Source organism: Cellvibrio sp. GW822-FHT04B05, assembly GCF_058800985.1.
In genome coordinates this window covers 692,057-807,399 of record NZ_JBXAMU010000001.1, presented here as the reverse complement: position 1 = coordinate 807,399, position 115,343 = coordinate 692,057, and the positions used below count along the sequence as shown (strand labels likewise).

General features: G+C 48.0%; 99 protein-coding genes and 2 tRNA genes (2 of these 101 running past the window's edge). 42 read left to right on the top strand and 59 right to left on the bottom strand.

The window, feature by feature from the left end:
• From AC1RJL_RS03285 to AC1RJL_RS03210, 16 genes are all read right to left on the bottom strand, one after another.
• A protein-coding gene (locus tag AC1RJL_RS03285; RefSeq protein ID WP_492911320.1) for a YbgF trimerization domain-containing protein crosses the window boundary here: on the bottom strand, positions 1–325 show its 5' end (the start). 422 nt of this gene lie to the left of the window's left edge; 325 of the gene's 747 nt are visible here — the first part of the coding sequence; it begins with the start codon at positions 323–325; its stop codon lies off the left edge, out of view.
• Between the two features lie 14 nt (positions 326–339).
• Positions 340–807 carry a peptidoglycan-associated lipoprotein Pal gene (pal, locus tag AC1RJL_RS03280; RefSeq protein ID WP_492911319.1) on the bottom strand — a complete coding sequence of 156 codons (468 nt, stop codon included), beginning with the start codon at positions 805–807 and terminating at the stop codon, positions 340–342.
• Positions 808–848: 41 nt separating this feature from the next.
• Positions 849–2,129, bottom strand: coding sequence for a Tol-Pal system beta propeller repeat protein TolB (gene tolB, locus AC1RJL_RS03275; protein WP_492911318.1), 1,281 nt, complete (start codon positions 2,127–2,129; stop codon positions 849–851).
• Positions 2,126–2,968: a cell envelope integrity protein TolA gene (gene tolA, locus AC1RJL_RS03270; protein WP_492911317.1), complete on the bottom strand. Its 843-nt coding sequence runs from the start codon at positions 2,966–2,968 to the stop codon at positions 2,126–2,128. The genes tolB and tolA overlap by 4 nt, the downstream gene beginning before the upstream one ends.
• Before the next feature lie 7 nt (positions 2,969–2,975).
• A complete protein-coding gene (gene tolR / locus AC1RJL_RS03265; RefSeq protein WP_492911316.1) occupies positions 2,976–3,404 on the bottom strand; it encodes a protein TolR in 429 nt (142 codons plus the stop codon).
• A gap of 36 nt (positions 3,405–3,440) precedes the next feature.
• Entirely contained in the window at positions 3,441–4,127 is a 687-nt protein-coding gene (gene tolQ, locus AC1RJL_RS03260; protein WP_492911315.1) for a protein TolQ, read from the bottom strand.
• A 15-nt stretch (positions 4,128–4,142) separates the two neighbouring features.
• On the bottom strand, positions 4,143–4,556 hold the full coding sequence (gene ybgC / locus AC1RJL_RS03255; protein WP_492911314.1) for a tol-pal system-associated acyl-CoA thioesterase: 414 nt from the start codon (positions 4,554–4,556) through the stop codon (positions 4,143–4,145).
• A 7-nt stretch (positions 4,557–4,563) separates the two neighbouring features.
• A complete protein-coding gene (ruvB, locus tag AC1RJL_RS03250) occupies positions 4,564–5,589 on the bottom strand; it encodes a Holliday junction branch migration DNA helicase RuvB (RefSeq protein ID WP_492911313.1) in 1,026 nt (341 codons plus the stop codon).
• 43 nt (positions 5,590–5,632) lie between these two features.
• The gene (gene ruvA, locus AC1RJL_RS03245; RefSeq protein WP_492911312.1) at positions 5,633–6,247 is read right to left on the bottom strand and encodes a Holliday junction branch migration protein RuvA; all 615 of its coding nucleotides are present in this window, start codon (positions 6,245–6,247) and stop codon (positions 5,633–5,635) included.
• A gap of 132 nt (positions 6,248–6,379) precedes the next feature.
• Positions 6,380–6,901, bottom strand: coding sequence for a crossover junction endodeoxyribonuclease RuvC (gene ruvC / locus AC1RJL_RS03240; RefSeq protein WP_492911311.1), 522 nt, complete (start codon positions 6,899–6,901; stop codon positions 6,380–6,382).
• Positions 6,902–6,999: 98 nt separating this feature from the next.
• Positions 7,000–7,743, bottom strand: a complete 744-nt coding sequence (locus AC1RJL_RS03235) for a YebC/PmpR family DNA-binding transcriptional regulator (protein ID WP_492911310.1) — start codon at positions 7,741–7,743, stop codon at positions 7,000–7,002.
• Between the two features lie 232 nt (positions 7,744–7,975).
• Positions 7,976–9,781, bottom strand: a complete 1,806-nt coding sequence (gene aspS / locus AC1RJL_RS03230; RefSeq protein WP_492911309.1) for an aspartate--tRNA ligase — start codon at positions 9,779–9,781, stop codon at positions 7,976–7,978.
• A gap of 79 nt (positions 9,782–9,860) precedes the next feature.
• On the bottom strand, positions 9,861–10,112 hold the full coding sequence (locus AC1RJL_RS03225) for an FmdB family zinc ribbon protein (protein ID WP_492911308.1): 252 nt from the start codon (positions 10,110–10,112) through the stop codon (positions 9,861–9,863).
• A 180-nt stretch (positions 10,113–10,292) separates the two neighbouring features.
• Positions 10,293–10,985: a monofunctional biosynthetic peptidoglycan transglycosylase gene (mtgA, locus tag AC1RJL_RS03220; protein ID WP_492911307.1), complete on the bottom strand. Its 693-nt coding sequence runs from the start codon at positions 10,983–10,985 to the stop codon at positions 10,293–10,295.
• 6 nt (positions 10,986–10,991) lie between these two features.
• The gene (locus AC1RJL_RS03215) at positions 10,992–11,477 is read right to left on the bottom strand and encodes a DUF4124 domain-containing protein (protein ID WP_492911306.1); all 486 of its coding nucleotides are present in this window, start codon (positions 11,475–11,477) and stop codon (positions 10,992–10,994) included.
• Between the two features lie 29 nt (positions 11,478–11,506).
• A complete protein-coding gene (locus tag AC1RJL_RS03210) occupies positions 11,507–11,815 on the bottom strand; it encodes a Rieske (2Fe-2S) protein (protein WP_492911305.1) in 309 nt (102 codons plus the stop codon).
• Positions 11,816–12,058: 243 nt separating this feature from the next.
• Between AC1RJL_RS03210 and AC1RJL_RS03205 the strand changes: the two genes are divergently transcribed.
• Both AC1RJL_RS03205 and AC1RJL_RS03200 read left to right on the top strand, forming a co-directional pair.
• Positions 12,059–13,393, top strand: coding sequence for a flavohemoglobin expression-modulating QEGLA motif protein (locus AC1RJL_RS03205; RefSeq protein ID WP_492911304.1), 1,335 nt, complete (start codon positions 12,059–12,061; stop codon positions 13,391–13,393).
• A 15-nt stretch (positions 13,394–13,408) separates the two neighbouring features.
• Complete coding sequence (locus AC1RJL_RS03200) at positions 13,409–13,798, top strand: hypothetical protein (RefSeq protein WP_492911303.1); 390 nt, start codon at positions 13,409–13,411, stop codon at positions 13,796–13,798.
• Positions 13,799–13,823: 25 nt separating this feature from the next.
• Here AC1RJL_RS03200 and AC1RJL_RS03195 read toward each other — a convergent pair whose 3' ends face one another.
• Complete coding sequence (locus tag AC1RJL_RS03195) at positions 13,824–14,207, bottom strand: hypothetical protein (protein ID WP_492911302.1); 384 nt, start codon at positions 14,205–14,207, stop codon at positions 13,824–13,826.
• A 412-nt stretch (positions 14,208–14,619) separates the two neighbouring features.
• On the opposite strand from AC1RJL_RS03195, the gene AC1RJL_RS03190 reads away from it, so the two are divergent.
• Positions 14,620–16,536: a di-heme-cytochrome C peroxidase gene (locus tag AC1RJL_RS03190; RefSeq protein WP_492911301.1), complete on the top strand. Its 1,917-nt coding sequence runs from the start codon at positions 14,620–14,622 to the stop codon at positions 16,534–16,536.
• Positions 16,537–16,821: 285 nt separating this feature from the next.
• The gene (locus AC1RJL_RS03185; RefSeq protein WP_492911300.1) at positions 16,822–19,122 is read left to right on the top strand and encodes a hypothetical protein; all 2,301 of its coding nucleotides are present in this window, start codon (positions 16,822–16,824) and stop codon (positions 19,120–19,122) included.
• 86 nt (positions 19,123–19,208) lie between these two features.
• On the opposite strand, the gene tilS is transcribed toward AC1RJL_RS03185, so the two are convergent.
• Positions 19,209–20,474 (bottom strand): tRNA lysidine(34) synthetase TilS, encoded by a 1,266-nt coding sequence (gene tilS, locus AC1RJL_RS03180; RefSeq protein WP_492911299.1) that lies wholly within the window; start codon positions 20,472–20,474, stop codon positions 19,209–19,211.
• Between the two features lie 142 nt (positions 20,475–20,616).
• Between tilS and AC1RJL_RS03175 the strand changes: the two genes are divergently transcribed.
• Together AC1RJL_RS03175 and greB are read left to right on the top strand one after the other, a co-directional pair.
• Entirely contained in the window at positions 20,617–22,488 is a 1,872-nt protein-coding gene (locus AC1RJL_RS03175; RefSeq protein WP_492911298.1) for a S9 family peptidase, read from the top strand.
• Complete coding sequence (greB, locus tag AC1RJL_RS03170; protein WP_492911297.1) at positions 22,488–23,000, top strand: transcription elongation factor GreB; 513 nt, start codon at positions 22,488–22,490, stop codon at positions 22,998–23,000. Before AC1RJL_RS03175 ends, greB begins: the two co-directional genes overlap by 1 nt.
• Before the next feature lie 42 nt (positions 23,001–23,042).
• Here the strand turns inward: greB and AC1RJL_RS03165 are convergent, their stop codons facing one another.
• Genes AC1RJL_RS03165 through AC1RJL_RS03150 form a run of 4 tightly spaced genes read right to left on the bottom strand, consistent with a single transcriptional unit; the run spans position 23,043 to position 29,212 of the window.
• Positions 23,043–24,242: a hybrid sensor histidine kinase/response regulator gene (locus tag AC1RJL_RS03165; RefSeq protein ID WP_492911296.1), complete on the bottom strand. Its 1,200-nt coding sequence runs from the start codon at positions 24,240–24,242 to the stop codon at positions 23,043–23,045.
• A complete protein-coding gene (locus tag AC1RJL_RS03160) occupies positions 24,242–24,883 on the bottom strand; it encodes a chemotaxis protein CheB (RefSeq protein ID WP_492911295.1) in 642 nt (213 codons plus the stop codon). The genes AC1RJL_RS03165 and AC1RJL_RS03160 overlap by 1 nt, the downstream gene beginning before the upstream one ends.
• An 11-nt stretch (positions 24,884–24,894) precedes the next feature.
• Positions 24,895–25,716, bottom strand: coding sequence for a CheR family methyltransferase (locus tag AC1RJL_RS03155; RefSeq protein WP_492911294.1), 822 nt, complete (start codon positions 25,714–25,716; stop codon positions 24,895–24,897).
• A 13-nt stretch (positions 25,717–25,729) separates the two neighbouring features.
• Positions 25,730–29,212: a response regulator gene (locus tag AC1RJL_RS03150; RefSeq protein ID WP_492911293.1), complete on the bottom strand. Its 3,483-nt coding sequence runs from the start codon at positions 29,210–29,212 to the stop codon at positions 25,730–25,732.
• Between the two features lie 387 nt (positions 29,213–29,599).
• Here AC1RJL_RS03150 and metG point away from each other — a divergent pair, with 387 nt between their 5' ends.
• From metG to AC1RJL_RS03090, 12 genes are all read left to right on the top strand, one after another.
• Positions 29,600–31,639, top strand: coding sequence for a methionine--tRNA ligase (gene metG / locus AC1RJL_RS03145; RefSeq protein WP_492911292.1), 2,040 nt, complete (start codon positions 29,600–29,602; stop codon positions 31,637–31,639).
• A gap of 241 nt (positions 31,640–31,880) precedes the next feature.
• Entirely contained in the window at positions 31,881–32,471 is a 591-nt protein-coding gene (gene rsxA, locus AC1RJL_RS03140; protein WP_492911764.1) for an electron transport complex subunit RsxA, read from the top strand.
• A gap of 18 nt (positions 32,472–32,489) precedes the next feature.
• Positions 32,490–33,152 (top strand): electron transport complex subunit RsxB, encoded by a 663-nt coding sequence (gene rsxB / locus AC1RJL_RS03135; RefSeq protein WP_492911291.1) that lies wholly within the window; start codon positions 32,490–32,492, stop codon positions 33,150–33,152.
• 49 nt (positions 33,153–33,201) lie between these two features.
• Positions 33,202–35,400, top strand: coding sequence for an electron transport complex subunit RsxC (rsxC, locus tag AC1RJL_RS03130; protein WP_492911290.1), 2,199 nt, complete (start codon positions 33,202–33,204; stop codon positions 35,398–35,400).
• A 4-nt stretch (positions 35,401–35,404) separates the two neighbouring features.
• Positions 35,405–36,493: an electron transport complex subunit RsxD gene (gene rsxD, locus AC1RJL_RS03125; RefSeq protein WP_492911289.1), complete on the top strand. Its 1,089-nt coding sequence runs from the start codon at positions 35,405–35,407 to the stop codon at positions 36,491–36,493.
• Positions 36,493–37,155 carry an electron transport complex subunit RsxG gene (rsxG, locus tag AC1RJL_RS03120; protein WP_492911288.1) on the top strand — a complete coding sequence of 221 codons (663 nt, stop codon included), beginning with the start codon at positions 36,493–36,495 and terminating at the stop codon, positions 37,153–37,155. The genes rsxD and rsxG overlap by 1 nt, the downstream gene beginning before the upstream one ends.
• A gap of 22 nt (positions 37,156–37,177) precedes the next feature.
• The gene (locus AC1RJL_RS03115; protein WP_492911287.1) at positions 37,178–37,897 is read left to right on the top strand and encodes an electron transport complex subunit E; all 720 of its coding nucleotides are present in this window, start codon (positions 37,178–37,180) and stop codon (positions 37,895–37,897) included.
• A 56-nt stretch (positions 37,898–37,953) separates the two neighbouring features.
• A complete protein-coding gene (locus AC1RJL_RS03110; protein ID WP_492911286.1) occupies positions 37,954–38,811 on the top strand; it encodes a mechanosensitive ion channel family protein in 858 nt (285 codons plus the stop codon).
• A 192-nt stretch (positions 38,812–39,003) separates the two neighbouring features.
• Positions 39,004–39,723 (top strand): proteasome-type protease, encoded by a 720-nt coding sequence (locus AC1RJL_RS03105; protein ID WP_492911285.1) that lies wholly within the window; start codon positions 39,004–39,006, stop codon positions 39,721–39,723.
• 294 nt (positions 39,724–40,017) lie between these two features.
• On the top strand, positions 40,018–43,428 hold the full coding sequence (locus AC1RJL_RS03100; protein ID WP_492911284.1) for a transglutaminase family protein: 3,411 nt from the start codon (positions 40,018–40,020) through the stop codon (positions 43,426–43,428).
• A 181-nt stretch (positions 43,429–43,609) separates the two neighbouring features.
• Positions 43,610–46,168 (top strand): circularly permuted type 2 ATP-grasp protein, encoded by a 2,559-nt coding sequence (locus AC1RJL_RS03095; protein WP_492911283.1) that lies wholly within the window; start codon positions 43,610–43,612, stop codon positions 46,166–46,168.
• 22 nt (positions 46,169–46,190) lie between these two features.
• Positions 46,191–47,093, top strand: coding sequence for a transglutaminase family protein (locus AC1RJL_RS03090; protein ID WP_492911282.1), 903 nt, complete (start codon positions 46,191–46,193; stop codon positions 47,091–47,093).
• Between the two features lie 62 nt (positions 47,094–47,155).
• On the opposite strand, the gene AC1RJL_RS03085 is transcribed toward AC1RJL_RS03090, so the two are convergent.
• Positions 47,156–48,718, bottom strand: coding sequence for a tryptophan halogenase family protein (locus tag AC1RJL_RS03085; protein ID WP_492911281.1), 1,563 nt, complete (start codon positions 48,716–48,718; stop codon positions 47,156–47,158).
• A gap of 174 nt (positions 48,719–48,892) precedes the next feature.
• On the opposite strand from AC1RJL_RS03085, the gene AC1RJL_RS03080 reads away from it, so the two are divergent.
• A complete protein-coding gene (locus AC1RJL_RS03080; RefSeq protein ID WP_492911280.1) occupies positions 48,893–49,468 on the top strand; it encodes a flavin reductase family protein in 576 nt (191 codons plus the stop codon).
• Between the two features lie 85 nt (positions 49,469–49,553).
• Here the strand turns inward: AC1RJL_RS03080 and AC1RJL_RS03075 are convergent, their stop codons facing one another.
• From AC1RJL_RS03075 to AC1RJL_RS03055, 5 genes are all read right to left on the bottom strand, one after another.
• Complete coding sequence (locus AC1RJL_RS03075) at positions 49,554–50,528, bottom strand: alpha-E domain-containing protein (RefSeq protein WP_492911279.1); 975 nt, start codon at positions 50,526–50,528, stop codon at positions 49,554–49,556.
• A gap of 3 nt (positions 50,529–50,531) precedes the next feature.
• Positions 50,532–51,977, bottom strand: a complete 1,446-nt coding sequence (locus AC1RJL_RS03070; protein WP_492911763.1) for a circularly permuted type 2 ATP-grasp protein — start codon at positions 51,975–51,977, stop codon at positions 50,532–50,534.
• Between the two features lie 303 nt (positions 51,978–52,280).
• Complete coding sequence (locus AC1RJL_RS03065; RefSeq protein ID WP_492911278.1) at positions 52,281–52,892, bottom strand: 2OG-Fe(II) oxygenase; 612 nt, start codon at positions 52,890–52,892, stop codon at positions 52,281–52,283.
• Between the two features lie 7 nt (positions 52,893–52,899).
• The gene (locus AC1RJL_RS03060; protein ID WP_492911277.1) at positions 52,900–53,724 is read right to left on the bottom strand and encodes a class I SAM-dependent methyltransferase; all 825 of its coding nucleotides are present in this window, start codon (positions 53,722–53,724) and stop codon (positions 52,900–52,902) included.
• A gap of 143 nt (positions 53,725–53,867) precedes the next feature.
• A complete protein-coding gene (locus AC1RJL_RS03055; RefSeq protein ID WP_492911276.1) occupies positions 53,868–54,524 on the bottom strand; it encodes a YiaD family glycine zipper/OmpA-like lipoprotein in 657 nt (218 codons plus the stop codon).
• A gap of 267 nt (positions 54,525–54,791) precedes the next feature.
• On the opposite strand from AC1RJL_RS03055, the gene AC1RJL_RS03050 reads away from it, so the two are divergent.
• Entirely contained in the window at positions 54,792–55,313 is a 522-nt protein-coding gene (locus AC1RJL_RS03050; protein WP_492911275.1) for a leucine-rich repeat domain-containing protein, read from the top strand.
• Between the two features lie 29 nt (positions 55,314–55,342).
• Here AC1RJL_RS03050 and AC1RJL_RS03045 read toward each other — a convergent pair whose 3' ends face one another.
• The 8 genes from AC1RJL_RS03045 to AC1RJL_RS03010 all read right to left on the bottom strand — a co-directional run bounded on the left by AC1RJL_RS03045 (position 55,343) and on the right by AC1RJL_RS03010 (position 61,033).
• Positions 55,343–55,618: a PilZ domain-containing protein gene (locus AC1RJL_RS03045; protein ID WP_492911274.1), complete on the bottom strand. Its 276-nt coding sequence runs from the start codon at positions 55,616–55,618 to the stop codon at positions 55,343–55,345.
• Between the two features lie 135 nt (positions 55,619–55,753).
• Positions 55,754–56,464, bottom strand: a complete 711-nt coding sequence (gene purC / locus AC1RJL_RS03040) for a phosphoribosylaminoimidazolesuccinocarboxamide synthase (protein WP_435785719.1) — start codon at positions 56,462–56,464, stop codon at positions 55,754–55,756.
• A gap of 70 nt (positions 56,465–56,534) precedes the next feature.
• Positions 56,535–57,305: an MBL fold metallo-hydrolase gene (locus AC1RJL_RS03035; protein WP_492911273.1), complete on the bottom strand. Its 771-nt coding sequence runs from the start codon at positions 57,303–57,305 to the stop codon at positions 56,535–56,537.
• Positions 57,306–58,520, bottom strand: coding sequence for an outer membrane protein assembly factor BamC (locus AC1RJL_RS03030; protein ID WP_492911272.1), 1,215 nt, complete (start codon positions 58,518–58,520; stop codon positions 57,306–57,308).
• Positions 58,521–58,556: 36 nt separating this feature from the next.
• The gene (gene dapA, locus AC1RJL_RS03025) at positions 58,557–59,429 is read right to left on the bottom strand and encodes a 4-hydroxy-tetrahydrodipicolinate synthase (protein WP_492911271.1); all 873 of its coding nucleotides are present in this window, start codon (positions 59,427–59,429) and stop codon (positions 58,557–58,559) included.
• A gap of 134 nt (positions 59,430–59,563) precedes the next feature.
• The gene (nadA, locus tag AC1RJL_RS03020; protein ID WP_492911270.1) at positions 59,564–60,619 is read right to left on the bottom strand and encodes a quinolinate synthase NadA; all 1,056 of its coding nucleotides are present in this window, start codon (positions 60,617–60,619) and stop codon (positions 59,564–59,566) included.
• A gap of 177 nt (positions 60,620–60,796) precedes the next feature.
• A tRNA-Lys gene (locus tag AC1RJL_RS03015) sits at positions 60,797–60,872 on the bottom strand.
• Between the two features lie 85 nt (positions 60,873–60,957).
• A tRNA-Lys gene (locus tag AC1RJL_RS03010) sits at positions 60,958–61,033 on the bottom strand.
• A gap of 319 nt (positions 61,034–61,352) precedes the next feature.
• Between AC1RJL_RS03010 and AC1RJL_RS03005 the strand changes: the two genes are divergently transcribed.
• On the top strand, positions 61,353–65,237 hold the full coding sequence (locus AC1RJL_RS03005) for a bifunctional diguanylate cyclase/phosphodiesterase (RefSeq protein WP_492911269.1): 3,885 nt from the start codon (positions 61,353–61,355) through the stop codon (positions 65,235–65,237).
• Positions 65,238–65,239: 2 nt separating this feature from the next.
• Here AC1RJL_RS03005 and queC read toward each other — a convergent pair whose 3' ends face one another.
• Positions 65,240–65,917 carry a 7-cyano-7-deazaguanine synthase QueC gene (gene queC, locus AC1RJL_RS03000; RefSeq protein WP_492911268.1) on the bottom strand — a complete coding sequence of 226 codons (678 nt, stop codon included), beginning with the start codon at positions 65,915–65,917 and terminating at the stop codon, positions 65,240–65,242.
• 77 nt (positions 65,918–65,994) lie between these two features.
• Positions 65,995–66,645: a 7-carboxy-7-deazaguanine synthase QueE gene (queE, locus tag AC1RJL_RS02995; protein WP_492911267.1), complete on the bottom strand. Its 651-nt coding sequence runs from the start codon at positions 66,643–66,645 to the stop codon at positions 65,995–65,997.
• Between the two features lie 245 nt (positions 66,646–66,890).
• Between queE and AC1RJL_RS02990 the strand changes: the two genes are divergently transcribed.
• Positions 66,891–67,208, top strand: a complete 318-nt coding sequence (locus AC1RJL_RS02990) for a hypothetical protein (protein ID WP_492911266.1) — start codon at positions 66,891–66,893, stop codon at positions 67,206–67,208.
• Positions 67,209–67,215: 7 nt separating this feature from the next.
• Here the strand turns inward: AC1RJL_RS02990 and AC1RJL_RS02985 are convergent, their stop codons facing one another.
• Positions 67,216–68,307, bottom strand: coding sequence for a diguanylate cyclase (locus AC1RJL_RS02985; RefSeq protein ID WP_492911265.1), 1,092 nt, complete (start codon positions 68,305–68,307; stop codon positions 67,216–67,218).
• A 165-nt stretch (positions 68,308–68,472) separates the two neighbouring features.
• Complete coding sequence (corA, locus tag AC1RJL_RS02980) at positions 68,473–69,429, bottom strand: magnesium/cobalt transporter CorA (protein WP_492911264.1); 957 nt, start codon at positions 69,427–69,429, stop codon at positions 68,473–68,475.
• Positions 69,430–69,616: 187 nt separating this feature from the next.
• Here corA and AC1RJL_RS02975 point away from each other — a divergent pair, with 187 nt between their 5' ends.
• Positions 69,617–69,931, top strand: coding sequence for a hypothetical protein (locus AC1RJL_RS02975; RefSeq protein WP_492911263.1), 315 nt, complete (start codon positions 69,617–69,619; stop codon positions 69,929–69,931).
• A gap of 89 nt (positions 69,932–70,020) precedes the next feature.
• On the opposite strand, the gene grxD is transcribed toward AC1RJL_RS02975, so the two are convergent.
• Complete coding sequence (gene grxD, locus AC1RJL_RS02970; RefSeq protein WP_492911262.1) at positions 70,021–70,338, bottom strand: Grx4 family monothiol glutaredoxin; 318 nt, start codon at positions 70,336–70,338, stop codon at positions 70,021–70,023.
• 240 nt (positions 70,339–70,578) lie between these two features.
• Here grxD and AC1RJL_RS02965 point away from each other — a divergent pair, with 240 nt between their 5' ends.
• Together AC1RJL_RS02965 and AC1RJL_RS02960 are read left to right on the top strand one after the other, a co-directional pair.
• A complete protein-coding gene (locus tag AC1RJL_RS02965; protein ID WP_492911261.1) occupies positions 70,579–72,111 on the top strand; it encodes an ATP-binding protein in 1,533 nt (510 codons plus the stop codon).
• Entirely contained in the window at positions 72,108–72,770 is a 663-nt protein-coding gene (locus AC1RJL_RS02960) for a response regulator (protein ID WP_492911260.1), read from the top strand. Before AC1RJL_RS02965 ends, AC1RJL_RS02960 begins: the two co-directional genes overlap by 4 nt.
• 299 nt (positions 72,771–73,069) lie before the next feature.
• On the opposite strand, the gene AC1RJL_RS02955 is transcribed toward AC1RJL_RS02960, so the two are convergent.
• From AC1RJL_RS02955 to AC1RJL_RS02940, 4 genes are all read right to left on the bottom strand, one after another.
• Positions 73,070–74,668, bottom strand: a complete 1,599-nt coding sequence (locus tag AC1RJL_RS02955; RefSeq protein ID WP_492911259.1) for a methyl-accepting chemotaxis protein — start codon at positions 74,666–74,668, stop codon at positions 73,070–73,072.
• Positions 74,669–74,701: 33 nt separating this feature from the next.
• Positions 74,702–75,802, bottom strand: a complete 1,101-nt coding sequence (locus tag AC1RJL_RS02950; RefSeq protein ID WP_492911258.1) for a carbohydrate porin — start codon at positions 75,800–75,802, stop codon at positions 74,702–74,704.
• 176 nt (positions 75,803–75,978) lie between these two features.
• A complete protein-coding gene (hrpB, locus tag AC1RJL_RS02945; RefSeq protein WP_492911257.1) occupies positions 75,979–78,387 on the bottom strand; it encodes an ATP-dependent helicase HrpB in 2,409 nt (802 codons plus the stop codon).
• Positions 78,388–78,418: 31 nt separating this feature from the next.
• Positions 78,419–80,446: a TonB-dependent receptor family protein gene (locus tag AC1RJL_RS02940; protein WP_492911762.1), complete on the bottom strand. Its 2,028-nt coding sequence runs from the start codon at positions 80,444–80,446 to the stop codon at positions 78,419–78,421.
• A 226-nt stretch (positions 80,447–80,672) separates the two neighbouring features.
• Between AC1RJL_RS02940 and AC1RJL_RS02935 the strand changes: the two genes are divergently transcribed.
• From AC1RJL_RS02935 to AC1RJL_RS02920, 4 genes are all read left to right on the top strand, one after another.
• Positions 80,673–83,117 (top strand): response regulator, encoded by a 2,445-nt coding sequence (locus AC1RJL_RS02935; RefSeq protein WP_492911256.1) that lies wholly within the window; start codon positions 80,673–80,675, stop codon positions 83,115–83,117.
• 245 nt (positions 83,118–83,362) lie between these two features.
• A complete protein-coding gene (locus AC1RJL_RS02930; RefSeq protein WP_492911255.1) occupies positions 83,363–84,526 on the top strand; it encodes an aspartate aminotransferase family protein in 1,164 nt (387 codons plus the stop codon).
• 67 nt (positions 84,527–84,593) lie between these two features.
• A complete protein-coding gene (gene argF / locus AC1RJL_RS02925) occupies positions 84,594–85,511 on the top strand; it encodes an ornithine carbamoyltransferase (protein WP_492911254.1) in 918 nt (305 codons plus the stop codon).
• 394 nt (positions 85,512–85,905) lie between these two features.
• Positions 85,906–86,241 carry a hypothetical protein gene (locus AC1RJL_RS02920; protein ID WP_492911253.1) on the top strand — a complete coding sequence of 112 codons (336 nt, stop codon included), beginning with the start codon at positions 85,906–85,908 and terminating at the stop codon, positions 86,239–86,241.
• A 219-nt stretch (positions 86,242–86,460) separates the two neighbouring features.
• Here the strand turns inward: AC1RJL_RS02920 and AC1RJL_RS02915 are convergent, their stop codons facing one another.
• The 4 genes from AC1RJL_RS02915 to AC1RJL_RS02900 all read right to left on the bottom strand — a co-directional run bounded on the left by AC1RJL_RS02915 (position 86,461) and on the right by AC1RJL_RS02900 (position 91,587).
• The gene (locus AC1RJL_RS02915) at positions 86,461–87,519 is read right to left on the bottom strand and encodes an SPM autocatalytic domain-containing protein (RefSeq protein ID WP_492911252.1); all 1,059 of its coding nucleotides are present in this window, start codon (positions 87,517–87,519) and stop codon (positions 86,461–86,463) included.
• 205 nt (positions 87,520–87,724) lie between these two features.
• On the bottom strand, positions 87,725–88,516 hold the full coding sequence (locus AC1RJL_RS02910) for a lytic transglycosylase domain-containing protein (protein ID WP_492911251.1): 792 nt from the start codon (positions 88,514–88,516) through the stop codon (positions 87,725–87,727).
• Positions 88,517–88,662: 146 nt separating this feature from the next.
• Complete coding sequence (locus AC1RJL_RS02905) at positions 88,663–89,073, bottom strand: SMI1/KNR4 family protein (RefSeq protein WP_492911250.1); 411 nt, start codon at positions 89,071–89,073, stop codon at positions 88,663–88,665.
• A 129-nt stretch (positions 89,074–89,202) separates the two neighbouring features.
• Positions 89,203–91,587, bottom strand: coding sequence for a DNA polymerase II (locus tag AC1RJL_RS02900; protein WP_492911249.1), 2,385 nt, complete (start codon positions 91,585–91,587; stop codon positions 89,203–89,205).
• Between the two features lie 226 nt (positions 91,588–91,813).
• Here AC1RJL_RS02900 and AC1RJL_RS02895 point away from each other — a divergent pair, with 226 nt between their 5' ends.
• A complete protein-coding gene (locus AC1RJL_RS02895) occupies positions 91,814–92,188 on the top strand; it encodes a hypothetical protein (RefSeq protein WP_492911248.1) in 375 nt (124 codons plus the stop codon).
• 94 nt (positions 92,189–92,282) lie between these two features.
• Entirely contained in the window at positions 92,283–92,510 is a 228-nt protein-coding gene (locus AC1RJL_RS02890) for a hypothetical protein (RefSeq protein ID WP_492911247.1), read from the top strand.
• Positions 92,511–92,553: 43 nt separating this feature from the next.
• Here AC1RJL_RS02890 and AC1RJL_RS02885 read toward each other — a convergent pair whose 3' ends face one another.
• Together AC1RJL_RS02885 and xth are read right to left on the bottom strand one after the other, a co-directional pair.
• Positions 92,554–93,039 (bottom strand): hemerythrin domain-containing protein, encoded by a 486-nt coding sequence (locus AC1RJL_RS02885; protein WP_492911246.1) that lies wholly within the window; start codon positions 93,037–93,039, stop codon positions 92,554–92,556.
• Positions 93,040–93,137: 98 nt separating this feature from the next.
• The gene (xth, locus tag AC1RJL_RS02880; protein ID WP_492911245.1) at positions 93,138–93,911 is read right to left on the bottom strand and encodes an exodeoxyribonuclease III; all 774 of its coding nucleotides are present in this window, start codon (positions 93,909–93,911) and stop codon (positions 93,138–93,140) included.
• Positions 93,912–94,186: 275 nt separating this feature from the next.
• On the opposite strand from xth, the gene AC1RJL_RS02875 reads away from it, so the two are divergent.
• Positions 94,187–94,621 carry a PRC-barrel domain-containing protein gene (locus tag AC1RJL_RS02875; RefSeq protein WP_492911244.1) on the top strand — a complete coding sequence of 145 codons (435 nt, stop codon included), beginning with the start codon at positions 94,187–94,189 and terminating at the stop codon, positions 94,619–94,621.
• An 88-nt stretch (positions 94,622–94,709) separates the two neighbouring features.
• On the opposite strand, the gene AC1RJL_RS02870 is transcribed toward AC1RJL_RS02875, so the two are convergent.
• Entirely contained in the window at positions 94,710–96,821 is a 2,112-nt protein-coding gene (locus AC1RJL_RS02870; protein ID WP_492911243.1) for an alpha-glucuronidase family glycosyl hydrolase, read from the bottom strand.
• A 297-nt stretch (positions 96,822–97,118) separates the two neighbouring features.
• Between AC1RJL_RS02870 and AC1RJL_RS02865 the strand changes: the two genes are divergently transcribed.
• Positions 97,119–98,255, top strand: coding sequence for an endo-1,4-beta-xylanase (locus AC1RJL_RS02865; RefSeq protein ID WP_492911242.1), 1,137 nt, complete (start codon positions 97,119–97,121; stop codon positions 98,253–98,255).
• A 45-nt stretch (positions 98,256–98,300) separates the two neighbouring features.
• Here AC1RJL_RS02865 and AC1RJL_RS02860 read toward each other — a convergent pair whose 3' ends face one another.
• A complete protein-coding gene (locus AC1RJL_RS02860) occupies positions 98,301–99,383 on the bottom strand; it encodes an SGNH/GDSL hydrolase family protein (RefSeq protein WP_492911241.1) in 1,083 nt (360 codons plus the stop codon).
• A gap of 279 nt (positions 99,384–99,662) precedes the next feature.
• Here AC1RJL_RS02860 and AC1RJL_RS02855 point away from each other — a divergent pair, with 279 nt between their 5' ends.
• Positions 99,663–100,259 carry a pentapeptide repeat-containing protein gene (locus tag AC1RJL_RS02855; protein ID WP_492911240.1) on the top strand — a complete coding sequence of 199 codons (597 nt, stop codon included), beginning with the start codon at positions 99,663–99,665 and terminating at the stop codon, positions 100,257–100,259.
• A gap of 13 nt (positions 100,260–100,272) precedes the next feature.
• Here the strand turns inward: AC1RJL_RS02855 and AC1RJL_RS02850 are convergent, their stop codons facing one another.
• The 3 genes from AC1RJL_RS02850 to AC1RJL_RS02840 form a co-directional block, all read right to left on the bottom strand.
• The gene (locus tag AC1RJL_RS02850; RefSeq protein ID WP_492911239.1) at positions 100,273–101,619 is read right to left on the bottom strand and encodes a lytic murein transglycosylase; all 1,347 of its coding nucleotides are present in this window, start codon (positions 101,617–101,619) and stop codon (positions 100,273–100,275) included.
• A gap of 75 nt (positions 101,620–101,694) precedes the next feature.
• A complete protein-coding gene (locus AC1RJL_RS02845) occupies positions 101,695–103,005 on the bottom strand; it encodes a glycoside hydrolase family 2 TIM barrel-domain containing protein (RefSeq protein ID WP_492911238.1) in 1,311 nt (436 codons plus the stop codon).
• 43 nt (positions 103,006–103,048) lie between these two features.
• Positions 103,049–103,780, bottom strand: a complete 732-nt coding sequence (locus tag AC1RJL_RS02840; protein WP_492911237.1) for a glycerophosphodiester phosphodiesterase — start codon at positions 103,778–103,780, stop codon at positions 103,049–103,051.
• A gap of 97 nt (positions 103,781–103,877) precedes the next feature.
• Between AC1RJL_RS02840 and AC1RJL_RS02835 the strand changes: the two genes are divergently transcribed.
• Together AC1RJL_RS02835 and AC1RJL_RS02830 are read left to right on the top strand one after the other, a co-directional pair.
• Positions 103,878–104,492 carry a mechanosensitive ion channel domain-containing protein gene (locus AC1RJL_RS02835; protein ID WP_492911236.1) on the top strand — a complete coding sequence of 205 codons (615 nt, stop codon included), beginning with the start codon at positions 103,878–103,880 and terminating at the stop codon, positions 104,490–104,492.
• Between the two features lie 17 nt (positions 104,493–104,509).
• Entirely contained in the window at positions 104,510–104,977 is a 468-nt protein-coding gene (locus tag AC1RJL_RS02830; RefSeq protein ID WP_492911235.1) for a helix-turn-helix domain-containing protein, read from the top strand.
• Positions 104,978–104,990: 13 nt separating this feature from the next.
• Here AC1RJL_RS02830 and AC1RJL_RS02825 read toward each other — a convergent pair whose 3' ends face one another.
• Positions 104,991–106,181, bottom strand: coding sequence for an amino acid aminotransferase (locus AC1RJL_RS02825; RefSeq protein WP_492911234.1), 1,191 nt, complete (start codon positions 106,179–106,181; stop codon positions 104,991–104,993).
• 161 nt (positions 106,182–106,342) lie between these two features.
• Here AC1RJL_RS02825 and cobT point away from each other — a divergent pair, with 161 nt between their 5' ends.
• From cobT to AC1RJL_RS02795, 6 genes are all read left to right on the top strand, one after another.
• Positions 106,343–107,389, top strand: a complete 1,047-nt coding sequence (cobT, locus tag AC1RJL_RS02820; RefSeq protein WP_492911233.1) for a nicotinate-nucleotide--dimethylbenzimidazole phosphoribosyltransferase — start codon at positions 106,343–106,345, stop codon at positions 107,387–107,389.
• The gene (locus tag AC1RJL_RS02815; protein ID WP_492911232.1) at positions 107,386–108,138 is read left to right on the top strand and encodes an adenosylcobinamide-GDP ribazoletransferase; all 753 of its coding nucleotides are present in this window, start codon (positions 107,386–107,388) and stop codon (positions 108,136–108,138) included. Before cobT ends, AC1RJL_RS02815 begins: the two co-directional genes overlap by 4 nt.
• Positions 108,132–108,662: a bifunctional adenosylcobinamide kinase/adenosylcobinamide-phosphate guanylyltransferase gene (cobU, locus tag AC1RJL_RS02810; protein ID WP_492911231.1), complete on the top strand. Its 531-nt coding sequence runs from the start codon at positions 108,132–108,134 to the stop codon at positions 108,660–108,662. Before AC1RJL_RS02815 ends, cobU begins: the two co-directional genes overlap by 7 nt.
• Before the next feature lie 6 nt (positions 108,663–108,668).
• Complete coding sequence (locus AC1RJL_RS02805) at positions 108,669–109,280, top strand: histidine phosphatase family protein (protein WP_492911230.1); 612 nt, start codon at positions 108,669–108,671, stop codon at positions 109,278–109,280.
• A gap of 215 nt (positions 109,281–109,495) precedes the next feature.
• Positions 109,496–110,935 carry a cation:proton antiporter domain-containing protein gene (locus tag AC1RJL_RS02800; RefSeq protein WP_492911229.1) on the top strand — a complete coding sequence of 480 codons (1,440 nt, stop codon included), beginning with the start codon at positions 109,496–109,498 and terminating at the stop codon, positions 110,933–110,935.
• 306 nt (positions 110,936–111,241) lie between these two features.
• Positions 111,242–112,663: an MATE family efflux transporter gene (locus AC1RJL_RS02795; RefSeq protein WP_492911228.1), complete on the top strand. Its 1,422-nt coding sequence runs from the start codon at positions 111,242–111,244 to the stop codon at positions 112,661–112,663.
• A 96-nt stretch (positions 112,664–112,759) separates the two neighbouring features.
• On the opposite strand, the gene AC1RJL_RS02790 is transcribed toward AC1RJL_RS02795, so the two are convergent.
• Together AC1RJL_RS02790 and AC1RJL_RS02785 are read right to left on the bottom strand one after the other, a co-directional pair.
• Complete coding sequence (locus AC1RJL_RS02790; protein WP_492911227.1) at positions 112,760–114,616, bottom strand: M2 family metallopeptidase; 1,857 nt, start codon at positions 114,614–114,616, stop codon at positions 112,760–112,762.
• A gap of 57 nt (positions 114,617–114,673) precedes the next feature.
• Positions 114,674–115,343, bottom strand: partial view of a peptide MFS transporter gene (locus AC1RJL_RS02785; protein ID WP_492911226.1) — the end only. Its footprint extends 1,106 nt past the window's final position; only the last 670 of its 1,776 coding nucleotides appear in the window; its start codon lies beyond the right edge, outside the window — the gene reads right to left on this strand; its stop codon occupies positions 114,674–114,676.

Below are 115,343 nucleotides of genomic sequence, written 5' to 3'. Positions count from 1 at the left end.
GAATATCTTCAACAATTGATCTGCTGGGCACAGTATGTGCTCCACCACCGGACAGACGGCGATCAAGATCAATGTAGTTATCTAACTGTAGTTGCTTGAGCTGTTTTAGCTCATGCGCTTGCTCTTCAAGTAAGCCACGTAAATCAGCTACTTCTTTTTGCAGGGCACTTATTTGGGAGTAAACATCAGATTGAGCAGAAGCAGGCAGACCAGTTTGAGCCACCCCAGAGCGAATGCCCTGGGGTGAAGACTCAACAACCCGTACTTGCGCCTGTAAGACTGGAGCTGCGACAACCAAGACAACAGCAAGCAGATTTTTAAGCATACGGGCTCAGACTCTTAGTACTTAACTTCTACGCGACGGTTTTGTGACCAAGAGGCTTCGTCGCTACCGGTAGCAACTGGTTGCTCTTCACCGAAGCTAACAACTTCCAGAGAAGAACCGTTAACGCCTTGAGTCACAAGGAAATCACGAACAGCGTTAGCACGCTTCTCGCCCAGAGCCATGTTGTACTCGCGTGAACCGCGTTCATCAGCATGACCTTCCAGACGTACAGCTACTGAAGCACCTTTCAATTTGTCAGCGTGAGCCAACAGTACAGCACGGCTCTCAGCAGTCAAAGAATATTGATCAAAGTCAAAATAAACAACATTTGACAATGCCGCTTCAGGAGTAGTAGTGCGTTCAACAGGAGCAGTACCAGTGGTAGTTGGCTCAGTTGCTTTGTTATCGCTGCTTGAACAGCCAACCAGGAAAGACATAACAACAGCCAAAGTGAGACCTTGCTTGATTGCTTTGGTGATCATGTGTGTGTAACTCCAATGAAGTTTTGATCTGTTTTACGGGATTAGTTAAAGAATGGCGACCATGCGGGTTCCCGCACATCACCCTGTTTTGGAGGCTGGAGGATTTTGACACGCGCGTCAAGAGACACGGCCGCCAATACTCCTTTACCACCAGAACGAGTCGCATACATTAGCATAGCGCCATTGGGCGCTATAGTAGGCGATTCGTCCAAACTTGTCTCTGACAAAATGCGTAAATTGCCAGATTTTATATCTTGCGCAGCAATATGATAGGACGTACCGGGGCGTTTGTTCAACATAACCAGACTTTTTCCATCAGGAGAAACACGTCCGCGGGCATTATAATCACCGTCAAACGTAACACGCTCTTGCTGCATACTACTCAAATTGACTTGATAGATTTGGGGTTTACCACCGCGATCCGAAGTAAAGAAAAGCGAAGCGCCATCCGCAGACCATGATGGCTCATGGTCAATAGCAAAGTGGTTGGTCACGCGAGTGAGCTGACGAGTCAACACATTCATTACATAGATTTCAGGGTTTCCGTCTTTTGACAGGGCCATCGCCAGCTTTTGTCCATCAGGGGACCACGCCGGTGCGCCATTTAATCCACGGAAGTTAGTCATTTGTTGACGTCTGCCTGTAGCAATGTCCTGGATATAAATTGCAGGTTTATTGTCCGCCTCAAATGACACATAGGCTACACGCTGACCATTTGGTGACCATACAGGAGACAATATAGGATAGCGTGAGTCCAGCAGCATACGTGGACGAAAGCCATCGATATCAGACAACATCAACCGATATTTCTGCGGCTGCTTGAAGGCCTCGACATAAATCAGCTTGGTAGAAAAAATACCGCGAATACCGGTAATGGTTTCATATACTTTGTCGCTGATATGGTGCGCCATATCGCGCAATTGCGCATCGGTACCATCAACTGTCAGCTTGGCAAATACACGTTTTTGTTGCACCACATCAAATAATTCATAACTTGCATAGTAACGGCCAGCTTGCTGGGTGATTGAGCCAATCAACAAATACTCCGCCTTAAGCACACTCCAATCACGATAATGAATTTCTGCTTCAGAGCGAGGAAAGGACAACAAACGTTCAGCAGCAATTGCCTCAAATTGACCGGAAAACTGCAGATCATTACCAACAATCCTGGCCAGATCTTCAGTCAATTTACCACCGGCCCAGGCAAAGGGCACAACGGCTATACGGGTTGGATTATCTACCCCCTTGGTAACTTTTAAATTCAATTGCGCATGGGCAATGCCAGCAACAAAAACAAGACACAACAGTAAGTAACGTTTCACGACCTTAAGTCCTCTGGGCTAAATGTGAATCTGAATACACGGAAATACCTTTCAAAAATATCAGGCGGGATTTGCATCACTTCGGTAAAACGATCCACACGCTTTACTGCCTGTTCTGCTGCCCGATCAAACGCCGGATCACCACTGCTTTTAATCACGCGCAAGCCTGTGACAATTCCAGTGGGCAACATGTTCACTTCCAATACAACCTCCAACCCATTTCGTGCTGAGGGTGGCCGACTCCAATTCTGCTCCACACGCTCGATGAGGGCTTCCTCATAACTCTTCGTGTTTACAGCATCATTGGACTCGCTGATCATTTTTTCTTGTTTTTGCAAAGCCGCTTGAACTCGCTCCCGCTCTTCCCGGGCTTCCTGTTCACGCTTGGTCTTCTTGGCCGCTTCAGCTATACGTTTTGCTTCGTCTTCGGCTTTTTTCTTCTTCTCTGCCTCTGCTTTATCTGCTTTGGCTTTCGCAACTTTTGCTGCTTCTTCTTTTACTTTTTGTTGCTTTAGTTTTTCCGCTTCTGCTGCTTTTGCCTCTTGATCTTTTTTCTGTTGAACCAACGCTTCTGCTTCTTTGCGGCGCTGTTCATCCTGCTTTTTCAGGTGTTTAAGATCTTCATAAGCTTTTGAGTCCAATACTTGCTCATGAATCTGCGGTGGTGCCGCTTTGGCTTTTGGTTTCGCATCGACCAGCTTGGCAGTTACATAATGAGGCTTATAAGGTTCCTCTTTTTCCTTAAAAAAATCCCAATTACCCAGAAAAAGCACCAGTAAAGCACCGTGCAATAAAACACTTAACAATGTCGGCAGTGATAATGATTTTTCCAACTTCATAAAAAACCTAGCGCGGAGGCTCTGTAATCAAACCGACAGAAGGGGCTCCAGCTAACTTTAACTCCCCCATCAACGTCACTATGACACCGTACTCTACTTTTTTATCACCCTGCACAAACACTAAGGTATTTGGTTTTTCTGCGAGCACCTTGCTCACGATCGATTTAATTTCAGCAAGGGGACGTGGTGCTTCTGCATCACCGGCCAAATCAATGTAATAAGAGCCATCCGCTTTTACTGAAACAGTAATGGGATCATCGTCTTTTGTATCGACTGACTCGGATGCTGCTTGCGGTAATTCAACTTTAATACCTTGAGTCATCATGGGTGCGGCAATCATAAATACGATCAACAACACCAACATAACGTCGATCAGCGGAACTACATTGATTTCCGCTTTCAATTTCTTTTTGACCGGTGATGCAAATCCAGACATGGCTTTAACCTGTTTCTTAATCTATGTAAAACAGCGTTATTTGCTGTGAACCTGGCGATGCAAAATTGCAGAGAATTCTTCTGCAAACGTTTGGTAATTACCCATTAAGCTTTCTGCGCGCGCCGAAAACTTGTTGTACGCAAGCACTGCCGGGATTGCGGCAAACAAACCCATAGCAGTTGCAATCAAAGCCTCGGCAATGCCGGGCGCAACAGTCGCCAAACTTGGTTGGCCGGCATTGGAGATATTCAGGAAGGACATCATAATTCCCCATACGGTTCCAAGCAGACCAATGTAAGGGCTGACCGATGCAACACTTGCCAGGAACGGCAAGTTCTCTTCGAGTTTTTCACCCTCGCGGGCAAGTGCAACACGCATCGCGCGCATTGAACCTTCCATTACCGCATCAGAATCAGCACCGGCTTGTTGGCGCAAGCGGGTAAATTCTTTGAACCCTGCGCGGAATATATTTTCGATCCCTTCTACCACTTCATTGCGGCCATTGCCTTGGCGATAAAGCTGGTTCAAATCTATACCAGACCAAAATTGCTTTTCAAAATAGGCGAATGCTGCTGATGCTTTGCGCTGGTAGATTTCGCGCTGAAAGATCATTACCCAGGATATGACTGATGCTAAAAATAAAATCAGCATGACTACTTGCACTAAAAAACTGGCCTCAACAATGAGGTGCAGTATCGACAGGCTTGGTTTAGCTTCTGGCATAGTATTATTTAACTCTTACATTTGACTGTGGAAAATTTGATCAAGTTGATGATGCATATCAGCGGGAATTGCGTTGGGTCTCATGGTTGCAGCATCGACACAGGCGATACGGATTACAGCCTCGCACAACAATTCACCATCGCGCAGCACCTGCTGTTTGAATTCGACATAGGTGCGTGCCAATTTTTCAATCTGTGCACTGACTTGCAATTGATCATCAAGACGCGCGGAACGACGGTAATTAATTTGTGCAGAGTGCACAACCAACAATAATCCACCATCCAAAATAGCGGGCTTATCATAGCCCAAACTACGCAAAAATTCTGTACGGCTACGCTCCATGTACTTGAGATAATTAACGTAATAAACAATGCCGCCTGCATCTGTGTCTTCGATGTAAACCCGCAACGGGATACTAAATGGGTGCATAACGAAATTATTCCACTGAATCCTGCAAACGTTTGGGTATGGGCATCCCAAAATATAAATAGGCGTTATTGGTTAAAATCCGACCGCGCGGTGTGCGAGCCATAAATCCCTGCTGGATCAGATAGGGCTCTATTACATCCTCAATAGTTCCGCGATCTTCACTAATGGCCGCCGCCAAACTTTCAACCCCTACCGGCCCACCATCGAAATTATTCATCATTGCTGTCAGCAAGCGGCGATCCATGTGATCGAAGCCACGCTCGTCGACGTTGAGCATATTGAGCGCGCTGTCAGCCATCTGTGCGGTAACTATCCCGTCGCCTTTCATTTCTGCGTAATCGCGTACGCGACGAAGTAGACGATTGGCGATACGCGGGGTACCGCGGGAACGTTTTGCTACTTCTGCCGCACCTTCTATATCCATTTTTACCCCTAACAATGCGGATGAGCGCGCCACAATATGGGTGAGATCGGCGACATTATAAAACTCCAGTCGCTGAACAATACCAAAACGGTCGCGCAACGGTGATGTCAGCAAACCTGCGCGTGTTGTTGCCCCCACCAGGGTAAATTGCGGTAAATCCAGCTTGATTGAGCGTGCAGCAGGGCCTTCGCCGATCATAATATCCAGTTGGAAATCCTCCATCGCCGGATAGAGAATTTCTTCCACTACCGGACTCAAGCGGTGGATCTCATCAATAAATAGAACATCACCGGGCTCAAGATTAGTGAGCAATGCGGCCAAATCACCCGCCTTTTCCAACACCGGACCAGACGTACTTTTCAGCGAAACATTCATTTCGTTGGCGATAATATTGGCGAGTGTTGTTTTACCCAAACCCGGCGGACCGAACACCAGGGTGTGATCCAATGCTTCACCGCGCTTTTTCGCTGCGCCGATAAAAATTTCCATTTGCTCGCATACCGCCGGTTGCCCGACATAATCGGCAAGCGACTTCGGGCGCACGGTGCGATCGAGATGGTCTTCGCGCTCTTTGGCTGCGGGTGCAATCAGGCGGTCAGTTTCAATCATCGTTATTCAACCAGGCTAACGTGGGTTTATCCGGCACCAATGTTTATCCGGCGATAGCGCGCAACGCAATACGGATCAACTCTTCGCTTTTGGCATCCGGTTTCTGCTTGGCCGCGAGCGAAATCATTTTAGCGGCATCGACCGGTTTGTAGCCCAAGGCGATCAATGCGCTTTCGGCTTCGGCAAATACATCATTGTCGGTGGCGATACTCTGGATTTCGCTATGAGCAATTAAATCGCTCTGCGGCATATCCCAAGTCTTCAAGCGATCGCGCAATTCAATCACCAAACGTTCGGCGGTTTTTTTACCGATACCGGGGACTTTAGTCAGGGCATTAATATTGTCGTCGCGCACGCAACGGGCGATGTCATCCGCTTCCATGCCCGACAAAATAGCAATCGCCAGTTTGGGACCGACACCGTTTACTTTGATCAAGGTGCGAAAGAGCGAGCGGTCGCGTTGCTCGATAAAACCGAATAATTGATGCAGGTTTTCAGTGATAGATAAGTGCGTGTGCAACACAATTTCCTGACCGATACCGGGCAGGCGATAAAAAGTAGTCATAGGTGCTTGCAGCTCGTAACCAATGCCGGCTACATCCAACAGCAAATAAGGCGGCTGTTTTTCCAGAACTACTCCGCGCAAACGTCCAATCATAAAATTCACTTTCCATCGGGGAAAAATAGGCTGTTTTTATAAACAGTATTAATGTGGGCAATTGTAAAGGACTTTACCGACAAGAGTCATCCATAGCCACTCGCTACATAAAAATAATCGCGAACGTTCGAGTTATACAACTCGCCCACGGCGGAAACTGGATGAACCCGCCATACGGATTAAATGATCGCGGGTATTGGCATGGCAAAGTGCGACGGCCAAAGCATCGGCCGCATCCTCTTGTGGAGGGGCGGGCAAGCGCAATAGGGTTTTGACCATATGCTGCACTTGCAATTTATCGGCAGCACCATTGCCCACCACCGATTGCTTCACTTTACGTGCTTCATATTCCGACACAGGCACATTCTGCGCAGTCGCCGCCACAATCGCCGCGCCCCGCGCTTGCCCCAATTTCAAGGCAGATGAGGCATTCTTGGCCATAAATACCTGTTCAATGGCCATTTCTTGCGGGCAATATTGCTCAATAATTTGGGTGAGGGAATCAAAAATAACTTTGAGGCGCGCAGGCAATTCATCTGTATCTTTCATACGAATCACACCGCTAGTGACGTACTCCTGCTTGCTACCGATGACATTGATAATGCCAAAGCCGGTTTTGCGGGAGCCGGGATCAATACCGAGAATAAGTGCCATAAGTTGTATCTATATACAGTAGTTATGGCGCAGTGTTACACGATGGGCGGTGACAGGCAAGCATCTGGTGATTGCTCATCAGATGCTTGATAAGACGGTTACCCCAACTGCTCTATGATTTCTTCGGCAATATCGGCATTGGTGTACACGTTTTGCACGTCATCCAAATCTTCCAGCGTATCGATCAGTGCGAGGATCTTTTCAGCAGATTCTTTATCGAGACTAACGGTGAGCGAAGGAATTTGTGTAATCTCGGATTCAGATGCATTCAAGCCAGCGCTAGCCAAAGCATCTTTTACGTGAAAGAAATCCTCAAATGCGGTCATCACATCAAATGAACCATCTTCATTGCTGACAACATCATCAGCCCCCGCTTCAAGTGCAGCTTCCATCAATGCATCTTCATTGACGCCCGGCGCAAAACTGATTTGGCCTTTGCGCGCAAAAAGATAAGCAACCGAGCCGCTGGTGCCCAGATTGCCGCCGCGCTTATCAAACGCGTGGCGCACATCGCCTGCAGTGCGATTACGATTATCAGTCATGCATTCAACGATAAAGGCGACGCCGTTTACGCCGTAGCCTTCGTAAATCAGCTCTTCGTACGCATCAGATTCCGAAGTGCCTGCGCCACGGGCAATCGCACGCTCAACTACATCCTTTTTGAGATTGTTGAGATAGGCCTTTTCTACCGCCGCACGCAAGCGCGGATTATCAGCAGGGCTCGCGCCACCTTTGGCGGCAACCGTTAATTCGCGGATAATTTTGGTGAAGATTTTGGTTCGCTTGGCGTCCTGACGCGCCTTGCGATGTCTCATGTTTGACCATTTGGAATGTCCGGCCATTGGAAGCTCCCATTCAGATAATTACAACAAATAACCCAGTGCCAATAACACGGTTTGTCATTGGGATAAGTATTTTAAAAACGTATAAATACATCCCTGTAACTCCCATTCGACATCCATGTCTCCAGGGTTTTGAAACACTTATCCCAACGCCAAACCTGGATAGTGCCAATTTCAAATCGCTACAAACAAAAAAGGTGGGCAAAAGCCCACCCTTTGTGTGCAACAAAAATTACATACCGTATTCAGGCGAATCTTCTACTGCAACAGCTTTTTCTTTCTTGCGCAGGCGGATATGCAGATCGCGCAATTGCAGCTCGTCTACGGTGCCGGGAGCATCGGTCATTACACAGGCAGCGCTTTGGGTTTTCGGGAAGGCGATTACGTCGCGGATTGAGCTGGCACCTACCATCAACATAATCAAACGATCCAAACCAAACGCCAAGCCACCGTGTGGTGGTGCGCCGTATGCAAGTGCGTCGAGCAAGAAGCCAAACTTCTCGCGTTGTTCTTCCGGTGAAATGCCGAGGATTTTAAATACGGCTTGTTGCATAGTCGATGAGTGGATACGAACTGAACCACCACCCAATTCAGTACCGTTCAATACCAAATCGTATGCGCGGGATAATGCATCACCCGGGCTAGCGACCAACTCATCCGGTGTGCAGCTCGGCGAAGTGAACGGGTGGTGGATTGAAGTCCAGCCACCTTTGTCATCTTCTTCAAACATCGGGAAATCAACAACCCAAAGCGGAGCCCACTGTGTGGTGTACAACTCAAGGTCTGCGCCGAGTTTGCAGCGCAGTGCGCCCAAGGCTTCGGTTACTATTTTGTGTTTGTCAGCGCCAAAGAAAATCAGGTCGCCGTTTTCAGCACCAACGCGATCCAAAATGGCCGCACGTACCGGCACTGGCAGGTTTTTCACGATCGGTGATTGCAAGCCTTCTTCCAGATCAGACTTGTCGTTGACCTTGATGTACGCCAGACCTTTTGCGCCATAGATGCCAACAAATTTGGTGTAATCGTCGATTTGTTTACGGGTCAACTTCTCATTACCGCCGGGTACTTTCAGTGCAGTAACGCGGGATTTTGGATCATTGGCCGGGCCAGCGAACACTTTGAAATCCACTTCGGTAACCAGGTCTTTGATATCAACCAATTCCAGCGGAATACGCATGTCCGGCTTGTCTGAACCGTATTTGGCAATCGCTTCCGAGAACGGCATGTGATTGATCGCGGCAAACTCTACCCCGAGCAAATCTTTGAATAATTCGCGGAACATGCCTTCGGTAATTTGCATGATCTGGTCTTGCGACATGAATGAAGTTTCGATGTCGATCTGGGTAAATTCCGGCTGGCGGTCAGCACGCAGGTCTTCGTCGCGGAAGCACTTGGCGATCTGGTAGTAACGGTCATAACCGGCCACCATCAACAGTTGCTTAAACAATTGCGGAGACTGTGGCAACGCAAAGAATTTACCGTCGTGGGTACGCGACGGAACCAGATAATCGCGCGCGCCTTCCGGAGTCGCACGAGTCAGGATTGGAGTCTCAACATCAAGGAAGCCATTGCGATCCAGATAGTTGCGGATCACGCTGGTCACTTTGCTGCGGAAACGCAGGTTTTTCTGCATTTCAGTGCGGCGCAAATCGAGGAAGCGATACTTCAAACGGGTCTCTTCACCTACGTTCGAGTAAGAATCCAATGGGAAAGGCATGGTTTCCGCTTCGTTCAAAATAGTCAGCGCAGTACCGTAAACTTCGATCTCGCCAGTCGCCATATTCGGGTTAACGGTTGACGGCGCACGGGCGCGCACTTTACCGGTCAACTGCAGAACGTATTCCCCGCGCACTTTATCGGCCAGGGCAAAATTCTCTTTTGCATCCGGATCGAACACCACTTGCACAATACCTTCGCGGTCGCGCAGGTCGATAAAGATCACACCACCGTGATCACGACGACGATCCACCCATCCGCAGAGGGTAACTTCTTGATCGATAAACGAGGCATTTAAAGCGCCACAGTATTGGCTGCGCATAGGTAGTTCCTAATATTTATAGAAAGTATTGATCGACAATGAATTGGCTAACCGGATAGCTATTTAATTAACTAGTTACTTAGCTGGCAGACGAACTGCCCGTACTGGATGAGCTGCCCGCCGACTCACCGGCAATGTTCTTTTTCTTGCCCGATTTAAAATCGGTCTCGTACCAGCCGCCGCCCGACAAACGGAACCCGGCCGCTGAAATTTGTTTTTTGAGGCCCGCCTTGCCACATGCTGGACAATCGACCAGAGGCGCATCGCTCAATTTTTGCAAGGCCTCCAGGTTGTGGCTACAAGCTTCACATTGGTATTCATAAATAGGCATGGTTATCACCCCGATTACAACAAGATAGTTACAACAATTGGACTAAACAGGATACCAAGACCCTAAAAGGGTCGCGATTGTAACGTAAATCCCCAGCGGCGAGAACCGGACCCTGCAAGAACAAAGCGATATTCGCGCCACGGGATAGCAGGTATAAACGTTCAGGATTAAGTGAGTGGATCACGGAATGCGGGAGTGGCGCATGCGCGCCTGAATGCGGGAGGCGTGTTTGACCACCCAGGCAGGCATGGCTTTTTCATAGCTGCGCGGATTGGGCAACATAACCGCCATGCGCGCCGCCGCTGAAGGGCCTATCTGCGAAGCCGGAACCTTGTAGTAATGCTGCGCCGCCGCCTCTGCACCAAATACACCATTGCCCCATTCCACCACATTCAAATACACCTCCAGAATTCGGCGCTTGTCCCACAGCAGTTCGATCATCATGGCGACAAACGCTTCTTCCAGCTTGCGCACATAGGAACGCGAAGGTGATAAGAACAGGTTTTTGGCCAGTTGTTGGGTGATTGATGAACCGCCCGCAACTGATTTGCCTCTGCGCTGGTTCTTCTTTAACGCCTGCTCAATTCCGCGCAGGTCGAAACCATGATGTTCCATAAAACGATCATCTTCCGCCGCGACCACCGCGCGCTTTAAATGCGATGAAATATGAGGATAATCCACCCACTGGTGTTTTAATTCAGCCTTGGGATTTTGCTCGCGTAACTCATCCAGTCGAATCGACATAAAACTGGTTTCACCGGGATTCACCCACTTCCACAGCAGCACATGGCAGAACAACCACAGTTGATAAGCCAGCAAAAGCAGCAAGAGCCACTTTAATATCCGCCCGGTGATATACCAGAACTTTCTCATCGCCAGCTATTGCACCTGCTCCTGTTGTTGCACGCGCTGCCTCATCGCCGCAGCTGCCGCGCGGGCTTTATCGAGTGCCGATTCCGCCCCCGATTGTTGGTTAGTAGCGATCGGTACTGTCGACTTTCCGGTGTCATCACCAGGTGCAGATATGGCGTTGCGTGTATCCACTTCGATTTGCGCGGCGTTCGCTACCGCGGGCTTATCGCCAAAATGAACTTGCCCATTGGTATCCGTCCATTTATACACTTTCGTTGGCTCGGCCGGATTCGGTTCAGAATATTCGTCTGCTATACCTTTAACTGCCTGTTTGGCGTCAGCCGCTAATTGGCTTGGCGAAAGCAGCTCACGCAAGTCGACCAGCCAATCACTCCCCATTTGTTCGCGCATATCCCGTAATGGCATATTGCCGGTTTTGAGGTAAAACATGTAATTGCCAATTCCTAACACCAGCACTACTACAACAAGCGATTTAAATATCAAACGTCCCATAGCATTCCTTATTAACGATTTCCAAACATTCAGCGAAGCTCCACACCGACAGTGTTGCCTTCATAAATTAGCGGTAAAAATTGCAGTGCCTGCGCACAAGCCGGGCTTCGTGACCGGCCGGTGGTTAAATCAAATTCAATACCGTGCATCGGACAACGCAGTGCATTATTACTCAGGCTGGCACGAGTCAGAGGTGCGTTGGCGTGCGGACATTGGTTTTTGATCAACAGGGTTTTGCCATTTTCTTGCAGCAGGAGCAAATCCTGCCCCGCCAGTTTGACCGGCTTGCGATAACCATCGAATAACAGGTGCAACTTTTCCAGAGCAACAAAAGGCATGCCGAATCCTCACCCACCGCCACAGAATATGAATAACAGCCCAACTAAACGGCGATCAAGCCAAAATCGCTCCATTCTGGCGATTTATCCTGCAAGACGCCAGAGGTGCAGCGGTATACGACAAATTCTGGCCACAAATACCGATTAACCGGATAGAATAGCGGCATCTCTACCGCAGCTGTATTGGGTATTTTACGCCTTGGTATTCGGCCTGTTCTTGCACTTCTATGTGGCAACCTTGTTATGACCGACCCAGTCTATCTGGAGCGTTTAAAGCAGTTATCGACGCGTCTGGTATCCTTACAAAAACCGATTCGCATTCTCGACGCCGTTAAATGGCCAGCGGGAATTGAGCAGCGCTTTCGCGAACAACAAGGTAAAGAATTACCGGCACTGGACGCTGATTTTTATCAGCGCCAAAAATTGGCGTTTGATCCGGATACGGTTAACCATTTATTAAAAGAATTAAAAAACGATGTGCGTCGGCAGCTGGGGCGCGATGATGCGCTTGGTAAAATCCTGCAGGCGACGATTGATCAATACCAAATCGTTATTGAATTATTGCGCTCTCGCGGCACCAATCAGTTTGGCCACTTCAGTCGCCAACTTTACGGCTCTGCCAGCGACAATTTACGCGGTGATCGCAAAACCCTTCGTCAGATGGGCGAGCAGCTGTGCCATATTTTTTCGTTACCGGCAGTTGAGCATTTAAATCGCCCCTACCCTAACGACATCAGCTCCGAAGAAGCAGTAAAAGTATTGCGTGAGCGTATGACAAATTATTTCGGCGCGGGCGAAGTGCGGGTGCAAATCAGTGACGATATTGTTTCCGATGCCTCTGCCGGCGGCGACTGCATTAAAGTGAATCGCCGCGCTTCTTTTTCTGAATTGGATTTACAAGTACTTGAAGTGCACGAAGGCTGGGTGCATATAGGTACGACGCTCAATGGTCGCGAACAACCTTGGGCAACCTGGTTAAGTGTAGGGTCACCGCGAATCACCGCAATTCAAGAGGGAATGGCGGTATTGCTGGAAACCTTAACCTTCAGTTCATTTCCGCAGCGCGCGCGCCGGATTAGCGACCGTGTTGTCGCCGTGGATTTGGCAGAGCAAGGCGCTGATTTTTGCCAGGTCTATCGCCACTTTTTAGAGCGAGGCGTGAGTGAGCACGATAGTTATCGCGTTACCCAGCGAGTGTTTCGCGGCGGCACCCTTACCGGCGGCTCCGTTTTTACCAAAGATATTTCTTACGTAAAAGGATTTGTGGAAAATGTGAATTTTATTCGCAGCGCAATTCAATCAGGCGTGCCGGAAATTATTCCCATGTTATTTGTGGGCAAGGTGACACTGGATGATTTGCCACTGCTCTATGAGCGCTATCTGGAAGGCGTTATTGCCGCGCCTAAATATTTGCCGCCCATGTTTAAAAATTTGAATGGACTATATGTGTGGTTTGGTTTTTCAAGTGGCATATCGCTAATGAATATCGCGCGAGTACAACAGCATTTCAGCAAGCTATTCGACAAATTGCCCGCACCTGCATACTTGCCATCAAACCCCGATGCCGAAATAGACTGAGTTAAATAGTAAATTATGACGTATTACAAAGTTGTTCTCTCAGGCGAGAATATTTTTTTTGAAAACTCCAGTGATGCACCAGAGCCCGTCATTGGTTTTATTACTTGCAAACTGATCAATACAGAAACTGAAGAGCTGGCCATCGCTACTGCCAAACGGGATTTGTTAGTGCATTGGAATCACAGTTTTAATTTCGACCGCAAATTAGGCATGCCCAAGTTGACGGTAGAACATATTGCTGAGGTACGTGGCTGGTTCAAACCAAAAAATAAGAATGATTACTATTGGTTTACTGATGCAGAGCACAAGCAGGCGCAAATTGAAGAACTAACACAACCACCACGCCAATGGTTTTGGCGTAGTGCCGGTAAGAGTACCGGTAAGAAAACAACAACTGAAGAATAAGCCCTGGCAGTCGCCAGGGCATCTGCTAGGCAGTGGCAGCAACTGCCTGTGCGGGATCAATCAGGTTCAGAAGAATAGTACGCAGGCCAGTGGAGTTAATTTCTTCGCTGCGCGCAGACAAAGGGGAATTCCCCACCCATTCAAAACGCCAGCGAAACAACTGTGTGGCTTCACCGGTTTCGCGCACTTCAATCAATTCAAACCGACGCGCGTCCAAACCAAATTTTTCACGTAGCTGGAATGCAAAAGGCTCAGCATTTTTGCCTACAAAACTGGAGGCTTGCTGGGTCGGTGCGGCGACAAAAACATAATCGCGACCCTGGTATTGCAGGTGGTAAACGCCGAGACGGACACCCTGTCCGAGACGATTGCTTAAAGAAGTATCCACAAATAAAGGATTCATCAACATAAAAGGTTCCGCTGCGCTTTTTATAGTGGAGTTAATAACGTTTTACCGCATTCACTCACTGGTTGATTATTCGCCACCCGGTTCCGTAAAAAGTCCCTCTGCTGCGGCGAGGCGGCAGTCTACGCACAATTTATGACAGTTCAAGTAAAAGCTGCCAATTCCGCCTTCTCGCCAACATCAGGAATCACTTTGTTACTTTATTGCCAGCACTGGAAACAGGAGTGACAAACCTTCCTTCTCTGGTTTGTACCAGTACGAAGACAATCTGATAAAGTTAAAACTAAGGCTACCCGCTTTCTGAATAGTTCCTTAATTTTCGTCACCTCAATCACTTTATTTTTTGCACATTTTTTAACCAAAAAAACCGGTTAGCTCGTCAAAACTACAGACAAAAGTTCGTAAGGGAATAATCATGGATTTCAATCGCCTGCGCATTTCATTGCTCACTTGTACCAGCCTGGCTGCCTTTTCCGGCTGCACTTATATTTCACAAGGTGTATTGGTCGATAGCGACCGTCACGCGCAAGTCGCTACTGCAGATAGCTTTGGTGATAGTGCCGAACGTGTGGTTTATCCGGATCAGAATTGGAGCGGCGCGGATAGCTTATGGTTTTATAACATCAGTCAGGGTTCGAATTTGATTCCCTACAAGCTGTTCCTGCACCTGGAGATGCCGGACAGCGAGGCCTTGTATCGCGGCGATAGCAATATGAATCACCTGCGCTATTTACCGCAGCGCGCTTCTGTCGCTAATCCTGATGGCTTACCGGTCGGTTGGGTAAAGGATAAGCACGCAGGCAAAGAGTACATTGGTTTTACCTGTGCGGCCTGCCATACCAGCCAGATTAATTATCAGGGCGTGGCTATCCGTATCGATGGCGGCGCAACGCTGGCCGATATGGAGCAAATGCTGAAGAGCTTATCGGCAGCATTAAATGCGAGCCTGGAAAAGCCCGAAAAATTTGATCGTCTGGCGAAAAAGGTATTGGAGAAAAAGTATCCCGCCGATAACAACATATTTCGCGCAGAACTCACCGCCGCTGCAAAACAAATCGCCAGTTATAACAAGGTTAACGAACCGCGCCATGGCAACCAATCAGTTGCTTATGGTTATGCGCGACTGGATGCATTTGGCCGGATTTATAACCGCATACTTGCACACCTCACGCCAGCAGAGGATAACTTCAACCCGGCCAATGCACCGGTGAGTTATCCCTATTTATGGGATACCCCCCAACATGATTTTGTGCAGTGGAACGGGGTGGGTGATAACGAGTTGGCAGGTCCGCTCGGGCGTAACACGGGCGAAGCGCTGGGTGTATTTGCGCAATTTAATTTGGATAAACAACGCGGCGATCTCGGTTATCGCTCGTCGGTCATCGTACGCAACCTGACGCGTATCGAACGCCATCTGGAAAGCCTATGGTCGCCCGGTTGGGAGGAATTGGCCAAACAAAAAGTACTGCCGCCCATTGATCCGGTACTTGCCGCGAAAGGACAAAAAATATTTGTTGAGTACCAGTGCCACACCTGCCATGAAGCAATTGATCGCACCGATTCCAAACGCCGGATCAATGCACAATTCTCCAGCTTGCAAACCATCGGCACTGATCCTTTTATGGCGATGAATGCGCTCAAGTACGCAGGTAAAAGCGGTTATTTTGCCGGGCAGCGGATTGATCCCTTAAAGCTCAGCTCGCCGCTCTTTCAGGAAACCGGACCCGTGTTACCTGCATTGAGCCTCGCCGTCGCCGGTGTGATCGTGCAGCCGGATCACGATAAGAGCGCGATTCGTCGCTGGACCGAGAACACCTATGACGTAGCGACATCAATTTCCGACAATCCAATCCGGAAGACTGAACGCAATCTGGATTTTGAAATCGTCAATAAGAACGATCCGGCTACATTGGTTGCTTATAAAGCGCGCCCGCTCAATGGTATCTGGGCTACTGCTCCCTATTTACACAATGGTTCTGTACCGAGCCTCTACGAACTCTTTATGCCGAGTTGCAGTGATGAGGAAATTGCGAGTGGAAAAATCTGTCGTCCGAACCGCTTTATCGTCGGTGGGCGCGAGCTGGACCCAATCAAAGTCGGTTTTGTGCAGCGCGATCCGGCAGAATATCCTGGACTATTTGTGTTTGACATACGCCTGCCCAGCAACTCCAATAAAGGCCATGAATATGCCGCAGGCGTTACCCCCGTCTTTGTATTGGATGCGCAAGGGCGTCCGGTAAAAGATGCGCAGGGCAAACCGCAGATGCGTACCCTAACCCCAATCACGCCAGAGCAACGGTTAGCGCTGGTGGAATATCTCAAAACCCTTTAAATCCAGCCTTGATGCACATCCTCCCACTTACAGATTTGGGAGGGAGTGCGACGATAGCGATAGCAAAGCTTCACAATTGCTCACAACTTCCCTTCGTTATTTCTACTAAATTGGCCACTCTGTCCTGAATTACTGAACCAATCCCGTCCTTTGGCGGTCTTTAGGCCACCTCGATATACGCGAGCACACAGCATTTGAACCCTAATATTGCTGGCGATTTGATTGACACCAAGCGCCGCGACACACAGAATCACCGACCAGTTTTAAACCTCAGGAACCTGCTGAATGAATATTGATCGTTTATCACCGCTGCTAAAGCGCACCACCCTGCTCCTTTCGCTCTTGGGAGGGGTATTCCTGTTAACCGCCTGCGGTGGCGGTGGCGACAAAAAATCCTCGGCAAGTTCTTCGTCTGTTAGCTCATCCTTGCGCAGCAGTTTTGCCGCTGCTTCAGTGCCTGCTAATGGCTCGGGCATTTGGCCCAGTGTAAAAGTAGAAGCACAGAATCCGAAAGTCCTGACATTCCAGTGGAGCGCAGTCGAAGGGGCGACTTCTTACAAGTTATTCAAACACGATGCAGCAACCGGTGGCGTTGTTCAAGTCGGTGACGACCTGACGACGACCCAGGCAACCGATGAGATCGGCGTTCATGTTCACGACTGGGTGAACAACTATTATTACGTCGATGCCTGTAATTCCGGTGGATGCCAGAGATCGAACCTGACTTTTACCGCTACCGAAATGATTAAGGCGATTGGCTATATCAAAGCGTCCAATACCGAGGCGAATGACTTTTTCGGCTGGAGTGTTGCCCTGTCTGCTGATGGCCAAACCCTCGCGGTGGGTGCGCCGGCAGAAGACAGCAAAGCAACCGGCGCAAATGGTGACCAAGCGAACAACGATAGTGTCAACTCGGGCGCTGTTTATGTCTTTATTAAAGAGAATGGGATTTGGAAACAACAGGCTTACTTGAAAGCGTCAAATACCGAACAACCCAATCTCAATACGAGCCGCATGTTGCCGAATGATAGATTTGGCTACAAGGTTGCCCTTTCCGACGATGGTAATACCCTTGCTGTATCCGCATTGCTGGAAGATAGCCCGTCTTATGGCATCAACTGTAACCAAAATAATTATGAAGCCACCAGTTATGCATCCGTAGCCTCATCTTTAGCCTCATCGGATCCATCAGGTGCTTTCATTTACGCGGTTAATTACAACGTCGGTGCTGTGTATGTATTCAGCCGAACTGATGCTGAATGGACCCAGGATGCTTACATCAAACCACGCTATTCACTCGCGCATCTGTCTGTTGAAGAAGGCTTACGTTTCGGCGAGACCCTGGCATTGTCTGGCGACGGTAAAACTCTGGCAGTAGGAACCACCAGCGATCAGTTGACCTTTGCAGGCAATATTAATTTTCATAACAGCAGCTTGAGTAGCAACACTTCCAGTGTAGCGGCGTGTCTTGAGTTTTATCCATCCAGTTCTTCAAGCGTTAGCAGTACTAGTAGCTCAAGCAGTTCCAGAAGTTCAAGCAGCTCCAGTGTCAGCTCACGATATACAGGCGGAATAAACTCAGGTGCAGTCTATATATTTGTGAATACAGAGGATCTTGGGTGGCAGGAAGAATCCTTGCTCAAAGCATCAAACGCCGAGCCGTATGATGCTTTTGGCGCGAGTATTGCGCTGTCACAAGATGGCAATACCGCTGCTGTGGGTGCATTGGGTGAAGACAGCAACGCCACGGGTGTTAATGGTGATCAAGCCAATAACACTTGCTATTACTTGAACAATACCGGCTATGTGATCGAACCTGAATGTAAAGAAGCGGTGAAATACGCTACTCGCGGACAAATTGCTAACGGTGCGGTTTATGTATTTAAACGTGCAAACCGTATTTGGGATCAGGAAGCCTATTTGAAACCATCAAGTACTTTCCTTAACACTATGTTTGGCAAGAGCGTAGGTTTATCCGCTAACGGTAATACGCTTGCTATCGGTGCACCTGGCGATGCAAGTAAAACCACAGGTATTAATGGCGATACCACCCAGTCGATTGACCATTACAACACTGGCGCCGCTTATATATTTGACCGTACCGGAACGACCTGGTCACACCAAGCGTATATTAAACCTTCGACATTAACTCTCATTCGCAACGCTGATGGCACAACTGCTGGTGGCGGCGAATTTGGTGGTGATGTGAGCTTGTCATCGGATGGCAATACTCTGGCCGTTGGCTCCTTCCGTGAAGCAAGCAACGCTAAGGGTATTAATGGTGACCAAGGTGATACCAGCCTTGCACGTGCCGGTGCCGTGTTTGTATTCAAGCGCGACAATACCCTATGGACCCAACAGAGTTATGTAAAAGCCAGCAACACTGATAGAGACGACCGTTTCGGCCTGAATGTCGCTATCTCGGGCGATGGCAAAACCATGGCGGTTGGTGCACATCGCGAATCAGGTCGTGGTTACGCAGCGGCTTCCAGTGGTGCAAGCACCAGTTCATCCGCCAGCAGTACTGGTGTGTTGGATCAAAACGATAACTCGGCTGAAGCCGCCGGCGCGGTCTATCTCTTCTAATCCGAAGTTGATCTAAAAAAAACGGGATGCCATTGCATCCCGTTTTTTTGCCCGTTATTTTTCAGGCAGCGATTGTGTTGGATATTTTATTGCCAGATTAATCGGTACCCGGCTTCATCTTCAGCAGCAACAAAATCAGCGCACACCCATAAATCCCCCACTGCGGCCAAGCTCTCACCATTGAAGACCAGCGGCACTTTATCGCGCAGCCACGGCTCCAGTGCGTACTCCTGCAATAATTTTTTTAATGTTTGCGAGTGTGCACGACCTGCAGGTTTACAGCGCTCTCCGCCTTCGCGATAACGAATTTGCACAGCAGGCAAATTCGCTTTCAAGCGCGGTTTTGCATCGCGTTCGACCAACTCGAATTGCAATGTCATTTCTGGTAACTGCACCGGTAAAATATATAGACGCTGTTGATAGACCCGCAGTGATACATTACCCCAATTCACTTGCGCTTGGGCATCATCACGCCCATGTAACAGTTGCTGCTCAATTTGTTGCCAATGTAATTGCTCGGGCATGGTGTGATTGAGCAGGCGCAACCAATAACGCAGCAGGTTTTGCTGACGAACAGTCGATAATGTGAGAACAGTATTCAGGTCAATACTTTGACCGATACGCTCAATTAACGGTGCTGCACGCAATAGATCCTCGTGGGCAATCTCTTCCATCAATGACTCTTGTTGCGCACACAGATCAGCGGTTTGCTGCCATTTACGCTGGAATTCCGGCCAGCGATTTTGCAGTAGCGGCATCACTTGATTGCGCAAAAAATTGCGATCGTAATTATCATCGCAATTGCTTTCATCATCGACCCAGGTGAGCTGATGCGTGTGAGCATATTCTTCCAATTGCGCGCGCGTGAAATGCAGCAGCGGCCTCACCAAAAAACCGGAACCCAACGCGCGTATTACCGTCATTGCCGCCAAACCGCGCGGACCTGTGCCGCGCATTAAACGCAGCAATAACGTCTCCGCTTGATCATTTGCGTGATGGGCAGTGAGCAATACATCATGCGGTGCGAGATTTTTTTCGAACACACGATAACGCGCTACACGCGCTGCATCTTCAATACCTTTACCGGTATTTTCTATGCGTACTTTTTCACTGTGAAATGGAATCGAATAACGCGCGCAAAAGTCGGCGCATTGTACTTGCCATACATCGGCGCTGGGTGAAATTTGGTGATTGATATGCAGCGCACGTAAATGCACCGGTAAATGCAATTGTGCCAGCGCATGCAACAGCACGGTCGAATCCAGGCCGCCACTAAAACCCACCCACCAGATAGCACCTGATGATGGAATCGGCGGCAGATAAATGCGTAGTTGTTCTGAGGAAAAAGCCATAACAACAGCTACCATAAGTAAATCCGGTTGATGGGTGCATTAAAGCCGAAACGCGGACAAATAAAAACCCTGCCTTGCCCTTGCTTCGCGATGAGAGGCAAAATACCTCACTCTTTGTATTTACCATTGATTATCTGACACTATGACCAGCATTCCCTATGGCCACTGGCCATCGCCGATTACCACCGAACTGCTCACCTCCCAAGGTGTACGCATCAGCGAGCCACAAGCAGTGGGCGACCGCCTTTATTGGCTGGAATCGCGCCCGCAAGAAAAAGGTCGCAATGCATTGGTTTGCGAATCAAAAGGTGTGCGTAGCGATTTACTGCCCGCGCCACACAGCATTCGCACACGTGCCCATGAATACGGTGGAGCCTGCTACCTCGCAACAGTGCATGCCATTTTTTATGTACTGGATAATGATCAACGCATTTATCGTGTTGATCCCGCACAGACAGAAACCCGGGTATTAACACCGGAAGGACATTATCGCTACGCTGACTTTTGTTACGACGCTGCGCGCGAACGATTGATCGCTGTACGTGAAGACGGTACAAAAGATGCGCATCACCCGGTGAGTAATATTATTGCACTGGATTTAATCAGCGGTGCGACAGAAATTCTCGCACAAGGTGCCGATTTCTATTCCAATCCACGTTTATCACCCAACGGAAATCAACTCAGCTTCTTGCGCTGGAATCACCCGTACATGCCTTGGGATGGAACTGAATGTGTGGTCGCTGAATTAAATCAACAAGGTGAAATTACTAACAGTACGGTGATTGCGGGCGGAGAACAGGAATCTATTTTTCAACCGCAGTGGTCAACAGCCGGTGAATTGTTTTTTGTATCCGATCGCAGCAACTGGTGGAATATTTATCGCTGGGATGGCACTACAAACCATGTGGTTTATAGCGCGCCGGCAGAATTCGCCACGCCGCAATGGGTGTTCGGCATGAGTTGCTACGGATTTTTATCGCACGATGAAATCCTGTGCTGCTTTAGCCAGCAAGGCTTTTGGCAACCGGGCTTAATCAATACCAGCAGCGGAACATTAACTGCTATTGCATCTGACTTCCGCGATATCTCCAGCATTCACTGCCATAACGGTGAGGGCTATTTTATTGCTGCGAGCAATGATCAGGGCGCACAACTCTGGCACTATACCGATGGAAAAATTGCCCCACTAACCAGCAGTGCGCAAGCAATCAATACCCATTTTATTGCAGCACCACAAGCACTGGAATTTCCCACACGCGATGGAGAAAGCGCACACGGATTTTTTTATGCGCCCACCAATCCCGATATTGAACAACCGTTCGAACAATTACCGCCACTGCTGGTAATGTGTCACGGCGGCCCGACAGGGGCAACCGAAAGTTCACTCAATTTTAAAATCCAATTCTGGACCAGCCGCGGCTTCGCAGTATTGGACGTAAATTATCGCGGCAGCACCGGCTATGGGCGGCGATATCGCGACCGCTTAAAAAATAATTGGGGCATTACCGATGTGATTGATGTATGCAGCGGTGTCGATTATTTAATAACGCAAGGTTTGGTCGATAAAAATAAAGTCGCCATTCGCGGCTCCAGCGCCGGTGGTTATACCGTACTTGCCGCCCTTACGTTTAGCGATAGTTTTAAGGCAGGTGCAAGCTTATACGGCATTGGCGATCTGGAAGCGCTTGCACGCGACACGCACAAATTTGAAGCGCATTACCTGGATTCCTTAGTCGGCGAATATCCCGCGCAACAAGCAGTTTATCATCAGCGTTCACCAATTCATCACATTGAGCGGCTGAATTGCCCGGTGATTTTTTTGCAGGGTTTACAAGATAAAGTCGTGCCGCCAGCCCAGGCCGAGGCCATGGTCGGTGCATTACAGAAAAAAGGCATTATGACCAAATACATTACCTTCGAAGAAGAGGGACACGGATTTCGCCAGGCACAGAACATTCAGCGCGCGCTGATTGAAGAATTGGAATTTTATTTAACCGTATTTGGAGATAACTGATGGGCCGTTGGCGTCCTCCCGGTGAAAAAGGTTCGGCCTACATTACCGCGGCTGGATTTAAACGCATGAAAGATGAAGTTACGCAACTGTGGAAAATTGAGCGGCCACAGGTAACGCATGTTGTGCATGAAGCAGCTAAAAATGGTGATCGCAGCGAAAACGGCGATTATATTTACGGTAAACGTCGCCTGCGTGAAATCGATTCGCGTGTGCGCTTTTTATCAAAACGAATGGAAGCAGTTACCGTAGTAGACCGCTTACCCGAAGACCAAAGCAAAATATTTTTCGGCGCATGGGTGACACTGGAAGATGATGATGGTAATGAAACCACCTACCAAATTGTCGGCCCCGATGAATTTGATGTAGCCAAACAGAAGCTCAGCATGGATGCGCCTTTAGCGCGCGCGATGATGGGAAAACGAATTGACGATGAAATTGTGTTAAAAAAGCCGGAAGGTGAAGAGTTTTTTTATATCGTTAAAATTGAATACAAACCCTATGATGAACCCTGATGGAAGCTATCGGCAATGGATACCTGACATAACCGGAGATAACTACATGTTACCGCTCTCGACTTGACGCAGGTTGGCCATATCCACAGAAGCCAATGGTAAACACAGTGTGAAGCGCGAGCCTTCACCCGGCTTGCTGCTAACACTGAGACTTCCACCATGTGCCTCTGCTAATTGCCGGGCAATGTAAAGCCCCATGCCCAGCCCCTCCCTCACTTTATTATTTCCCAATCGTTCGAATTTTTCGAAAATACGCTGCTGCTCATTGGCAGCGATTCCGTTGCCCTGGTCTTGTACATAAATTTCTACTGCACCATCAATAACATTGAGCCCTATAGCGACTGGCTTGCCATCACCATAACGTAGCGCGTTGGTAATCAGGTTGATAATAATTTGCTCAACACGAAAATCATCCCAGCTGCCGTAGACATCATCGATAACATCGAGGTTAAAACTACTTCCTGCAGCTGCAGCTTGCGGAGTAAAGTCATCCACAACACGCATAACCAATTGCGATAGGTTAATTTTTTCCGGCCTGATGGAAAGATTGCCGGTATTAACACGGGAGACATCGACCATATCGTTTATCAACCGCACCATGCTGTTGATCTGCCGGGTATCGCGCTCCACCATGGAATGAAGACGTTCTTTATTAAATACGGTGAGGTCACCGCGCTGCAATTGCAGCTGCCGTACTTGCGATTCAATATGCAATGTGTTTAGCGGGGTACGCAATTCATGAGCGACGAGGGAAATAAAATCGTCACGCATTTTCAAGGCGCGCTCCAATTCCGCTTGGGTCGCATGCAATTGCCGCTGGCTTTTTTCCAGCGCTTCAACTTGCTGTTTGACTTGCGTACGCTGTTGATGAAGCGAAACAAATACATTCACTTTGCTTTTAACAGCAGCAATGTCTAATGGTTTATGCAGGAAATCTACTGCGCCGGTTTCGTAGCCTTTAAACGCGTAATTGAGTTCTCTCCCACCAGCGCTGACAAACACAATGGGAATATGGCGAGTTTTTTCCGTACCGCGCATTAATTCGGCCAACTCAAAACCATTCATGTCCGGCATCATGACATCGAGAATAGCCAAGGCGAAATCGTGTTCAAGTAATAACGCCAGTGCAGCATCACCGGATGATGCCTGATATATTTCCCGGTCTTCTTGCTCAATAATTTTGGCAAGCGCTTGCAAATTTTCCGGCAGATCGTCGACGATCAGCAGCTTGGTACTTTGCATCAACATTGCTCCAATTTGAAAATCAGCTTTTGGATTTCCTGCAAAGGAAAAACAAAATCCGGAGTAAATATATTAAGCGCCGATTTCGGCATCACAGCGATCTCAGCTTCGGTTGGATCTTGTATCACCGTCAACCCACCCACCTCATGAATCCTCGCCATGCCTTCAGCACCATCCTGATTTGCACCAGTCAATAGAATACCAGCAAGCGATGCACCATAAGCATCAGCAGCGGATGACATCAGGATATCGATAGACGGCCGTGAGTAATGAATGGGTTCTTCGCAACTGACCGAGAAACTCCGGTCGCGCTCAATCGACAAATGATATCCCGGCCCGGCAAAGTATACCCGCCCTGCCACGATTCGATCCTTATCTTCCGCTATCATCACTTTTATTGCCATATGATGCTGGAAAACGTCGGCCAGACGGGTTTCGCGCGCCTCGGGCATATGCACCACAATAATAATCGGCACTTGAAAATGCGCTGGAAGCTTGCCAAGCAAACTCAGTAAGGCTTTTATGCCACCCGCCGAAGTCCCAATAACAATGGCTTCAATTTTACGGTTTGCTATTTTTGCTTCCAGGTTTTCACTGGCGAATTTATTTTCCGACGATTGAGTATTTTCCACGTTCGTCATAGGCCTGCACCTTAACGTTTGCGATAAATACGCTGTGCCTTTACCAGCGGCTCGAATGAATTGGCATGACCGGAAAAATCGATACTTTCCTTACTGCCAAGCCCTAAAAATCCACGGTGGCACAATGATTCGTGAAATAAACCCAGTGCGCGCTCCTGCAACGCATGATTAAAATAAATCATTACATTGCGGCAACAGACTAATTGCGTTTCAGAAAATACACTGTCCGTTGCCAAACTGTGATCTGCAAAGCTGACATTTTCGCACAGGGTCCGATCAAATAATGCGCCGTCATAAGCGGCAGTGTAATAATCAGAAAATGCATGCTTACCGCCCGCTGCTTGATAATTAGCGGTGTAATTGCGCACGCGCTCAAGCGAAAAAATTCCTTTCTTTGCCTTTTCCAGTGAGTGCGGATTGATATCGGTAGCGTAAATAATACTGCGCTCCAACAGCCCTTCTTCTTTCAGTAAAATTGCCATGGAATACAGTTCTTCACCGGTACTACAACCCGCAATCCAGATCTTCAACGAAGGATAGGTTTTAAGGAAGGGAATCACTTGTTCGCGCAAGGCGAGAAAGTAATCCGGATCGCGAAACATTTCCGTCGTTGGTATCGTCAGATACTGCAACAATTCCATAAATGTATCAGGATCATGCAATACCTTTGCCTGTAATTCTGAAATAGATTCACAACGCAGCTGACGCAACGCATATGCAATGCGGCGCTTTTGTGACGCGCCGGCATAATCACGAAAATCATAACTGTATTTGAGGTAAATAGCCTCAATCAACAACTTCAGTTCAATCTCGACACTGGTAGGGTTACTCATCAAATACATTCCATCATATACGTTCCAGAGTCGGCATCCATACGCGCAGCAACGAATAGAGACGGTCAATATCAATCGGCTTGGCAAGATAATCCGATGCACCTGCTTTAATGCATTGCTCCTGGTCGTCTTTCATCGCCTTGGCAGTAATGGCAATAATAGGTAATTTCTGGAAGCGTCCATCAGCACGAATGCGACGTGTTGCCTCAAGTCCATCCATCACCGGCATCATCACATCCATCAATACCATATCGATATCGGCAACATCATTAAGTTTTTCAAGTGCTTCGACACCATTGCGCGCGATTTCAACCAATGCACCTTTTTGTTCGAGCGCACCAGTGAGCGCAAAAATATTACGCATGTCATCGTCCACCAACAAAATACGACGACCTTCCAACGCGCGGTCGCGACTGCGCACCGTTTTTAACATATTTTGCCGCTCACTGGATAAGGCGGATTCAACCTTATGAAGGAAGAGCGTGACTTCATCCAGCAAGCGCTCCGGTGAGCGGGCACCTTTAATAATGATCGAGCGCGAATATTTCAGCAGCTCACTTTCTTCTGCCCGGGTGAGATTGCGCCCGGTATACACAATGACCGGTGGGAAGCAGCAAATATCTTCGGTAGACATGCGCTGCAACAATTCATGACCCTGCATATCCGGTAATTTAAGATCGATAATCATGCAATCAAAAATCGTAGTGCGCAGCAAATCAATGGCCTCTTCACCCGTTTCAACCGCAGTGATATCGATATCTTCGTCACCAATCAACTGCACCACACTCGAACGTTGTAGCGCATCATCTTCCACCAGCAGTACACGTTTTACTTTTTGTGTGAGTTTATCTTCAAGCTTGGTGAAGACTTCTTTCAATCGATCGCGCGTTGCCGGTTTAACAGCGTAACCCACCGCCCCCATCTGCATGGCGGCTTCACTGCGATCAGTAGCCGATACAATGTGGACAGGAATATGGCGCGTGAGTGGATTGGCTTTCAGTTTTTGCAACACATTCATACCCGATGAATCGGGTAAACCAATATCCAGCAAGATCGCATCCGGAATGACATCTGTCGCAATCTGCAATCCTTCTGCGGCAGTATCTGCCACCAGGCAGCGATATTGCAGCTCATGGGCCAGTTCATAAAGAATGTGTGCAAAATCCACATCATCTTCAATGACCAATACCGAGCGACTTGCAAGCATGGTTTTATCGCGATCATCATCAAAAAAGCGTTGCGCAGTGACAACTTCAAATGGTTTGGATTCTTGCGACGCCGAAGTGGTAGCCCCTGAAGATAATGAAGTAAAGCCAGGTGCTTTTTCCGGTGTTTCATTTTCTATTGCTATTGCCGGCAATTCCAATGGAAGCACCAGGGTGAAAATACTGCCTTTGCCAGGGGTACTTTCTACTTTAATACTTCCGCCGAGCAAACTGGCAAGATCACGTGAAATCGAAAGCCCCAATCCTGTACCGCCATAACGGCGGCTAATACTGCCATCAGCTTGCTGGAAAGCTTCAAATATCAGCGACTGCTGTTCCTGCGCAATTCCAATTCCGGTGTCACTAACAGCAAAGGCAACACCACCGTTGGCTGCAGGGAAAATACGGACACTGATTTGGCCTTGTTCGGTAAATTTGATCGCATTGGACAACAGGTTTTTAATAATCTGCTCCAGGCGCTGGTGATCGGTAAAAATCGATTTTGGTGTATCTGCATCGATTTGCACGTCAAATTGCAATTGCTTTTGGGTTACTAATGGCTCAAATACCAGGCGCAGGGATTCGATCAGTCGCTGTAAAGGAATGTGTTCAGGAGCCAACTCCAATTTACCGGCTTCGACTTTGGAGATATCCAGAATATCGTTAATAAGATTCAGCAAATCATTGCCCGCAGAATAGATGCTATTTGCAAACTGGATTTGCTCAGGGTTGAGATTGCCTTTGGCATTTTCAGCCAGCAGCTTGGCAAGAATCATGGAACTATTCAGCGGTGTGCGCAGTTCGTGCGACATATTTGCGAGGAATTCAGATTTATATTTGCTCGCGCGTTGCAAATCCACTGCGCGCTCTTCCAATTCAGCTTGAACAGTATTGAGTGCAATATTTTTCTGATCCAGTATCAGTGCCTGATCCAATAATTTTTCGTTAGTTTGTTCAAGTTCGGCTTTTTGATTTTCCAACAGCGCCTGAGACTCCTCCAATATGCGCGATTGCTCTTCGAGTTCTTCGTTAGCAGTGCGCAACTCTTCTTGCTGCACTTGTAATTCTTCATTGAGCTGCTGGGTTTCTTCCAATGTATCTTGCAGACGGCGGCGGTTGATCGCCATCTCAAGTGAATTGCCAATACTGGGTGCAACCAGTTTCAGGAAATCGATATCGCGCGCAGCAGGCGGATGCAGGAAGCCCAATTCAATCGCACCGTTGGCTTTACCATCATGTTCCACTGGCACAATGACCAGATAGCGTGGTTGCGAATCACCGAGACCGGAATTAATTTTAACGTAGCCAGCAGGCACATCTTTTAATTCAATCACGCGTTTAGACAAGAGCGCCTGCTCTACCAGACTATCGCCAGCCTCTAATATTTGATCAGCTGCTTCATACTCTTTGCGCAGACCGTAACTTGCAATGCGTTTTATTCCCTGGGTGCCCGCATGACGCGAATAAAAAGCCGCCGCCGAGGCACCAAGGTAATTTACGATGAAATCCAGAATCGCCTGACCTAATGCCGGCTTTGATATCTGGCCAATGCTTTGTTCGGCCAAACGTGCCTGACCTGCGCGCTGCCAGTTTTGCTGCTCGAGAATTTGCGCGTGTTGCTGGCGCTCTTCCAACGATTCGTTATAGGTATTGGAGAGATTGACCAAGGCACGACGACCAAGGAAGCTGAGCAGGCCAGTTACAAGCGCCATTATCACCAAATAACCGATGATTGAGACGGTAGTTACCCAGCGGGCATTGTCCCGGCGCTCAATCAGTAAGCGGCTTTCCATGTCCTGAAAGTCAGCCAGCTCGCGGCGAATATCATTGAATTCCTGTTGTCCGCGGCTACTCACCAAAGCGGCGTAATCACCATTGTTGCGACGCAGCATAATAATATTTTCGGCGTAGCTCACCCACTCGGCATGCATGGCTTCAAGGCGGTTGAGGCGATCTATCTGTATGGGGTTGTCACTTACCTTCTCGCGCAACATTGCCAATTCAGCTTTGATTTTCGGACGCGCAGTGCGATAGGAACCAAGGAAGGCTTCTTCACCAGTGATAAGAAATCCGCGCAGGCTCGTCTGCATATCCACCATCAAGCGTGTGATTTCGTTGGATTTTCCAATCACTGACTCAGTGTGCTCCACCCAGCGCAACGCAGAGAGCAGAAACAGGATCAATATAATGAAAGCCGCTGCATTAATAAGCCCGAACACCAACGGGAAAATAATATTGCGCGCGAGAATCTGACGAAATGTACTTTGATCAAGAGAAGATGAAAGAGCCATTATTGTTCCGTTGGTATTGTAGTTATCACGATCATCCAAAACGGTGTTTTGAACCCATGGGTGCCTTTCAATAGCAGAAGTCGCGCCAAGGTGTTTTTATAACGTTTGGAGGGCAAAAACCAGCAGTAATTCCGGATTGTCACAGCATAGCGATATAAGAACAATACTTTTTGTATAGATAGTGACCCGCGCGCCCTGTCGTCAAAATTGCAAATTTAACAATTTTGCAAATTTGACAAAAAATCTGTATTTGCCCCCGCCTGATATATACCTGATCATATTTGCCGCCTGAATCCGGCCCGGAAAAATGCTATAGTGCGCCGCCTTTTTGTGGCCTGGTTATCCCGTCCGGCCTACATGCTTCCCGAATTCAGCAGGTTTTGATCCATGACCCAAACACCACGCCCAATTCCTCATCGTAAAATACTCGTCACCAGTGCCTTACCCTACGCCAATGGTTCGATTCACCTCGGCCATTTAGTGGAATATATCCAGACCGATATCTGGGTACGTTTCCAAAAAATGCGTGGTATGGATTGCACCTATGTGTGTGCGGATGATGCGCACGGCACAGCGATCATGCTGAAGGCCGAGCAGCTTGGTCATACGGCGGAGCAACAAATCGCCAATGTAAAAGCCGAGCATGAAGCTGACTTTGCTGCCTTTAATATCGCGTTCGATAATTATCATTCGACCCACAGCGAGGAAAACCGCGAGCTTTCCAACATGATTTACGGCCGCCTGAAAGCCAACGGCCATATAGCAACGCGCAACATTACCCAAGCGTACGATCCGGAAAAACAATTGTTCCTCGCCGACCGTTACATCAAAGGCACTTGCCCGAAATGTAAAACCGACGACCAATATGGCGATAACTGCGAAAAATGCGGCGCGACTTACTCGCCGATGGATCTGATCAACCCGAAATCGGCCATCTCCGGCGCTACGCCGGTTGCCAAGGATTCCGAGCATTTCTTTTTTACCCTGCCGGAGTTCTCCGACTTCCTCAAAGGCTGGACCCGCGCCGGTCATTTGCAGGATGAAGTCGCCAACAAAATGGCCGAGTGGCTGGATGCAGGCTTGCAAGCCTGGGATATATCCCGCGATGCGCCCTACTTTGGTTTTGAAATTCCCGGTGAGCCGGGCAAGTATTTTTACGTTTGGCTGGATGCGCCTATCGGCTATATCGCCAGCTTGAAGAATTTACTGGATAAAACTGGCGGTGACTGGGAAGAATATTGGAAACCGGATTCGACTGCCGAGGTGTATCACTTTATCGGTAAGGACATCGTGAATTTCCATGCGCTCTTCTGGCCAGCGATGTTGCACTCTGCCAATTTGCGCACCCCCACCAAAATTTGCGTACATGGATTCCTGACCGTTAACGGTACCAAGATGAGTAAATCGCGCGGCACCTTTATCAATGCGCGCACTTATCTCAATCACCTGAACCCGGAATATCTGCGCTATTACTTCGCGGCAAAATTGACCAGCGCGGTGGACGATATCGATTTGAATCTGGAAGATTTTATCCAGCGCGTAAATTCAGATCTGGTCGGCAAGGTAGTGAATATCGCCAGCCGCACCGCGAAATTTATCAACAACGCCGGCGGCGTTCTGGCAAATGACATTGCCGATAAAGCCCTGTGGCAACAATTTGTGGATGGTGGTGAAACTATCGCCAACTATTACGAAAGCCGCGACTACAGCAAAGCCATGCGCGAAATTATGGCGCTGGCCGATGCCGCCAACGAATATATCGCTACGCAAGAGCCATGGAAGTTGGCGAAGCAACCGGGCGCTGAAGCGCAGACACAAGCGGTGTGTACACTCGGCATCAATATGTTTCGCGCCTTGCTGACTTACTTAAAACCGGTATTGCCGGCACTGACTGCCGATGCCGAAGCCTTTTTGGGCGAAACCCTGAACTGGAATGGGCCGGTGAGTTTCCGCGCGGGCGAGAAAATCAACGAATTCAAACCGCTGTTAACGCGAATCGAAAAAGACAAAGTCGATGCGATGATCGAAGCGGGTAAAGAAGCGCTGGCAACGACAGTGCCCACAGCAGAAGAACAAACATCTGATGTTGAACCTATCGCAGCGGAAATCGACTTTAACGATTTCGCCAAAGTGGATTTGCGTGTTGCACTTATCGCCAACGCCGAGCATGTGGAAGGTTCCGATAAACTGCTGCGCCTGACCCTGGACCTGGGCGGCGAAACGCGCAACGTTTTCTCCGGAATCAAAAGCGCGTACAAACCCGAAGATCTGGTCGGCAAGCTTACAATCCTCGTTGCGAACCTCAAGCCGCGCAAAATGAAATTCGGTATGAGCGAAGGTATGGTGCTGGCGGCGGGCCCCGGCGATAAAGAAATTTATTTGTTAGAGCCAAACAATGGTGCCAAGCCGGGTCAGCGGGTGATGTAAATCCGTGATTTTGGGGTTCACTCCTTCCCGTAGGTTGGTGGTGAGGAACGAACCCCAACATGACCATCGACCCGCACAAACCGAAAACCCGATCTGCGCGATTGTGATTTAAACTAACAATGTGCGCTTAATGATTACAAATGTTGCGGTTCGCAAGCTCAGGCTACGCGCCCCGCCGCAACCGACGAATGATCATGCACCACACCCAAAACAACCCTGTTTCTTCCCGGCAGAACACTTTATGACGTTCAGCGAATTGACCATCATTTTGCTCAGTACCGTGCTGGTGAATAACTTTTTACTGGCACAGTTCCTTGGCCTCTGCCCGTTTATGGGCGTGTCCAATAAACTCGAAAGTGCCATCGGCATGGCCGGGGCGACTACGTTTGTGATGACACTCGCCTCCATCTGCACCTATCTGGTGGACACTTGGATACTCGCGCCGCTCGACCTGCAATTCCTGCGTACCATCTCGTTTATTCTGGTGATCGCTGCGGTCGTGCAATTTGTGAAAATGTTTATGGAGAAGACCAGCCCGCTGCTCTACCGCGTGTTGGGTGTCTTCTTGCCGCTGATTACGGTGAACTGCGCAGTGCTGGGTGTGGCCCTGCTCAATACCCAAAAGGCGCACAATTTCTTTGAGTCCACCCTCTATGGTTTTGGCGGCGCATTGGGTTTCTCCATGGTGCTGGTACTTTTCTCGGCGATGCGCGAACGCTTGGCCGTGGCCGATGTACCTGTACCCTTTAAAGGTGCTGCCATCGGTATGATCACCGCCGGTTTGATGGCGCTGGCCTTTATGGGTTTTGGCGGGCTGGTCAGCCTGCAATAACCGGCATTTGGCATTCCTATGATCGAGTTAATCCTCCACAGCCCCATCGTTACCGCTTTGCTTGCCCTCGGCGGACTCTCGGCTGCGTTCGGCGCGGTGCTGGGTTTTGCGGCGGTGAAATACAAAGTGGAAGGCAATCCGATTGTCGAACGTATTGATGCCCTCTTACCGCAAACACAATGCGGCCAATGCGGCCATCCCGGTTGCCGTCCCTACGCGCAAGCCATCATAGATGGGGAAGCAATCAATAAATGCCCGCCTGGCGGCCAAGCTACCATCAATGCGTTAGCGGATTTGCTTGATGTCCCCGCGCCCAATCTGGATGAAGAACACGGCGAACATTCCGCGGTGAGAAAGGTAGCCTTTATCCGCGAGGATGAATGTATCGGCTGCACCAAGTGCATCCAGGCATGTCCGATGGATGCGATCCTCGGGGCCGCCAAATATATGCATACTGTAATCGCGGATGAATGCACCGGCTGCGACCTTTGCATCGAGCCATGCCCGGTAGATTGCATCGATATGATTCCCGTGGAAACCGACTTGCAGACCTGGCAATGGAGCCTTCCCGCCACTAACCAGAATCCGGTTTTCCACGCAGTCGCCAATTTGATCGCCTCTGATGTGAGGCCAGGCCAGACCCGCGCAACAAGCGGACAGGATGGCAACAAAGCAGCCTGACAATCGCAATACCGTGTAACAGACGACGTGTAATGAGACGCCCGTATAAATGACCAGCCAGATCAACCTGTGGGAACTGCCCGGCGGCATTCATCTGCCCGAGCACAAAGCACAATCCCTGCAATTGCCCTTGGGCGAATTACCCTTGCCGCCGGTATTGGTAATTCCGCTCAACCAACATATGGGCACGCCGGCAGCACCAGTGGTGCGAGCGGGCGAGCGGGTTCTGGCCGGGCAATTGATCGGTGCAGCGGACGGGACTTTTAGTGCGAATATCCATGCCTCGACATCCGGAACAGTAATCGCGATAGAAAGTCGTGCGATTGCGCATCCGTCAGGCATCCACGGTAAATCGGTAGTTATCGAGCCGGATGGCAAACACGAGTGGATCACCCTCACAGCCTGCGAGAACTACCGCAGTCTTGACCGGCTGGATTTGCTCGATAAAATCCGCGCCGCTGGTGTCGCCGGTTTGGGTGGAGCAGGCTTCCCCACTGCGGTAAAGCTCGCGCCCAACTCTACCCAGGTCATCGACACCCTGATCATCAACGGTGCGGAGTGTGAGCCTTACATCACCGCCGACGATATATTGATGCAAATGCGCACGCAGGAGGTGATCGCCGGCACCTTGCTGCTCAGCCACATTTTGCATCATCCGGAAAAATTGCTGATTGGGGTTGAAGACAACAAACCCAAGGCCATTGCCGCACTCAAAGCAGCCGTTATCGAAGCGATTAAAACCGACAGCGAAGCAGCAAAAATCCAGGTTGTGGTAATCCCGACCAAATACCCTTCCGGTGGCGCCAAACAATTAATCCAGATCCTTACCGGTCGCGAAGTCCCGAGCGGGCATCACTCAGCCGATGCAGGTGTTATCAACATCAACGTCGGCACAGTGGTGGCGGCCTGGCGCGCGGTGCGTTTTGGCGAGCCGCTAATTTCCCGCATTACCACCGTAGTCGGCGAAGCGTTGAATACGCAGCGCAATATTGATGCACTGCTCGGCACGCCTATTAGCTATGTACTGGCGCAACACGGCTTCGATGCCAGCCGCGCCTCACGCATTGTTATGGGAGGGCCGATGATGGGCTTTACCCTTCTCGATCTGGATGCGCCGGTCAGCAAAACCACCAACTGTATTCTCGCGCCCGGCAAACAGGAGTTACCCGCACCGCAACCGGCGCAAGCCTGTATTCGCTGCGGATTGTGTTCCGAGGTCTGCCCCGTTCACCTGTTACCGCAACAATTATTCTGGTATGCACAGGCGAAGGATTTTGATCGCCTGGAGGCGCACAACCTGTTCGATTGCATCGAATGCGGCGCTTGCTCTTACGTCTGCCCCAGCACTATTCCGCTGGTGCAATATTATCGCGCTGCAAAAGGCAGTATTCATTTACATGAATTGGAAAAAGAAAAATCGGACCGCTCGCGCCAGCGATTTGAATTCCGCCAGAGCCGCATCGCCAAAGAAGAAGCCGAGAAAGAGGCCAAGCGTGTAGCGCGTCAAAAAGCCGCGGAAGAAGTGAAACAAAAACTCGCGGAAAAAGCCGCGAGTATTGCAGTAGCAAAAACGGATATCGCAACGACTGACGCCGCGCCACATGTGACCGGCACGGATGTAATCAGCGCCGCCGCCAGAGCGGCAATTACGCCGCAAATTACACCGGCTGAACAAAAAGCAAAATTGCAGCGTATTCTTGCAGCGGCAAAAAATAATCTGGAATTTAACCAGAAACCTTTGATACCGAATAAAACCAATCCGGTAATCAGCGATGAACAATTAGTAAAACAGCAAGTGCGTATCAAACAGGCAGAAATGAAAGTCGCCGAGGCAGAAAAAAAACTCGCCGATTTTATTGCTACTATGGGTGACGATGCAGCAACCGAAACAATCTCCGCCCCTTCGCCAGCAGCTATGCAAACAATCGATGCAAACGATCCTATTGCTGCATCAATCACACGCGCACAAGCTACATTAGCCATGTCACCGGCCGATAAACCTGCTGCACCAGCAAAAGTTGAACAGACCGCTGCACAAATTGCCATCGCAAAGGCGAAAGCCAAAGCGGCTGCCAAGGCAACCATGAGCGATGAAGAAAAACACACACAACAAATTCAGGCAATGCAATCGCGCTTACAAAAAGCGCGCGAACGATTGGAAAAAGCCGAAACAGAAAATGATCCGAATATTGACGCCTTCCGCCTCGGAGTGACCAAGCTGGAAGAACGACTCAACGAGATGAGCTAACCCGATGGCGTTATTGAATATCACCTCGCCTCACACCCACGGTGCCAATCGCACCGGCCGCCTGATGCGGTTGGTGGTGTACGCGACCTTTCCCGGTATCGCCGCGCTGAGCTATTTTTTCGGAATCGGCATCATCATTAATGTGCTTTTCGCCAGCCTCGCGTGTATCGCATTTGAAGCGCTGGTGATGAAACTGCGCAAGCGCCCGATTTTATTTTATCTGCGCGATTGCAGCGCACTGGTGACCGGTGTGTTGATCGGTGTTTCGCTGCCGCCCTATTGCCCTTGGTGGTTGGTAGTGAGCGCGGCGTTTGTGGCCATTGTGCTCGCCAAACAATTGTACGGCGGTATGGGATTTAATCCGTTTAATCCAGCGATGGTTGCTTACGTTTTGCTACTCATTTCATTTCCGATCGAAATGACACAATGGGCAACTCCGCTGCCACTGTTGGCCGATGGACAAGCCCTGCCCAGTCTCGTCGCCGCATTGGATAAAATCTTTTTCGGCACTGCGTTTCCCGGCATAGTAGACGGCTACAGCTCAGCTACCGTGCTCGACATCATGAAACAAAATCCGGGGCTGACGCTTGATGATCTCTATCAACAGCAACCGGTATTTAGCGAGGGGCGCTGGGCCGGCGCTGCGTGGGAGTGGGTGAATATCGGTTTCCTGATCGGCGGGATTTATTTACTCTACAAAAAAGTATTTACCTGGCATGCGCCGGTTTCGATGCTGTTGGCACTAACGGTGATGGCCACCTTTTTTTACGATAGCGGCAGCTCCAATTCCGGCGGTTCACCAATATTCCATTTGCTCTCGGGCGCCACTATGCTCGGTGCATTTTTTATTGTGACTGACCCGGTGACCTCGGCGGTGAGCAATCGCGGACGCATTATTTACGGCGCGCTTATCGGTGTGCTGATCTATGTGATTCGCGCTTGGGGCACGAGTTATCCCGACGGTGTTGGCTTTGCCGTTTTATTATTAAATTTTGCCGCACCATTTATCGATTACTACACCACGCCGCGCACCTACGGCCACAAAAAACCGCGCCGCGCGACTGATTCAAACAAACGCGATGGAGGTCATTAATGCTCGGCCAATCCATTAGGCAATCGATTAGTAAGAACAGCTTGGTGCTCACTGTATTTGCGCTGGTGACAGCGGGCGCGCTCGCGCTCACCAATCTCGGCACACAAGATCGCATCGCTGATGCTGAACGCGCAGCGCAACAGCGCGCGCTGTTTGAAATTATTCCGCCGGGCAATCACGATAACGATCTGCTTAACGATACTATCGATGTGCCGCCAACCGCGCTGGCAACTTTGGGGTTAACCAACGGCAAAATCCATCGCGCCCGCCACAACGGTGAAATCTCCGCGTTGATAGTTCCCGCGATGACGCACGACGGTTACTCCGGTGATATCAGTATGATCGTCGGTGTAAACCGCGATGGCACAGTTGCCGGTGTACGCATTTTGCTGCACAAAGAAACACCCGGCCTGGGCGATAAAATCGAATTGAAAAAACACCAATGGATTTTGGATTTTAATGGCAAGAGCTTGCAAGTTCCGGTCATCGAAGAATGGAAAGTAAAAAAAGACGGCGGACTATTTGACCAATTTGCCGGCGCTACTATTACGCCGCGCGCCGTAGTCGGTCAGGTAAAACGTGCACTGGAATTTGTCGCCGCCAATCAGCAAACCTTGTTTAATGATCAGCAAGACATCAATCAGCAAACAATTAATGAATAACAGCCAACCACAGGTGAACACCATGAGTGATGGCGTCAATTACAAAGAGATTACCGAAAAAGGTTTGTGGAGCAATAACGCCGCTTTGGTGCAAGTACTCGGTCTCTGCCCGTTACTTGCGGTGAGTTCCACCGTTGTCAACGCGCTGGGTTTGGGGCTCGCCACTTTGCTCGTACTTACCACCACCAATTCAACGGTATCGCTTATCCGCCATTACGTGAGCGATGCCGTGCGCCTGCCCGCATTTGTGATGATTATCGCCTCAGCAGTTACCTGCATTGAATTGTTGATGAAAGCATTCACTTACGAGCTGTACCAAATCCTCGGTTTATTTATTCCGCTTATCGTTACCAACTGCGCGGTACTCGGCCGTGCCGATGCCTTCGCCAGCAAAAACAAACTCCTGCCTTCAGCGGTTGATGGTTTTATGATGGGCATGGGTTTTCTGTTGGTATTGGTAAGTGTGGGTGCAGTGCGCGAACTGCTCGGTACCGGCCATTTATTTACCGATATGCAATTGCTGTTTGGCGAATCGGCGCGCAGCTGGCAACTCAATGTCTTTGGCGATACTTTTCCCAATGTGATTTTTGCGCTTCTGCCACCCGGTGCATTTATTGTGGTGGGATTTTTAATTGCCGGCAAAAACCTGATCGATACGCGCCTGAAACAGCGCGCTGAAGCGCAAAAAGCCGATATCATAAAAGGTAGCAAACGTGTGCGCACTACTGGTAGTGTTGCCTGATCGCCATCTAAACATCATTATTGCCCAATAATTTCCAGCATTTTAAGAGAAGTACTATGTTTAATATCGATGTAGATAAAGCCGAAGCACTTGCGTTTTACAGCAAATATATTGCGCCCTGGAGTGTAAAAATCATGGTTGCGCTGCTGATTTTTTTAATCGGCCAACTGGTAGCAAAATTGATTGCGCGGGTGTTAGGCAAAGTGCTTAGCCACACCAAACTGGATAATATCCTGGTGGGCTTTATCCAATCGCTGGTCAACGCATTGCTAATGGTATTTGTGATTGTTGCGGCACTGGATCAATTGGGCGTTAACACCAATTCGGTTATCGCCGTATTGGGTGCGGCCGGTTTGGCGATTGGTTTGGCATTGCAAGGCTCGCTGCAAAATTTCGCCGCCGGTTTTATGTTGCTGATTTTCCGCCCCTTCAAAGCGGGCGATTTTGTAGAGGCGGCAGGCACATCTGGCATTATCGAAAAAATCGGTATTTTCTCCACCACGATGCACACGGGCGATAATAAAGAAGTCATCATCCCGAACGGTTCAATTTACAGCGGTAATATTATCAATTACTCCAAACGTCCTACCCGTCGTATCGACATGATTTTCAGCATTGGCTATAGCGATGATATACGTCTGGCGCGCGATGTCATCGCCCGTATTATCAGCGAAGAGCCGCGCGTTTTACCGCAACCGGAACCACTGATTGCCGTAGGTGAATTGGGTGCAAGCAGCGTCAATTTTTTTGTGCGTCCCTGGGTTAAAACCGATGAATACTGGGCGGTAAAATTCGACCTGACCGAAAAAATCAAACTGGCATTTGATGACAATGGCATCACCATTCCCTTCCCGCAAATGGATATCCACTGGACCAAATCGCCTGCGCAAGAATCCACACTAACATCCAAGTAATAGCTCCTCACATTTATCAATAACTGCTAACCATTAACGTCTATCACCCACGGGCGGCACTGTATACCGCCCGTTTGCGTCCATATTGGGTGTGAATTAGAACTCTTTGTTTAATGCGCCAACTTAGCCTTGACGCATCCCCGCCCTGCTCTTAACCTAAGCGCCCTTTTTTTACCCTGAGTTCTGGTTGTTATGACCTACTGCGTTGCGATCAAAGTCGATGCGGGCGTTGTGTTTTGCTCCGATTCCCGCACCAATGCCGGTGTTGACCAAGTCAGCACCTACAGCAAGATGTACCATTTCGGCATTAAAGGTGATCGCCAGTTGGTGATTACGTCTGCCGGAAATCTTGCTACCACTCAATCTGTGATCGCGAAAATTCGCAAGGACATCAAAGACGGCGCCGATGTGAGCCTCGCCACCCTCGATAGCATCCACGATGCAGCCGACTACGTGGGCGAAGTCAGTGTCGCTATTCAGGAAAAACACGCGCACAGCAATTCCAATGTGAGCTTTGAAGCCAGCTTCCTGCTTGGCGGCCAAATCGGGCTGGAAACACCGGCCGTGATGTTGATTTACCCGCAGGGTAATCACATCACCGCCTCCGACCAAACACCTTATCTACAGATTGGCGAGAGCAAATACGGCAAACCAATACTGGATCGTATCCTCAAACCTGAAACCGGTCTGGACACGGCTGCCCTTTGTGCACTGGTTTCCATGGATTCGACCATGAAATCCAACCTCACCGTCGGCCCGCCAATCGAACTCATGACGTATGCCACTGATAGCAGCTTGATGGAACACACAGTGTTTGCGGCTGACAACGAATACCTGCGCGAACTGACCAAATCCTGGGACCGCTTAATCGTTGAAGCCTTTTTGCAGTTGCCCGCACCACCGCAAAACTGATGTAACCCAACGCTATGTAAATAAAAGCGCCAGTATCGATCAGGATACTGGCGCTTTTTATTTGGGTCAGCATTGTTGTTGATAAGCGCATTTTGTTTGCCCGGGCACTTATGGTGCAGATATTGCCTTAGCAATAACAGCCGTCGAATGGGTGAGCCAAGTGGCAGAGGGCAGCACGTGTAATAGCGTCATAACCATCGCGGATGATAATAGCTTGCCCTTTTTCCAGCCTGGTGCACACTTAAATGCACCAGCATGATCCATAAACCGCACGATGCAGGAAGGAATTAACTTATGGCTATCCGCGTTGCCATTCATCACAAGACCCATTATGAATTTGATCGCCTGACCTCACTCTTCCCTCACGTATTGCGTTTACGCCCGGCACCGCACAGCCGCACTAAAATTCACAGCTATTCACTCAAGATCGAACCCGCTGACCATTTTATTAATTGGCAACAAGATCCCTTCGGCAATTTTCAAGCGCGCCTGGTTTTTCCTGAGCCAACCAAATCATTATCGATTGAGGTCGAAGTCGTTGCCGATATGACGTCTATTAACCCCTTCGATTTTTTTGTCGAAGATTACGCACAACACATTCCGTTTGAATACGATGAACAATTGCAACGCGAATTAATTCCCTATCTCGAAGTAAGTGAAAGCGGTGCGCAATTGATGGCGATTGTCGATAAAATCAAAGCGGATATCCGCCATCGCCAGGTGAGTGAAACACCTTGGGCCGTCAATGATTTTATGGTGAGTATCAACCAACTGGTGCAAGAAGCGATTGGCTATGGCGTGCGCCTGGAACCCGGCATCCAAACCTGTGAAGAAACGCTCACGCTCGCCAAAGGTTCCTGCCGCGATAGTGCGTGGCTACTGGTACAAATTTTCCGCCATTTAGGTTATGCCGCGCGTTTTGCATCGGGCTATCTAGTGCAACTCACTTCCGATATCAAAGCGCTCGATGGCCCGAGCGGTCCTGAAAAAGATTTCACCGATTTACATGCCTGGACCGAAATTTATATTCCCGGTGCTGGCTGGATTGGTCTTGATCCCACCTCCGGCCTGCTCGCCACCGAAGGCCATATTCCCCTCGCCTGCACACCCGATCCGATTTCCGCTGCACCTATCACCGGCGCCACCAGCAAATGCGAAGTAGAATTTTCGTACAGCAATGAAGTATTTCGTATCCTCGAAGATCCGCGTGTTACCAAACCTTATACCGAAGAACAATGGGCAACGATCAATGCACTCGGTGCGGCGGTTGATAAAGAATTAGCCGAACAAGATGTGCGTTTAACCACTGGCGGTGAACCGACGTTTGTTTCCATCGACGATATGGAATCAGAGCAGTGGAATACGGGCGCACTCGGCGCTGATAAATTGCGTCTCGCGAAAGATTTATTACTGCGCATGCGTGCAACCTTTGCACCCAATGGTTTGCTGCATTACGGCCAGGGCAAATGGTATCCCGGTGAAGAAGTGCCGCGCTGGGCGCTCGGTTGTTTCTGGCGCACCGATGGTGAGGCGCTGTGGCGAAATCCGAATTTACTCGCACGCGCGGATAAAAATTACAATCTCAATCATATCGATGCAAAAAAATTTGCTGAAACCCTGTGCGATAAAATCCGTGTTAACAGCGAGCATTTAATTCCCGCTTATGAAGATGTGCTCTACTACCTTTGGGCGGAACAAAAATTACCACCGGATATCAACCCTCTTAAAGCGGACTTGAAAGATGATCTGGAACGCCGCCGCATCGCTAAATTATTAACGCGTGGATTGAATACTGAAACGGGTTATGTTTTGCCGATTGAATGGAACTACAATCAAAACGACAACCAAAACGACAGCAACCAAAGTTGGCTAACCGGTCGCTGGAAATTGCGCAATGACCAATTGATGTTAATTCCCGGTGATTCACCTTTGGGATTGCGTTTACCGCTGGGTTCACTTGAATTTCCCAAACACGATTACGAGCGTTACCAACCGGAAAATGATCCATTGGCAACGCGCGAACCGCTCGCAACAAGCGGGCAGGCAAGCACATCTGCTAGCAGCGTAAATAGCAGCGCGCAAAAAATTACCGAACAAAAAGCGGCATCAACTAGCCCAAATTATAGTGAAGCTGGTTATGTTATCCGCACGGCATTGTGTTTTGAAGCGCGCGATGGTCGCTTGCATTTATTTTTACCTCCGCTGACTTATCTCGAACATTACGTTGCGTTAATTGAAGCCATTGAAGATACCGCCGCCGCATTAAATATGCCGGTGGTATTGGAAGGTTATGAACCGCCCAAAGATTATCGCCTGAAGAAATTTTTAATTACTCCTGATCCAGGTGTCATTGAAGTGAATATTCATCCGGTAGAAACCTGGGCCGATCTGGTGAACAACACCGAAGCACTTTATGAAGATGCGCGGCAATGCCGTTTGGGCACCGAAAAATTTATGCTCGACGGTCGCCACTCGGGAACCGGTGGTGGCAACCATGTGACCTTCGGTGGTTCAACACCGGCAAACAGTCCTTTCCTGCGTCGCCCTGATTTATTGCGCAGCCTCGTTACTTATTGGCAACATCATCCCGGCCTCTCGTATTTATTTTCCGGTTTATTTATTGGGCCGACCAGCCAATCGCCGCGTGTCGATGAAGGTCGCGATGAAATGCTGTACGAGTTGGAAATTGCCTTCAAACAAATGCCGGAAGGTATTGTCGACCAACCTTGGTTAGTCGACCGCTTGATGCGCAATTTATTGATCGATATCACCGGCAATACGCACCGCTCGGAATTTTGTATCGATAAATTATATTCGCCGGGTACTGCTAGCGGCCGTCAAGGTATTCTGGAATTCCGAGGCTTTGAAATGCCGCCGCATGCACGCATGTCACTGGTGCAAATTTTATTGCTGCGCAGTTTGATCAGTCGTTTCTGGAAAGAGCCCTACAAAAAACCATTAGTGCGCTGGGGCACGCTATTGCACGACAAATTTATGCTGCCGCATTACGTGTGGGAAGATCTGCGCGATGTGGTAACCGATTTAAATGAACACGGTTATCCATTCCAGCTTGAATGGCTCGCGGCATTTGAAGAATTCCGTTTCCCACATTATGGCCGTGTGCAGTTGGATGATATTGAAATCGAATTGCGCTGGGCAATTGAGCCCTGGCATGTATTGGGCGAAGAAGTCAGCAGCTTTGGTACATCGCGGTATGTGGATTCATCAGTTGAACGTTTGCAAGTAAAAGTCAGCGGTTTAACACCGGGGCGCTACGTGCTCGCGTGTAATGGTCGTCGCGTATGTTTAAATCCTACTGGCAAGCACGGCGAATTCGTCGGCGGTGTACGCTATCGCGCGTGGCAGCCTCCATCGGCATTGCATCCTACCATCGGCATTCATTCACCGTTAGTGTTTGATTTAATTGATACCTGGAACGGCAAAAGTATCGGAGGTTGTACCTATCATGTCAGCCACCCCGGTGGTCGCAGTTATGATCGCTTTCCGGTCAATGCCAACGAGGCGGAATCGCGCCGCGGCAATCGTTTCTTCGATATCAACCACACACCCGGTGCCTTGCCGATAACACCGGCCGGAAAAATATTGCGCGAGTTTTTTGAAAATAAACATCCACCAAGACCTATGGCGCCGCCGCCAGAAGAACCGGCCGATGAATACCCGCACACACTGGATCTACGTAAATAATTCTCGTTCGACATACCTTGTTCCCAGTTGTATCGGGAGCGAGAAGAACAAGAGCGATGAATGAAAAAACGCGAGCGTAATGAAAGCGGACAAGAATTGAGATATCCGTTATTACAGCAAAATTGGATTACAAATCAGGTTACAATGGACGCCATATATATAACAACGACACATCAACCTTATGAATCCTTATTCCACACTTATGGAAAATCCGGTCGATTCCGCCAACATTAAGGACTTTATCTACCCGTCGCCGCAAATTGGCGTAGATGAAGCCTATGACAACGAGGGCAGGATTCGCCCTCATTGGCGCTATTTGCTCCACAGTTTACAAAGCCTGGGGCATGACGCGATTGAAGAGCGCCAGAAAAAAACTCGCCGCATTTTGCGCGACGACGGCGCCACCTACAAAATCTACGATGAGCCTGATGCAAACCAAAGCTGGCAACTCAACCCTATTCCACTGCTTATCAACAGCGATGAATGGAACCAAATCGAAACCTCGCTGGTTGAACGAGCCGAATTATTTAATTTACTGCTGCAAGATATTTACGGCGAACGAAAGCTCATCCGCCAAGGCATTATCCCGCCTGAATTATTGTTTTCCCATCACGGCTTTTTGCGTCCCTGCCAGAACATAAGGTTGCCAGGTAATCATCAACTCATTTTGCACGGCGTCGATTTGGTACGCGCACCCGATGGCAGCATGCGGGTAATGGCCGACCGCACCCAGGCGCCGTCAGGTGCTGGTTATGCATTGGAAAACCGCACAGTAATGAACCGTGTATTTCCCAGTTTATTTCGCGATAGCCATGTGCATCGCCTGTCATTATTTTTTTCGCGTTTACGCCAACGCTTGCATGATTTAAATCCCAATGGCGGCATTGCGCGCATCGTGGTACTCACGCCCGGTATTTATAACGAAGCGTATTTTGAACACGCCTATCTCGCTAATTATTTAGGTTTCCAACTGGTGCAAGGCAGCGACTTAAGCGTGCGCAACGGTTACGTGTGGATGAAAGCGCTCGACGGTTTAAAACGGGTCGATGTAATTTTGCGCCGTGTGGATGATATTTATTGCGATCCGGTTGAATTAAAAGGCGACTCCCGCTTGGGAGTTCCCGGGTTATTGGAGGTTGCGCGCATGGGCCATGTCGCTATTGCCAATCCACTCGGCTCAAGCGTATTGGAAAATCCCGCGCTGCTGCGCTATTTGCCTGCAGTTGCCCAAGCATTGCTGGGGCGCGATTTGCAAATGCCATCGGTAAAAACCTGGTGGTGTGGCAATAGCGATGATCTGGAATATGTCTGCGCAAACCTGAAGACACTCTTGATTAAACCGACTTATCGCAGACCCGGACTTTATGAAGTCTACGGCGCTGATCTCGATGAGAAAAAATTACAGGCCTGGCAAAACCGTATCCGTAAAAACCCGCTGCAATTTGTTGCACAGGAATATGTTGCCGGAGCGCAAACACCAACCTGGCACCAGGGGCAAATACAACCGCGCTCATCGGTACTGCGCACTTTTGCAGTTGCGAGCGAAAGTTCTTATTCGGTAATGCCCGGTGGGCTGACACGGGTAAATCTCGATGTCGGAAAAAAAATAATTTCCAACCAGCGTGGTTCGGTATCCAAAGACACCTGGGTACTTGCATCAGAACCTGAAAAACAAATTAGCCTGCGTCCATCCGATGCACAACCAGCCGTCGAAAGCAGCAGCTCGCTACCCAGCCGCGTGGTGGAAAATTTATTCTGGATGGGGCGTTACGCTGAACGCGCAGAATCAGCAATGCGTTTATTGCGCACCGTGTTTATCCAACTTAATAAAACTGAAAAATTACCCGATGCTGTTTGCCGGACACTGTTGAGTGCAGTCACTCATGTCACGGCAACCTATCCGGGTTTTACCAGTTTGCAAAAGGCGCTGTTGAAAAATCCTGAACCGGAAATGATATCAATTATTTTGGATCAGCAACGGCTTGGCGGTGTAGCCAATAATTTAGTTGCGATGATCCATTCTGCCGAGCAAGTCAAAGAACAGTTATCCAGCGATACCCAGCGTGTTATTAATGATATTGGCGATCAGCTGGAACAGTTAAAAATTGCGCTGGAACCAGATGCACTCTCTGCGCCGGAAGAAGCACTGGCACCACTGATTACTACCCTGCTTGCGTTTGCCGGATTAATTCATGAGAGTATGACGCGCGGTAGTGGCTGGCACTTTATGGAGATGGGACGCCGCCTTGAGCGCACACTGCAAATCGTTAATACCTTGCGCTCTCTGTTAGTGACTGGCTTTGATGAAATCGAGCAGGAAACACTGATTGAATCCACCCTGCTCTGCGGTGAAGCATTAATTCCTTATCGTCGCCGCTACCAGAATGGTATTCGTATCGACCAGGGTTTGGAAATGATTTTGCTCAACAGCAAAAATCCGCGCTCATTAATTTATCAACTGACACAATTGGAACATCACTTTGCTGATCTGCCGGATAATCGCGATGAATTCAGCACTGAACACAAATTATTATTGGAAGCGACTACCGCATTAAAGCTAAGCGATATCAAAACATTGGTGAAAACCGCTAATGGTATTCGCGGTGAATTGGATCAATTGCTCTCGCGCCTGCAATATTTAATCGGCACCGCTGCCAAAGCGATTGGCCAACGTTACTTCGACCATGCCGAAGGCCCACAACTGTTAGTCAAAAATAGTGAATGGCAGGAGCAACTATGAAATTGATAAAACAGGTAGCCGTATGAAATATCGCATTTGCCACAGCACTCGCTACCAATACGCACTTTCAGTAAGCAATTGCTACAACCTTGCTTATGTTTTTCCACGCACAACGGAAAAACAGCGCATCGAAAATATTGACATTAAGGTTTCGCCAGCAGCCACAACGCGTAATACGCGTACCGATTATTTTGGTAATCAATTTTTACAATTTTCGATTGAAAAAGATCACACCGAACTGGATGTCAGTATCACCAGCGATATCATCATTAAAGAATCGACGATTAGCATTAATCTCGACTTTGGTAATCCCTGCACTTACGTGAAGTATTTACTTAAACACAGTAAAGATTGGGAAACACTTTGCGCACGCGAATTTATGCTGGATTCACCGATGGTGCAACAGCACTCTGATTTAGCCGACTATGCAGCCGCCTCTTTTCCGGACGATCGCCCTTTCTTATCAGCGGTGATGGACCTAATCCAGCGTATTTTTAACGATTTTGTTTACGACCCGGAATTTTCTGATGTCGCCACGCCGCTTGCAGATGTGCTTAAACATAAACGCGGTGTATGCCAGGATTTTGCGCACTTCGCGATTGGCTGTTTGCGCTCGCTCGGTTATCCCGCACGCTATGTCAGCGGTTACCTTGAAACATTGCCCGCACCCGGCCAGGAAAAATTGATCGGTGCAGACGCAACCCATGCATGGTTTGCAGTCTACTCACCGGGTGAAGGCTGGTATGAGTTCGATCCCACCAACAATAAAATCACCGGTGAACAACACATTACCACCGCATGGGGACGCGACTACTCGGATGTTGCACCACTGAAAGGCGTTATTTTTGGCGGAGGACATTCTCCGCAATTGTTTGTATCGGTTGATGTGCGGAGAATTGAGGACGACATAATTTATGGTTTGTAAAAGCAGTGGCTAACCTAGCTACTGCTCCGTTTTCTTACCGCCAGGTTAAATAAAACATCAAGCTAGATTTTCTGTAAACCAAATTCTTTAATTTTATTAATCAGGTCACGGTGTGTTGGAATCACCTTCAACACTTCGTTAGTCTTTTTAATATTTTCACCAAACAATTCATGGGCTCGTGTTACTGTTGCAGGGTTATGTTTTTTCGGCGCTGGACGCTGTGCGGTCTCATAGCCCATTCCGTACAGAATGTACTGGAAGCTGGCGCAGGGAAATAATTCCTCTGAATGTACTTCATCGTAAAACCAGGGCACTTGATAGCGCCAGATTTCCAATAAATCCTGCAAACTTTCAGGAATACTTTCAGGATTGCAATGATCAATCCAGTATTGGGAGCTGCGACGTTTACTCAGCACATAATGCAATTTTAAGAAATTGATAATATGGTTCCAACGATAGGTAAATACTTCGTTGAATCGTTTAGCCACAATCGTCATTGCATTTCTATCTGCCGGCAATTGCTCACTGATCATTCTTGCCGATAACTCAATCAGAATAATAGCCGATGCCTCCAGTGGTTCGATAAAACCTGCCGCCAGGCCAACGGCAACGCAATTGTTTTTCCAAAACACTTCGCGATGACCGGGATTAAATTTAATTTTTTGGAATTCGGTTGCATTCGCTTTTTCACGTCCGATGGTCAAGGTCAAATAATCGCGGAATTCTTTATCTGCTTCTTCGTCGGAAATGTGTGTGCGCGAATATACGTAACCAACACCGCGACGCGTTTGTAAACCAATATCCCAAATCCAACCTGCTGATTGCGCCGTTGAAATAGTGTTGGACGAAATAGGACATTCCGGATCAAGATAAGGAACCTGCGCCGCCAAAGCAGCATCGTTAAACAAAAATTCTTTTTTGCTGATCATCGGAACCTGGTAATGCTTACCAATCAGCAGTGCTGCAAGGCCGGTACAATCAACAAATAAATCACCCGGAAGTTCACCATTGTTTTGGGTGCTCAGCGAACGAATATCGCCATTCTCTGCTGAATTAACGCCGAGGACATTATCAGAAATATGCTTGATGCTTAGTTTTTCCATGCAGTGTTTGCGCAAAAACCGGGCAAACTTGGCCGCATCCAAATGGTAAGAATAATTGGCCACACCACCAAATTCAGTACTGGTGATAAATTTCGGTCCCATATCGTTTGCACACAATTTGCTTTGAATACAAACCGCATCGGAAAACGAAATCTCATCGCGATGTGCTTGCCAGTGCTCAGCCAAATTCAATTCGGTATAACCTACCGGCAAGGTGAAAGGGTGGTAATACTCGTCGTCGTCCTCACCGGTGTACCACTTGCAAAACTTGGATGCCTGCTTAAAAGCAACATCACATTCGCGTACGAATTCTGCTTCTGAAATGCCCATTTTCCTGAGTGTGGTACGCATGGTCGGCCAAGTCCCTTCCCCTACTCCCACCAGTTTGATATCCGGTGATTCGATCAGGGTAATCTGTACCCCTACTTCGCCATTGCCGTGCTCTGCTGCCAATGTACCCGCAACCAGCCAACCGGCAGAACCACCACCAACAATTACAATATGCTTGACCGCTGTATTCATGATCTATCCCGTTATTATTAATGAGCTGTTATACCCAAATGCTTTATACGAAAGTGCTTTCTGGCAAGGTGCCGTAGTTTTCCTACAAGGCTTGTATTAATCTATGTTCAACTCATTAATTTTTTCTATTGAATAATCCATTAGGTACTTACCAATGGATAACGGTGCAGTCAAATGGCCCAACATATATCCATACCATTAAAAGACAGCTACAAATTATTTAACCATGGCCCTGTTAGTATTATCACCAGCGCCTACGGAGATAAACGCAATATCATGGCTGCCGCCTGGACCATGCCATTGGATTTCTCGCCGGCGAAAGTAGCCGTCGTAATTGATAAAAACACTTATACCCGTGAATTGATCGATGCCAGTGGTGAATTTGGTTTGCAATTCCCCATGCGAAAAATTGCTAAACTCACATTGGAGGTAGGTGACTTATCGGGCCGTGATACCGACAAATTTTCCCGCTTTGACATACAGACATTTACCGCATCAAAAATAGCAGCACCGCTTATCGAAGATTGCATCGGATGGCTGGAATGCAAAGTGATCAAACAGGAAAGCGAAAAAATGGATTTAATTATTGGCGAAGTGGTTGCCGCCTACGCAGATGCCGAACAATTTATAGATGGCCGCTGGCATTTTTCCGCTGATCAGCAAAAACGCAGCATTCACTATATGGCAGGTGGCGAGTTTTATATGACGGGAGAGTTATTCCATATCAAGAGCGATTATTCTGGCGAATAATGTTGTGAATAAAAAAAGGCCCGAAATACGGGCCAGGCCTCAGAGAGACAACACGCAAACCGTAAAGCGGCCAAGCCGCTGCGAATCAGGCTGATTTTTGTTCCTGTGTTTGTGCCATTACCACAGGCAAGAACCAGGTTTCGGCAATTTTGAAATGCAAATTTCCGATTTCAAATTGCAGCTCATCAATATACTCATGCAAGCCGGACTTCAATAATTCATCCAAATCCGCTTCATCCAATTTGTGCTGGATATTCACAATCGCGGATAATACTTTTTCGCTATTGGGCAATGCCCATAAACATTGCTCCAACTGTTTCAGGCAATGGGCAACAGCGCGAGGGAAATCTTCGTTTTGCAATAGAAAGGTCACTACTGCATTGGCGTTGACACGGTCGCGCACATGCTGGCGATACATTTGATAAGCGCTAAGCGAACGCAGCACGCTCATCCACAATATATTGTCATAAGGTTCCAATACTTCAGTTCCACCGGCCGCAAGATGTGGCAGGAGATTAACCAAACCGGCATCGACAATACGCGTACTCATATCTGCACGTTCAAGATTGCGGCCAATGCGGATTAAATCGTAAGCGTTGTTATGGCTCATGCAGCCAGCAAGCAAACCGGTAAATTGCTGCACGCTACTAATCACATGCAGCAAAATAATGCTGCGGTCGCGACGCGAAGTTACTTTATCGGCACGGTCGCGAATGTAGTGATACAAATCGTTGATTAATTCCCATGCTTCCATCGGCATGGTTTCGCGGGTGATACGCGAATTCTCCCGTGCAAAACTCAGCGAGTTAATCAATGATGCCGGATTTTTTTTATCCGCCAAAATAAAATTCACGACAGTTTTTTCATCAGCTAATTGGGTATCGCGCTCGAAATAGCTGCCGGTACCGCTGATATCAATCAATGAACCCCAGCCGACACGAACACCCGCAGGCAAGTCCAGCAATAAATTGGAGTTAACATTCACCAGGCGCGCAATATTTTCACTGCGCTCCATATAGCGACCTAACCAGTAAATACGTTCTGCTACACGTGACAGCATGGTTTAGCCCTCCACCACAATCCAGGTATCTTTACTGCCGCCGCCTTGCGATGAGTTCACCACATAGGAACCTTTGCGCATCGCAACACGGGTTAATCCTCCCGGTGTCACACAATGTTCGCGCCCTTGTAAAACAAACGGGCGCAAATCGATATGCCGTGGTTCAGCATTTCCATTGGTGAGAATGGGTGCGGTCGATAAAGAAATTAATGGCTGAGCCATATAGTTGCGCGGATTTGCTTTAATGCGCAGGGCAAATTCTTCCAATTCTTTTTTGCTGGCTTGCGGGCCGATAATCATGCCGTAACCACCGGATTCATTCGCCGGTTTTACTACCAGCTTATCCAGATTGGCGAGTACATAATCGCATTGTTTTTTATCGATACATAAATAACTGGGCACATTTGGCAGAATTGGTTCTTCACCCAAATAATATTTGATCATGTCAGGCACAAAGGTATAGATAACTTTATCGTCCGCAACACCGGCGCCCGGTGCGTTTGCCAAGGCAACATTACCTTTGAGCCATGCACGCATTAATCCACGCACGCCCAACACAGAATCCGGATTAAACATGTCCGGGTCCAAAAATAAATCATCAATACGGCGATAAATAACATCAACACGTTTTAAACCGTCAATACTACGCATATAAACACAGTCATCACTATCGACAACCAAATCGCTTCCCTCAACCAATTCCACACCCATTTGTTGCGCGAGATAGGAATGTTCAAAGTAAGCTGAGTTATAAATACCGGGAGTTAGCACGACAATTTCAGGACGGTCTGCTTTACGTGGCGACAAAGACGCGAGGGTATCGAATAATTGGTTGGGATAATCGGTGACCGGAACAATGTTGTGGTTTTCAAATAATTCAGGGAAAACGCGTTTGGTGACTTTGCGGTTTTCCAGCATATAAGAAACACCGGAAGGTACACGCAAATTATCTTCAAGTACAAAAAACTCGCCTTTGTCATCGCGAATTAAATCGCTGCCGCAAATATGCGACCAAACACCATAGGCCGGCTTCATGCCGATACATTCTTTGCGGAAATTGACCGAATCTTCAAATAAGTATGAGGGTACGACTTTGTCTTTGATAATTTTTTGGTCGTTATAAATATCGTTAATAAATAAATTCAGTGCAGTTAAACGCTGGATCAAACCGCGCTCGGTTTTTTGCCATTCGCGTTGCGGAATAATGCGCGGAATAATATCAAATGGCCATTCGCGATCAATATTGCCGGCATCGCTGTATACCGTGAAAGAAATGCCCATGGTTTTAATAGCGAGTTCAGCGGAGAGTTTTCTGTCTTGTAATTCTTGCCCGGAGAGAGAGGCGAGGTATTGGGCGAGGTGTTTGGTTTCAGGTCGGGGTTGGCCGGGCGCGCTGATCAATTCATCGTAGAAATGGCCAGAATGGTAATTCTGCCAATCTATGTTCATTTCACTCATGGTGACTTCCTTCAGCATCGCGGCCTCACTTTTGTATGCGTTCTTAGCATTGTTATAGCGCCTGCCAAAAACACTTCCCTGGTCTCCATTTCGCTATTCCCGGAAGAATTTCAGCAAGCTACATTCAACTACTTGCAAATTCGTTGCCAACAGCCGCAATTCATTTGCTGGCAAACACACTCGCATGCGAACGACATACTCATTCCTGTACCCAAGAGCTATAGGTTATATCCTGCGGACTCTTGAGGGCTTTTTGCTCTGATAATCACGTCATTATGAATAGCTGATAGGCGATTACAGTGCTTTGATACGAAACCAACCTGCAATGCTCTGCCGCAACTGCGTAGCAGGCAACACTTCATGTGGAAAATCTTCACTGAGAAATATCACCAGTCTGCCACATTCCGGTGCAACCCGAGCCAATTGGGTTGTGTCTGCTTCATCATAGAGCACCAATTCGCCACCAGCCATCAAATCCCATCCCTGATTCAAATATAGGACGGTCGATAATTTGCGACCAGGGTTACCTTTAAACGCATCGCGGTGTTTTTGATAAAACGCACCCGGAACATAAACCGCATAGTGGGCTTCATAATCAAACAACCCTAAAAACAAGCGCTGATTGATCGCTAACCTCAGTGTATCCATCCAGCATAAAAATTCTGTGACAGCAGAATCGCCCGGCTCAAGCCATTGAATCGCATCGCCGCGAATATTTTGGTTCAGTTGATAATCCCCCTGCCGCCCCACCCCCGCCGGTTTTAACGCTGCCTGCTGCACCTGTAAGTTGCTAATCAACCCCTTGATTAAGGCTTCTGGCAATGGTTGGTCGAGCACAATAAAACCGGGCCCAGCAAGCGCATCGGCAATTTGATCGAACAGGAATTCAAGATCGGCAGGATTCATGTGGAATTTACCGGGCTGCGGATAAAACATCAGGAAGTTTTTTTACGGTGTATATATCGTAACGGCTGGATTTTCCTTCCAATTGATAAGAGGGCAATTGATTATTTAGCAACGGCGCTTTGCGCGGGCGCTTTACTACTACGCGATAATTTACGTGCGCCAATGCCAATGGCAGAAGTGCATCGGCATCTTCATCTTTGCCTACCAGTTGATGAAAGGCTGCCATTTCTTTTTTTACATCAGCCGTTTTGTGGCGCTCGGGAAACATGGGATCAAGATAAATCACATCGGGAAATTGATCGGGCGACAATGATTCCAGATACCTGCGGCTATCTTGCGTTAGCAATTGCATGCGCTTAATTGTTTGCAGCAATTCCATATCTTGTTCGCGACCAAATAATTGCGCGCGCTGTAATCCGTCTGCCAATAACGTTTGGACTATAGGTGATCGCTCAATCATAGTGACGCTGCAACCCAAACTCGCCAGTACAAAACTATCCTTACCCAAGCCTGCAGTTGCATCTAACACCTGTGGATATACGCCGGATTTTATCCCCACCGCTTTGGCAATCATCTGTCCTTTACCACCACCAAATTTGCGGCGATGATCAACAGAACCTGCGGTAAATTCTGCAATAACGGGCCCCGGTGCTTTGCGCCCGGTTTGCTGCAATTGAATCGATTCTTGTGTATACAACACGACAAACTCGGCCGTATCAATTGCAGCGGGAGCTTGATCGGTCAACAGCGATAATTGCAGTAAGTTGGCAAGCGCTTCGGCCTGGCTTAACAGCGGCGGATAATTGCAAAGTACAGCAATGGAATTGGGCATGGTGATCACGACAGCAATAATTAGCGGTGCATTATCCAGCCTGCCTAAAACGCTGACAATGATTTAATGCACAACAAAATTGTATTCCCAAAAACGACAAAGCCGCTGCAATCAGGCAGCGGCTTTGTGGTCAATCAGGTCAATTACTGTTCGTTAGGAACTAATTCCAACTCCACGCGACGGTTTGCATCGCGCCCGCTTGGCGTGTCATTACTGGCAACGGGATAACGAGAGCCGTAACCGTAGGCCTGGATGCGTGAACTGCTAACTTTCTGGCTGCGCAAATACGTGGCAACACTGTCAGCACGGCGCTCACTCAATGGTTGGTTAATTTTGTCACCACCAGTCGAATCGGTATGGCCAGTTACTTTGATAGAGGTTTGGTTGAACTCTGCCAATACCTTGGCTACTGAATTCAGCACAGCAAAAAAGTCGGAGCGAATATCTGCACTGTTAGAGGCAAAGGTAATATTACCCGGCATCACCAGATACAAATTATTGCCTTCACGTCTTACCTGTACACCGGTGCCTTGCAGTTCCTGACGCAACTTGGCTTCCTGGCGATCCATGTAGTTACCCACACCACCACCCACTACACCGCCGATTGCCGCACCTTTTAATGCACGCTCACGACGATCTTTGGCGTTATCGCCCGTTGCTGCACCTAATACTGCACCGGCTACTGCACCTACACCTGCACCTTTCACCGTTTTACTGGCTTTTTGTTCGCCAGTGTATGGATCTGTAGTAGTACAACCGATGATGGCAAATGACATAATAATTGCGAAAATATATTTCATACCAGGACTCTCCATTAGAACGATAAAAACAGAAACATTAAAAACAGTAACTACTAAATTGCTTAATAATGTGTAGTGATTGTTGATGAATGGAACTGAACAAATACTGAATTCTGTGATTGCTGATAGACAGCGTTGTGATTAAAGTAGCTGCAAGCATTTACATGCATTGCAACCAGTTTGTACTGCTTTCGTATTACTACGCGGACTCATTGTCCAACTCCGGTCAGTAGGTCAATTTTCGTCCCCAAACCAGGTAAATTCCATATGCATCTTAAATCTTTGTTACTTTTTTGTGGATTGGCTACCAGTTTATTGACAGCGGGATGTAAGAATTATTCCGTCAGCGTCAATGAAAATATTGTTTATACGCCACCGTCGATATTTAAAGATTACCAATTAGCTGACTCATTGTTACACGATTGCGTGGAGCAAACGATTTACGATTTGCGTATCACCAAAGCGGAAGATCTCACGCGATTAAACTGCAGTAATGCGGGCATTAAATCCCTTGCAGGTTTGGATAAATTTTTTGCATTAACCGAACTCAATCTGGCGGACAATCAATTAACAGATATTACTGAAATTGGAAAACTGGGGCGCTTGGAAAAACTCATATTGTCAAATAACAAGATCAAAAATCCGGCCCCACTCCTGCACCTGTTGCATCTGAAACAACTGGAGCTGGGCGATAATCCGCAAATGACCTGTAATGATTTGCGCCAGTTACAACAAAATCTGAAAAACCAGAAACTACAACTCACCTTACCAAAACAATGCGCAAGCTAAACCGCACTATAGGTAGAAGCGGGGCTGTTTTAAACAGCGCCCCGCACAAACATCAAGCCAATGGTATTGCGCAGCTGATGGACTACACGCATACGTACTGGCTCTGCGTTTATCGCACCTACCGCTTTTTTAAACTTCACTGAAACCTCAGTACCGACCGGTGGGCAAATCTGGTTTTCAATTTGCACCTGCGCACCACCATCAGAAATATCTTTGGCAAAACCGATAATCGTACCAAAACTCGGGTGGGACATTTCAACACGCACCGAGGTTGAGGTGCGTTCAAATACGCGGCGTTCGTTCACTGTAGATTCTCCATAATTTATTAGCCATTCCGGCTTTATTAGCAATGCATTTCTTGAGTATAGATACTAATCGCCAAAATTCACCTGCAATAAAAAAAGGGGCCTGAGCCCCTTTGCCTGTGCTGGCTTCCCTTATTAAAAGGTTAATCCAAGGCGCTGGCCCACCATCTCGTACGACTCGACAACATTGCCGAGGTTCTGACGGAAACGGTCCTTATCCAACTTTTCACGGGTGTCTTTATCCCATAAACGGCAGCCATCGGGTGAGAACTCGTCCCCAAGAATGACTTCGCCTTTGTGCAAACCGAATTCCACTTTGAAATCCACTAACAGCATATTGCCCGAAGCAAACAAATCCTTCAGTACCGCATTGATCTTAAAGGTCAGCTCTTTCATGCGCGCCAATTGCTCCGGGGTCGCCCAACCAAATGATTGTACGTGGGATTCATTGACCATTGGATCGCCCAAGGCGTCGTTTTTCAGGAAGAGTTCAAAGGTAGGTGGATTCAGCTCCAGCCCTTCTTGTACGCCCAGACGACGCACCAGAGAACCGGCAGCAAGGTTGCGCACTACGCACTCGACCGGAATCATCTGCATGGTTTTTACCAGTACTTCAGTATCCGACAACAGTTTCACGAAGTGGGTAGGAACTCCTGCTTCTTGCAACTTGCCCATAATAAATGCATTGAACTTGTTGTTCACCATACCTTTGCGATCAAGCTGCTCGATACGCTTGCCGTCAAAGGCCGAGGTATCGTTGCGGAACAACATGATCACATGATCAGGATCGTCAGTTTTGTATATGGATTTGGCTTTGCCAGCGTAGAGTTGTTCGCGCTTTTCCATTGATAGGCCTGCTATTCGAAAGTAAAAATTATGAAACAGAATTTAAGAAGCTATAGTTAATAAGCTGTAGTCAAGAAACCGATAACCAGTCAAAACCCTGGTTTTGACACGCAAAGGTCACTTGTCTGACCTCGGCTGTGACAGATGCCAAAGCAGCTTGCGCCAGCTCCAGCGAATTATTTTGTTGGCTGATGTGTGCCACAACCAAATGCTGCAAACGCGCGCAGTTAAGGCGCTGTAAGAATCCCGCCGCTTGTTGGTTGCTTAAATGTCCCCAGAGTCCACCTACCCGCTGCTTTAGCGATGGCGGATAGGACCCCGACGCGAGCATTACCGGATCATGGTTTGCCTCCAGAACCATCGCATCCAGATCCTGGAAATGGGCTTCCACATGAGCGGTAATACTGCCCAAATCCGTCAATACGCCTAAACGCAAACCCGCATATTCAAACACAAACTGCGCCGGTTCACGCGCATCGTGCGGTACCGCCACCGGCGTTACCTGCAAATCATTCAACATAAAAGGAGCGTAGGCTTCAATCAAACGCAGGTCTGGCAATTCACCCAAATTGCGGCTGTTATAAGTGCCGGGCGTCATGTACACCGGCAAATCATAACGCCGGGCAAGCGCAGCAACACCTTTGATGTGATCAGTATGCTCATGGGTAACTAATATCGCCGTCAGGTCTTCAGCGCGGCGCCCCAAACGCTCCAATCGCTGGAGCGCCTCACGCACACTGAAACCACAATCGATCAGCAGCCTGCCTGCGCTCCACTCCACCAAGGTAGCGTTACCGCGGCTACCGCTGCCCAAGGATGCAAAACGGAGCGGAGCCTGCATTTAAATCAGGTTTCTACGCAATACTGTCAGCAGTTCGCGCGCTTCGTGTGGAGTCAGACGCTTGCCGTAAGGGTCGCGGACACGCACAACAAAATTACCTTCAGTACCGGTTACCACGATCAAATAACCAGGAGCATCAGGCAGTACTTTCTCTGCACCGCGATTTGAACGGGGCGCTTTTTCAAACGCATCACCAGTCAACATATTGGTCTTAACTTGTTCCAGGCTATAGCGCGACGTTGGCGGTTTAGGGTTTAAACCTATGCGGAAAGTACGTCTGAACCAACCCGGTTTGGCATCTTCAGGGTTGATGTAATGAACGTAGATAAGACCAGCTTCGGTATCGGAATCAAACGTAGTGAAACCGTCTTGCTTGGCTGCATGGTTCAAGGTAGCAAAGGCACGCTGGCGATCCAGTTTGATCGTCATTAAAGGCTCATTGCCAGCAACACCCAAATTCGCTTTTACCGAGCCGCCAATAGTTTGAGCCAATAGCGATGTACCGCCTTCAGCAGTCTCGCTCGCAAGGGTTGCAGCCAACTCATCGAGCATCCACTTTTCACGTTCAGGATTTACGGAACGGCGCGGCCAGTCCATATCAACAGCCGGCTTTTCAGCAACCGGCACACTCATGTGGGTGATGTGGATTTCAGTTGTCTCAGGCTGTACACCCTGATCGATCTGCAAACGGTAGCGATCGTAAGTCGTCAAATCGGTTTTAAATTGCAGCCAACTGGTTTCGATAATGCCTTTACTGATATCGGCCTTACTAACCGCCAAGGTATTCACATTGAGGAAGTTGCGAATGCGCGGCCAGACTTCTCCCGGGGCTGCATTCAACAGGATCCAGCTTTCGCCACCCACACGTTGGATTTTGACGTTTTCCTGTTCCAGATTGGCCGACAGCGGCATTGGGCGCGGCACTTCATACGCATCTGCGGTGGGGTCAAAACCAAAATCAGTCGCGGTAATTGCCGGGATTGGGTAAAGCTCGCCCATGGTTTCCGATTTTTTACCCGCCGGTAACACCAGCGGAGGAATATTGTCTGCCTTGAGATAGTCACTCTCGCGATTGCGGAATGGGCCACTTTCGCCAAAAAATATACCGCAGCCAGAAAGGGAAACCGTCAAGCTGGCAACCATTAGCATCAAAAAAGGACGCTTGATCGACAGCAAAGGTGTTGTTGTTATGGTCATTGCTTTAATTGGACTCATGAATCATCTCATCGACAACATGCAAAGGACGGCAGATTAAATACCGGCAGCTTGCATCGCTGTTTTAACCTGTTGGTGATACTGCTCCGACAAACGCGTCAGCGGCAGGCGAATTCCCGATTGAATCAAACCCAACTGTTCCACTGCCCATTTAACCGGGATCGGGTTGGATTCAACAAACATGCCGGTATGCAGAGGCAGCAAACGCTCATTAATCGCACGCGCTTCCCCTGCATTGCCAGCCAGCGCCAATTCACACATACGTGCAATGGCCGCAGGTACGACATTCGCTGTGACAGAAATATCCCCTTTTCCACCTAAAAGAATTAAATCGACTGCGGTTGCATCGTCGCCCGAGATAATTGCAAAGCTGGCGGGAGCCTGATCAATCAACAATGCAGCGCGCTCAAGATCACCAGTTGCTTCTTTGATACCAACGATATTAGGCACTTTTGCCAAACGCAGGGCAGTCTCCGGCTTCATATCCACACCGGTACGGCCGGGTACGTTGTAAAGGAACTGCGGAATAGCCACTGCCTGGGCGATATGGGCATGATGCAAAAACAAACCTTCCTGGGTCGGCTTGTTGTAGTAAGGCGTAACCAGCAGACAGGCATCAGCACCGAGATCTTTTGCAGCTTGGGTCCACTCAACAGCTTCAGAAGTAGAGTTGGCGCCAGTGCCGGCGATCACCGGAATGCGGCCATTGACTTGATCGACGATTTTTTTAATCACCGCCAAATGTTCGTTCACATTCAGGGTTGCCGACTCGCCGGTTGTGCCCACTGCCACTATGGCATGAGTACCCTGCTCCAGATGCCAGTCCACCAGCTTATGCAAACTCGCCCAGTCGAGGGAATTGTCTGCATTCATGGGGGTAACCAGGGCAACCATACTGCCTTGAATCATCGAGAGCTCCGTTAGCTAGCGAAATAAAGTAGCGATAAAAGTTGGGAATTAGGGCGATCAAATAACGAAAGGCGCCATGGTACTGAGTGGGGCCAAACGAAACAAGCAAAACACTATCAAGAGTTAGCGAATACTTATTTTTTAAAATCGAGCATACGCTGCAGTGGAATCATTGCGCGCTTGCCCAACTCGGGATCAACATGGATTTCGTTATCACTTTGCTCAAATACAGTTGCCAAATTGTCCAGTACATTCATGGCCATCCAGGGGCAATTGGCGCATGAGCGACAGGTTGCACCGCTGCCCGCTGTCGGCGCAATATGAAAGATCTTATCGGGATTAACTTGCTGCATCTTGTAGAAAATGCCCTGGTCAGTCGCAACGATAAATTCGCGGTTCGGCAGGGTTTGTGCGGCCTTGATCAGCTGCGAGGTAGAACCCACCACATCCGCCAAATCAACCACTGACTTGGGCGATTCGGGGTGAACAAGAACGGCAGCATCCGGGTACAGGATTTTGAGATCCTCAACCCCTTTCGCTTTGAATTCTTCGTGAACGATACAGGCACCATCCCACAGGAGAACATCAGCACCGGTTTTTTGCTGCACATAAGCACCGAGATGCTTATCCGGTGCCCAAAGGATTTTTTTGCCCTGGCGATCAAGGTAATCCACCACATCCAACGCAATACTGGAGGTGACCACCCAATTTGCACGCGCTTTTACCGCTGCTGAGGTATTGGCATAGACCACGACGGTGCGGTCGGGATGCTGGTCACAGAAAGCCGAGAATTCATCAATAGGACAGCCAAGATCCAGCGAGCAAGTCGCTTCCAGGGTGGGCATAAGTACCCGTTTTTCCGGAGTGAGGATTTTGGCGGTCTCGCCCATAAACTTTACCCCGGCAACAATCAGGGTATCTGCGGAGTGATTTTTACCGAAACGCGCCATCTCCAAAGAATCGGAAACACAGCCGCCGGTTTCTTCAGCGAGCGCCTGAATCAGGGGATCGGTGTAGTAATGCGCTACTAATACCGCATTGTGCTGCTTCAGCAGGGCTTTGATACGGAGCTTGTATGCAGCCTCTTGCTCGGGCGTGTATTGAGGTGCACTCCATACACGGGCAAGGTGTTGTTTGACGAGATCTTCAGCGACGGTATCGCGCGCAGCCAGATTCAAAAATTCAGACATGTAATCGCCTCATTCAAGCTCGCTCGCAGTTACGAGCGATAATATGCACGCAATTTTATCATAGAGCCGCATCGGGATTGGCGGTTAAATAAAATCCCGATACTTAACCGATACTATTTTTCACCCAATAAAAAAGGGCGCTTTAGTAAGCGCCCTTCTTCAATTCACTACAAAATATGGTGGGTCGTGCTGGATTCGAACCAGCGACCAATTGGTTAAAAGCCAACTGCTCTACCGACTGAGCTAACGACCCACAGGATTCGCATCTACTACTTTTAAATATCACTTGATATTTTTTAAGCACCATTTAGTACTTTTTATACCACTATTTGGTTAAGTGGTGGGTCGTGCTGGATTCGAACCAGCGACCAATTGGTTAAAAGCCAACTGCTCTACCGACTGAGCTAACGACCCTAAATGCGAGGCGCGTATAATAATGTTTCAGCCTGAAAAGACAAGCCTTTTTTGCGAAATAAAGCACAATGGTTATTCCGCAAAGATTAATTGGTTATTAAAGAGGCTTTTTGCTAACTTTATCAACACATAACCCAAGGCCCATGGAGTGGGTATGAATGGATTTTGCGGAAGGAAAAAAACTTACAAGACGACGGCGTCAAATCTAACCTATTCTTAGAAAGCTTCTTTAAAAGGCCCGAAATGCTATAGGGGCGAAGAAGTGTTGTACTGGATTAGTTATAGGATTAATTGTCCTAGTCGATAATGAGACCGACGCATGCTTTTTGCCTCACCCGGGGAAGGGATTTCAAAGCCCAAACCACCCAGGCTCGCTCAATTTTTGATGGTATTTCTGGCCTACAGCCTCACCGGCTGGTTAGGCCTGTGCGTGCCATTTGAGAGCGACCGGGTCACGCTCTTTTGGCTTCCCAGCGGAATCGCGCTGGCAGCATTTTATCGCTGGTCGCCGCGCTTATGGCCTGCGGTTTTCCTGGCCGCGCTGATTTTGCAAATCTACAGCGGTGCCAACCTTGCGATCAATTTACTCCTGGCAACCGGTAACACTCTCTCACCACTTTTTGTTTTATGGCTGCTGCGCCGCGCGCATTGCAATCTCACTCGACTGCATCGCGCCAATACCATTTGCTTTCTGATGCTCGGGGCGCTGGGCATGTTGGTATCTGCAAGCATTGGTGGCTTTGCGCTTAATTATTACAACCAGGGGTCACTTGATGACGGCTTATACACCACCTTAATTTGGTGGATGGGTGATAGCCTCGGTGTTTTTCTTGCTACACCATTACTGACCAATTTCAACCGTGCCAGTCTCGACAAAGTACTGCAGCGCAAACTGGATTTTTTTGTCGTAGCAGCAGTGAGTTTTGCAGTCGGCTTGTGTTGTTTTCCACTTAATAATTTTGATAACAACCTGCACCTGCCAATTGTGTTTACCAGTTTTGTCTGTGTCGCATGGGCTGCACTCTCGTTCGGGTTGTTAGGCTGCGCATTTACTACGATTGGATTCAGCTTTCTGGCGATTTGGTCGACCGTCAACCAACTCGGCCCCTTTTCCCTACCCTCCCAGCAAGTCAGTTATTGGGTGATTTGGATCTACTCCGCCAGTATGACCATATTGGGTTTGATGATCACTGCCGCCCATACCGAAATTGCTACAGCGACACATCAACTCGGCGAATCCAGTCAGGAGCAGGAAAAACAAAAAAAACATCTCGAAGCTGTTCTGCATGCGATCCCCGATTTGCTATTTGAAATTGATCGACAGGGCCACGTGCTGGCTTTTAATGGCACCAACGAACATCACACATTATCCGCCGCAGATGTGCTGGGAAAAAACCTGTCCGAGACACTCGCTTCCACCTCGGTCTCCGTATGGATGAGCGCATTGAGCGAAGCCGATAACTGGGGCATATCCCAAGGAAAAAGTATTCGTATTGCACAAGGTGATAGCACCTTCTGGTACGAACTTTCGATTGCAAAACTTGCCGGTAAGCGCCGGGAAGACGACCGGTTTATTTGCCTTGCGCGCGACATTACCAAACGTGTCCACACGCACCAGACTGATCTGGAAAATGAACAGCGTTTCCGCAATATTTTTGAGGCTACACGCAATATTGCGGTGCAAGGCTACAATCGTTTCCATGAAGTTATTTTCTGGAATAAAGCGAGTGAAGATCTCTACGGTTTTAGCGCAGCAGATGCGATGGGCAAAAAATTGGAAGATCTGATCATTCCCGAATTTATGCGCGAGGCAGTGTATCAAGGAATTGAAAACTGGCATGAGAAAGATGAGGCAATCCCTTCAGGAGAATTAGCCTTGCAACATGAGAACGGCAATGAAGTTTGGGTCTACTCCAATCACGTATTAATTGACACGCCTGATCACAAGGAAATGTATTGCCTTGATATCGACTTGGGACCGCAGCGCCAAGCACTATTACAAGTCGAGCAGGAATTAAGCGAACGCAAACAAGTTGAAGATGCATTGCGTCAAAGCGAGCAGCGCCTGGAAAGTGCGCAAATTATGGCGCGCGTTGCCCATTGGAGCTGGAATCCGTATTCCGATGAATATAGCTTCAGTACCTCCATGAGCGAATTATTCGGGCTTCCACGCGAATATCTGCATGCAAAGATGAATGATTTTATTAATCACTTTATCCATATTGATGATCGCGATATGGTGCTCAATGCGCTTGCTGACAGCTTGCGTTATCACAAGCCGCTTGCACTGGAAACCCGTGTGGAAATCAGCGGACAAAAGTTTTGGTTGCAGCTGCAGGGCGATACGTTTGAAGCAGCCGATGCCACAATATTGCAGGGAACAGTACAGGATATTACCGAGCGCAAAGGGCTGGACCTGGCACTCGCCGCTGCCGCTGCCGATGCTGCTTCTGCACCGGATTTCTTTGTCACTATCCTGAATGCGCTCGCCAATGCAATCGGCGCGCAACACGCGATTATCAGCCTTATCGATCCGGAAAATGCAGGTGAAGTATTTACCCACACCTATTTAATGAATGGTGAACTACAACCCAATATACGCTACCCATTAGTGGGCACACTTTGCAATGATGTAATGGAAGAAAACCTGTGCTTTATGAGTACAGGCGCACGCCAGCGATACCCTGACGATGACTTGCTAACGCAATACAATATTGATAGCTATCTCGGGGTCGGTATTAAGAACACGCAGGGAAAACCGATTGGTATTCTGGTTTTACTTGGTGAGCATCCACTCCCCATTTCACCGCAAATCAGTTCGCTGTTGCTTATTTTTGCTGACCGCATTAGCGGCGAGCTGCGCCGCGCCCAAGATCAGGAAAAAATTTACAACCTTGCTTTTTTTGATCCACTAACACGTTTGCCCAATAGGCGCATGCTGCAAGACCGGCTCAAATTACTGACTGCACAAAGTGCACGCACCGATCAACACGGTGCGCTGTTGTTTATCGATATTGATCACTTCAAATTGCTGAATGACACGCGCGGCCACCATATTGGCGATCAACTCCTTGTGCAGGTCGCCGAGCGGATTAGCAGTATTATTCGCACGACTGATTTGGCCGCGCGTTTGGGTGGAGATGAGTTTGTCGTGGTATTTGACAATCTGGGAGACAATGCCGAAACGGCAGCACTGGAAGCCAAAAAGCGCGCAGAAGAATTGCACGATCTAATCAACCTGCCCTACCCGTTACAACAATCGGTTTTCCACTGCACTATCAGTATCGGGGTGAATTTATTCAAAGGCCAAACGCGCACAATCGATGACCTACTGCGCCATGCCGACGTGGCTATGTATCAGGCCAAAGACAGCGGCCGCAATGCGATTCGCTTTTTCGATCCCAACATGCAATCGCATTTGGAAAAACGTGCGGCAATTGAATCCGACTTGCGCACCGCTTACGAATCACACCAACAGCTTATACCTTACTATCAAGTGCAAATCGATAGTAGCGGCAAGGCTATAGGTGCAGAATTATTATTGCGCTGGAAGCATCCGGAAAATGGAATGATTTCGCCTGCCGATTTTATTCCCGTCGCCGAGCAAACCGGTTTAATTGTTGCCATCGGCCGACAAGTGATCCGCCAAGCCTGCGAACAATTGCAGACGTGGAGCCAGCAACCGCAATTGGCGCATTTGAGCATTGCAGTTAACGTCAGCCCAATCCAATTCAATCAATCCCATTTTGTTGATGACGTTTTACATATCGTCAGTGAAAGCAACATTAATCCGCGCTTGCTAAAACTCGAATTGACCGAAAGTTCGCTACTGAAAAATGTGGATCAGAGCATCGAAAAAATGCAGCTGCTGCAAAATAATGGCATCGGCTTTTCGATGGATGATTTCGGGATTGGCTATTCGTCTTTGTCTTATCTAAAGCGCTTGCCGCTGGATCAATTAAAAATCGATCAAACCTTCGTGCGCGATATTGCGATTGACCCTAACGACGCCATTATTACGCGCACGATTATCGCTATGGCGCAGAATATGAATCTGCAAGTAATCGCCGAAGGTGTAGAAACAGAAGCACAAAAAAGCTTCCTGGAACAAAATGGTTGCTCCATGTTCCAGGGCTATTTTTTCGGGAGACCAGTGCCGATAGCAGAGTTTGAGCAGCAATTAATCGGACGTAATTACTGCTGAAATCAGCGTTGGTAGTAGGTGGGATCTGCAATTCCGGCTTGTACAAAACCTTGTCTGCGCAAACGGCAGCTATCACATTTGCCGCAAGCTTCACCCCGATCATTCGCTTGATAGCAGGAGACGGTCAAGCTGTAATCCACGCCCAGTTTCACCCCCAGTTGTACGATTTCCGCTTTGCTTAAATGAATCAAGGGGGTGCGGATGTGCAACTTATTACCCTCCGCGCCGGCACGAGTAGCCAGGTTCGCCATGGTTTCATACGCGGCGATATAGTCGGGGCGGCAATCGGGATAACCGGAAAAGTCGACCGCGTTAACACCAATAAAAATATCATCGCTGCCCAACACTTCCGCCCAACCCAAAGCAATCGATAAAAATACTGTGTTGCGTGCGGGCACATAAGTAACAGGAATTCCGCCGGTTTCTTCTTCGGGCACAGCAATCGCATCATCAGTCAATGCTGAACCGCCAATCGAACGCAAATCCAATTTGATAACTTTATGCTCAATCACACCCATGGCTTTTGCGGTGCGCTCTGCTGCAAACAGTTCCGAGCGATGGCGTTGGCCATAATCAAAACTCATGGAATAACAGGTGTAACCTTCACTGCGCGCTATCGCTAACACTGTGGTGGAATCCAGACCACCGGACACGAGTACTACGGCTTTCTTTTGCGACATAACTACTACCGACAAAGATAAAATTTAAAAAAAGACAAGCGAATAAAAACAGGATCAGCCATCAATGCACAAATGTATTAATGGCCAGGGGCATCGTTCCATAAAATTTTGTGCAGCTGTAACTGGAAGCGCACGGGAAGATTATCTGCAATAATCCACTCCGCCAATTCCAGCGGTGTCACTTGACCAAATGCCGGCGAGAATAATACTTCTGCAACTTTATCGGCGAGTTGATGCTCGTCCAATTTAAAACGTGCCCACTCGTAATCGGCGCGGTTACAAATAACAAATTTGATCTGGTCCTGCGCGCTGAGCAGTGGAATATTCTCCCAGCGGTTACGCCCTACTTCACCCGAGCCGGGAGTTTTCAGATCGACGACTTTGATAACACGCGGATCGACATTATCGACCGGCAAAGCCCCGCTGGTTTCCAGCGAGACGCTATAACCCTTATCGCACAAGGCAGTCAGCAACGTCAGGCATTCGCGTTGCGCTAAAGGCTCGCCGCCGGTGACGCAGATATAGCGCGGCTTAAAACTGGCGACTTTGGCGAGAATCGCACCAAGCGACATGCGCTCGCCGCCATAGAATGCATACTCGGAATCACAATAACCACAGCGCAGTGGGCAGCCGGTGAGGCGCACAAATACCGTCGGTAGGCCGACTGTAGTGGACTCGCCCTGCAGCGAATAGAAAATCTCGGTAATTTTTAAACTGGCTTGGGTCATGTAGAAAGCTGTGTTACTGGCGGAAATCGGGCAGCGGCGACCTGAAAACTAGCTGCAGGCTGCCGCAACTGTGCGAGCGCGGTGGAAAGACGCGCAGTTTACCTAAAGGTGACTCGCTATGCGAGGCCAATGCCAAAGCGCCATTTGCCCTGCTGCTGCCAGCGCTGGTATGCTGGCAGATCGCGCTTTTTGCCCCAACCGCGATTAACGATACCCTTTAACGTCATCGACCAGCTTTATAGCCAATGATCAAACCAACCAAAACCCGCCGCCAACTGCATCAGGAACTGGAACAACAAGTCCAGGAGTTCCTGCATAAAGGTGGGCACGTAAACGAAGTACCGCGCGGTTTGAGTGGTCGCCCCGATGCGAACGGGCCGTTGATCAGTATTTTTGATGGCACAAGTCAGGAAGACCGCACCCCATTGCCCGAAGTAGTCGCCGCAATTGAAGCACGTAAAAAACCGCATTTAGCGCTCAAACCCAAAAAGCCGCGCCCGCGCAAAAAGGTCATTCTCGATGACTTTGGTCAACCTTTGCGCTGGGAATGGGTTGAGGAGTAATCACCGTTTAAGCGGGCTCAGCAACCTTCTTGTTACTGTTCACACCATGAACCACGGTCGCATTGCGACCACAACGCTTGGCCTCGTAGAGCGCATTGTCAGCAGCGCGAAACCACCCGGCGTAGTCGGTGAAGCCATCCTGCCAGGTCGCCACCCCTAAACTGATCGTGCAATATAATGCCAACTGGTGGTCGTGATCCTGCTCACAGAAGCAAGCCTGAGCGATTATATGGCGCAAGCGCTCCGCCGTCGCTGCTGCCGCTTCGCTATCGGTATTGGGCAGCACCAGCGCAAACTCCTCGCCACCATATCGCCCCAGCAATTCGGTTTCGCGCAAATTCGCCTGCAATTGGCGGGAGATCTGCTGCAATACCTGATCACCCACACTGTGGCCATAAGTATCATTAATGGATTTAAAGTGATCCACATCCAGCAACACCATCGACAATGGTTGCGGATGGCGACGCACCTGAGCGATTAAATCATTTACCCGACTTTCCCAATAATGGCGATTGAACAGTCCGGTCAGACCATCGATACGGCTCAATCGCTGGAGCAGTTCTTTCTGTTTATGTAACTGCATGGCGAGACGATAAGTGATGGAGCCAATTGCCAAAGGATAAGCAACCAGCATAGGCAAACAGGCGTAGATTACCCAGTCACTCATCTCCAACCTGGGGTGAAAGCCGATCAGCAACAGCCCCACTACCAAGCCAATCAAACTGGTGCCGACACTTCGAATAAAGAGCTTCCAACCACCGGCGGCGATATTGTCCATCCACATCATCATAATGACCATGCAACTGGCGAGCGGGCTAAAGCTCATGGCGACCACCCAAAAGCCGCCGGTGGCACTATCGATCAGCAAGTGGCGATGTTCGGCCTGGAATGGAGTCTTGCTACGAATTGCGATCAGGTAGGCGATATGCGGCCAGATAAAGCCATTGAGCATCAAAAGCACCCAGTATCCCCAATGCTCCTGATGCGCATAGAGCACCGCACCTACTGCCATCGCCCCCATGCCCATACCCAGGGTACGCGCGGGATAGACGCGTTTAACAAAACTAATGCCGCGTCGGGAATCTTTATTGTTACTCAATTACTGCTGCCTGCCCAAGAGAGCGACGATTTAGACGCTCTAATGCTAGATTATTTTGGCGCCAAATAAAGCTTTTTCCGGCACTTTTTTCATCTTTCTCACCAAAATAAAAAAGTCGTCCGGATTATCCGGACGACTTTTTTGTAATTCGCTATTTACGGCAGCTTAAAGCCAGTCTTTGCGCTTGAAATACCAGTAAGGAAGAATTGCTGATAGCAGCATCAGTAATACCGCGACCGCAAAACCGTATTTCCAGTGACTGTGCGGGATAAACTCAAAGTTCATCCCGTAGGCGCTGGCAACCACGGTTGGGGGCAGGAATACCATGGCAGCGATGGAGAAAATCTTGATGATCTGGTTTTGTTCGATATTGATAAAACCCTGGGTCGAGTCCATCAGGAAGTTGATTTTGTCGAACAAAAAGGCAGTGTGCGACATCAGGGTATCCACGTCGCGCTTGATCTCGCGCGCGGTTTCCTGCAACTCAAAGGATTCGCGCAGATGGCGCTGCAGGAAGGAAATCGAGCGCTGGGTATCCATCAGACACAGGCGAATCTTACCGTTACTGTCTTCCAGCTTGGCAAGTTGGTCGATGGCATCTTCCAATTCCGCGTCCGCGTCCTCCAACACCATATGACTGACTTCTTCCAGTTTGCGATGAATATCTTCAAGGGCATCAGCGAGGTTTTCCACCTTCTGCTCAAACATGGTCACCAGCAAATCCTGGGATGAGGCCACTTGTACCTGACCGGCGCGTGCGCGCATACGCAGCAGGCGGAAGTCAGCGAGGTCGCCATCGCGCACGGTAATTAAACGTTTTTCTTGCAGGATGAACGCTACAGTCGCCGTGCTGTGACGACCAGACTCACCCGGTGCAAGGAATAATGAGTGAACATGAATCCCGACATTATCCTGGAAATAGCGCGCCGAAAACTCGATCTCCTCTACATCATCGGACTCGGGCAATTCGGCGCGCAGGAAGGTGTTGAGTTCTTCACGTTCCTCCTCGCTCGGTTCATTGGCATCAATCCAGAGCGCATTGCCCAGCGCCAAACGGGTATTTTCATCCGGCTGTTTGTCTTCACGCAGGGTGTTACCTTGAACTTTAAACATTCTCAACATCGGTGTTTATCTCCTGAAGCTTCAAGGTTTACGGTGGTTCTGACTGATTTGCGGCTTTATAGCATAGGCCAAATAAACTTAACCTATTTTATTAAGTTTTCACGGTAAATTGCTCATCGGAAAGCACCAAAAGGACAAACAGGAGTGTTTCTGCTAAGGTTAGCCAGCCCCATTACGAGCCTTCATTATGCAAATTCGCCAGGTATCCGCCGCGCTGGATCACAAACTTGCACAGTTGGATCAACAATTAAAAAAACTCGAACACGAACGCACCCAGACAAGCAACAGCGAACAAAATACCCAAATCGATCAGGATATCCTGGCGCTCCGGAAGATCCGCGCCAAATTGATAAAGTCCAAAGATATCGCCTGGCGCGCCCATCAGTTACAAAATGCGGGGGATGAGCAACAGCGTGCCCGTCAGCGTTTGATTGGCTTATCGCTCTGTGCAATCAGTGTAGTAGGCGCGGGGATTTTATTACTGCTGGTGTTAAATGGTTAAGGATATTAAGTAATTAACGATGCTGAGCCATCAGGAGACTGAATTACCAGCGGTGCCGATTCCGTGCAGGTAATCGGCACCCACAGGAATTAGCCGGCTACGGCTGCGTCAATCAAAGGCTTTAACTCACCCTTTTCATTCATCTCAGTAATGATATCGCAACCGCCAATCAGCTCACCTTTAACCCACAGCTGGGGAAAAGTTGGCCAGTTGGCAAATTTAGGCAGCTCGGCGCGAATGTCCGGATTGGTCAAAATATCAACATAGGCAAAACGCTGACCGCATGCCATCAGCGCTTGCGATGCGCGCATGGAAAAACCACATTGCGGTGCACTGGGTGAACCTTTCATGTACAGGATCACATCGTTTTCGCTGATTTGTTGTTTAATTGTATCTAACACGTCCATCTTAACTACCTCGATATTCAATAGGGAATCTTCATAAGTCACCAGGGACTAAATGGGGTCAATCTGGATAAGGTCAATGGAATAAGGCCATGCATATCCGAGTATTTTGCTCAAGTATTGCCATTTTACCCCAGCGCGCACCTTCAGGCCAATCGCGCGCGATTGCCAAAAGATAGTTTTTGCATATTCTGTTACCAGTTAGTCCGTATTCATCCTATTGCTTAAGGGTTATTCAAGACTGTGAAGTTTAATCTGCGTATTCAAGTATTTTTAGCATTTGCCTGTTTTGCTGTACTGCTGACCGGTGGATTATTTTTATATTCGCGCCTGAGTTTTGAGCGCGGATTCAACCACTACATGGAGCAAAAAGAAGCAGCGCGAAATGCCCGGCTTATCTCTGCGTTGGAGCGGCATTTCACCTTCAATGGCAACTGGGATGCGTTTAAAATCAATCAACATTATTGGGAGTTGTTTGTGTGGCAGTACAGCGCCAACATGCGTCAACGCGGTGAGCGCCCAATCCCCTTTCCTTTTCCGCCCGAACTGGATACATCCAGTAATGACGATGACGATAACCACGATCGCAACCCTATTTTGATCCGCAAAAATACCCAGGATTCACGCCGGGACGACAATCGCTTGCCTTCACAACCTGATGATTTTTTACGCCACCAGCCCTACAAGCGTTTTATTTTGCTTAACTATAAAGAAAAAGTAATCAGCGGGAAAAAGTGGCGCAACGAAGTCTACTTTTACAGCGACCTTTATATCAATGTGGATGGCAAACAAAAATTGGTTGGCTATTTGGGGACACCCATGAATCCCGCCCTGCGCGATTTACGCGATAATGAATTCGCCAAGCGCCAACAAAATCATTTTTTATTAATGGCAATGGTTGCCCTTGCCATCGCATTGGCCTGCGCCATTCCAATGTCTTATTTATTAACGCAACGGGTTAAAAAACTGGCGCAGCACGTACAACTGTTGAGCAAAGGTGACTATCAACAGCGATTGTCGACCAAAGGGCAAGATGAAATCTCAACACTTGCCGAACACCTCAATCATTTGGCACACATACTTAACCAAACTGAAGAGGCGCGCAAACGTTGGGTAGCCGATATTTCCCACGAGCTGCGCACACCACTTGCAGTACTTAAAGCTGACTTGGAAGCACTTGAAGATGGCGTAAGAAAATTTGATGCCAAAGCAATTGCGCGCTTGCAAAAACATGCAGCGCGCCTCGCCAGTTTAGTAAATGATTTGTACCAGCTATCACTAACCGATATAGGTGCTATGAGTTACCGCAAACAAGATTGCGATATCGCAGAATTACTCGGGGAATTAAGCGTTTCGCTGCAAGATAAGCTCAACCAGACCGGACTGGAGCTGGATATACAATTACCATCTACACCGACAATCCTGTTTGCGGACGCGGAGCGGTTACACCAATTATTTTTAAACTTGTTTAATAACAGCATTAATTACACAGAGGCACCCGGAAAAATCCATGCACATCTGTCTGCGGATGAACAACAGGCCGTTTTTGTGATCGAAGATTCAGCACCGGGAGTTGATCCAGCACTGCATGAAAAACTATTTGAACGGTTGTATCGCGCCGAATCATCGCGCAGCCGCGAAACCGGCGGCGCGGGTTTAGGATTAAGCATTTGCCGCAATATCGTCGATGCCCATGATGGACGCATCACCATTGAAAATAGCGAATTGGGTGGCCTGAAAATTTCCGTTTATTTACCACTACAGGAATCTGTATGAATATTTTAATTGTTGAAGATGAAGTCGATCTCGGTGAAATTTTGCAAGACTATCTTATCAGTGAAAACTTCACCGTGACCTTAGTCAGCGATGGCGACGTAGCACTGCAAAAAATCCTGACCGAAAAATGGGATTTGGTATTACTCGATTTAATGCTGCCCAAGCGCGATGGATTAAGTATTTGCCAGGAAGTACGCAAGACCTCACAAGTACCTATTATTATGACCACGGCCAAGGTTGAAGAAATTGATCGCCTGATCGGTTTGGAACTGGGGGCTGACGATTATATTTGCAAACCGTTTAGTCCACGCGAAGTAGTCGCCCGCGTAAAAGCAGTGCTGCGCCGCAGCAATAAAAGTGATGAGCAAGGTGAAGAAGGTTTACGTCTGGATAAAGATCGGCAATACGCCTGCGTGGGTGATCAGTGTGTTGAATTAACCAGCATCGAATTTCGTATTCTGGAAACATTGCTGCTCAATAAACAGCGGGTAATATCGCGCGATCTTTTATTAAAAAATGCTTATACAGACCACCGTGTAGTGAGCGACAGAACTATGGATTCGCACATCACAAAATTACGCAAAAAATTACACCCCATTTGTCATGAGGATATCATCCACTCGGTTTACGGCGTGGGCTATCGGCTGCAAATTTCCTGATCAAAATTCGCTTCGCAACGCCAGGGAAGGCTTTTAATAAAAACGCGAAAATTCCGTAAAACCACCCTCGTTTTTACTTTTCGATGCTCATTTTTACGCTAAAAACCGACTTGCATAATCTTTCCATAGTTCTTGCTGAATCCTTTCACAATCCCCCCAGGCATTGATTTTCCATACATTTGAACCAGCTGACCACAACCATACGGAGAGAATGTTATGTCCAATCCATTATTAATAACAATCGCTGTCGTATACCGCACATTTTGTGTGTATTTGGCCTGATGGGCGCAATGGGAATTTTAGGTACGAAACCCGCCTAACAGTTCATCCAACTTGGCAATTTCGCGCTCCAAATGCTCATGCGAACGGCTGACTTGTTCACCTGCTTCGTGGTTGCGGCGCGCCTGATGCAAAATCGCATTCATACTGCCAGTAATTTGTTGCATGGAATGCTTCTCCTCTTCCGATGCTCGCTCGATTTGTGAATTCATTTGCTGGATCTGATCCACCGCACTCACTATGTTGGAAAAAGCTTGGGACGTATTGGCAATACGCTCCTTAATCACCAATGCTTTTTGCTGCGCGCCCCCCATAACTTCCACTGCCTTACTCGAACCGGTAGTGAGATTAGTGATAATCGTTTCAATCGCCTTGGTGGATTCCTGGGTGCGCGAAGCAAGGCTGCGTACTTCGTCCGCGACTACCGCAAAACCACGGCCACTCTCACCTGCACGTGCAGCCTCAATTGCCGCATTCAAGGCCAGTAAATTGGTTTGCTCGGCAATACTGCGAATCACTTCCAACATTGCGCCAATATTGCGACTATCGGCAACCAAAACTGAAATCACTTGCGATGCGTTATTAACTTCCTGCACCACTTCATCAACACCTTGTTGCGCAGAAGCAACCACGCTATTCCCAGCGCTTGTTGTTGCTGCAGCCTCAACCGAAACCTGATTTGCACGCACTGCTGCATCGACTACTTTATCCAATGTGCTCGATATTTTTTCAACCGCATTGGCGACTTGGGAAATTTCTTTAAACTGTGCATCCACACCTTTTGCAGTTTGGGTAATAGATTGGGTAATTTGCACACTGGCAGCGGTGAGCGATTGATTACTGCCCTGCGCCTGACCAATCAGCACCTGCAATTTTTCTACAAACCGATTAAATGCCTGTGCCAGACGCCCAACTTCTGTGTCCTGATGCGCATTAGGTAAGCGCGCCGTCAAATCACCGGAACCTGATGCCAATTCATGTAAATTTTCAGTCACGCGCGATATAGGTTGCACGATCACTTTATTGGCAAAAACATAAATAACACTCGCCATAACAATGCTGACAAGAAACGCCGCAAATAATTTTACTGAAGCTGAATGTTGCAATTGTTCTACATTGCCGGTCTCGCTTTCCACTTTTCCATCAGCCTCTTCTTCCATTTGCCCAATAAAACCCAGCAACTCATCCAACTGGTTATTGAGCTGTGTATATTCAGCCTCTGCCGGTGTGGCAGCTTGTAATTTATTAATCAGTGCTGTACGTGTCGTGTGATAATTATTTAAAAGATGATCCAATTTGGCTACCGTTGCCTGCTCCATTAGACCGGACTTTTTCATCCGTCCCAATGCTTCATTTTCCATGGTAATTGCATTGTTTAATATTGACTGCAATTCCGTCATAGGTTTTTCATTGTAATACAGTTTCTGCAATACAATAATTTGCGCTTCCAAGCCAATCTGCCCTTCCATTGCGCCGTCAGCCGCATTCCATGCCGGGCCGGAAATGTAGTCAAGCAATCCCCCCAACTTTTGGCTCGCACTAAAACCAACAAATGTATTGACTCCAATCAAGGCGACAAAACCGATAATGACCAACACGACCGATTGCTTAATATTCATTGCTACCTCGCAGGTTGTTCCCTGAAAATTTTGTTAAAATTCAATGTAAACGCGCGCGCCCAAGGCAACAGCATCGTCAAGGGTCCGATCCATCGATGGATTTTGGATGTAATACAAACTTGCTTGCACATTGAGATGCTCAACTAGCGGAGCAAAATAAGTAAATTCCCATGCTGTTTCTGCGCGGCGTGATTCACTATTTTTTGCAAGGTAGGGATCACCATTGCGCGCCTGTGCAACTGCCAGGCCTAATCCATCACCCGCTAACCAAAAATTGGCAAAGGTGATACCAGTACCACCGTAATACTCCAGTTGGTTAAGCTCATCATCGGCCTTTCCCAGTTGAATAAAAACAGCGGCAACATCATTGATATTTTTTTCAGCAATAAAGTAGATCCCGGTATTGTCATCTATCAATGTACCATCGACGGGGTTTTCCACCTCGGCCGTTTGCTGCCATGCTCCCAGCGCTACCTTGTCATTACTTGCATTTGCCCAACCCCATTCAACTGCACTGAATAAACCGTCGCCGCTATTAAACTGGATATGTGTGCCGCGTGAATTATGCGGGTCGCCGGGAATACCATCGTAGATTGCAACCAATAAATATTGATTATCGCCACGAAAAGTAAAATGCAAAGCGGCAGACGTGGTAGAAAAAATTGATGGGCCGACTTGCGAAGTATCGGGACCAATTCCAAATGAGGGATGGGTAAATAAACCGGTCGATTCGAGTGAGTAGAAAGTGGAGTTGTAATCATGCAAACCAAACAAAACGCTTAGACTCTCATCCAAAAAATGGTGCTGATACCAAAACTCATAAATTTTTAACGCTTCATATGTCGCAATGTTGGAAACTCCCTGAATATCGCCGATGTAGTCGGACGGATTTTTTCCGGCATTGCCCAACACATAAATAAACCATTCCCCACCACTCCACCAATCGGCAGCTTCGGTATCGATGGCCAATATCAGATCAACATTGGCCAATTCACGCGAGCCCTCTTTTACTCCGCCAGCAAGATTAGTAACAGACTCTAACGTTAAAGCCGTCGCCCATTCGTAAGGTGTTGCTGCCTGACTGGACATAGCATTCAGGAAAGTGAGTAAGGCGAAACTGATCAGTTTTTTCATAGTCAACAATCCCTATGCCATTATCAACAGGGTTGTATTGATAAAAAAATCACCATAACAGGGTAAGGCTGACTTGCAGTATAGACAGGGATTAGGCGCGCCAATGACTATCGCGCAAAAACAATATTGTTATCGTTGAATAGAATTAAAACTAATCGTTTAGATTGAAAAAAGGATTAATGCTGTTGCTGTTGGATGGCCAATTTTCTTTTGGTGAGCACGGTGGCTTCATGCTCCAACGGGTTTTCCGGCCAGGGATGACGGGGATAACGGCCACGCATTTCTTTGCGCACTTCAGGGTAACCCTGCTGCCAGAAAGTTTCTAAATTATTGGTAATAGCAAGCGGACTTCCATTAGGCGAAAGCAAATGGATTTTTAACGGGATTCTCCCTTTGGCCAGCTGCAATTGCTCGCAACCAAAAAATTCTTGCAGCTTGGCGGAGATTTGCGCGCTGCCATCACTGGCAAAATCGACCGTGACACGGCGGCCGCTGGGTAACTCAATCTTTTCCGGTAACAGCTGCGTAATTTTCTGACAGTTTTCAAAACCCAAATAAAATTCCAGCGCTTCCTGTAATGGCAAATGATCCAGGCGTGTTGCGTCGCTTAGGAATGGCATTAACCAGTGTTGTAAGTTATCGGTAAGTGACTGCGTATCCAACGCCGGTAGTTCGCATAAATTGAACGCAACTACCAAACGTGCACGTTCTAATAATGTGCGCGCTTTGTCACTCCAGCTTAAATGCTCCAATCCTTTTGCCACAACCAGTGTGCGAATATGGTCCAATAATTTTTGTGCAACATCACCAGCGGGAACAGTCCGCCAATCCTCATTAATAACTACACCGCCCATCGACCAACTAATATGCTCTTGCCAGCGCTGCTGTTTAAAAACCAAAGCAGATTGCTGTACGCTGAGTTGCCGCTGTTGCGCTGGCGTTAATTGCAAGGCGATACCAATACCGCTGTGACTTTTCGGTTTGGTATTAATTAGCGGGAATACAGCCCAGCAAGCATCGAGATTACCTTGAGCGTCGATACTCATCCCGGAATTCAAACGATAGCGCCCCGAATCCTGGCGAAAACCAATGCGGTCACTGAATGCTTGCGCCAGCAAAACAGATTCTAATGATGTATTATTTTTTTGCAGAGACAACACACCCAGCCAGCGTTTTTGCTGTTGCTGCCACTGGCGATTGCGCGCTAACTCGCGCGCAGCATCTTCCAATAAAGCAGCGAGATCATACTCCGCCGATAATTCAAAATGCAGTGCGAGCGCAAGCAATAGTGATGATTCACTGATGGTTTGTTTGTGGAGCAATAAAAACGCTGCAATACGGGGATGCGTACCCAACGCGCTCACCGATTTTCCTGCTGCAGTCACTTGCCCGTTTTCATCCAATAATTGCATCTTTTGCAATTGCTGCACGGCAAACTCCAATGCAAGTTTATTCGGCGTTTCCAACCATGGTAGCGAATTTGCCGGACTGCCCCAATGTGCGATACGCAACGCCAGTGGTAAATAATCGGTCGCGCGGATTTCAGGTAAATCGGCAGCGGCAAGTGGTTGGTCCTGCGACCATAGGCGAATACAGTGTCCCGCTTGTACACGCCCCGCACGACCACGTCGTTGCTCCGCACTCGCCATACTGATGCGCGTTGTACGCAATCGTGTGATACCAGTACGCTGTTCATAATCCACCCGGCGCGCCAAACCGGAATCGATTACCAAAGTCACATCGGCGATCGTCAATGATGTCTCGGCAATATTGGTTGCGAGAATTAATCGTGGACCTTGTATTGGATTCAGTGCAGCGGCTTGCTCGCTTGATGCTACACGGCTGTGTAAGCGGAATATTTTCTGGCGCGGAAATTTCTGGGTAATCAGCCCCGCGCAATTTTCTATCTCGCGCCAACCGGGTAAAAATACCAATACTGTTGCTGTTTGCCAGTGCGGATATGCAAGCAATGCGCGCAGCAATTGCTCCTCTATTTTTTCCGCATAGCTATTGGGAATTTGTTTGGCAGGTTGATATTGGACGCTCACCGGAAAGCAGCGCCCCGGAGCAAACAGGCGATTGGTAATTTGCTGCTGCAATGCAGGATCGGGCGTTGCACTCATCAACACTAATTGCAAATCATCGCGCAGGATTTGTACTTCTTGTAAAAATGCCCAGGCCATATCCTGGTTGACTGCGCGCTCGTGAATTTCATCCAGTATCACACAGGCAACACCATCGAGAGTGGGATTCTGCAATAAATGCTGCAACAAAATGCCGGGAGTCATTAGCACCAAATGTGTATCAGCACTCATGCGTGAATCATAAGGCACTTGATAGCCGACTTGCTGCCCCGGATGTTCTCCTAACAATTGTGCAAGCCGCTGCGCCAATGCCTGCGCTGCCAATATGCGTGGTTGCACTAACCAAACTTGACGCTCCTTAGGTGCCTGTGCCAATACCCACAGCGGTGCGAGCGTTGATTTACCAGCGCCAGGTTCCGCCTCAAGTAACAGCGGCGTGTTGGATAATGCAGCAATGAACTCATCATGGAGCGCACTTAATGGCAAATCAGGCAGCAGCATAAAAATCCAAATAAAATAGGGTAAAAATCAATTAACGGAATTGCTGGGTTAATTTAATACCCGCAGAAAAATTTCGCCCTAACGCTGATTCGAATGCCCGACCATTAGTTTGATTTACAACGACTGAACCCACATAATTTTCATCGGTAATATTAGCAAGCTTTAACCACCAATCGAATTGCACAGACTTAATAGGGAAATGCCCTTGCGCACTCATATCAACCGTATTAAACGCCGGTGCATAAACCTGATTGTTGTCGGCAATAAAAATCCGTGATCGCTGCTGTGCATTAATTCCCAGCTGCAAGATATCGATAGCAAACGGCAACCACTGAACTCCCAGTTGATATTGGTCGCGCGCCACACCGGGCAGATGCTTGTCGTCCCATTGACCCGCAGAGTAAATAGCATCAAGTGACTGTACGCTTAATTGCATACGCCATTTTGAATTAACAACATAGCGGCCAAATAATTCGATACCTTTGCGCTCTGTTGCAGCGGCGTTGCGAAAACTGGTGCGTCCATTGATAGACTGATCTACAACGATTTCGTTATCGGTATCGATATAAAATTGCGTCAGTATAAGTTCGCGATTTGTATCCGGTCGATAGCCCACACCCCACTGATGCTGGCGATTAATTGCAGCTTCCAATTCTGTGTTTAAACCGGTTGTGCCGGTTTTATAAGCCATTTCAGTAAGCGTCGGTGTTTCATATCCTCGCCCGCTGCTGGCAAATATTTCCCATGCAGCTGCCAACTGATAATTCGCACCGATTGCAAAAGCCTCTTCCCGATAATTACGCGCACCGGAATCGTCGGGATTACCAGAAGAGTTATTGCCTGGAGGTACAACAAAATAATCTTCCACATCGACATCCATATCCGTGTGACGCACGCCGGTATAGAGCGTTAATTTTTCGGTGGGATAAATTTGGATTAATGAATATACATCGCGACTCTCCACCTCACCGGTTTCATCGCGACGCAAATCCCCGGCAACGCCAAAATCATTTACGTAACCGTGACGCCGATCCTCCATTTGCGCAAATTCGGCACCGAGACTGAATTCAACCGGTAGTGAAAATAAATCAAAGCTGTGCGTGAGCGTTCCGCTGATACCGGAGAAATCCCGCGCTAAATCCACCACTCCACCGCTATTGGAAATTGCATCGCCCGCAAAACCCAAATATTGGGTGATAGCACGCTCGCCCTGCCAGAGCGCAGTTTGCCAGCGGGTTGCACCAACGCTATCGCGCAGGCTAATGGACGTTTGTTGATGCTCAATTGTTTTGCGCGTGTTGTAAGTTTCTGCCGCCGGATTTAATTGCCATGGGTCATTGCGCCACTGCTCCGGTGTTAACCCCAAGGGATCTTGCAAGAGTGGATCATTGCTGTAGTCGTGTTTGACAATCAGCTCGATATCATTCGGCATAGTGTAAAAAAATTGCACTCCCGCCTGTTGCCGTTCAGCACTGGAATGTGGACGTTCGCCATCAATATCGGTATCGGCAAATTGTGCGCGTAATGCAACATTATTGTTACGCCATTCGCCATTCAATGTTTGTCGAGTAAGGCCAGGATCTCCACCGATAAAACCCGCGCTCAATTGACTCACTTCCGGTGCTGCACTTTGCAATGCAATAACTCCACCTGCACCATTGCCGTAAAGCGCTGCAATCGGGCCACGCAATACTTGTGCGCTGGCGATGTTATCGAGCATCGCGCTGGCAAGTTGTCCTTGCCCATCAGGCGTCGACATAGGAATGCCATCAATTTGCAGATCAATTCCGCGCACACCAAACGCAGAACGGGCGCCAAATCCACGCATGCTGATGCGCGTGTCCTGCGCGTAGTTGGTGCGTGAATCCACCTGCACACCGGGAATAATTTGCAATAATTCAGCTGGATCGAGCCGCGCACCCACTGCAAAATCATCTGTCGTTTTTATCACCAGTTGCCGCCCAAGTTCACTGCCCGCAGTGCGCTCACCCGAAATGATCAAGGTTTCCAGCAGTTCCGGCTTTACCTGGGCCTGTGCGTATGATTTATTCAACGGCATCACACACAGTGATCCCGCCACCAATAAGTGAAGAGGGGTTCGCAAAAAATTCATAAGCATCCAAAATAAGTAGTCAGCGCGTATCTTACCGCGAGGGAATGCAACTATCTTGCTAAAAATGCGACAAAGTCTCAGTAAGTAAAACGATTTTTTACATCGATCAGCAGCGGCACTGCTATTTAGTGAACAGCTCCTATACTGAAGATGTAATCATCAGGATGATTTTATGCAACAAGAATTTCGCAACCAGCTTGAACGCCTGCGCCAACAATTTGCCGCAAGCCTACCGGAGCGGGCACGTCGCCTTGAAGAAATCTGGAGCCACCTGCGCCACCTGAATTGGAACGAGCAAGGTATCACCACATTGCAGCAATTTGCACATAAGCATGTTGAAGCAGGCACCAGTTTCGGCTTTCCCGAATTACGCCAGGCGGCGCAAAAATTAGATAACTTTATTAAAGACCTCACGGAATTGGGCCGTAGTTTTGGCGGGCAGGAATATGCCCAACTGGAAGACCACATCACGCAGCTCAGCACAGTGATGATACAAACGGCAACGGGTACAGCGCGCCAGGATCCACTCCCCATCACAACGAATACAGCGAGCCATCCTGAAGCGCGAGGCAAAACTATTTTCCTGATAGACCCGGATCGCGTATTGGCCGCTCTCTGCACTGCCTATTTGCGTAAGGCGGGCTTTATGGTGGAGTATTTTGATAATCCGCAATCCTGCATGCAGCGCTTGTATCTGGATTCGCCAGCGGCAATCTTGATGGACCCGGATTTCGAGCGATCCGGCCTAAAGGCCTTGGGGAACCTGCATCAAATTAAAGCATTATTGACCAGTGCAGTACCGATTATCCTGATGTCCGGCCGCACTGACGTGAATGCTAAACTGCGCGCCTTGCGTGCTGGCAGTAGCGACTATTTGGTAAAGCCGCTCGACTTCAATTTTTTGGTCGAAAAGCTGGTGAATACCATCACCCAGCACACCAAAACCCAACGGGTAATGATTGTCGACGACGATCCGAACATGACCAACCTGCAGGCCGAGGTGTTGCGCTACGCCGGTATGGAAGTATTGAGTGTCAATCAACCGCTACATAGCTTGCAGCGCGCCGCCAAATTCAAACCGGATCTGGTGATTCTGGATATGCATATGCCTGATATTAACGGCATGGAGCTGGCCGTTTTGCTGCGCCAGGATCCGGAATTCTTATTGCTCCCGATTATTTTTGTCACCGCCGACACCGACGCCAATCTGCACAAGAGTATCAAAGCGCTCGGCATAAATGCCTTGCTCACCAAACCTTTTGAAGTGACCGAGTTGATCAGCGTCTGCGAACAGGCACTTGCCGATACATCGGCGTTGAAAAACCGGGTGGCACGGGTCACACGCCACACCCAGCAGCCGCAACAGATCAACCGCAGCTACTTTTTTACCGCCCTGGAAGATGAGCTGCAAACTAACAGTTTGGGCAATCAGGCGAGCGCACTTTACTACTTCAGTATCGAAAACCTGGAGGAGCTGAATAAACAGTATGGGATGATTGAACTGATTGATCTGCATGACCAATTTTGCCGCCGCTTGAACGAAACAGTAGGCAGCGATGAGCAATGGATGGATTTATCTACCATGGTTGCCTGCGTTTTGGCGGGTAAACGTAGCCCGGAGTTCCATCGCCAGCGCAGTGAACAATTTACCAAACACCTCAGCGCCCAATTCTACAATATAAAAGGTAGATCGCTCTCCTTGCGGGTCAAGGTGGGGCTTGCGCCGTTAAGCTCAGCGCTTGGAACCGCCAATAATGCACTCCTGCAGGCAGAGCAAGCATTTGAAGCCGGTATCGGTGGTACACCAATACCCACCACCCCGGTCGCAACTCCGCCCGAAAAAGAGGTACCCGTATTTTCCAATATTGTGTTTAGCCGCGATCTCAGCCTCGCCTTCCAGCCCATTATCAGCCTGGAGGAAGCGCAAATTGAGCATTTCCTGGTACTTACCCGCTTGCGCAATGAAGACGGCCAACTCATTCCGGCGGGACAATTCCTCAACCGCCTGACCCAACCGGGCAAGCGCCTGGAGCTGGATCGCTGGGTGCTACAACAAGCCGTAAGTGCGATTGCTGATAATAGTGCGACGCGGGAACAAGCCACTTTATTTATCCACCTTGCGGAGGAGACATTACAACAAAATGCGTTCTTTTCATTCGCCGCCAATGTATTGCGCTCATCGCGCCTGCGTGGTGATGGCCGACTGGTTTTCGTATTAGAGGAAAATTGGATAATCAATCACTTTCATCAGGCGAGGGAAATTATCAAAGCACTACGAGATATCCGCTGTGGTATTTGTGTGTCTCGTGCGGGAGAAAATGATCAGATATTGACAGTACTAAATGACTTGCCAATCAACTTTGTACGCCTGTCACCCAAACTAACCGGCGAGGGAACCAATCCAACACTAATGGAGCAGGTAATTACCCTGGCCACCGAAAAAGAAATGAAAGTCATAGCCACCCAAATCGAAAACTCGCGCAATTTGTCCAGTCTATGGATGCAAGGAGTGCGTTTATTCGAAGGCTTCTTTATCCAGCCGCCCGACACCAGTTTCCATCTGCAAAACGATATTATTTTTGCGAAGGAATTTGTGCAGGGAGGCTTCAACCTGTAGCAAATCGACCGCTTTCGGCGCAAATTTGCCAATAATCGCAATAACTTATATATTTACCGTCTGTTTTTTGCCGCGCACAGGCTGGTTTCCGGCAATGTAGCATCGGCAGCAAGTGCTGATGTAGCGAAAAATTCCCCTGATCAATCATTCGCTGGCCTGTCACTGACGGGCTTTGGCGGATTTGTTTTTTCACGCAAAACCTATTGTTATTGTTGACGCCCCGGCGTTGTTTTTTGGAGAACCCCATGTCTACACTCATGAATACTTACGGCACCAGAACCCTGACCCTCACCAAGGGCGAAGGCAGTCGAGTATGGGATGACAGCGGTAAATCCTATCTGGATGCAATCAGCGGTATTGCCGTATGCGGGCTTGGTTACTCCCACCCTGCTCTGGTTAAGGCTATATCTGAACAGGCTGCAACCTTATTGCACGTCTCCAATTTGTACAACATCCCCCAACAACAACGCTTGGCGGATCTGCTGATCCAGGAATCGGGGATGGATAAAGTGTTCTTTTCCAATTCCGGGGCCGAAGCCAACGAAGCAGCGATCAAAATCGCACGTAAATATGGCAATGATAAAGGTGTGAAGAATCCCGCTGTCATCGTCATGGCCAATAGTTTCCACGGGCGGACCCTGGCTACGCTCAGCGCTACCGGCAACACCAAGGTGCAGATCGGCTTTGAACCGTTAGTGGAAGGATTTATCCGGGTGCCATATAACGATGTGGCCGCTGTCACATCAGCTATCGCCGAACATAGGAATGTCGTCGCCATCCTGGTTGAGCCTGTGCAAGGCGAAGGTGGTGTGCGGGTTCCCGCTGCCGATTACCTGAACCAACTGCGCGCCCTTGCCGACCAACATGAATTGTTGTTGATGCTGGATGAAATCCAGACCGGCAACGGCCGCACCGGTACTTTCTTCGCCTATCAACACAATAACCTGTTACCCGATGTCGTCACTACGGCGAAAGGCCTGGGCAATGGCATGCCAATAGGCGCCTGCCTTGCACGCGGCAAAGCGGCAGATGTTCTGCAACCGGGCAATCACGGCACTACCTTTGGCGGCAACCCGCTCGCTTGCAGCGCCGGCATTGCAGTGATCGAGACCTTGCAATCTTCCAATCTGCTTGCGCGGGTAAAAATGTTGGGCGATAAGCTTTTGGCTGATTTCAAAGCCGCACTGGCAGGCAACGCCAAGGTGATCGATATCCGCGGTAAGGGTTTGATGATTGGTATCGAACTCAATGCCGCCTGCCCTGAGCTGGTTCAAAAAGGGCGCGACCTGGGCATTTTGATCAACGTCACTGCCGTAAATACTGTTCGTTTGCTGCCGACTTTTATCCTCACCGATGCAGAAGCCGATGAGCTGGTAAGCAAAGTTGTACAACTGATTAACGAGTTTTAACCAATTATCTAATGAGTTTTAAATAAGCGCGTGCATAAGGCGCGCGCTGCAATAAAGAGCAATGATTATGGTACCCCTAAAGGCACCGAGACATTTCCTGACCCTCGCTGATATTAATCGCGCCGAACTGCAACACATTATTGCGCGCGCCATCGAACTCAAAGCCCTGCTGCGCGAGGGCAAAGCTCCGGAAGTCTTCAACAATAAAGTGTTGGCGATGATTTTCGAGAAAAACTCAACCCGCACCCGTGTCTCCTTTGAGTCTGGCGTAGCGAAATTGGGTGGCCATGCGATTTTCCTATCCACCAAAGATTCCCAATTAGGTCGCGGTGAACCCATCGAAGACGCAGCGCGCTGCATTGCCAGCATGGTCGATATGGTCATGATCCGCACCTTTGGTCACGATACCGTGGAGCGTTTTGCCGAATACTCGCGCGTGCCGGTTATCAACGGCCTGACCGATGAATATCATCCTTGCCAACTACTGGCAGATATCCAGACTTACGTTGAGCGTCGCGGATCACTCGCAGGCAAGATTGTGGCCTGGGTGGGTGATGGCAACAATATGTGCAATACCTATATACAGGCTGCTGAGCTTTGCGATTTTGAGTTGCGCATCGCCACCCCCAAAGGTTTTGAACCGGAAGATGAGTTTGTTATCCCTTATCAACATCGTGTCAGCCTGAGCAATGATCCGCGCGCGGCTGTTGCAGGTGCCGACCTGGTCGTTACCGATACCTGGGCTTCAATGGGCCAGGAAGACGAAAAGAAACAGCGCGAAAAAATCTTTAGTGGTTATCAGGTTAATAAAGACTTGATGAGCCTCGCTAAAGCCGATGCCCTGTTTATGCACTGTCTGCCTGCGTATCGCGGCAAAGAAGTTTCGACCGAGATCCTTGATTCACCCGATGCGGTCGTCTGGGAAGAAGCTGAAAACCGTATGCACGCGCAAAATGCCTTAATGGAATTCCTGTTTAACCAGTAATCCAGCCTGTCAAACGCGCGTTACACGCGAAAAAATAAAACCCGCCAATCCTTCGCCGGATGGCGGGTTTTTTATAGGCACTAAAAAAGCACAAATAAGGACAACGTTGTCAAATGCTGCACCAATGCAAAACACATAAAAACACCAAAATATTACATTAGGTAACATATTATTGAAAAATTGACCCAAAATGATGCTTTTAATAACATTACCACATTTAAATATATTTTTTTATTCACTATATGAATAAAAATGATCAATTTTTATTTTCTAGTGAAAAAACAATCTGAAAATTCGTAACTTAAAGTAACAAAAAAGCAACTTGGCATGCCTATAATACGTCCGTGGGTGCAGTTAAATATTCTGGTTAATCTTACTTACTGAGGTCTTTGTCATGTCTAAATCATCTATTTCTAAACTGGTTGCCGTCGCTTCTTTAGTTGGAATGTCAACGTTGTCTGCCTATTCAAGCGCAGAAGCGTTTGCGTCGTACAAAGAAGTTCCTGGTGTTGTAACAGGTGTAAATCCTGAAGAAAGCACTATCACTATCACCACCAAAGAAGGGGTTAAAAAAACTTTCAACGTAATTAAAGGTGCAAAAGTAGCGACGACTAAAGGTCGCGTAATGACATTGGGCGCTTTGGAAAAAGGCGATACAGTGGTATTGAAAAACCGCGTTTCTGCCCCTGCCGGTGATATCAAAGGGAATGTTTTGTCAGCCAACCAATAAATACCTGGCTGATATTGCGTAAACACCTTTCACGTAACATCGTGCTACTTAATTTTGCTGGCAATACCAGCCCAGGCTGGATAGTCGCGCAAACCGACGTAGAGGCAATGACATGGTAGCCTGACTACCAGGAACAATAAGCCTGACTGTTTATGTTGCTTTGACCACTGCAATGAGCCCCGGATGGGGCTTATTGTTTTCAAGTACTAAAGCCGTGCGTTACACCGTTAAATTGATCTCTTGCACTATCCCGGTCTTGCCATCCTCCATTAAATAAACCCCGGAATTAACAACCTCGCCAAGCAAATTGTTCTGCTCATCTTTTAGCTGGAAAGGTGATGACACATGGCCGAGAAATATCGCCCCGATGTTTTTATCGCCCAATGCCATTAATTGCGTACTGCCATCTTCGTTCGTCATCCATATGCGCAATTGGTGATAGATGCTATCGCCCTCGTCGATAAAATTATTGCCGTCTTCATCATAAGCGGCGAGTTCTGCAAAACCGCGTCCGCTAGCGGGGCCAAACAGTTCGCTGCCGTTATTAATCGTGCCGTCGCCATTCCTATCCAATGCCAGATAACCGCTGCCTGGACGCAAAGTCGCAATTTGTTCAGTAGTGCCGTCGCTATCCAGATCGAATTCAAAACGGGTTTGACTGAGCGATGCGCCCAATCCATCAAAGTTAATTACCAACGGATCGATTTTCTTACTGCCACCCCCTATTTGAAAATTAGATTCCTGCACAAACTCGCGGCTCATATTCATCGCCACCGAAAAATCGATCTCCCGACCATCAGCGGTACGCACCACACCAACCGCCTGAAATTTCATTGACTCCTGTTCCTGATAACGCTCATTGCGCTGGTAAACCAGTCCGGGGCCAGTGTTAAAACCGGTAATTACTTGTGCCGGTACGGAAATATCAACGCTGAGCTGCCGGGTTTTATTATCCGACACTGAATCCGCAGGAATAGACACATTCAACTCTCTGCCGGTGATTGCCCGATACATTGCCTCGATAATCATCATGTTCAGGCGCGCGCGGGAGTCCATTTGAGTATTCAGAGCGAATGTTTGCGTCTGGTGATGCATTGCCAGCAATGATCCGGCACGCGAGAAATCAACTTCCACTCCTTTTGTCTTGAGTGAGCCTGTGTTTTCGGATTGCGTAACAGAGGACCGATCCGACCAAAATTCTACACTCTCAGTAACACTGTGCTCTTCGCGATAATCCCACTGTGCTGCCATGCCAATTTGGGCGTTTGAAATAATCATAATGCCGTCCACTTTCTAATAAAAATTGAGTGAAACCCAAGTCATAAAGACTGGGGGCTAACCTCTATAGCGGCAAAAGCGTTGTTTTTTTGAGCTGATTTGGCGCGAAAATTTAGAATTAATGGCTATTAGCCAAGCGGCCAAACATTAATACAGAGGAGTTGGAACGAATAAATCACGGCAAGAAAGCACGAGAAGCCGGGTATTAATTGCTAGCCAGGGTTAGCTGATTTTTGTAGCGCTGGTGAAGGATATTGACGCGGAAGACGTAGGTTTTGGTTTCTTCGTAGGGCGGTACGCCGCTGTACTTTTCCACTGCGCCCGGCCCGGCGTTGTAGGCTGCGGTCGCCAATGTGATATCGCCATTAAAACGGCTTAGCAGTCGAGACAAATATTTTACCCCGCCATCGATATTCTGTTCCGCATTGCTGGTATCGCTTACGCCCATATCTTTGGCCGTACCGGGCATTAATTGCATTAAGCCCATAGCGCCTTTACGCGAGCGGGCGAGCGGATTGAAATTGGACTCCGCATGAATTACCGCGCGCACCAGCGAAGGATCAACGCCGTATTTTTTTGCTGCCTGGGTAATGGAATAGGTAAATTGCGTCATGTACAACTTGGTACCACGCCAATCCACGCGCGATAAGGGGTTACAGGCGAAGCAGGAGTTGTACACGATAACTTCATAAGCGGATTTTTTAGGCTGGCGGTCAGAATAGGCTACCGACCCATCTTTATGGTACTTGAAGAACTTGAAAGGTTGGGCGGGCTGCTTATTAGCGGCGGCATCCAACCTCGCCTGCTCTTTACGCGCTTTTTCATCTGCCGCCGTCTTTTCAGCAATGCGCCGGACATGCGCTTCGAAATCCTCAATACTGGATTCTTGTTGCGACGCAGTCGTTACTGCCCCTGCTTGTTCCCCGGTTTCCGCCAATAGCCCCGCACTGGTAAGAACCAGTAGCGGAAATGCCAATGACCAAAGGAGTTTACGCACAGAGAACACTCTTTCCTGACTGCCATACAACTAACTATCGACACAAAATATCGACCGGGAGATTTAGTGTAGCCCAGCTTGCCAAAAAGCTATGTCACCAAAATCTATTTTCGTGAATTGATGCCAATTATCCTGAGCGATTCGACTCAGGATTCCAGCCACACATCCCTCACCCAATGCCAAACCGAGGGCCAGGTCTCATCAGTCAGGTCGCCATCGCGCCAAAATACCACTTCACCTTCCGGCTCGACACAATAGTAGTTGCCATTCACTTCACATAACGGCATCAAGTAACGCGGCACACCTTGCGACCAGGCAATAGCAGTAACTTCCGGCAAATAGGTATGGGAATGGGGATCAGCCGCAGTAACCGGCTCGAGGCCGCCGTATACAACATCGCTGCCTTCCAATAGAAAGGTGCGCATATCGCGGGGGATAGGCAGGAGAATTTCCTCTTCTATCTCGACCAGCCTGTCTTCATCGGGCAATTCCAAAGGTACTGGCACAGATTCATTGTGCTCGCGCAGCAAATCCAGAACTTCATCGATATCGGCCATGGCTCTACCTGTTCATTATTAGGGACAGGGACTATAGCCTGAACTACCCACTAACGACAACACGCATACATGCAATCATTATTTTCCAGCCAGCTCCCTCGCTGGCGTTTATAAGCCTACACAAATCCTTTAATGAAACAGCGACAATTGTTGGTCAACTAATTGATTCAGGGATTCATTCAGAAAATGTAAAATGCTATCAGCAACGGGAGTTAATTGCTTATCAATATAATGCTGGTAATCAAACGGACTCTGGCGCAAATCCATATTGATTTCATCTGAACCAACCGGCTCAGGTCCATTAGTGGTAATAACATAACTAATCCAATCACCACGGCGTAAATTTTTCCCGGTAAGCTGCACATATTTACGCGAAGCCTGCACATGGGGAGGGACATTTTTCTGGTACTCATGCAAATGGCGACGCAAGCGTTTGCGATAAATTAACTCCATGTCGCGCTCGCCAGCTAACACTTGATCGTTAGTTGTGCGAACAAAATCCAGGTAGTCTTCACCATCAAATATTTTCCGATATAGCAACATTTGAAATTCTTTAGCCAATTGCGTCCAATCGGTACGCACGTTCTCAAGGCCTTTAAATACCATTTCGCGCTGACCATTGTTATCGATCAAACCGGCATAACGTTTCTTGGTACCCAATTCCGATCCGCGAATTGTCGGCATTAAAAAGCGCAGGTAATTTGTCTCGTACTGGATTTCCAAAGCACTTTTCACCTTGAATTCATCCTGTAAGGTTTTTTGCCACCAGCTATTCAACTCTTTTGCTAAACGTGTGCCGATGTTATTGCACTGGTCTGCAGCCTTGGGAGTTTTACCCACGCAATTATTTTCCAACCACACAAATAGCGAATCGGTATCACCATAAATAACCGCATATCCCTGCTGCTCAATCCAATCGCGGCTGCGCTGGATAATTTCATGCCCACGCAACGTAATCGAGCTACTGACACGCGGGTCAAAAAAACGGCATCCAGTAGAACCCAGCACCCCATAAAATGAATTCATAATAATTTTAATAGCGTGAGAGAGCGGCGCGTTTTTATGTTGCTTCGCACGGTCACGTGCAGCAGAGAACTGCTCAATCAAAGTGGGCAAAATGTGCTCTTCCCGTGAAAAATAAGCATCATTAAAACCGGCAACGGTTTGGCTTTCATCAAGTTGGAGGTGCCGGGCAATCCAAAATGCGCAGGGATCAATCAAGAAGGTTCGCATGATGCTCGGGTACAGACTTTTAAAATCGAGCACCAGCACGTTATCGTAAATACCCGGCTGCGAGTTCATCACATAACCGCCGGGACTGATAATATCAGATTCAAATTCACCAAGGTTTGGCGCTATGTATCCGCGTCGGTGTAAGCGGGGCAAATATAAATACTCAAACGCAGCGACCGAGCCGCCAATGCGATCTAACAGTAAACCAGTCAATTGGCTGCGCTCCATCGCAAACGCTAATAACTCTTGCCGGATAAAAATTTTCCATACCAATTCGCAGTCACGCAGATTGTATTCAGCTAGTGCTAATTTATCTTCCTTAAACAAGCGCGTAATATCTTCACCGCGATCTTTACTGGTAAGTAATTTACTTTCGCCCAGTAATTCCCGGGACACATTCTGGAGCGAGTAACTTTGAAACTGGTGATTGGCAGCCTTGAGCAATTCGATCCCATCAAGTGCAACACGCCCGGGGATAACGACAAAACTGCGCCCACCCTCGTTATCTTCATGGCGCCAATGAACCGATTGCTCGCCTCGCCCCAGTTGAAGCTCAATTCCCAGCCGCTGGCAAATATTTTCCAACACCAGCAAATCGAATTGCACCAAATTCCATCCAATTAAAACATCCGGATCAGCTTGCCGTAAAAATTGAAAAAATTGCTGTAGACAGGATGTTTCATTTGCGCAAAAAATAACGACATCGGTATCGCTACCCTCGCCCACCATAAACACTTTATTACCTGCTTCGCACCAGACACCAATCGAATAAAGTTGTTTAGCATCCATCGTTGTTTCAATGTCGAGCGAAAGCATGCGTAATCGCGGGCGCCATAGGGATTGTTCATCGGGGAGCGGGGTTATACGTGGATTAACAACCGGTTGCTGCGCTTGATCGATCAAATCAAGCTGCGCACCCGCGGTAACAAAACGCTCCATCAAATAGCGCTCAGGCGGACGAATGTCACCTTCCCAAAACTGGATATCGTTTTGTTTGAAAATATCTTGCGCGTCGCGCGCGCTGCGATGGCTTTTAAAATAGAGTGCGTTTACCGGCTTATTAAGAAAAGTTTTTAATTCAACCTCGGCCATACGCCATTGACGCAACCTTTGAATGAGCGGCTGAATCATTAGTGCCTGCTCACGCAATACAAAAAAAACAACTTCCTGGCCGGTTACCTGCGTCCAACAACTACCCTGCTCTGTCGCCCACCACAAATCCAGCGCAATGCCATCTCGAGTGTCGCGCCATTGGCGAGTGAGTAAAAAAGCATTAATCATGGTAAAAAACTAAGGATTACTGGTTGGGCAAACAGTATAACGGGTTTTGCAGAGCGTGTGATTAGAGAACATAAGGCATCTAAGTTAGATATCACACCGAAAATCACTTTCCTGCCCTATAGGATTAACACTCTATGCGGAAACCCGGATTCAAATTTACAGTATTTGTAAAAGTGTTAGATCCACATTAGCACTTTTCTCCTTATCATCCGCGGAGGAAATTATCATGAGCATCCAGGAATCATACAGAAATACATTATTACTTCCATTGAGAGTATTTACTGCAAAATCACCCGTGTCAGAATATTATCCATGGAAAATGCCCTGCACACTGGCTGATACAGAAAAAGAAGAAAATTTGGAAGAAGTGACTGCAGATATCCCAAGTGTTATTGGCCCGGACGAACCATTCGACCCGGATTCCACACCGGAAATAGATCCTGCACCACCGCAACCGGAATTACCTACTCCCCCGGCCCATCCGAACATCCCACCGCGGACCAATATACCCTCACAAACCAATATTCCACCCCAACCCAAGGCTCCAAACGATCCAACCAAACCTACACAGCTTCCACCGCATATATCACCGATACATTAAATCCTGACGACAAGGCATGTCACCACAAAACAAGGAAAGAACGGAAAGGCAACAATGAAAAATTAAAAGTTGAGATAAAGTAGTTGGAGATGAGATGAAGAAACAATACCGCTTTTTAATAAGTTATCTTTGCAATAACCAACCCAATACTATTGAAATATCTTGTGACAAAGATTCACTTGCACGCGAAGAAGCTGAAAAATATATACAACTAGCCAACACTACCAAAGCGGGAGCAATTTCCGATATTCAGGTTATTGGCCTGCATCGCCCCAACAATCCACAGGTACACCCGGGCCATTATCAACAACCCGAAGGGTAAGTGCTTTAGTGCAAAAAATGGCCTTTTAAAGGCCATTTTGAATTTATTTCAACTGCGCAAGCAACTCTTCCTTCCGCTGTACGAGCTCCTCACCGAGAGCAATAAGATCCAGTTTTGAATCTTTCACTTTAGGAAAAATTTCATTCTGTTCTTCTTTCACGTGATGTTTAACGTATTCTGAAAGCACCTTAACCTTTGCATCATACATTTCGCCATCCGGCTCAACATCTTCGATCTGGGAGATAAGATCTTTCAAAGTCGCGTGCTCCACCACTGCTTCCGGAATCAACTCTTTATCCTTCAATGCCTGTTTTACTTTAGGATAAAAAATTTCTTCTTCAATTTGGGCGTGGACAGTGAGCTCCTGGCAAATTTGCGCAACCAGGGCTTTTTTCTTGGTGACTGACCGAGCGGACTCATACTGCTCGAATAGAGAGCTGACGAGTTTATGATCTGCCCTTAAAAGCGCGGTTGCCTCTTGTGATTTAGGCTTGGTACTTGGCGGGACCTTACGTTGTGGCTGGGTCATATTAAGCTCCGAAACGGTTGGGTTAAAAATATTAGAATGATTAACTAACCTCATGACCATAGGCGCAACGCAGGCTATCCTCGGTGCGGCTGCGAACATTATTGTTTTAACGTTAACCATACTGGCGCGTGATCGCTGGATTTTTCCCAACCACGGACATACTTATCAACACCGCTATCCAGCAACCTTTTTTTAACGCGGCTATTAATTAAGAAGTGGTCGATGCGCAAACCTGCATTACGCGCATACGCATTGCGAAAATAATCCCAAAAGGTATAAATGATTTCTTCCCGGTGTTGCGCCCTGATAACGTCGGTCCATCCCTGATCCATCAGTTTTTCAAAAGCCAGCCTAACTTCAGGACGAAAAAGCGCGTCGTCAATCCAGCGCTCAGGTTTATAAACATCTTTATCAGTGGGAATAACGTTGTAGTCCCCCACTAACACTACGGGAGCTTTAATATCAATGAGTGTCTGCGCATGAATAATAAGTCGCTCTATCCATGCCAATTTATAATCAAATTTCGGCCCGGGAACGGGGTTCCCGTTAGGAATATATAGGCATCCAATAACGATTCCATTAACAGCAGCTTCAAGATAGCGACTATGCAGATCATCATTATCACCCGGCAGGCTACGTCTTATTTCTAACGGTTTTCCCACTTTGGAGAGTATTGCAACACCATTCCAACTTTTCTGCCCACTCCATATCGCAGAATATCCTAAATCCAAAATAGCACTTTCAGGAAATTTATCTTGTGGTGCTTTTAGCTCTTGCAGGCAAACAATATCGGGGGATGCTTCTTGAAGCCAGCGAGACAGTACAGCTAATCTCGCATTAATTCCGTTAACGTTATAAGTAGCAATTTTCATCAATTGACTATCTTCCTACTCAAGAATGTCCAATTAAGAAGGGGGAGACATAAATATAGTTACATTCGAAAACTGTTACAGGTATTTTGAAAATTGCTTCACCTTATTCAACCTATTGGCGGATAGTTCATTATTTAAAACTTTTTTAAATAATGCCTGGGTGTCGGTTGCCGAACAGATTAAAAAAAGTAATAAGGTAAGATCACCTTGTTAACTCGGATAAAGTTCCAATGAGCTGACTTATTTTTAGCTAATTAATAAAAGAGGGTATTTTTATGAACTATGAAACTCGTGATACTTATGGAATGTATAAAACCAACTTAACTCGCAGTGATGATGGCAATGGCCCAGGCCCACGCTTAATGGGAGCAGACACACTGATTGGTAATGACGTGTACAACCGCGCAGATGAAGATCTCGGTGACATTAAAGAAATTATGCTGGATGTAGCCAGTGGTAAAATCAGCTATGCCGTATTGTCATTTGGGTCATTCCTGGGCTTGGGCGAGAAATTATTTGCTGTGCCTTGGAGTGCATTGAAGCTGGATACTATCAATAAACGTTTTATTTTGGATATTGATAAACAACGTTTGGAGAATGCACCCGGTTTCGACAAGGATGATTGGCCAGATATGGCCGATGAAACTTGGGCAAAAAATGTGCACACCTATTACGGTAGCCAATATAAGGATTTAACAATCAATAATTGATTGTTATTTTCGCAAAAAAAATCCTTCGCTTTGCGAAGGATTTTTTTTGCAGATAAATAAGCGAAATAACATAGGTAATGCAAAAGGACTATTTTAAAACACGGCTTGAACTGGCAGGATGCCAGGGCTCAGGCACATAGCGGGTACGTGCCAGCGTTTGGTAATATGTCAAACCATGCTGTGGCTGCTCGTAGTTTGCAGGAATAGGCTTGCCGGAAAAAGTCTGGAAATAAAGCACACAGGAATCACGCCAAATAACCGCATCGCGCTCCTGCACTTGCAAGAGTGCTTTTACTTGCTGAAAGCGCTCTGTATCAATATAGCGTTCCAATTTATCCCATTCGCTTTGCATAGTGCGAACCTCATCTACACCCTCATAATATTTATGTACCAGTTCGTTCCAGAGCGTTCGGCCAGATTTCATTTTGTGATCCCAGCTCACGTGGTGAAACCAAAGCATTAACTCTTCAGGCACCGAATTTAAATCGCCGTATAGCTGTGCGAGCGGAGCTGGATACTGCACAACCGCATTTGATCCTGATTTGGTACGGTCAAACCCGATGCCATCTTTTGCAGCACGGTGATAATAAATCGCCGTCCAGTCAGGGCGCTCTACATTAGCCGTCCAAGGGGCGGGACCGTAATGATCACCTTGCGAGTACAAATGAGTAAGTCCCAACGGTGAGCGATAATTCACACCAGTTTCACGCGAAGCAAGCATGATTTTTTTCACTGGTTCGATAAATTTTTTATCGTTGGAGAAGGTCATACGCAGCCACTCTTCCGCAGCAACTTCAGCAGAAATATTGTGATCCCACGCCATTCGCCCAAACGCATACCAGCTTGACTGCACGAAGGGATGCCCGGTCCAATTGCGGTCAGTGCCAGGGTTTATCACCGCAGCCATGCCGGTTCGCCTGGTGTTAAACGTTTTCCCTTCCAGGATATTACCAATCGTCGAGCCTTCACCTTTTGCAAAAGTGTCGGTGCGCAATGATTCTTCAAACAGTGGTCCCTGGTAAGCAAGATGGGTAGCAAAACCAAAATATTCCTGTGTAACCTGAAACTCCATCATCATGTTGGTTTTTTCCATTGCGGAAAATAATGCGGAATAAGGTTCGCGCGGTTGAAAATCGATAGGACCATTTTTTACTTGCAAGATAACGTTTTCTGCAAATTTTCCATCAAGTGGTTTAAATTCATCATAAGAACCACGAAAACGATCACCAATATCCGGGTGATATACAAATGCACGCCAGAACACCACACCACCGTAAGGCTTTAATGCAGCAGCCAACATGTTTGCACCATCGGCATGATTGCGGTTGTAATCCTGCGGCCCTGGTTGACCCTCAGAGTTAGCTTTTACTAAATAGCCGCCAAAATCGGGAATATATTCATAGACTTTTTTAGTGCGCTCTTCCCACCATTTTTGTACGCGCGGATCTAACGGATCAGCCGTATCCAAATCGCCAAATGCACGTGGCGAATTGTAATTAATTGATAAATACATTTTTATGCCATAGGGGCGAAATACATCGGCCAATGCAGCAATTTTCTCCAGGAACTGATCGCTTAAAATACGCGGGTCAGCATTCACATTATTAATCACCGTGCCGTTAATACCGAGCGATGCATTGATGCGCGCATAATCTTCATAGCGCCGGGATTTATGATCCGGCAAGGTGCCCCAATCCCACAGCGACAGCCCCGCATAACCGCGCTCAACAAGGCGATTTAAATTATCCCAATGATTAACCACGCGATGCTGCAATTTTGGCGCGCTGGTGATTGAAATTTTATTTAGCGGTTGTTGTGTTTGGATCAAGCGTAAAAAATGGAAACTACCGTAGAGCACACCGACATCAGAATTTGCCGCAATAACAATAACATCGCGTTTATTAATCTGCGTTTTCTCAATGAGATAGCCCTCACTACCCAAGGGTGCAAGCCGCTCGGTAAGATTGGATGCAGCGATTAGCGGGGAATTGGCTGGAGTACCTATCACCAATGCATATTTGGATAATGTCCCTTGGGTGATGGCAATGGGTTTATCTAACAAACCGCTTAACCCCCGCTGCAACTCTGCAACCGCGACCGCCAGACCGGGCGAACTTCCCTCCACAACCAGTTGGGTGAGCTGCTGTTGGTAGGCTTTGCGCAATTGCTGATCTGTTACCGGTGTATAGCGTAGCCACATGTCATAACCATCTTCAGCGCGAACAGACGCTATCGCAATACTGAAAAAAAATGTTAATAAAATGAATAGCTTGCAAAAAAATGGCCTGTGCACTTTCAATTCCCCATGGATTATTATTAATCAGCTGCTATCTTATAGTCATTGCAAATATATCACTCGTATACAAGAATACACATTCAATAAATGTAAAGGATGGCCTCACAACACAATCTATCTGGTGTAGCACCACTATCCCGTTTTATGGCCAGGTCAAAAATGATAAGAATCCTGAAACTCATCAATTAGCGAGAAGCATCCATGAATATTTCACGTAGACAATTATTAGTGCTCACCGGCGCGACCACAACTATTGCTGCTGCAGCGAAATTACAGGCAGCAGAAAAAGCCAGTGCAGCGACAGGTTTGAAAGATGCCTATAAAGATGATTTTCTAATCGGCGCTGCATTGAGCGCAACGATTATTAAACAGCAAGATCCAAAATTGATCGTATTAATCAATAAAGATTTTAATTCCATCACTCCGGAAAATTGTATGAAATGGGGTGAGATGCGCAACGAAGATGGCAGCTGGAAATGGCAAGATGCCGATGCTTTTGTCGATTTTGGCAGTAAACATAATTTACATATGGTCGGCCATACGCTGGGCTGGCACAGTCAAATCCCTGAAAGTGTATTTAAAAACAAAGCTGGAAATTATATTTCCAAAACTGAACTTGAGAAAAAGCAAAAAGAACATATCACCACTATCGTAGATCGCTACAAGGGCAAGCTTGCCGCTTGGGATGTAGTCAATGAGGCCGTTGGCGATGACAATAAAATGCGCGATAGCCATTGGTACAATATCATGGGCGATGACTTTTTGGTCAATGCATTCAATCTCGCCCATGAGGTAGACCCGAAAGCACACCTCATGTACAACGATTACAACAACGAACGTCCGGAGAAACGCCAGGCAACCATTGATATGATCAAGCGCTTGCAAAAACGCGGGACACCAATCCATGGTTTGGGTATGCAGGCGCATATCGGTCTGGAAACCAACATGCAGGACTTTGAGGACAGTATTCTTGCCTATTCGGCTTTGGGATTGAAAGTTCATCTCACCGAATTGGATATTGATGTACTTCCATCGGTGTGGAATTTGCCGGTTGCAGAAATTTCTACCCGCTTTGAATACAAACCGGAACGCGATCCTTACATCAAAGGATTGCCAAAAGAGATTGATGAAAAGCTCGCGAAAGCTTACGAATCACTGTTTAAAATTTTGCTTAAACACCGCGACAAAATCGACCGTGTTACTTTCTGGGGCGTAAGCGATGATGCCAGTTGGCTCAACGATTTTCCCATCAATGGCAGGACTAATTATCCATTATTGTTTGACCGCAAACACGAACCCAAGGCCGCTTATTTCCGCTTGCTGGATTTGAAGCGCTAGTGATAAACCGGGCGAGCATTGCTCGCCCGTTGTTTTTCCTACACGCTACCAGTTCATTTTCTGTTTGATAAACGCCGTTAATTTTTCTGCATTGGCTTTGTGTTGCGCAACTCTTGGGTGACCGCCAAAGCCGGTGAAGTCAAAGAAAATTGTATCCAGTTTTTGATCTTTGTTTGCCTTTTTCATACGCTCAACTGCCGTGGTGATATATCCTGGCCATTTTGGTGTAGCCGTCGCATCCATGCTACCCAAAGCACAAATAATCTGCGCGTTCGGGTATTTAGCACGAATGCTACGCACAAAATCAATATAGGCTTGCACTCGCTGTGCATCAGTCGGGATAGGCTGCAAACGTTTTTCCCTATCAACCAACCAGGCATCATTCTGAAATAGGTTAATGACGACCAGATCGGGGGTCCATTGGGCAAAATCCCACGTTGAATCGTTATTGCCCACGGCACTTAACTGATCATAAAATTGCGGCATAATAAAGGGGAACCAACTGATCATGATACCGATACCGCTTTGTGAAATTGTGTGCAACTCCGCATTGAGATTGCGCGCCGTAATTGCGCCGTAAGCCCAGTAATTATTTTTTTCGCTGAGCAAATGATCGACCCCATTATCCGCAGCTTCATTGCCCATGCCGGTACTGATGGAATCGCCGTAAATTTCCATCCGGCGTGTTGGCCGCGCCGGTGGCGGCAATAGTTTTGCATCGGCATCCAGCACCAATCCCTTAAAAGCGGTCGCACCCTCCTCACCTTCCGTGCGTTTGTAAATTTCCAAACTGTGATTACCGGGTTTTAATGCAGTGGAAATGATATAGGTCTGCTCGCCCTGTTTGGCTTCCAGTACATAAGGATGCCGGGTCTCACCGTCCACAATAATATTGAAATAATTTTTTCCGAACTGATCGTCCAGGGTGATTGCCAATAAGCTACCGGTAAAGTTGGCTTTGATGCTCGACCCCGCCCAGGAAAGGGATGGTGCTTTTTTATCAGCAAAATCGATCCTGCCGGTATAAAGAAACTGTTTATTATCAGCGTTGATAGTTTGTACCGGCTCAGCCATTACAAGGCATGAGAAGCACAAAGCACCAATCAAAAGACTGTGAATTATTTTCATACAATATATCTCGCATCAGGAATTATGTTATACAAAAATCAAGGTACCGCTACCGTGTTAATTAGTTTTGCTATAGCTGGTCATATTAATCAGCTACCACCACAAATACCATTGGCGACATACAAAGAAGCGTAAACCCTGCCGGTTAAGCTGTGAATTGCTCACAGATATTGGGATAAAACAAGACTGTTTTTACTCCAGCGTAAATGCCAATATTCGTTTATCGGATGATTCACCAACCATTCCAACCAAAGCCTTTAGCTTAAGTGCAGAACCAATATGAATATTGATGATTACAGTGAATACTTTTCAACAACATTCAATTGCCTGGATGTCACAGGAGAATCATTTACTGAAGTAGTTTTTGAAAACTGCACTTTTCAGCAATGTAACTTTTCTGGTGTGAGATTCTACAAATGCAAATTTGTAGACTGTGTATTTACCGCGTCTAATCTGAGCAATATTAAAGTTGATTACAGCAAATTCTTTGATACCAGTTTTAAAGAGAGCAAGCTAGTCGGTGTAGACTGGACTAAAGCGGATTGGCCGCGCTTTAACTTCACTGCACCAATCAGCTTTAGTGAGTGCATTATTAATGATTCATCTTTTTTTAACCTTAGCTTAAGCGAACTCATCCTTGAGCATTGCAAAGCACATGATGTGGATTTTAGAAACGGCAATTTCAGCAAGGCTAAATTTATTTATACCGATTTCAGCAACAGCCTGTTTATGAAAACCAATCTGCAAGAAGCCGATTTCAGCGAAGCCGAAAATTATGATATCGATATCTTTAACAATGAGATCAAAGCGGCCAGGTTCAGCCGCTTGGAGGCAATAAGATTACTAAACTGTCTGGATATAGATTTGGTAGACTGACAACATCAGGCAATCAATGTTTCACCGAATCGATATCCACCCCCAGTAGTCCAATCACTTTTTTACTGGGAAACCCATCGGCAATCATGCCTTGTTGGTGCTGGAACTCACTGATAGCGCGACGAGTTCCCGGGCCGAGAATTCCATCGGGGGCGCCTACATCAAAACCTCTTTTGTTTAATTGCTCCTGCAAAATTACCACTTGATGGCGATGCAAGCGCGGTGCATCTTCCGGTGGCGGCTGTACCAACTTTTCTTTACCTGCAATGCGATCAGCAAGATGTCCAACAGCGAGTGCATAAAATTCGGAACGATTCCAACGCATGATTACATTAAAGTTGTCGTACACGAGAAACACTGGCCCCTGGTAACCGGAAGGGACTAATAGGGAGGCCTTTATATCAGCTGCGGGCAAAGGAGTTTTATCCGCTTGAGTCACACCCAATTTGCTCCATTCAGAAATCGTTTTACTATTTTTTAAACCGGCTTCAAGGAACGGAAAATTATTGGGTAATTTTACTTCACGTCCCCAGCGCTCGCTGGAATTCCAACCAAGGCTCTGTAAAAATTTGGCCGCCGATGCCATAGCATCCGCCGTACTGTTCCATAGGTCACGCTTGTTATCGCCATCGTAATCCACCGCATTCCTTAGAAAGGCAGATGGCATAAATTGTACATGCCCCATTGCACCCGCCCATGAACCGATCATTTTGTTAGGTTCAATTGCACCTTCATCAAGAATACGCAGTGCTGATATCAATTCACCGGTAAAATAAGCGCTACGTCGCGGATCACAGGCCAGGGTTGAAAGCGAATCTACCACCGGGATATTGCCAAAATAACTTCCGAAATTGGTTTCAAGTCCCCAAAACGCTAATAGATAAGGAGCAGGTACACCATATTGCTGCGACACACGATCAAGCAAAACCTGATGTTTTACCAGCAACGCCTGACCTTGTTCGATACGTTTATCGGTCACGCGACGATTAAAATAATCAGCAAACGTGGTGGTGAATTCAGGCTGCTGGCGATCCAATTCCAGCACGCGCGTATTGAGTTTGGCTTTAGCGAGACTATTGTTAATTGTTTTGTTCGATATTCCTGCCTGCTGTGCTTTTTCTTCGAATGACGTGATACAGGTTGAAAAGTCCGTAGCGGTAATCATGGGTGCTACTTTAACTGGTTGTGCGGCATTTGCAGTGGAGGTTTGAACAGCAGATACTTTTGTTTGGCTGGCATTGGTTTGAATAACATTGGTTTGAGCAGCATTGGCCTCAAGGTATGAAGACTCGGGCGCTTGTGCGCAGGATAGTAAACTCAGGCAACAAACAAACGGGAAAAAATTCTTTATAGCTTTCATAACAACTCCGTAAATACAACAGCCGGATTTTACGCAATAACGACCATCGCTGTATAACTTTTAGTGAAACAGTACCTAACGAACATAAAAAGGAATGTTAGCCACTGCAGCCCGATGATAATTATTGGTGACATAGCCAAATAAACGGTAAGGGCCTTTTTTAGCTGGCGCAGTAAATTCCAACGCACCCTTGCCATTATCTTTTACAAATAAACCCGTAATAGCTTGTGGACGGGATTCCCGATCACCGCCCGCTTTGATATCAGTGCTCTCAGGTAATATTTCCCAACGGATATGAAAATCTTCTTGCGTAGGATGGAATGCATCAAGACGCGCGGTGTAATTTTTCCCCGAATGCAAATAAATATTGTCCGTCGCTTTTTTGCCGTCGATTACAAAGCTGCGAATGGAGGGCGCGCGATGCTCAGGCCATTTGCCCGTCCATAAATATTGCATGCTATCGATAACTTCAGTTGCATCACCCGATTCCAGAAACAAACCATACCAGGTCGGTGTAGTTTCCTGCTTTTGTCCCCAGAAAAATGCGTAGGAACCCAATGCTTTATCGGGCGCACCGAGAACACCAGCTTCATAGCGCTCGCGATAGGATTTGGCTTTTTCAGTGCTGGTTTGTTCGATGGGTACATCCCACGCGGTTTTGGCAATTTGCCAATGTCCGGTTGGTCCCCATTCGGTCACTACGTAAGCACCCTTCCAACCAATGGAATTTAATGTCTGCGGCAAAGTTTCAAGTCCGCCATAAATATTAACGCTCAGATAATCGATGCTGGGAACACGCTCCATAATCAAGCGCGCTTTTTCTGCATCAATTCCCGCAGTCACTGTGGTAACCACATGATTAGGATCAAGTTGTTGAATAGTGTGGGCGATATCTTCAACCGCATACCAGACATTGGTGTTGGTGTAGAACAAATCCACTTCGTTACCAATTCCCCAAGCCAATAGTGCGGGATGATCTTTATATTTTTTTACTTCATTGATCACAAATTCTTTTTGCGCCGCCACCGCCGCTTTATCGTTGTAATCAAATCCATGACGCTCGTGACCTATATTCAAGCCGAGCATTACCGTTAAACCTAATTCGTGCGCGCGATCCAATATTTTATCTGCGCCATCGGTGCTCCAGGTGCGAATTGAATTGCCGCCGCTCGCTGCAAGCAGTTCCGGATTAGAGGAGCCACCGGCGCCGAGGATAAAATAGGGTTTTCCCGCGCGATAAAGTTGGAATTTTCCGTCTTTGTTTTCCAGTGTGACGCTGATAGCGTTTGTTTTAGCTGCTGCAACTGGCACTGATGTTGTTGCGGGATTATTACATCCTGCAAGCAGCAGCGATATCCACACAGCGGCAATAATTTTTATTTGCATTCTCGTGTTCCCTTTGCTGGTAAAAATAAATCTTTATCGGGATTTATTGTTGGCGCGCGGCGAAGTCGCGATTAAATGCGAGCAATTGGTCTGGTTTGTCGGTGAATACGGCATCCACGCCCAAGGCTTCCATATAAGCCCAATCATCTTCGTGATTAACGGTATAGACCCAATTTTTCAGCCCGCGTTCTTTTGCATCTTTAATTAATTCCGGTGTCAGGAAGCTTAAATGCGTATTAAATGAGTAAGCGGCGAGCGGTTCACAGCAACGGGCGTAGTCGAGTGGAATCCCTTCAATCAGCACACCGCGCTTTATCTGCGGTAGTTGCTGCATGCATTGGAACAATTGTTGATGATCAAAACTGGAAACTGTGTATTGCTCGTAATTACCGTGATGATTGTTCACATAATCTTGCAACACTCGCGTGAGTACCGGCACTGAATTAGCCCCTTTGATTTCGATATTGAGCAATGCCCTGTCGCCCACCAATTCCAAAACTTGCTGCAACGTTGGAATTGGTTCACCATTTTCCAAGCGTTGTTTGTGCAGATAGCTCAGCGGTTGTTCAGTGATTATTCCATGTCCGGACACCACGCGCCCCAAGCGGCGATCATGGGTGACCAACAGTTCACCTTCTATTTGAAATATATCAATTTCGACCGCATATACGCCCAATGCGAGCGCGCGCTCAATTGCAGCCAGGCTATTTTCCGGCAATGGTGTATTGGCTGTTTGTGGTCCACCGCGATGGGCAATACATAACAAAGGAGTCATAAAGCGCTCGATCAGGAATTCAGTCGGTATAATGCCGCCCTTGAGCGGTTGTCGGAGTATGGCAGCCGTGTTTTGAATCAGCAATGCAGGTGTCAACGTGGATATACCCAGTATCGAACAGATTGTAAGCCACAGTGTGTTTTCAAAATTATTGATTGTGCTTGGTTGTATCGTGGCCTTTTATCTCGCCGCCAAGTTGTTGGATAAGGTTATTCACGACATCAGCCTACGCCGCGCGCTCGGCGATTTGCGCGTACTCTACATGACGCGCCTGATGAATATCGCGATGGTATTTTGCTGTATCGTTGTGATGTGTTTATTTTTAGGGCTTGGTTACAGCGAGATTTCGGTCTTCCTATCGTCGATCTTTGCCGTAGTCGGTATCGCCTTATTTGCCCAGTGGTCGATTTTGAGCAACGTGACCGCCAGCATGATTATTTTCTTCGGCTTCCCTTACAAAGTGAATGACCACATCAAAATCCTCGACAAAGACGACGATATGAGCGGGATCATCGTCGAAATCACCATGTTTCATGTGATTCTGAAACGCCCGGATGGCAACCTGATTAACTACCCCAATACCCTGATCCTGCAAAAGGCGGTACTCAAGCTGGAGAGTGTTCCGGAAGCTATCGCCGAGAATGCGGAAGAGCCCGGCACCCTGCCGCTTGAGCAAATGCGTATGCAGGATCGACCGGATATCCGGAAATAGCATCAGATCGATGCACAATGGCAGTAATTGTTATAAGTGTGTTCATTAATTGCGGGCTTGGCAGCCTCACCGTTAAATTGGAACAACTCACTAGCGCTCTCCTATCGCTGACTGATCAACCGCTGGAAATCGCCATGAATACCGGCGAATTGCTGGAGGTAAATTGTGAAAACACAAACTGTCGCTTATTGAATGAAATGCAGGAGACAGTCACCGGATTGCATGAAGCGGTCATTAGCGCGCGCCGTATGAACGAATACGAGCAACTACGTAATCTGGAAGTGCAGGAAATTTCTCCCCAACAAATTAAAGCTTTGCGCTTGCGCGAACACCTGAGCCAAACAGTGATGGCGGCAGTACTCAACGTGAGCACGTCCGCACTACAAAAGTGGGAGTCGGGCGATAACAAACCCAATGGCTCATCTCTGCGGCTACTGAATATCATCGAGAAAAAAGGCCTGGAGGCAATCCTCCAGGCTTTTTGAGTTGTGGAGTTTCTTACAACACCGACACTATCGCCTTGGCGACGTAATCCATTTTTTCTTTAGTCAAACCCGCCACGCTGATGCGGCTGGTATCGGTCATATAGATGCTGTAGTCGCTTTTCAATTTGTGCACTTGCTCCACGTTCAAACCCAAAAACGAAAACATACCGCGCTCCCGGGCGATAAAACCAAAATCGCGCCGTTGTTGTAATTGGTTGAGGGATTGCACCAACTGCACACGCAAACCGGCGATGCGCTCGCGCATGGAGGTCAATTCATCGCTCCAGATTGTGGTCAGCTCATCGCTGTGCAGAATAATGTCGATCAACGCTGCACCGTGCGCCGGCGGCATTGAGTAAAGCGCGCGGGTCACACTTAATAACTGGCTGTTGCCCGCATCGGCTTGGGCTTGATCGGCAAACACCAGGCTCAAGCTGCCGGCGCGCTCGCGGTACAAACCAAAGTTTTTGGAGAATGAAGTCGCGATCACTACTTCCGGCAAACGCGCGGCCATCAGACGCAGGCCGTAAGTATCCTCCTCCAAACCTTCACCGAACCCCTGGTAAGCCATATCGATAAACGGAATCACACCGCGCGCTTCCAATACATCAGCAACTTGATCCCATTGCGCGCGCGACAAATCCGCACCGCTCGGGTTGTGACAGCAGGCGTGCAGCAAAATCAAATCACCGCGCGGAATTTCATTGATAGTCGCGAGCATGGCTGCAAAATCAATGTTGTGGGTTTTGTAATCGTAGTAAGGATATTCGCGCAGGCTCAAACCGGCACTGCCCAATAGAGGAACGTGGTTCGCCCAGGTCGGGATGCTCACCCACAGGTTCGCGCCGGGTTTTGCGCGCTGGATCAACTCCGCCGCTACACGCAACGCGCCGCAGCCGCCGGGAGTCTGGATAGTACGCACACGTTTGGCCGCTACTGCGGGGTGATCTGCGCCGCACACCAGTTTGGTCACTGCGTCATTTGCGCCGGGGTATCCCGCTGGCGGGGTGTAAGCCTTACTGGTCTCGCGGGCAATGCGCAATTTCTCGGCCTCGGCCACTGCCTTCATAATAGGCGTCACTCCCGCATCGTTCTTATACACACCCACTCCCAGGTCCACCTTGTTGGGATTAGTGTCGTTGGCATAGGCGATACTTAGCCCCAAAATGGGATCGGCAGGTAACAGAGGGAGGGATTCAAACATGGCAAACTCCGGACGCATTCAAAAAGCATTAATGGACAGACAATGACTACAGGCAGATAAAACCGGGCGCGATTATACGCCGGGTTTTGCCAGGAGCGTAGCGCACGCCAAATGCAGCAGGATATGTTAATTTGCGCGACCTTCAAAAAAGGAAAATACCTATGACATTCGATTGGCAAATAGCGCCCCTCAACCGCGAACTGGCTCCGGAGATCCAGCAGCGGATTGACCAGAAAACCAAACCCCTGGGCGCCCTGGGTCAGCTTGAACAGATCGCGCTGCAAATCGCGCTGGTACAGCAGCGCAAACGCCTGAGCATTGAACGGCCACTGATGCTGGTATTTGTAGCCGACCATGGTATCGCCGAGGAAGGCGTAAGCATTGCATCCAGCAGTGTGACCCAGCAAATGCTGCTCAACTTTTTAGCGGGCGGCGCGGCGATCAATTGCTTTTGCCGCACCAACCACATTCCGCTCAAAGTGATTGATGCCGGTATTAAAGACGAAATCAAACCCGCGCCCTCTGCCTTGATTTTGCAACGCATCGCCGCAGGCACACGCAATTTCGCGCAGGAGCCGGCGATGACAATTGCGCAAGCCGAACAAGCCATCGCCGCAGGAAAAGAATTTGCCGAGGCTGAACTCGCGGCCGGTTCAAATTTATTGGCGTTCGGGGAAATGGGTATCGGCAATAGCAGCTCGGCTGCCGCCATACTCGCCGCCATCAGCGGTGCACCGGTGGAAAGCTGTGTCGGAGTGGGGACAGGTATTAATAGCGAGCAACTCGCCAAAAAAATTGCGCTGGTAAAGCAAGGTGTTGCACGTATCAACGAGAAATCACCGCTGGCTATTTTATGTGAAGTCGGTGGTTTTGAAATTGCACAAATCTGCGGTGCGATGCTCGCCACTGCCCAAGCCGGACGTTTGATTCTAGTGGATGGTTTTATCGTCGGCGCGGCTGCGCTGCTCGCGGTGAGTATTCATCCCAATGCGCGCGACTATATGATTTTTGCCCATCGCTCCGAAGAAACCGGCCATCAATTAATGCTGCAATTATTGGCTGCACAACCGCTGCTGGATTTAGGGTTGCGTTTGGGGGAAGGCACTGGTGCTGCGCTTGCAATGCCGATTATTCAAGCGGCAGTGAGTTTCTACAACCAGATGGCGACGTTTGAAAGTGCAGGCATACGCACAGGCATAAATTTGTGAAGCAACAGCTGAATTTATTTTTTCTCGCGCTGGGATTTTTTAGCCGCATCCCCATGCCGGCATGGATTGTTTACTCACCGGAAAACCTCAACCGCGCGAGCCGCTATTTCACGCTGGTCGGTTGGTTGCTGGGGGGATTAGTTGCGCTGGTTTTTATCGCCGCCGATACGTTTTTCTCTAATTCCGTTAGCCTGTGGTTAGCGATGGGATTCAGTTTATTACTCACCGGCGCTTTCCATGAAGATGGTCTTGCCGATACTGCCGATGGATTTGGCGGTGCGTTTGTGCGCGAGGAAAAACTCAACATCATGAAAGACAGCCGCATCGGTACCTATGGCGCAACCGCACTGGTAATGGCGCTGCTGGGGAAATACATATTGCTGATCGAGAATACGCAAATTGCATTAAGCCTGATCATTGCCTACGCTGTATCGCGCGCAGTCGCCGCAAGCTTAGTCTTCGATATGTGCTACGTTGCCGATGAAGACGGCAGCAAAAGTAAACCGCTCGCCAATAACCAATCCAAAGCTGACCTGATAATTTTATTGGCAAGCGCTTTACCAATATTTGCCCTCACCGAGTGGCAAGCCGCGCTATTGATAATTGTGGTATTAATTTTACTGCGCTACGCCGTAAAATTCTATTTCCAAAAACAGATTGGCGGTTACACCGGCGATTGCCTGGGCGCAGCACAACAAATCACTGAATTGGGGATTTACGCAGTGTTATTGGCGGCAAGCACATGGTGACCTTGGTATTGGGCGGTGCCCGCTCGGGAAAATCGCGCTTTGCGCAGCAACTTGCGATTGATAGCAACTTGCCGGTGGTGTATCTCGCTACAGCAACGGCATCGGATGCAGAAATGGCGGAGCGTATTACCCATCATCAACAAAACCGACCAGGCGAATGGTGCGTGCACGAATGTCCACTGAATCTGATAGAGGCCATTAGCGAAGCAGGCCAACATGCGCAAACCATTTTGGTGGATTGTTTAACGCTGTGGTTGAACAACCAATTATTCCGCGAACCACAACAGGATTTTCCTGCATTATTTAAACAATTGTTCGATGCTGTGAGTAACAGCAAAGCGCAGATTATTTTTGTCGCCAATGAAGTTGGCCTCGGCATTATTCCGCTCGGCGAAATTACCCGACAGTTTGTCGATGAAGCGGGCCGCTTAAACCAAATGCTGGCGCAGCAAGCAGACAAGGTATTTTTTATCGCTGCCGGCTTGCCGCTTTGCTTAAAAGATGCGACCAAAAGAGAAAGATAAAGCACGATGAGCGATAGAAAAATTACCCTTGTTCGCCACGGCAAAGTTAATGGCAAAGCTGCGCTTTATGGTCATACTGATATTGAATTAAGTGCACAAGGGAAACAGGATTTATACAGCACACTGCAACACGTCCATCAGGATTCTGTTATTGACCGCATTATCTGTTCACCGTTAATTCGCTGTGCTCTATCTGCAATAGAATTTTCCTCTCAGTACCTTATTCCTTTGCAAATCGAACCAAACTTAATGGAAATGAATTTTGGCAATTGGGATGGTATTGCTTTCGACGAACTGGGGGATGAATGGATAAACCTGGAAAACTTCTGGCAATCGCCCAACTTCACCCGACCACCCAACGGTGAAGCAATTAATGATTTTGCGCGTCGTATTATCAAGGCGTGGGAATCATTGCTCAAAGATGATGGCTATCAACATCAGCTGCTACTTTGTCACGGTGGGGTTATCCGGATTATTATTGCGCACATATTGCAACTGGATTGGTGCAATCCAGCATTATTCAAGCAGCTCCGGATCGACTACGCCAGCCATACCCGCATCGAAATCGGCAACTACCCAAATGCCCTGCCCGTCATCAAATGGATTGCATCCCGCTAATTCCTATTGTTAATACCCCCTACGAATCCCACATCCTGATTCACTCCTGCACCTTGTAATACGCAGTTCAAATTCTTGATAAAGAATAACTATATGCCGGAACTAAACCTGCCGGATCGGCTGTGGTAATTTAGTTGCCCTGGAAAACCAGGGCCATGATCAGCACAATTCGGCACAACATTGACAATAAAATTGGCAGCAACAGAGATGTAACCATGACAAAAATAAAACAAAGCTTTTCCTACTTCACTATTACCGGCGGCCTGATTGCACTCATGTACTGGATTATCGTACTAGGTACAAAAGCTAACCAAAAAGCAGATACAGCGGTCACCAGCACCGACACTGACGGCAGCCAATGGGCCAGTTTTATCAACGGTATTTTGCATAACCTGAATCACCCGCTGGCGGTTTTGCTCGCACAAATTGCGACGATTATTTTTGTGGCACGCGTATTCGGATGGATATGTACCAAAATAAATCAACCGGTGGTAATCGGTGAAATGATCGCCGGTATTATGCTTGGCCCATCCTTTGTGGGCATGCACTTTCCCGAATTCTCCGCGGCTTTATTTCCCAAAGTATCACTCGGCAATTTACAATTTGTCAGCCAGATTGGTTTGATTCTGTTTATGTATATCGTGGGTATGGAAATCAGTTTGAAAACGCTGAAAGACAAAGCCTACGATGCAGTCATTATCAGTCACGCCAGTATTTTTATTCCCTTCACACTGGGCGTCGGTTTGTCCTATTTCCTCTACGCCGAATTCGCACCGGCTAACGTGCCATTTTCTGTATTCGCATTGTTTAGTGGTGTTGCGATGAGTATTACCGCCTTTCCGGTACTCGCGCGCATTGTGCAGGAGCGCGGCATCAACAAAACCAAACTCGGCACAATTTCACTGACCTGTGCAGCAGCAGATGACGTGAGTGCCTGGTGTATCCTCGCGGCGCTGATTGCGTTTGTAAAAGCCGGTACTTTTATCAACGGTCTGTTTACCATCGTAATGGCAATTGCTTATGTGTTTTTTATGATTCGCGTCGTACGCCCATTCTTGCAGCGCATCAGCGAGAAACACAACACCGTAGAAACAGTAACGCGTCCGGTGATTGCGATTTTCTTCCTCACCCTGATTTTATCGGCTTATGTGGCTGAAATTATTGGTATTCACGCTTTGTTCGGTGCGTTTATGGCCGGCGCGATCATGCCCGACAATGAGAATTTCAGAAAAATATTTATCGATAAAGTGCAAGACGTTGCACTGGTTTTATTGCTGCCACTTTTCTTCGTCTTCACTGGCTTGCGCACCCAAATTGGCCTGCTGAATGATCCTTACTTATGGCAAATAACCGCACTGATTATTTTCGTCGCAGTGCTGGGTAAATTTGCCGGCAGCGCACTGGCTGCTAAATGTGTCGGCCAAAGCTGGAAAGACAGCTTATCCATCGGTGCTCTGATGAACACACGCGGATTAATGGAATTGGTTGTATTAAATATCGGTTATGACCTGGGTGTACTCTCGGCAGAAATCTTCGCAATGATGGTAATTATGGCAATCGTAACGACTTGTATGACCGGCCCGGCGCTGGACATTATCAACAAGGTCTTCAAAAACAAGCCACAGGAAAAACTCGCTCCTGCCAAATACTCTTAAACGCTATGCGGGCTGATGCCAGCCCGATACCGGAGCCAGGGATGGCTCCCCCCTTCAAACCACGTAATAAATAGATAGCCTGCTCCTTTTTCCCGCACACTCCTGCCAGCCCGCATCCAGCCACCTGCATATTTAAATCCACGTTTTACATTTTTATTTATTCCCGCACGGCAAATTCCGCTAAACTTTGCTTCCCGTCGATCTGGCTTGCCCAATCCTCCTACACTGGCAGTTGGTTGTAATAACACCAGTGTTACTGTTTTGTTAGTTAATGTTGTTCGTCATGTCACTCGCTTTGGAAATCCTGTGGAACCGCTAAACACGTCCCAACCGCAAACCCTTCCCGATCACAACCGCAGCTTGATTGCACGCACATTGCACGAGTGGAAACAGCTTGCGGTTCTCGGTGCACCGGTATTAGTTGCGCAATTGGCGCAAATGGCAAACGGCGTGGTGGATACCATGATGGCCGGCCATGCCAGCGCAAAAGATCTGGCCGGTGTCGGCATAGGCACCAGCTTGTGGGTGCCAATCCTGTTGTTTTTTACCGGTACACTCAATGCGTTGCAGCCGATTATTTCCGGCCATCGCGGCGCTGAACAGTGGAGCAGGATTATGCCGGCTACATGGCAAGGCCTTTACATCGCGGGTGTGGCATCGCTGCTGATGATTTTAGTATTGATCAATCTCGAACCGGTGCTGCACCTGTTGCAACTCGATGATGAAACCACCGCAATTGCGCAAGGTTATCTCGATGCATTTTCCTGGGGTGTGCCCGCTTTGTTGCTACTTAATGCATTGCGTGGTTTGACCGACGGCCTCGGTCGCACGCGTGTGATCATGGTATTTTTCCTGATCAGTGCGACCATCAACTTACCGCTCAATTATTTATTCATTTACGGTTTTACGATTGGCGGTTGGACACTCGATCCAATGGGCGGTATCGGCTGCGGTTGGGCAACCAGTATCGCCAACTGGATTGCCGCGCTTGCGCTGCTTTTGTATTTAAACCGCAGCAAACATTACACCGCACTCCATTTAATTGGCGATTGGGCAAAACCGGTGTGGAGTGAAATCCATGCGATTCTCAAAGTAGGTTTGCCGATTGGTTTCACTATGTTTGTTGAAGTCAGCATGTTTTGTATGATCGCGCTGTTTCTTGCACCGCTCGGCGCAACCACTGTTGCTGCGCACCAAATCGTATTGAACGCCGTGTCACTGCTGTTTATGGTTCCGCTCAGTTTGGGAATGGCGTTGACTTTACGTGTGAGTTTTCTCGTGGGAGCACAAGACCATGACGAAGCGCGTTTGCTTGCGCGCAGCTCGCTGTTACTCGGATTGCTCATCGCCTGCATCAATGCGCCGATTTTATTTTTTGGCCGCGACTTTATCGCGACCCTTTATACCTCGGATCTGGAGGTACAAAAAATTGCCGCAAGCCTGATGATGCTCGGCGCTATTTTCCAGATCTTCGATATCATTCAAGTCACTATGATTAACGTGTTGCGCGGCTATAAAGATACAAAAATCCCTATGCTGATAATGCTGTTGTCATTCTGGGGAATTTGTTTACCGCTCGGCTACGTGCTGACCTTTAAAGATTGGTTAGTTGCCCCCATCGGTGCACCGGGTTTCTGGACGGCATTGATTGCCGGTTTGACCTGCGCCGCATTTTTGCTGACTATCCGGATGTTTCGATTCAAAACCGTGAATGACATTGGTAACTAAAACAATCAAATTTCCAGAATAAATGTTCTATGAAAAAATAAGGCAGCTCAGGCTGCCTTATTTTATTGATGTGATTTAGCTGTTTAATAATTCACTTTACCATCCGCACACTTGCCCTTTGTTTTGCTCATCCAACCACGTCTTGAGTGGAGCAAAATAATCCAGAATGGCGGATGCATCCATTTCACGGGTGCCGATTGCCTCTTCCAAAACATCTTGCCAGGGCTTGCTCGCACCGGCAGCGAGCAGGGTTTGTAATTTAGCGCCAGCTGCTTTGCTGTTGTAGATAGAACATTCATGCAAAGGGCCTTTGAAGCCGGCAGCTTCACATAAGGCTTTGTGGAATTGGAATTGCAGAATATGGGCGATGAAATAACGCGTGTAAGGAACATTCGCGGCGATATGATATTTTGCCCCCGCATCAAAATCATCTTCACTGCGCGGGACTGCAGAGCGAACACCTTGATAGTGGTTTACTAACTGCCACCAGGATTTGTTGTAATCTTCCGGTTTAATTTTCCCGGAAAAAACCTGCCAGCGCCATTGGTCGATAATTTTTCCAAACGGTAAAAAAGCAACTTTATCCAAAGCCAATTTCATTTGCTGGTTAATCACGGCTTTCTGGTTGTTTTCCACTTTATCGAATAAGCCGATGGTGTTTAAATATCCCGGGGTCATGGACAGCACAATGGTATCGCCAATTGCCTCATGGAAACCATCGTTAGCACCATTCTGGAAAAGATAGGGTTTATCCTTGTATGCAAGGAAATAATAAATGTGGCCCAATTCATGATGAATAGTTTCAAATTCAATTTCGGTTGGCTCAATACATTCTTTGATGCGTACATCCTCTTTTGAATCCATTGACCAGGCACTCGCATGACAAACCACTTCGCGATCGCGCGGTTTGGTGAGCATGGATTTTTGCCAGAAACTCGGTGGTAGTGCTTGCAAGCCTAATGAAGTAAAAAAGTTTTCCGCTGTTTTAGTAATCGCGACTGCATCTTTTTTACTTTTTACCAATGCCACCGTTACATCAAGATCACCCACCCCCGGGTAAGGCGTTACCAAATCATAAATGCTGCCCCATTGCTGGCTCCACATATTGCCAAGCAGATGTGCGGGAATGGGTTGGTCGAGCGGTACTTTGTCTTTGCCGTAATGTTCGGCAAGATCGGTGCGCACTTTGCACTGCAAGGATTTATATAAAGGTTCTACTTGCGACCAAAGGCGCTCCACCTCCGCTTCAAAATTGGCGGAAGGCATATCGTAACCGGATTTCCAGGACGCACTGAGATCACTAAAACCATAAGCACGAGCGCCAGCATTTGCGATCCCTACATAGCGCACATAATCTTTTTTATAAGATGGCGCCACAGTGCGCCAGCCAGTCCAGGCATCGAGTAATTCATCGTAATTACGGCTTTTTACCAACACCTCGGATAGTTGGTTTAAATCGCGGCACTCTTGTCCATGGGCACTTGCTTTTTTGGGTGTGCAATATTTTCCTGCGCCGTAAATGCCTTCCATATTAGTGCCCAATTGCGCGAGTTCAGCACGCTCTGCCGGAGTATCCGGTGGCAGCAATACTTTTCCCAAGGTTATATTAACATAAGCCTTTGCTATTGGGGCCGACATAGGTTTGTCTTTGTAGTTGCGCGCTTCTGCAAGAACTTCCTTTTCAAATGCCATCAAACGTTCATTCGCTTTGGATGCTAAATAAGCTGTGTCGTCATTGATATAAGTAACATAGGTCCACTGTGCGGCATTAATTTCCCGCGCAACGTCTAAATAACGCTCGCTGGTGTCGGCGATAAAAGTATCTACTGATTTTTTGTCAGCACTGTTATCGGCATTTTCATCTTTTTTAACAGATGAAGACTGCTGGCAAGAGACGAGAAAAATACAGGATACCCAAATTGCCATGGCGCGCAGTGCGAAAACCTGATGCATCTTTTTTATCATCATCTTTTTTATCATAAAAAAAGGTTCCATTTATTAATGGTTGAATCAGTGAACTCCCGCCATGCCGCGTTTCAGCAGAGGAGAAATTACCAATAAAAACAGTCCAAATCCAACACCCAATAACGCGAGATATTCAAACAACTCCGTGTAAGTGACGAGCATGGCGGTAACATCGGATTTTGCCGAGGTATCGATTGAAGCCATTTTGGATAAACGTGTTGCAAGCGTTTCTGAAAGTGCAGTAGCCACAAACCAGGTTCCCATACTCACCCCTACAACGCGGGGAATGGATAATTTGGTTACGGCGGATAATCCAATCGGCGATAAACATAATTCACCGGTGCTGTGACAAAAATACGCCAGCACAAACCAGAGCGTTGCGACTTTGCCGATATCATTGGGAAATTGCGCACCTAATACCAAGGCACCAAAACCCAAACCGGCGAGAATAGTACCTATCGCAAATTTTACCGGCGTGGAGGGGTTGAGACCACGCGCATCAAGCCACGGCCACAACAATGCAAAGGGAACAGCTAACAACATAATAAATGCAGGATTAAGTGCAGCAAATTGACTGGCGCCGATAGTTGCGCCGAATACATTACGATCCAGTACACGGTCTGCAAATAATGTCATCGATGCAGCGGATTGTTCGAACAGCGACCAGAAGACAATGGTAGAAACAATCAATACCATCAGCACCAAGGTGCGCGTG

What these genes read in the sequence shown, in the direction of transcription:
- xth (WP_492911245.1), bottom strand. Translation starts at nt 93,911, where the DNA reads ATGAAAATTGCTACTTATAACGTTAACGGAATTAATGCGAGATTAGCT.
- AC1RJL_RS03095 (WP_492911283.1), top strand. Translation starts at nt 43,610, where the DNA reads ATGAATCCTTATTCCACACTTATGGAAAATCCGGTCGATTCCGCCAAC.
- AC1RJL_RS02990 (WP_492911266.1), top strand. Translation starts at nt 66,891, where the DNA reads ATGATCAAACCAACCAAAACCCGCCGCCAACTGCATCAGGAACTGGAA.
- AC1RJL_RS02930 (WP_492911255.1), top strand. Translation starts at nt 83,363, where the DNA reads ATGTCTACACTCATGAATACTTACGGCACCAGAACCCTGACCCTCACC.
- rsxA (WP_492911764.1), top strand. Translation starts at nt 31,881, where the DNA reads ATGACGTTCAGCGAATTGACCATCATTTTGCTCAGTACCGTGCTGGTG.
- AC1RJL_RS03110 (WP_492911286.1), top strand. Translation starts at nt 37,954, where the DNA reads ATGTTTAATATCGATGTAGATAAAGCCGAAGCACTTGCGTTTTACAGC.
- AC1RJL_RS03150 (WP_492911293.1), bottom strand. Translation starts at nt 29,212, where the DNA reads ATGGCTCTTTCATCTTCTCTTGATCAAAGTACATTTCGTCAGATTCTC.
- cobT (WP_492911233.1), top strand. Translation starts at nt 106,343, where the DNA reads ATGACATTCGATTGGCAAATAGCGCCCCTCAACCGCGAACTGGCTCCG.
- grxD (WP_492911262.1), bottom strand. Translation starts at nt 70,338, where the DNA reads ATGGACGTGTTAGATACAATTAAACAACAAATCAGCGAAAACGATGTG.
- queE (WP_492911267.1), bottom strand. Translation starts at nt 66,645, where the DNA reads ATGACCCAAGCCAGTTTAAAAATTACCGAGATTTTCTATTCGCTGCAG.
- AC1RJL_RS03195 (WP_492911302.1), bottom strand. Translation starts at nt 14,207, where the DNA reads ATGTTGATGAATCCTTTATTTGTGGATACTTCTTTAAGCAATCGTCTC.
- AC1RJL_RS03090 (WP_492911282.1), top strand. Translation starts at nt 46,191, where the DNA reads ATGAAATATCGCATTTGCCACAGCACTCGCTACCAATACGCACTTTCA.
- pal (WP_492911319.1), bottom strand. Translation starts at nt 807, where the DNA reads ATGATCACCAAAGCAATCAAGCAAGGTCTCACTTTGGCTGTTGTTATG.
- metG (WP_492911292.1), top strand. Translation starts at nt 29,600, where the DNA reads ATGACCCAAACACCACGCCCAATTCCTCATCGTAAAATACTCGTCACC.
- AC1RJL_RS02975 (WP_492911263.1), top strand. Translation starts at nt 69,617, where the DNA reads ATGCAAATTCGCCAGGTATCCGCCGCGCTGGATCACAAACTTGCACAG.
- AC1RJL_RS03085 (WP_492911281.1), bottom strand. Translation starts at nt 48,718, where the DNA reads ATGAATACAGCGGTCAAGCATATTGTAATTGTTGGTGGTGGTTCTGCC.
- AC1RJL_RS03065 (WP_492911278.1), bottom strand. Translation starts at nt 52,892, where the DNA reads ATGAATCCTGCCGATCTTGAATTCCTGTTCGATCAAATTGCCGATGCG.
- AC1RJL_RS03030 (WP_492911272.1), bottom strand. Translation starts at nt 58,520, where the DNA reads ATGAGTCCAATTAAAGCAATGACCATAACAACAACACCTTTGCTGTCG.
- AC1RJL_RS03165 (WP_492911296.1), bottom strand. Translation starts at nt 24,242, where the DNA reads ATGCAAAGTACCAAGCTGCTGATCGTCGACGATCTGCCGGAAAATTTG.
- ruvC (WP_492911311.1), bottom strand. Translation starts at nt 6,901, where the DNA reads ATGGCACTTATTCTCGGTATTGATCCCGGCTCCCGCAAAACCGGCTTT.
- AC1RJL_RS02860 (WP_492911241.1), bottom strand. Translation starts at nt 99,383, where the DNA reads ATGAAAATAATTCACAGTCTTTTGATTGGTGCTTTGTGCTTCTCATGC.
- AC1RJL_RS02870 (WP_492911243.1), bottom strand. Translation starts at nt 96,821, where the DNA reads ATGTGGCTACGCTATACACCGGTAACAGATCAGCAATTGCGCAAAGCC.
- AC1RJL_RS02915 (WP_492911252.1), bottom strand. Translation starts at nt 87,519, where the DNA reads ATGATTATTTCAAACGCCCAAATTGGCATGGCAGCACAGTGGGATTAT.
- AC1RJL_RS03190 (WP_492911301.1), top strand. Translation starts at nt 14,620, where the DNA reads ATGGATTTCAATCGCCTGCGCATTTCATTGCTCACTTGTACCAGCCTG.
- AC1RJL_RS02920 (WP_492911253.1), top strand. Translation starts at nt 85,906, where the DNA reads ATGTCTAAATCATCTATTTCTAAACTGGTTGCCGTCGCTTCTTTAGTT.
- AC1RJL_RS02845 (WP_492911238.1), bottom strand. Translation starts at nt 103,005, where the DNA reads ATGCAAATAAAAATTATTGCCGCTGTGTGGATATCGCTGCTGCTTGCA.
- tolA (WP_492911317.1), bottom strand. Translation starts at nt 2,968, where the DNA reads ATGAAGTTGGAAAAATCATTATCACTGCCGACATTGTTAAGTGTTTTA.
- rsxD (WP_492911289.1), top strand. Translation starts at nt 35,405, where the DNA reads ATGGCGTTATTGAATATCACCTCGCCTCACACCCACGGTGCCAATCGC.
- tolR (WP_492911316.1), bottom strand. Translation starts at nt 3,404, where the DNA reads ATGTCTGGATTTGCATCACCGGTCAAAAAGAAATTGAAAGCGGAAATC.
- AC1RJL_RS03035 (WP_492911273.1), bottom strand. Translation starts at nt 57,305, where the DNA reads ATGCAGGCTCCGCTCCGTTTTGCATCCTTGGGCAGCGGTAGCCGCGGT.
- AC1RJL_RS02885 (WP_492911246.1), bottom strand. Translation starts at nt 93,039, where the DNA reads ATGACCCAGCCACAACGTAAGGTCCCGCCAAGTACCAAGCCTAAATCA.
- AC1RJL_RS03225 (WP_492911308.1), bottom strand. Translation starts at nt 10,112, where the DNA reads ATGCCTATTTATGAATACCAATGTGAAGCTTGTAGCCACAACCTGGAG.
- AC1RJL_RS03050 (WP_492911275.1), top strand. Translation starts at nt 54,792, where the DNA reads ATGCATCTTAAATCTTTGTTACTTTTTTGTGGATTGGCTACCAGTTTA.
- AC1RJL_RS03185 (WP_492911300.1), top strand. Translation starts at nt 16,822, where the DNA reads ATGAATATTGATCGTTTATCACCGCTGCTAAAGCGCACCACCCTGCTC.
- ruvB (WP_492911313.1), bottom strand. Translation starts at nt 5,589, where the DNA reads ATGATTGAAACTGACCGCCTGATTGCACCCGCAGCCAAAGAGCGCGAA.
- AC1RJL_RS02850 (WP_492911239.1), bottom strand. Translation starts at nt 101,619, where the DNA reads ATGAAAGCTATAAAGAATTTTTTCCCGTTTGTTTGTTGCCTGAGTTTA.
- AC1RJL_RS03235 (WP_492911310.1), bottom strand. Translation starts at nt 7,743, where the DNA reads ATGGCCGGACATTCCAAATGGTCAAACATGAGACATCGCAAGGCGCGT.
- AC1RJL_RS03005 (WP_492911269.1), top strand. Translation starts at nt 61,353, where the DNA reads ATGCTTTTTGCCTCACCCGGGGAAGGGATTTCAAAGCCCAAACCACCC.
- AC1RJL_RS02890 (WP_492911247.1), top strand. Translation starts at nt 92,283, where the DNA reads ATGAAGAAACAATACCGCTTTTTAATAAGTTATCTTTGCAATAACCAA.
- aspS (WP_492911309.1), bottom strand. Translation starts at nt 9,781, where the DNA reads ATGCGCAGCCAATACTGTGGCGCTTTAAATGCCTCGTTTATCGATCAA.
- AC1RJL_RS03200 (WP_492911303.1), top strand. Translation starts at nt 13,409, where the DNA reads ATGACGTATTACAAAGTTGTTCTCTCAGGCGAGAATATTTTTTTTGAA.
- AC1RJL_RS02825 (WP_492911234.1), bottom strand. Translation starts at nt 106,181, where the DNA reads ATGTTTGAATCCCTCCCTCTGTTACCTGCCGATCCCATTTTGGGGCTA.
- AC1RJL_RS02855 (WP_492911240.1), top strand. Translation starts at nt 99,663, where the DNA reads ATGAATATTGATGATTACAGTGAATACTTTTCAACAACATTCAATTGC.
- nadA (WP_492911270.1), bottom strand. Translation starts at nt 60,619, where the DNA reads ATGTCTGAATTTTTGAATCTGGCTGCGCGCGATACCGTCGCTGAAGAT.
- AC1RJL_RS03055 (WP_492911276.1), bottom strand. Translation starts at nt 54,524, where the DNA reads ATGAAATATATTTTCGCAATTATTATGTCATTTGCCATCATCGGTTGT.
- greB (WP_492911297.1), top strand. Translation starts at nt 22,488, where the DNA reads ATGGGCCGTTGGCGTCCTCCCGGTGAAAAAGGTTCGGCCTACATTACC.
- AC1RJL_RS02940 (WP_492911762.1), bottom strand. Translation starts at nt 80,446, where the DNA reads ATGCCGTTGAATAAATCATACGCACAGGCCCAGGTAAAGCCGGAACTG.
- rsxB (WP_492911291.1), top strand. Translation starts at nt 32,490, where the DNA reads ATGATCGAGTTAATCCTCCACAGCCCCATCGTTACCGCTTTGCTTGCC.
- AC1RJL_RS03105 (WP_492911285.1), top strand. Translation starts at nt 39,004, where the DNA reads ATGACCTACTGCGTTGCGATCAAAGTCGATGCGGGCGTTGTGTTTTGC.
- AC1RJL_RS02830 (WP_492911235.1), top strand. Translation starts at nt 104,510, where the DNA reads ATGGCAGTAATTGTTATAAGTGTGTTCATTAATTGCGGGCTTGGCAGC.
- AC1RJL_RS03175 (WP_492911298.1), top strand. Translation starts at nt 20,617, where the DNA reads ATGACCAGCATTCCCTATGGCCACTGGCCATCGCCGATTACCACCGAA.
- ruvA (WP_492911312.1), bottom strand. Translation starts at nt 6,247, where the DNA reads ATGATTGGACGTTTGCGCGGAGTAGTTCTGGAAAAACAGCCGCCTTAT.
- AC1RJL_RS03215 (WP_492911306.1), bottom strand. Translation starts at nt 11,477, where the DNA reads ATGGGACGTTTGATATTTAAATCGCTTGTTGTAGTAGTGCTGGTGTTA.
- AC1RJL_RS03080 (WP_492911280.1), top strand. Translation starts at nt 48,893, where the DNA reads ATGGCCCAACATATATCCATACCATTAAAAGACAGCTACAAATTATTT.
- AC1RJL_RS02840 (WP_492911237.1), bottom strand. Translation starts at nt 103,780, where the DNA reads ATGACTCCTTTGTTATGTATTGCCCATCGCGGTGGACCACAAACAGCC.
- AC1RJL_RS03075 (WP_492911279.1), bottom strand. Translation starts at nt 50,528, where the DNA reads ATGCTGTCACGTGTAGCAGAACGTATTTACTGGTTAGGTCGCTATATG.
- AC1RJL_RS02905 (WP_492911250.1), bottom strand. Translation starts at nt 89,073, where the DNA reads ATGGCCGATATCGATGAAGTTCTGGATTTGCTGCGCGAGCACAATGAA.
- AC1RJL_RS02865 (WP_492911242.1), top strand. Translation starts at nt 97,119, where the DNA reads ATGAATATTTCACGTAGACAATTATTAGTGCTCACCGGCGCGACCACA.
- AC1RJL_RS02900 (WP_492911249.1), bottom strand. Translation starts at nt 91,587, where the DNA reads ATGATTAATGCTTTTTTACTCACTCGCCAATGGCGCGACACTCGAGAT.
- tolQ (WP_492911315.1), bottom strand. Translation starts at nt 4,127, where the DNA reads ATGCCAGAAGCTAAACCAAGCCTGTCGATACTGCACCTCATTGTTGAG.
- AC1RJL_RS02935 (WP_492911256.1), top strand. Translation starts at nt 80,673, where the DNA reads ATGCAACAAGAATTTCGCAACCAGCTTGAACGCCTGCGCCAACAATTT.
- purC (WP_435785719.1), bottom strand. Translation starts at nt 56,464, where the DNA reads ATGGAAAAGCGCGAACAACTCTACGCTGGCAAAGCCAAATCCATATAC.
- AC1RJL_RS03070 (WP_492911763.1), bottom strand. Translation starts at nt 51,977, where the DNA reads ATGAACATAGATTGGCAGAATTACCATTCTGGCCATTTCTACGATGAA.
- queC (WP_492911268.1), bottom strand. Translation starts at nt 65,917, where the DNA reads ATGTCGCAAAAGAAAGCCGTAGTACTCGTGTCCGGTGGTCTGGATTCC.
- AC1RJL_RS03205 (WP_492911304.1), top strand. Translation starts at nt 12,059, where the DNA reads ATGACCGACCCAGTCTATCTGGAGCGTTTAAAGCAGTTATCGACGCGT.
- AC1RJL_RS02895 (WP_492911248.1), top strand. Translation starts at nt 91,814, where the DNA reads ATGAGCATCCAGGAATCATACAGAAATACATTATTACTTCCATTGAGA.
- AC1RJL_RS02800 (WP_492911229.1), top strand. Translation starts at nt 109,496, where the DNA reads ATGACAAAAATAAAACAAAGCTTTTCCTACTTCACTATTACCGGCGGC.
- AC1RJL_RS02790 (WP_492911227.1), bottom strand. Translation starts at nt 114,616, where the DNA reads ATGCATCAGGTTTTCGCACTGCGCGCCATGGCAATTTGGGTATCCTGT.
- tilS (WP_492911299.1), bottom strand. Translation starts at nt 20,474, where the DNA reads ATGGCTTTTTCCTCAGAACAACTACGCATTTATCTGCCGCCGATTCCA.
- rsxC (WP_492911290.1), top strand. Translation starts at nt 33,202, where the DNA reads ATGACCAGCCAGATCAACCTGTGGGAACTGCCCGGCGGCATTCATCTG.
- AC1RJL_RS03160 (WP_492911295.1), bottom strand. Translation starts at nt 24,883, where the DNA reads ATGACGAACGTGGAAAATACTCAATCGTCGGAAAATAAATTCGCCAGT.
- cobU (WP_492911231.1), top strand. Translation starts at nt 108,132, where the DNA reads ATGGTGACCTTGGTATTGGGCGGTGCCCGCTCGGGAAAATCGCGCTTT.
- hrpB (WP_492911257.1), bottom strand. Translation starts at nt 78,387, where the DNA reads ATGCTGCTGCCTGATTTGCCATTAAGTGCGCTCCATGATGAGTTCATT.
- mtgA (WP_492911307.1), bottom strand. Translation starts at nt 10,985, where the DNA reads ATGAGAAAGTTCTGGTATATCACCGGGCGGATATTAAAGTGGCTCTTG.
- corA (WP_492911264.1), bottom strand. Translation starts at nt 69,429, where the DNA reads ATGTTGAGAATGTTTAAAGTTCAAGGTAACACCCTGCGTGAAGACAAA.
- AC1RJL_RS02950 (WP_492911258.1), bottom strand. Translation starts at nt 75,802, where the DNA reads ATGAAAAAACTGATCAGTTTCGCCTTACTCACTTTCCTGAATGCTATG.
- AC1RJL_RS03210 (WP_492911305.1), bottom strand. Translation starts at nt 11,815, where the DNA reads ATGCCTTTTGTTGCTCTGGAAAAGTTGCACCTGTTATTCGATGGTTAT.
- dapA (WP_492911271.1), bottom strand. Translation starts at nt 59,429, where the DNA reads ATGATTCAAGGCAGTATGGTTGCCCTGGTTACCCCCATGAATGCAGAC.
- AC1RJL_RS02955 (WP_492911259.1), bottom strand. Translation starts at nt 74,668, where the DNA reads ATGAATATTAAGCAATCGGTCGTGTTGGTCATTATCGGTTTTGTCGCC.
- AC1RJL_RS03100 (WP_492911284.1), top strand. Translation starts at nt 40,018, where the DNA reads ATGGCTATCCGCGTTGCCATTCATCACAAGACCCATTATGAATTTGAT.
- AC1RJL_RS03060 (WP_492911277.1), bottom strand. Translation starts at nt 53,724, where the DNA reads ATGCCCAATTCCATTGCTGTACTTTGCAATTATCCGCCGCTGTTAAGC.
- AC1RJL_RS03155 (WP_492911294.1), bottom strand. Translation starts at nt 25,716, where the DNA reads ATGAGTAACCCTACCAGTGTCGAGATTGAACTGAAGTTGTTGATTGAG.
- ybgC (WP_492911314.1), bottom strand. Translation starts at nt 4,556, where the DNA reads ATGCACCCATTTAGTATCCCGTTGCGGGTTTACATCGAAGACACAGAT.
- argF (WP_492911254.1), top strand. Translation starts at nt 84,594, where the DNA reads ATGGTACCCCTAAAGGCACCGAGACATTTCCTGACCCTCGCTGATATT.
- AC1RJL_RS02805 (WP_492911230.1), top strand. Translation starts at nt 108,669, where the DNA reads ATGAGCGATAGAAAAATTACCCTTGTTCGCCACGGCAAAGTTAATGGC.
- AC1RJL_RS03115 (WP_492911287.1), top strand. Translation starts at nt 37,178, where the DNA reads ATGAGTGATGGCGTCAATTACAAAGAGATTACCGAAAAAGGTTTGTGG.
- rsxG (WP_492911288.1), top strand. Translation starts at nt 36,493, where the DNA reads ATGCTCGGCCAATCCATTAGGCAATCGATTAGTAAGAACAGCTTGGTG.
- AC1RJL_RS02960 (WP_492911260.1), top strand. Translation starts at nt 72,108, where the DNA reads ATGAATATTTTAATTGTTGAAGATGAAGTCGATCTCGGTGAAATTTTG.
- AC1RJL_RS02875 (WP_492911244.1), top strand. Translation starts at nt 94,187, where the DNA reads ATGAACTATGAAACTCGTGATACTTATGGAATGTATAAAACCAACTTA.